The following is a 113783-nucleotide window of genomic DNA, read 5'->3' on the forward strand; positions in this document are numbered from 1 at the left end:
CAGGGCGGCGACGGCCCGTAGCCGACAGGCCGGGGACCGCCCCCCCAGGCAGCGGGGCAGGAGCGGACGGTGGTCCACGAGGCGCCAGGTCGGGGCTCGGCCGGGACGCTGGGGCAGGAACGGGTGGGCGGGCGGGAAGCATCCCGCCGCGATAGCGGTGGGGCAGGGCGGCGACGGCCCGTAGCCGACAGGCCGGGGACCGCCCCCCCAGGCAGCGGGGCAGGAGCGGACGGTGGTCCACGAGGCGCCAGGTCGGGGTCCGGCCGGGACGCTGGGGCAGGAACGGGCGGGTGGGTGGGGAGCATCCCGCCGCGGTAGCGGTGGGGCAGGGTGGCGACGGCCCGTAGCCGACAGGCCGGGGACCGCCCCCCCAGGCAGCGGGGCAGGAGCGGACGGTGGTCCACGAGGCGCCAGGTCGGGGTCCGGCCGGGACGCTGGGGCAGGAACGGGCGGCGGGTGGGAAGCATCCCGGTGCGGCAGCGGGGCGGTGGGCCCGGGTGAGGGCGGGTGGGTGGGAGAAGCCCGGGCGGGGCTGGTTCCGCGCGGCGGCTCGTGCTGTCACCATGCTCACCCAGGCGTAGGGGGAGGCGCGGATGGCAGAGGTGTTCTTGCGGCGGCTGTCACGTTGGCAGGCGGAGCAGCAGCGCGAGACCGTGGCGACGGTGTACACGGCGTGCCATGAACAGTCCGAGCACCAAGAGCAGGCCCGGACCCCGGACCGGGGCCAGGCCCAGGACGCAGGCCGGGGGCAGCACGGAGGCCGAGGCCAAGCACCGTACGGTAGCGAGACGCAGGCCTCGTACGGTAGCGAGGCGCAGGCCTCGTACGGAGGCGAGACGCAGGCCTCGTACGGAGGGCAGCCGCAGGCACCGCACGCGGACAGCGCGCAGGCACCATACGGAGCGCGGCCGCAGGCACCGCACGCGGGCGGAACGCAGGCCTCGTACGCGGGCGGAGGTCAGGCGCAGGCACCGTACGGGGGCGAGGGGTTCGGGCGGGCGGGGTTTCTGGCGCGGTTCGAGCGGCACGTGCAGGAGCGGGACTTCGACATGGTCGCGGCGGACTCCGCCAGCGGCCTGGTCGGCTGCGTGTACGGCTACCGCGCGACCCCCGACACCCCGGACTTCACGACGCTGCGCGACGTCCTGCCGCCCGCGGCGACGGGCGCGGCCGCGGCAGGCCGCCTGTTCCTGCTCGTGGAGCTGATGGTGCTGCCGGAGTACCGCCGCAGGCGGGTGGCGACGCGCATGCGGGACCTGCTGCTGGCCCGGCACGGCACGGACGTGGTCGTCACGACGCTCGCGGCGGCCGCGGCGACCGCGGCGACCGCGGCGACCGGCGAGGGCGCCGCGCACGAGGTGCTGCGGGCGTGGTCGTGCACGAAGCTCGGCGAGTTCGGCACGCCACCGCGGGAGGCCTGGCTGCACCCGGCCTAGGGGTCAGGTCCTGCTGGCCTTGAGGGAGTACATCAGGGGCGCGCGCGGGCTCGTGGCCGGGTAGCGGTAGAGCCCGTCGCGCGGTTCGAGCGCGGCGAACCTGCGGAAGAGGGTCACGTCGTGCTCGTGCAGGAAGTCGATGCGCAGGCCCGCCCGCGCGAGGGCCGTGACGACCTCGCCGACGGGGTGCTGCCACTCGACGCTGCGGTTGTGGACGGTGACGGCGTCCCCGTCGGCGTACCCGCCGGGCCCGTCGTCGACCCACGGGTCGCGGGCGAAGTAGTCGTGCTCGATCCGCGTACCGGTCGCGTCGTCGAGGACGTCCGTGAGGGGGTGGAACTCGGCGAGGTAGAGGAAGCCCCCGGGCGCGACGAGGGAGGCGGCGGTCTCGGCCCAGCGCCGGATGTCGGGGAGCCAGCACAGTGCGCCGACGCCGGTGTAGACGATGTCGTACGCGGAGTCCGGCACGGCCTCGGCGGCGTCGTACACGTCGGCGGCGACGAACGCGGCCCGGTCCTGGGCGAACCCGAGCTCGGCGGCGAGGCCGCGGGCGGCCTCCACGGCGGGTTCGGAGAAGTCGAGGCCGACGACGCGGGCGGCCCCGTGCCGCGCCCAGGAGAGGGTGTCGAGGCCGATGTGGCACTGGAGGTGCAGCAGGGAGCGGCCGGTGACGTCGCCGATCTCGGCCCGTTCGAAGGCGCGCAGCGGGTCCTTGCCCGCGTGGAAGGCGGCGAGGTCGTAGTAGTCGCTGGCCAGGTGGATCGGCACACGCTCGTCCCAGCGCCGCCGGTTGGACTCGCGCCAGTCGGCGGGGTTCGGTGTGTACATGCGCGAAAGTTATCCACAGGCTGGGGACCCTCGCCAGCGGATTCCGGGGAGAGCGAGGCACTATGGGGCCATGAGTGAGACGGGTGAACAGGTGGACGCGGGGGCCGGGGGCGGCGCGGGGGCCGGGGGCGGCGCGGGGGCCGGGGGCGGCACGGAAGCCGAGGGCCGCGCGGCAGCCGGGCGCGAAGCGGCAGCCGAGGGCAGCGCGGGGGCCGGGGGCGGCACAGCAGCCAAGGGCAGCGCGGCAGGTGGAAGCGGCACGGCAGCCGAAGACGGCACAGCAGGTGGAAGCGGCACGGCAGGCGCAAGCGGCACGGAAGCCGGAAGCGGGGCGGCAGCCGGGGGCGGCACGGTAGGCGGGAGCGGGGCCGGGAAGGGTGGGGTGCCTGACTGGGAGAGGCGGTTTCGGGCGGCGCGGGTGTCGCTGCCCGACTGGGCGGAGGACGCCCCGGACCGCTCCCTGTTCGTGTCGAACGCGACGGGCACGTACGAGCTGTACGCCTGGGACCGCGCGACAGGCGCCCAGCGCCAGGTCACCGACCGGGCGAACGGCACGACGGACGGTCTGCTCTCCCCCGACGGCCAGTGGATCTGGTGGTTCGACGACAAGGACGGTGACGAGTTCGGCGTCTGGCGCCGTCAGCCCTTCACCGGCGGCCCCGACGAGGCCGCCGTGCCCGGCCTCGCCCCGTCGTATCCGGCCGGGCTCGCCCTCGGCCGGGACGGCCGCACGGTCGTGGTGGGCCGCTCCACGGACGAGGACGGCTCGACGGTGCACGTCGTCGGCCCGGACGCGGCCCCGGGCGCCGAGCCCGTCGAGATCTACCGCCACCGCGAGTCCGCGGGCGTCGGCGACCTCTCGCACGACGGCTCCCTGATCGTGATCGAGCACACGGAGCACGGCGACGCGATGCACTCCGCGCTGCGCGTCCTGCGCCTGGACGGCTCGGTGGTCGCCGACCTGGACGACACCAAGGGCGGCGAGGTCGAGCTCGGCCTGGAGTCCCTGGGCTTCGCGCCGGTGGCGGGGGACACCCGGCTGCTCGTCGGCCACCAGCGCCGGGGCCGCTGGGAGCCGATGCTGTGGGACGTGGCCTCGGGCGAGGAGACGGACCTGGCCCTCGACCTGCCGGGCGACGTGTCGGCGGAGTGGTATCCCGACGGCTCGGCGCTGCTCGTCGCGCACGACTTCGAGGCCCGCGGCGACCTGTGGCGGTTCGACCTGGCCACCCGCGAGCTGACCCGCGTGGAGACCCCGCGCGGCTCGGTGTCCGGCGCGACGGCCCGCCCGGACGGCACGGTGGAGTACATGTGGTCGTCGGCCGCCGAGCCGCCCGTCCTGCGCTCCACCTCCGGCCGGGTCGTCCTTGACCCGCCCGGCGCGAAGGCACCCGCCTCGGTGCCGGTGGAGGACGCCTGGGTTCAGGGCCCCGGCGGCCGCGTCCACGCCCTGGTGCAGCGGCCCGCGGGAGCCGAGGGCCCGCTGCCCACGGTCTTCGAGGTGCACGGCGGCCCCACCTGGCACGACAGCGACGCCTTCGCGGCGGGCCCCGCCGCCTGGGTCGACCACGGGTACGCGGTGGTGCGGGTCAACTACCGCGGCTCCACGGGGTACGGCCGGGCGTGGACCGACGCCCTCAAGCACCGCGTCGGGCTCATCGAGCTGGAGGACATCGCGGCGGTGCGCGACTGGGCCGTGGCCTCCGGCCTCGCGGACCCGGACCGGCTGATCCTGTCCGGCGGCTCCTGGGGCGGCTATCTCACGCTCCTCGGCCTCGGCACCGAGCCCGACGCCTGGGCGCTCGGCCTCGCCGCGGTCCCCGTCGCGGACTACGTGACGGCGTACCACGACGAGATGGAGGCCCTGAAGGCGATGGACCGCACCCTGTTCGGCGGCACGCCGGAGGAGGTGCCCGAGCGCTTCGAGGCCTCGTCCCCGCTGACGTACGTGGACGCGGTCAAGGCCCCGGTCTACATCTCCGCGGGGGTGAACGACCCCCGCTGCCCCATCCGCCAGGTGGAGAACTACGTGGACCGCCTCGCCCAGCGCGCCGCGGTCCACGAGGTGTACCGCTACGAGGCGGGCCACGGCTCCCTGGTCGTCGACGAGCGCATCAAGCAGGTCGCCCTGGAGCTGGACTTCGCCGCCCGGCACCTGCCCTAGGGTCCGCGCGGGGCGCCCCGGGGGAAGCCTTCCCCGGGGCGCCCCGTACCGTGGAGGGCGTGTACCGGTTCCTGCTGACCCCCCGCTGGTGGGGGATCAACGTCTTCGTCGCGCTGGCCATCCCGCTGTGCCTGTTCATGGGCTCCTGGCAGCTCGGCCGCTTCGAGGACCGCGTACAGGACCACGAGAACGCCAAGAAGCAGGCGGCCGTCGACCCGAGCGCGAAGCCGCGGCCGCTGGCCGGGCTGCTGCCCGTGGACCGGGAGACGTCGGGCGAGCGGACGACGGCCACCGGGCGGTACGGCAAGCAACTCCTCGTGCCGGACCGGACGTTGGACGGCCGCAGCGGGTACTACGTCCTCACGCTGCTGCGTACCGACGGCGGCAAGTCGCTGCCGGTCGTGCGCGGCTGGCTGCCCGGCAAGGCCGACGCGCGCCGGGCGCCCGCGCCGCCCAAGGGCGAGGTCACCGTCACCGGCGCGCTCCAGGCCTCGGAGAGCCCCAGTTCGGACGGAGTCCGGACGGCGGGCGGCCTGCCCACGGGCCAGGTCGGCATGATCAGCGCGGCGTCGCTCGTGAACATCGTCCCGGACGACGTGTACGACGCCTGGGTCACGCTCGACAAGGGCACCGACGGCCTGCGGCCGGTCCCGGCGGCCGCGCCGGAGGACTCGGGCCTGAACCTCAAGGCGTTCCAGAACCTGGGCTACACGGGCGAGTGGTTCGTGTTCGCGGGGTTCGTGGTGTTCATGTGGTTCCGGCTCTTCCGCCGCGAGCGGGAGTTCGCGCGGGACGCCGAGCTGGGCCTCGCACAGGAGCCGGAGGCTCCGCAGCCGTCCACGACCTGAGGCCGGGCCCGCGCCGTCCCGGCGGGCTACTGCGCCGGAAGCACCCCGGTCTTGTACACCGTGCCCGAGCACGCGTTCAGCACCGTCGCGTCCGCCGACGGGGCGCCCGGCTCCGCCGTGAGGGACACCGCGACGCTGCCGTCCTTGGTGCCGTCCTCGCGGATCAGCTGGGGGGTCACGCCGCCGCTGTCGCCGGTGCCGCCCTCCGAGCCGCTGCCGCCCGCGCCGCCCTCGGACGGGGACGGGTTCGGCGTGGGCTCGCCGCCGTCGGACGGGCACTGCGCCGAGGGCACCCAGGCGAAGCGCACCTCGTACGAGGCGCCGGGCTTGAGGACGAGGGAGCTGGCCTCCTGGGCCGGGTCGGGCAGGCCCGTGCCGTCGCCCGGGGTGTGGTCGACCACGTTGACGGCGGAGGGGCTGGCCGCGCCCTGGGCGGTGGCGGCCACGGCGCCCGCGTTCTCCACGGTGCAGCTGCTGCCGGAGACGTTGGCGACGCGGAAGGTGCCGTAGACCTTGCCCTCGGCGTCGGCGGCCCCTACGGATCCGGAGGCGCCGAGCTGGGTGGCGTCACAGGCGGGCGAGCTCACGGCGTCGGTGCCGTGGTCGTCGGGCTCGGTGCCCCCGGTGGCGCCGCCCCGGCCCGTCTCGCCCTTGTCCTTGCTGCCCTTCTCCTTGCCCTTGCCGCCCTTGTCCTTGTCGTCCTTCTTCTCTTCCTTCTTCTTGCCGCCGCCGGTCTCCTTGCCGGGGCGGTCGGGGTCCTTGCCCTCGGTGCTGCCGCCCTGGCTGTGCTGGCTGCTGCCCGCACCCGCGATGGACGGCCGCGCGTCGGAGTCGCCCGACGAGCGGGTGACGTGCACGAGCGCGGGCACGGCGGTGGCCGCGAAGAGGACGACGGCGGCCGCGCCGACGAAGGCCTGCCGCTTGCGGGCCCGGCGCGCGGGCACCGCGTGCCGGAGCCGGTCCAGGGCCGCGTCGCCCGGCTCGATGTCCTCGACGGCGGTGCGCAGCATCCGCCGCAGCGCCAGCTCGTCGTCGGCGAGGCCGCCGGGCGCGTCGGGGTCGCCTGGGCCGTCGGGACCGCCTGGGCCGCCTGGGCCGCCGAACGGTGTGGTGCCGCCGTCGAGGGCGGTCAGCCGCCCGAGGCCGCGCAGCTGCTCCGTGACGTCCGGTACGTCGTGTCCGTGGTCGGGGCGGTCGCCGTCGCCCGGCCCGTGCTTCACCGTGTCGTTCCCAGCGTCGTGCTCGTGGTGCTTGCCCATGTCGCCCGCTCCGCTCATGCCGGGGCCTCCATGGCGACCCGCAGGGCGGCGATGCCGCGCGAGCCGTAGGCCTTGACCGAGCCGAGCGATATGCCGAGCGTCTCGGCGACCTGGGCCTCGGTCATGTCCGCGAAGTACCGCAGGACGAGGACCTCGCGCTGGCGGCGCTGCAGGCCGCGCATGGCCTTGATCAGCTCGTCGCGCTCCAGCTGGTCGTACGCGCCCTCCTCGGCGCTCGCCATGTCGGGCATCGGCTTGGTGAGGAGCTTCAGGCCGAGGATGCGTCGGCGCAGCGCGGACCGGGAGAGGTTCACCACGGTCTGGCGCAGGTACGCGAGGGTCTTCTCGGGGTCGCGGACGCGCTTGCGCGCGGAGTGGACGCGGATGAACGCCTCCTGCACGACGTCCTCGCAGGACGCGGTGTCGTCGAGGAGCAGGGCGGCGAGCCCGAGCAGCGACCGGTAGTGGGCGCGATAGGTCTCGGTGAGGTGGTCGACGGTGGTGCCCGCGGTCACGGCCACCTCATCGCCCTCGCGCTGCGTCGGAATGCGGGCGGGCCGCGTCACGGGCATGGGGGCGATCACCGGCATGCCGCCGGGTACGCGAGGACGGCGGGACGGTCGCAGTGCCGCCGCTCCGCTCGCGGTGAATTCGAGTACCTCTGCCACGCCTGTTGGACACGCTTCCCCCCGTCAGGGTTGTACGCGTCAGGCATGGCGTTCGGCATCGCGCGCGCGACGTGCCTCACAGGCACCGCTCTCCACGGTGCGTCAAAAGCCCCCATGCGTACCAGCTCTTCCCCTATGCCCCAATTGCTTTTCGCAGCGTTCCGGCCGCCCTCCGGAGGGCGACGGCGAAGACGCCTGCGCCGCCCGGTCGGTTGCAGGGACCGGAAGGCGAATCTTCGAACGCGCGGACGCCCCAGTTCAAGCGGTCTGGACCAGAGATAGGACACAGAACTTACACAGGTCCTACAGAGTGCTCCGCTTCGGGAGGCCTTTCGGGCAGCCCGGTCTGCCCCGGCGGACCGCCTCCGGGGTAAGGCGGGTCAGCCGCCCGGGAGTTCCCCCGCCACCAACTCCGCGATCTGCGCCGTGTTCAGGGCGGCGCCCTTGCGCAAGTTGTCCCCGCACACGAAGAGTTCGAGCGCGGCCGGGTCGTCCAGGGCGCGGCGCAGGCGGCCGACCCACGTGGGGTCGGTGCCGACGGCGTCGGCGGGCGTCGGGAACTCACCGGCGGCCGGGTCGTCGAACAGGACGACCCCGGGCGCGGTGGCGAGGATCTCGCGGGCCCGCGCGACGGTCACCTCGCCCTCGAAGCGCGCGTGGACCGTCAGCGAGTGCGTCGTGACGACCGGCACCCGTACGCACGTCACCGCGACCTTCAGGTCCGGCAGGCCGAGGATCTTCCGGGACTCGTCCCGGACCTTCATCTCCTCCGACGACCAGCCGTCGTCGCGTACGGAACCGACCCAGGGCACCACGTTCAGCGCGACGGGCTCCGGGAAGGGCCCGGTGTCGTCCCCGACGGCGCGGCGCAGGTCGCCGGGCCCGGTGCCGAGGTCGCTGTCCGCGACGAGCCTGAGCTGGCGCCGCAGCGTGTCGACGCCGTCCCGCCCGGCCCCGCTGACGGCCTGGTACGACGAGACCACGAGCTCCCGCAGGCCGAACTCGGCGTGCAGGGCGCCGAGCGCCACGATCATCGAGAGGGTGGTGCAGTTCGGGTTGGCGATGATGCCGCGCGGCCGCACGCGCGCGGCGTGCGGATTGACCTCCGGAACGACCAGCGGGACGTCCGGGTCGAGGCGGAAGGCGGCGGAGTTGTCGACCACGACGACACCTCGCGAGGCGGCGATGGGCGCCCACTGGGCCGCCACCTCGTCGGGCACGTCGAACATGGCGACGTCGACGCCCTCGAAGACGTCCTCGCTCAGCGCGAGGACCTCGACCTCCTCCCCGCGCACGGCCAGCTTGCGACCGGCCGAGCGCGGGGAGGCGACGAGTCTGATCTCGCCCCAGATGTCGGCGTGCTGCGACAGGATCTGGAGCATCACCGCGCCGACGGCCCCGGTCGCCCCGACGACCGCGAGCGTCGGCTTGCGGTTCATCGCCCGGTGCCTCCATAGACCACGGCCTCGTCCGAGTCGGAGTCGAGGCCGAAGGCGGTGTGCACGGCGCGCACGGCCTCGTTGACGTCCTCGGCGCGGGTGACCACGGAGATGCGGATCTCGGAGGTGGAGATCAGCTCGATGTTCACGCCCGCGTCCGTCAGCGCCTCGAAGAACGTGGCGGTGACGCCGGGGTTCGTCTTCATGCCCGCGCCGACCAGGGAGATCTTCGCGATCTGGTCGTCGTAGCGCAGCGAGTCGAAGCCGACGCCCGCCTTCGTCTTCTCCAGGGCGTCGATGGCCTTGCGGCCCTCGGCCTTGGGCAGCGTGAAGGAGATGTCGGTGAGGCCCGTCGCGGCGGCCGACACGTTCTGGACGATCATGTCGAGGTTGATCTCGGCGTCGGCGACGGCGCGGAAGATCGCGGCGGCCTCGCCCGGCTTGTCCGGCACGCCGACGACCGTGATCTTGGCCTCGGACGTGTCGTGCGCGACACCAGAGATGATCGCCTGCTCCACCTTGCGGTCCCCTTGCGGTTCGTTGCTGACCCACGTGCCTTGCAGCCCACTGAAGGAGGACCGCACGTGGATCGGGATGTTGTAACGGCGCGCGTACTCCACACAGCGGTGGAGCAGCACCTTGGACCCGGAGCTGGCCAGCTCCAGCATGTCCCCGAAGCTGATCCAGTCGATCTTCCGGGCCTTCTTCACGACGCGCGGGTCGGCGGTGAAGACGCCGTCCACGTCCGTGTAGATCTCGCACACCTCCGCGTCGAGCGCGGCGGCGAGGGCGACGGCGGTGGTGTCGGACCCGCCACGACCCAGGGTCGTGATGTCCTTCTTGTCCTGGCTGACGCCCTGGAAACCGGCGACGATGGCGATGTTGCCCTCGTCGAGCGCGGTCCGGATGCGGCCCGGCGTCACATCGATGATCCGGGCTTTGTTGTGGACCGAGTCGGTGATGACACCGGCCTGGCTGCCCGTGAACGACTGGGCCTCGTGGCCCAGGTTCTTGATCGCCATGGCCAGCAGGGCCATGGAGATCCGCTCTCCGGCGGTCAGCAGCATGTCGAATTCGCGCCCGGCAGGGATCGGTGACACCTGCCCGGCAAGATCGATCAACTCATCCGTCGTGTCACCCATCGCCGACACCACGACGACCACCTGGTGGCCGTTCTTCTTGGCGTCGACGATGCGCTTGGCGACCCGCTTGATGCCCTCGGCATCGGCTACGGAGGAGCCTCCGTACTTCTGCACGACAAGGCCCACGTGCGCTCCTCGCTCCGTTACGTCTCTTCCCGCCCACGGCGGTCGGCTCAGTCTAACGAGCGGCCGAATTCCGCCCCGGGGGTATCAGATCGTGAGATGTCCCGCTCACGCCTTGATCACCCGACGGCTCCCTGTCCTCCGGCCGCTCCGACAGCTCCACTGCCCGCTACGGAGCGGCGCACTCCGCAAAGTGGGGTGGGTCACAGGGGCGCGCGGGGGCCCTGAGGGAGAGCGGGCCGGGAAAGGGGCTACTGGACGGGGCGCAGGCCCAGGGGGCCTGCGATTTCTTCGGCCATGACCTTGCCCGCGGCCTCTTCCAGGGTCTCGTCCGTGAGGTCCTGGTCGGTGTCGAGGCCGTTGAGGTCCTCCAGGGGCTGGTTCAGCCGGACGTGGGCGACCAGGGACTGGAGGGCGCGCAGGGACGCGGAGGCCGTGGAGCCCCAGTTGGAGAAGTAGGAGAACTGCCACCACCACAGGGCCTCCGTGGTGCGGCCCTCGCGGTAGTGGGCCAGGCCGTGGCGGAGGTCCGTGACGACGTCGGCCAGGTCGTCGGAGATGCGGCAGGCGACCGGGGCCTTGCGCGGCTCGTAGGGGTCGAAGACCTCGGAGTAGACGTCGATGGGGTCGAGCAGGGCGGCCAGGCGCTCGCGCAGCTCGTCCACGTCGCCCTCCGGGCCCAGGTCCGGCTCGTAGCGCTCGTCGGGGACGATGTCCTCGTGCGCGCCGAGGCGGCCCCCGGCCAGGAGCAGCTGGGAGACCTCCAGGAGGAGGAAGGGGACGGCCGAGTCCGGCTCGTCGCCCCGGGCGACCTCCGTGACCGCGACGATGAAGCTCTCGATCTGGTCGGAGATCTGCACCGCGAAGTCGTCCGGGTCCTGGGACGCGGCGTGCACCAGCGTCTTCGGCTGCGGCTCAGGTGACTTAGACATCTAGGAGTCGTCTCCCCTCGAAAGCGCGGCCCAGGGTGACCTCGTCCGCGTATTCCAGATCTCCCCCGACAGGGAGTCCGCTGGCCAGGCGGGTGACCTTCAGGCCCATCGGCTTGATCATGCGCGCGAGGTACGTCGCCGTGGCCTCGCCCTCCAGGTTCGGGTCCGTCGCCAGGATCAGCTCGGTGACCGTGCCGTCGGCGAGGCGCGCGAGGAGTTCCCGTATGCGCAGGTCGTCGGGGCCCACGCCCTCGATGGGGCTGATGGCGCCGCCGAGCACGTGGTACCGACCCCGGAACTCGCGGGTCCGCTCGATCGCCACGACGTCCTTGGGCTCCTCGACCACACAGATGACCGAGGGGTCCCTGCGGGCGTCACGGCAGATGTTGCAGAGCTCCTCCTGCGCCACGTTCCCGCAGGTCGCGCAGAAGCGGACCTTCTCCTTCACCTCCAGGAGCGCGTGCGCGAGGCGCCGGACGTCCGTCGGCTCCGCCTGGAGGATGTGGAAGGCGATCCGCTGCGCGCTCTTGGGACCGACGCCGGGCAGCCTGCCCAGTTCGTCGATGAGGTCCTGGACCACGCCTTCGTACAACGGACTGCCTTTCCTGCGGGTTTTCCGGGCCAGTGTTCGGGGGTCAGGGGGCTGTGATACGTACCGTAGTTGGCCGCCGGGCGACTTTGAAGGTAACGGCGATTAGAACGGCAGGCCGGGGATGCCGCCGCCGCCCAGGCCCTGCGCGAGCGGGCCGAGCTTCTGCTGCTGTAGCGCCTGCGCGTTCTCGTTCGCCGCGTGTACGGCGGCCACGACCAGGTCCGCGAGGGTCTCGGTGTCCTCCGGGTCGACCGCCTTCGGGTCGATCACGAGGGCGCGCAGCTCACCGGAACCGGTGACCGTGGCCTTGACGAGGCCACCGCCCGCCTGGCCCTCGACCTCCGTGCGCGCCAGCTCCTCCTGTGCCTTCGCGAGGTCCTGCTGCATCTTCTGGGCCTGCTGGAGCAGCTGCTGCATGTTGGGCTGTCCACCACCGGGGATCACGATCAGCTCCTGGTGTCGGTCGAGTGCGTACGACGTGCTTGTCGGGCGGGTTGACGCCTGGCATGAGCCTACGTGGTGACGGAGGCGAGCGCCCCGGCACTCCCGGCGGCACTCTTTCGGGTGAGATCGACGGTGCTCCTATACCTGATCAAGCACCCCTTCCAGGAGGAAAAGCCGTGAAAACGGCCGCATAGCCACCCATTGGGCGGTAGGACTTGTGCTCGCGCAGAGGCACCGTCCATTACGTTGCGTCACTTATGCGGAACTTATGCGGAAGCCGAGGGAGTGCCGGGTGAGCCACCACCAGCCGGAGATGCAGCCTGAGGGGGTGCCCCATGGGCACGAGGCAGGGGCGGGGGCGCCGGGCGGCGCGGGTGGCGGGCTCGGGGGTGCCCCGGGCGGCCGGGAGTTCCCCACCGGCGACTGGGGCGAGCCCGCGGCACGGCTCGACGAGCTCTACCGGTGGGTGGAGCGGGGTGCGCTCGACACCGCCGGATGGTATCTGCGCGACCGCGTCCGCAAGCGGCGCGGGGCCCGGATCCTCCGCGGCGGCGCCGCGCTCGGGGCGCTCGGGGCCGGGGTGCTGCCGCTGCTCGACCTCGTCGGGGCGGCGGGGTCCGTGGCCACGTGGGGGTTCGTCTCGCTGCTCGTGGGGGTCGCGTGCGTGGGGTGCGACCGGTACTTCGGGTTCACGTCCGGGTGGATGCGGGACGTCGCCACCGCGCAGGCCGTGCAGCGGCGGTTGCAGGTGCTCCAGTTCGACTGGGCGTCGGAGAGCGTGCGGGAGGTGCTCGGGCCGACGGAGGGGACCGCGAGCGAGGCGGCGGAGCGGTGCCTGGGGGTGCTGCGGAGGTTCGCCGACGACGTGACCGAGCTGGTGCGGGCCGAGACCGTGGACTGGATGGTGGAGTTCCGGGCCGGGGCCGCGCCGCTCGCCATGCAGACCGGCGCGGGCGGGGCCGTCCCCGCACCCGCCCGCGAGCCCGGCGGGGCCTCGGGCCGCTTCCCGCTGCCGCCGGGGGCCCGGCCGAACATGCCGCGGCAGCGGCCGCCGGAGCCGCGCTGAGGCGGGGGCGCCTCGGCTGTACGGCTGGGGCTCCGCCTGCTGGGGCTCGGTTGCACGGCTGGGCGGCGCCTGGGTGCTGGGCCGTGCTGGCCGGGCGGGCGAAGCCAGGTGTGATGGGTGGGCGGGTGGGAGGGATCCGCCGCGGTAGCGGCGGGGGGCGGCGGCGCGACAGGTTGTCGCGTTACGCGGCGGTCGCCAGACACCGCGCCCATGTCGGGGCCGCGTCCCGGACACCTACCCTCGCCCCCATGACCCCTCAGCCCAACCCCCAGCTCGGCGCAGCGGTCGCCGCAACCGACCGCGCGCACGTCTTCCACTCCTGGTCGGCCCAGGAACTGATCACCCCGCTCGCGGTGGCCGGCGCGGACGGCTCGTACTTCTGGGACTACGAGGGCAACCGCTACCTCGACTTCACCAGCGGCCTCGTCTACACGAACATCGGCTACCAGCACCCCAAGGTCGTCGCCGCGATCCAGGAGCAGGCGGGGAAGCTCGCCACGTTCGCCCCGGCGTTCGCGATCGAGGCCCGCTCGGAGGCGGCCCGGCTCATCGCCGAGCGCACCCCGGGCGACCTGGACAAGATCTTCTTCACCAACGGCGGGGCCGAGGCCGTGGAGAACGCCACCCGCATGGCCCGGCTGCACACCGGCCGCCCCAAGGTGCTCTCCGCGTACCGCTCGTACCACGGGGCCACCGCCGCCGCGATCAACCTCACCGGTGACCCGCGCCGCTGGCCGTCCGACACCGCGTCGGCGGGCGTCGTGCACTTCTGGGCGCCGTTCCTCTACCGGTCCCCGTTCTACGCCGAGACCGAGACCCAGGAGTGCGAGCGGGCCCTGACGCACCTGGAGGACACCATCGCCTTCGAGGGGCCCGGGACCATCGCGGCGATCATCCTGGAGACGATCCCGGGCACCGCCGGGATCATGCCCCCGCCGCCCGGCTACCTCGCGGGCGTGCGCGAGCTGTGCGACCGGCACGGCATCGTCCTGATCCTGGACGAGGTCATGGCGGGCTTCGGCCGCACCGGCGCGTGGTTCGCCGTGGACCACCACGACGGCGTCGTACCGGACCTGCTGACCTTCGCCAAGGGCGTGAACTCCGGATACGTGCCGCTGGGCGGCGTGGCGATCTCGTCGGCGATCGCCGAGACGTTCGCCCGCAGGCCCTACCCCGGCGGGCTCACCTACTCCGGCCACCCGCTGGCCTGCGCGGCCGCCGTCGCGACGCTGAACGTCATGGCGGACGACGGTGTCGTCGAGAACGCGGCGCGCGTCGGCGCCGACGTCATCGGCCCCGGCCTGCGCGACCTGGCCGAGCGGCACCCGAGCGTGGGCGAGGTGCGGGGCGTCGGCATGTTCTGGGCCCTGGAGCTCGTCCGGGACCGGGAGACCCGGGAGCCCCTGGTCCCCTACAACGCGAGCGGCGAGGCCAACGCCCCCATGGCCGCGTTCGCCGCCGCCGCGAAGGCGAACGGCCTGTGGCCCTTCGTGAACATGAACCGGACGCACGTGGTGCCGCCGTGCACCATCACGGACGCCGAGGCGAAGGACGGCCTCGCCGCCCTCGACCGGGCCCTGGACGTCGCCGACACCCACGTGGCCTGAGCCCCGTCGCCGGGCGTGGCTCAGGAGGCGGAACCCCGACCGCGTAGTCTGACGTGCTCGTAAGCGACGACGCCCGCCACGTCGTCGAGCGCAGCCGCACCAGACCTCGCAGGGGGAGGCCACCCACCATGCCCGGAGCCGACGGCCCCGCCGTCATCCGCAGCACCCTGCGCCAGCAGATCGCCGACGCCCTGCGCGACGAGATCCTCGCGGGCCGCCTCATACCGGGGCAGGAGTTCACGGTGAAGGAGATAGCCGAGCAGTACGGCGTCTCCGCGACCCCGGTCCGCGAGGCGCTCGTGAACCTCTCCGCGCAGGGCCTCCTCGACTCCGTGCAGCACCGCGGCTTCCGCGTGCACGAGCACACGCTCGCCGACTACCGCGGCATGATCGAGGCCCGCGGCCTCGTCGCGGACGGCATCTTCCGCGACCTCGCCGTGACGGCGGAGCGCCGCACCGTCCCACCGGCCGGGTTCGTGTCGGTGCGCCGCCGCGGCGAGGAGGCCGCCCGCGCGGCCGCCGCGGGCGACCTCACCGTCCTCATCGGCTACGACCTGCGCTTCTGGCGCGAGCTGAGCGCCCTCTTCGGCAACGCCTACCTCGCCGACTTCCTGCACCGCCTGCGCGTCAAGTCCTGGGTGTGCGCGGTCCCGCACCTGCGCCGCGAGGCGGAGCGCGGCGGCGATCTGCGCGGCCGCCTGTGGTCGCGGCACACGGAGCTCGTGGACGCCGTGTCGCGCCGCGACCCGCTCGCCGCGCACGCGATCGTCGTCGAGTACAACGCGCACTCCCTGAAACTGATCGAGACGCTGGCCGCCACGGGCGGGGGACCGGCCGCCGGGGACGACGAGCGGGCGTCCGAATGACCGCCGTGGACCTCAGCGTCGTCATCCCCGCCTTCAACGAGGAACGCCGCCTCGCCCCCACCCTGGAGGCCGTCCGCGCCTACCTGGACGCGGCCCCGCAGCCCCCGGCGTGGGAGCTGATCGTCGTCGACGACGGCTCCACGGACCGCACGGCGGAGATCGCCGCCGCGGCCGCCGCGGCCGACCCCCGTGTCCAGCTGATCCGCGGCGAGAGCAACCGCGGCAAGGGCCACGCCCTGCGCCAGGGCGTCCTCGCCTCCTACGGCCGCCGCGTCCTGGTCACGGACGCCGACCTGGCCGCGCCCATCGAGGAGCTGGAGGCCCTGGAGAAGGCGCTGGCCGAGGGCAACGCGGCGGCGGTCGGCTCCCGGGCCCGCCCCGGCGCGACGATCGGCGTGCACCAGCACCGGCTGCGCGAGCTGCTCGGCCGGGGCGGGAACCTCCTGATACGCACGGTCGCCGTCCCCGGGATCCGCGACACCCAGTGCGGGTTCAAGCTGTTCGACGGCGACCGGGCCCGCGCGGCCTTCGCCTCGGCCCGGCTGCGCGGCTGGGGCATCGACGTCGAGATCCTGCACCACTTCCGCACCCGCGGCTGGCCGGTCGCCGAGGTGCCGGTGCAGTGGTCGCACCAGGAGGGCTCCAAGGTGCGGCCCACGGACTACGTCCGCGTCCTGGCCGAGCTGACCGCGCTGCGCGCCCGCGCGCTGCGCCCCGCCGACCTGTTGGTCGCCGCCCTGTTCCTGATCGCGTCGACCGCCCTGTACGCGCGGCGCTGGATCTCCCCGGACACCCGGTACCTGCCGCACGCCCTCCAGGACCAGAACCAGTGGGAGTGGTTCTTCGAGGTCACCGCCCACAACGTCAGACACCTCGACAACCCCCTGTTCACGACCTTCCAGAACGTCCCGGACGGCGTGAACCTCATGGCCAACACGGTCATGCTCGGCCTGTCCGTGCCGCTGGCCCCCGTGACCTGGGTGTTCGGCCCGGCCGTCAGCCTGAACGTGGCGATGACCCTGGGCCTCGCCGCCACCGCGACCGCCTGGTACTGGCTGCTCCGCCGCCGTCTCGTACGGCACCGGGGAGCCGCCGCGGTGGGCGCGGCGCTCGCCGCCTTCGCGCCGCCGATGGTCAGCCACGCGCACGCGCACCCGAACTTCATCGTCCTGTTCATGATCCCGCTGATCATCGACCGGGCGCTGCGCCTGTGCACGGGCCGTCATGTCGTACGGGACGGCGTGGTCCTCGGCCTGTTCACGACGTACCAGATCTTCCTCGGCGAGGAGCCGCTGCTGCTCGCGGCGATGGGGATGGTGCTCTTCACCGTCGCCTACGCGGTGGTGCGCCGCGATGTCGCGCGCGCCGCCTGGCGCCCCCTCGCGCGGGGGCTTGCGATCGGCGTCGGCGTCTGTCTGCCGCTGGTCGCCTTCCCGCTGTGGTGGCAGTTCTTCGGGCCGCAGAGCTACAAGAGCGTGCTGCACGGCGACGACGCGGGCAACAGCCCGCTCGCCCTGCTCTCCTTCGCCGAACGCTCCCTCGCGGGCGACGCGGGCACCGCCGCCTCGCTCTCGATGAACCCGACCGAGCAGAACGCCTTCTACGGCTGGCCGCTGGTCGTCCTCGCCCTCGCGATCGTGGTGTGGCTGTGGCGGCGCCCCGCGGTGCAGGCCCTCGCGTTCACGGCGGTCGCGGCGGCGTTCCTGTCCCTGGGCCCGAAGTTCCGCATTCCGCTGACGGACGTGGTCCTGCCGGGGCCGTGGGCCCTGCTCTCCGACCGGCCGCTGTTCGAGTCGGTCATCGAGGGGCGCGTCGCGATGGTGTGCGCTCCGGCGCTCGGCATGCTCGTCGCGCTCGCGATCGAGGCGCTCGTCGAGCGGACCCGGCGGGCCCCGGCGTGGGCCTCGACGCCGGGCCGCACCCGGGCCGCCGTCCTGCGGTACGCGGGCCTCGGCGCGGTCGCCGCCGCCCTGCTGCCCCTCGTACCGCTGCCCCTGAAGGCCGTGGACCGGATCGAGGTCCCGGCGTTCATCGCCGACGGCACCTGGAAGCGGTACGTCGACACGGCGGCGGGCGAGACACTCGTCCCGGTGCCGCTGCCCGACCCCGGCAACGCGGAGGCGCTGCACTGGCAGACCACCGCGGGCCTGGGCTTCAAGCTCCCCGGCGGGTACTTCAACGGGCCCTGGGGCCCGGACCGCGTCGGCATCTACGGCGCCCCGCCCCGCAACACCTCCAACCTGCTGCGCGACATCCGGGGCACCGGCCGCGCCGTGCGGGCCACGGACGCCTGGCGGCGGGCCGTGCGCGAGGACCTGCGGTACTGGAACGCGGGCGTCGTCGTGCTCGCCCCGCAGGCCGCCGACGCGGCGCTGCGCGACTCCCTCGACGATCTTCTTGGACAGCGCGGAAAGTGGGTAGACGGGGTGTGGATCTGGGACGTGCAAGGGGGAGCCTGAGCGGCCCCGCTGCCACTACGCTGCGGGAACAACACGTACGGTAGCCGACCCCCGCGCGCGCCCCCGAGCGCCCGCACACCACCTTGTCCGCCCCCCGTTTCTGCCCCTCCCGCTTCCGCCTCTTCCCCGCCCGCCCCGACCGCGTGACCGACCCCCCACCCGACCCGTCCGAACCCCCGCGTCGTCCGACGTTCGACGTTCTGACCCGAGGAGCCCTTCTTGGCCTGCGACTTGTGGCTCGTCCCGCTCGTCGATGTGCTGTGCCACAGCCCCGACAACCCCTTCGCGGAGGAACTCGCCGCGTACGACAAGGCGCTGACCGAGGCGGGGCTGCCGACGATCCCCGTCTACGCGTACATGCCGGGCCTGTCCGGCGACGTGGCACCGGTGGCGGGCTTCGACTACGACGCGCTGCATTTCCTGCGGCGCGCGTACCTGCTGCGCGTCTGCGGCCTGGAGGTCACTCCGGTCGACGAGCTCGGCGGGGACTACGAACAGCTCCTGGAGATGTTCGACGCGACCGCCCAGCAGTCGCACCTGGTGTGGCACTACGACCACGCCGGGGCGTACGTGCCCGTGGACTTCCCCGCGCCGCTCGCCAACGACGAGCTGCTCGCGGGCGGCGGTCCGCTCGGGTCCTCCCACGCGCTCCTGCGCGAGCTGGAGTTCGTGGCGCCGTCCCTCGGCATAGACCCCGCGAACCCGCCGCTGCCCCCGGCCCCGCCCCGGTCCCCCACGACCCTGGAGGAACCGGCTCCGCCGCCGCCCCACGACTCCAGCCCGTTCGCCCGCGAACGCCACGTGTGGCTCGGCCTCCACGCGGCCACGACCCGAAGCCTGGCCCAGGGCTCAATGATCATCTACAGCTAGCCACTCCCCGCCGGGGCCCGGCCGAGGGCGTGGGCGGCTCGTTCGCCGTCGGGCGGGCCCGCCCCGGGGGGCCTCACCTTTCCCGGTCCGGCGCGGCCGGGTCGCTCGGGGTCCCCGTCGCCCGCGGGAACGCGACCCGCACTGCCCGCGCCCAGCGGTCGCTCCCCAGCTCCGGGCGCACGGCTGCCAGGCCGCCGCAGTACTTGGTGAACTCCGCGGCCCGCAGCCCGTACCGGTGCAGGACCCGGTCCGCCTCCGTCAGCTTGCCGCGCGTCTTCGTCTCGACGAGGACGAGGCCGCTGTCGGCCGTCGCCGTCCGGCCCGTCGCCACGTCCCGTACGACGAGGGCGGCGTCGCACGTGACCCGCTGCCCCTCGGCCACGAACGTCGCCCGGCGGTAGTGCGTGACCAGGGAGGGCGTCAGGGACGTCGGCGCCTCCACGCCGTACGAACCGCGCAGCACCCCGGCGAGGAAGCCGCGCCGGGTGTCGTCGAGCGCGTGCGCGTCGCCCTCCATGCGCTGGCGGTGCTTGACGGTCTCGCCGCGCCCTGTCTTCAGCTTGATCTCGAACTGCCGCTCCCCGCTGTCCTGGTAGACCCGCTCCCGGATGCGGTAGCGCAGCCCGCGGCCCTGGCGGTGGTCGTGGAAGGTGCACAGGCCCGGGGTGTCGTAGTACGTCGAGCGGTACCCGAAGCTGCGGCGGCCGCCGATGCTCAGCGCCCGGAAGGGGCCGCCGCGTCTGCGCGGGTCGGTGAGCAGCGCCGCGAAGTCCTCGAAGACCTCGACGGGGACGAGATAGCCGTGGTCGTAGCGGGCGAGCAGCTCCGCGCGGGCGTTCAGCTCCGCGAGCGAGAGGGGGTGCGCGGCGAGCGCGGCGCGGCTCAGGGCGCGAAGGGCAGGGTTCACGCGGGCTCCTAGCTGAGGCGTGCGGCCGGTCGTGGCGTCGTACTCGTGCTTGTACTCGTACTCGTGCTCTGGGTGAACGGGTGGGAGCCCTCCGTGAGTTCCGACTGTCGGAAGTGGATTTCCATGCCCACCAGGCCTCGCCATATACCCCCCGGGGGTATATGGTCATGATCGTAGTCCTGAAGGGGCGACGCCGGAAGGCGCGCCACGACCATGGGAGTCGTCATGACGAACCACACCGGCCACGACCACGCCAGCCACACCGCCCACGCCGCTCACGGCGGGCATGGCGGGCACGGCAACCACGCCGCCCACGGCGGCCACGGCGGCGCCCAGCCCGGCGGGCTCGCTGTCTCGCAGGACGGGTACACCCTCGAACTCGACTCGACCGTCCTCGGCGCCGGTGTGCAGCCGGTCAGCTTCCGGGTGACCGGGCCCGACGGGCGGGCCGTGACCGAGTACGTGGCCGAGCACGAGAAGGAGCTGCACTTCATAGCCGTACGACGGGACACGGCCGGTTTCCAGCACGTGCACCCGGTGCGGGACGAGCACGGCACCTGGAGCGTCGAACTGGCCCTGGAGCCGGGCGACTGGAGATTCTTCACCGACGTCCACCCGGTCGGCCACGACGGCACCATGACGCTGGGGATCGACGTCGCGGTCGCCGGTCCCTACGACCCGCGCCCGCTGCCCGAAGCCACCGGGGTCGCGCGGATCGGCGCGTACACCGTCACGCTCGACGGCACGCTCCTGCCCGGCGAGACGAGCCAACTGACCCTCACCGTCAGCAAGGACGGCCACCCCGTCACCGACCTCCAGCCCTATCTGGCCGCGTACGGACACCTGGTGGCGCTGCGGGTCGGCGACCTGGGCTACCTCCACGTCCACCCGGAGGGCGCGCCCGGCGACGGCACCACCGCGCCGGGGCCCGAGATCGCCTTCATGGCCGCCGCGCCCTCGGCCGGGACCTACCGCCTGTACCTGGACTTCCAGCACGAAGGCGTCGTCAGGACCGCCGAGTTCACGGTGCGGACCGGCGAGGGCGCCGCCCCCGCGGGCCACCACCACGCCCACCACTGAGCGCGCGCACGCACCGCGCAGGAAGGGAGCGTCATGCCCCGCCTGACCCCCCTCACGCCCGACACGGCGGTCGGCGCCTCGCGCGACCTCCTCGCCGACCTGGTCTCCCGCCACGGCCACGTCGGTGCCATGGTCTCCACGATGGCGCACTCACCGGCCGTCCTCGGCGGCTACCTCCAGCTCAGCCGGGCCATGGGACGGGCCAAGCTCGACCGCCGGATCAGCGAACGCATCTCCATCGCCGTCCAGACCGTCCAGGGCTGCGGACTGTGCCTCGACGCGCACGTCGGCGCCGCCCGCGCCCTCGGCATCGACGAGGCGGAGGTCGAGCGGGCCCGCACCGGCACCTCGGCCGACCCCGCGATCGCGGCGATGGTCGCCCTCGGCCTCCAGGTCCACCGCGAGCCGACGTCGATCACCGACGAGCAGATCGCCGCGCTGCGCGCGCACGGCCACAGCGACCGCGCGATCGCCGACGTCGTCGGCGTCGTCGCCCTCAACGTCCTCACCGGCGCCTTCAACCTCCTCGCCGGTCTCACACCGGGGAGCGACACCGGTGCGTAGGGAAGACACCCCCGTCTGTCTCCGCGGGGCACGGCCGCCACCCCGGGGCCGGGCCCCGCCGCATGGACACGGAAGGAAACCGCCATGCGTCTGTTCGCCATCCACGACTACCGCCGTCTGTTCGGCGCCCAGGTCATCGCCCTGTTCGGCACCGGACTCACCACCGTGGCCCTCGGGCTGCTCGCCTACGACCTCGCGGGCCCGCGCGCCGGTCTGGTCCTCGGCACCGCCCTGACCATCAAGATGGTCATGTACGTCGTCATCGCCCCGCTGGCCGCCGCGTACATCGACCGGCTCCCCAGGAGACGGCTCCTGGTCCTCCTCGACGTGGTCCGCGGCGCGGTGGTCCTGGCCCTGCCGCTGGTCACCGAGGTCTGGCACGTCTACGTCCTGATCGGCCTCCTCCAGGCCGCCTCCGCGGCGTTCACCCCGACCTTCCAGGCCGTCATCCCCGACATCGTCACCGACGAGTCCGCCTACACGCGCGCCCTGTCCGCCTCCCAGGTCGCCTCCACCATGGAGAGCCTGCTCAGCCCCGTGCTCGCCGCGCTCGCCCTGACGGTCATCAGCTTCGACCGGCTGTTCCTCGGCACCTCCGCCGGATTCCTCGTCTCCGCCCTGCTCGTCCTCGCGACGCGCGTCCCCGACGCCCGTCCCAGCGCCCACACCACGGCGTGGGACAAGGCCGCCTCAGGGATCAGGACCTTCTTCAGGACACCGCGGCTGCGCGGCCTGATGGCCCTCAACCTCGTGGTCGCGGCGGCCGGTTCGATCGTCGTCGTCAACACCGTCAACCACGTCCGCGACGCACTGGGCGGCTCGCAGTCCGACGTCGCCTGGATGCTCGCCGCCTCCGGCACCGGAACCCTCGTGGCCGCCCTCGCGCTGCCGCGCGTCCTCGACCGGATCGCCGCCCGCACCGTCATGACGACCGGCGCCACAGTCCTCGTCGGCGCCACGGCCGCCGCCGTGTCGCTCAGCGCGCTCGGCCTCGCCACCTGGACCGGTACGGCGGTCATCTGGACCGCGATCGGCATCGGCATGGCCCTGGTCATCACCCCGACCGGCAAGGTCCTGCGCGCCTCCGTCACGCGGAACGCGATCCCCGAGGCGTTCGCCGCCCAGTTCTCCCTCTCGCACCTGGCCTGGCTGATCACCTACCCCGTCGCGGGCTGGCTCGGCACGGCCGCGGGCACCACCGCCGCCTGGTCCGTCCTCGCGGCCCTCGCCGCGGCGGGAGCGGGCGGCGCCCTCCTCCTCTGGCCGCGCCACGACGGCCCCGGAGCCGCCACCACCCTCGTGGCACCCGCCCTGCGCGCGCCCGGCACGGACCGGTCCACCCTGTCCAAGGCCGCATGAGGGCCCGCGTACAGTGCTCTCGCGCGCCGCGCCCCGGTCCCCCTCGCGGGGCCGGGCGCGGCGCGGCCGCGCGCCGTCTCACGGATGGGTCACGGATTCCGTCGACGGCTGCGGAGAAGGCGCCCATGATGTGGGCTAGACGAATCGGAGAAGTCCCTGCTGGACGGCGTGGACGGTCCGTAGACTTCTCCGTCTGTTGTACGGCGGACACGCGCAGTGGCCGCCGGAGAGTGGCTGGAATCTGGGGGAGGACGGCGCCGCGATGGCCATGGAGAAACTGGGCCCGGGGGAACCGCAGCGGATAGGCGCCTACCGCCTGCTCGCGCGGCTCGGCGCGGGCGGCATGGGGCAGGTGTACCTGGCGCGTTCCGGACGGAACCGCACAGTCGCCGTCAAGCTGGTGCGCGAGGAACTCGCCGCGCAGGAGGAGTTCCGCAGCCGCTTCCGGCAGGAGGTGCAGGCCGCGCGGCGCGTCGGCGGCGCGTGGACGGCGCCGGTGCTCGACGCCGACACGGAGGCCGCGATCCCGTGGGTCGCCACCGGGTACGTCGCCGGGCCCTCGCTGCAGGCCGTCGTCTCGCACGACCACGGCCCGCTGCCCGAGCGGTCCGTGCGGATCCTCGCCGCCGGGCTCGCGAACGCCCTGAAGGACATCCACGCGGCCGGGCTCATCCACCGCGACCTCAAGCCGTCCAACGTCCTGGTGACCATCGACGGCCCGCGCGTCATCGACTTCGGGATAGCCAGGGCCCTGGAGACGGTCACCGACGGCGGCCTCACCCGCACCGGGGCGCTCGTCGGATCTCCGGGGTTCATGGCACCCGAGCAGGTGCGCGGCGACCGCGTCACCGAGGCCGCGGACGTCTTCTGCCTGGGGTCCGTCCTCGCGTACGCCGCGACGGGCCAGCTGCCCTTCGGCACGGCCAACAGCGGTGTGCACGCGCTGATGTTCCGCATCGCGCAGGAGGAGCCGGACCTGGAGCCGGTGCCGGAGTCGCTGCGCGAGCTCATCGAGCACTGCCTGGCCAAGGCGCCGGGCGAGAGGCCCTCGCTCGACGACGTGCTCGACCGGACGGGGGCCGAGGACACGGTCTTCGAGGGGAAGTCCCGGGAGCCGTGGCTGCCCGGGGCGCTGGTCGCCCAGCTGGGGCGGCACGCTGTGCGGTTGCTTGAGGTCGAGGACCCCGAGGCGGAGCCTGACGCCGAGGCCACCGATCCGGGCGAGGCCGCCGCCGGGGCCGCCGCAGGCGCGGGAGCCGCAGCCGCCGGGGCCTCGCCGGAAGCGGAGGGCACCCCGCCCCAGCCCGCCACCCCGCCGGGCACCCCCGTACAGCCCGACACCCCGCCCCCGCCCGGCGTGCCCGGCCAAGGCTCCGTCGACCGGCTGCCGACCATGGTCAGCGGAGCGCCGCCCGCGCCCACCCCCGCCGCCCCCGGCGCCACGCCCCCGCCGGGCCACACCCCCGCCTACGCCTACCCCCACCAGCCCGCGGGGCCCGCGGGACCGGCCGTCTACGGCTACCCGCATCCGCAAGGGCCGTACGGCACGGGCACCGGCACGCCCCCGTACGGCCCGCCGCCGCTCGACCCGCCGCGCCGCAGCGCCCGGTCGACCGCCCTGCTCGTCGCCGTGGCCCTGATAGTGGCCCTCGGCGCGGGCGGCACCGTGTACGCGGTGATGAAGGGCGACGGCGACCCGAAGGCGCACGGCGAGGGCAAGAACCGCGAGAGCTCCGGGCCCAGGACGCCGGGCACGCCGTCCGACTCCGCGGGGCCCGCCTCGCCGTCGCCGTCCGACTCGGCGTCCGCCGACGAGGGCACCGTGCCGGAGAAGTACCTCGGCACCTGGAACGGCACCGTGTCCGGCGAGGCCGGGACCAGCACCCGCCGCCTGACCATCCAGCAGGGCGAGGTCGGCGACACCGTCCTGTCCCTGACCGCCGACGGCCCGCTCAAGGGCGGCGGCACCTACCACTGCGTGTTCCAGGGCACCCTGACGTCCGCGTCCGACAGCGAGCTCCAGATCTCCGGGACCGAGGTCACCGTGGGCCCGGCCCGCACCTGCGAACCGGGCGCCCCCAGCGTCATCAGCATCCTGCCGAGCGGCGAGCTGCACCGGGTCAACACCGACGGCGGCAAGGCGCTCACCTACTCCAAGGGCTGACCGGCGGCCGGACCGCCGCCCGTCCCCCCGTAGGACGGGCGGCGGCTCCACCCCACGGCGATTCCAACCCGCGGCCGCGTTGTCCCGCACCCCCTCCCCGTACTCCGGGACAAAAACCCGGGACAAAACCCGGAGCCCCGGTTTTGGCTCGCTCGCGGCTTCCGCGAGGGCGGGCGGCGGAGTTGGGTGGGTGCCCGTCACGCACGTACGGGGGCACGCGGGGGGACGCTCGTGGGACGTCGCGAGAAACCGATCGACCCGGCGGCGGGGCCGGTGGAGCGGTTCGCGCACGAGTTGCGCGCGCTGCGCCGGGAGGCGGGCACGCCCACGTACCGGGCGATGGCCGCCGACTCCGCGTACTCCGCCACCACGCTCGCCTACGCCGTCGCGGGCGAGAAGCTGCCCTCGCTGCCGGTCACCCTCGCCTATGTGAAGGCCTGCGGCGGCGACCTCGCCCGGTGGGAGCGGCGCTGGCGCGAGGCCCGCGTCGAGGAGGCCGCGCACCGGCCCCGCGACGCGGCCGAGGACGGCGAGCCGCCCTACCGGGGGCTCGCGCGCTTCGACACCGGCGACCAGGACCACTTCTTCGGCCGCGACCGGCTCACCGGCGAACTCGTCGGCCTGGCCAGGGAGCACCGCGTCACCACCGTCTTCGGCCCCTCCGGCAGCGGCAAGTCCTCGCTGCTGCGCGCCGGGCTCATCCCCCGGCTGCGGCAGCCCGCGCCCCCGGCGCCCCGGCCCGCCGCCATCCGCGTCCTCACCCCGGGCCCGCGGCCCCTGCGCACCCACGAGCGGCTCTTCGCCCCGGCCCCGGGCGACGGCGACACCTGGCTGGTGGTCGACCAGTTCGAGGAGGTCTTCACGCTCTGCCACGACCCGGACGAGCGGGAGGAGTTCATCGCACGCCTGGTGGCCGCCCGCGCCCCGGAGCTGCGCCTGCGGGTGGTGCTCGGGGTGCGCGCCGACTTCTACGGCCGCTGCCTGCAACACCGCGCGCTCGCCGACGCCGTCCGCGAGGCCAGTCTGCCGGTGGTTCCGATGAGCCCCGCCGAACTGCGCGAGGCCATCGTCCGCCCGGCCGCCGCGCACGGCCTCATCGTGGAGCGCGCCCTCACCGCCCGGCTCATCGAGGAGACCCTGGACGAGCCGGGCTGTCTGCCCCTGACCTCCCACGCGCTCCTGGAGACCTGGCGCCGCCGCCGGGGCCGCACCCTGACGATGGCCGCGTACGAGGCGTCCGGCCGGGTCGCGGGGGCGCTCGCCCGCACCGCCGAGGACCTGTACACGCAACTGCCCGCCGAACAGCGGGACGTGGCGCGCCGCATCCTGCTCCGGCTGATCACCCCGGGGGACGGCGTGCCGGACACCCGGCGGCCGGTGCGCCGGGCCGAACTCGACGACGGGGGCACGGCGGACACCACCCCGGCCGCCCACGTCCTCGACCGGCTCGCCCGCGCCCGCCTGGTCACGCTCGACCACGACACCGCCGATCTCACCCACGAGGCCGTCATCACCGGCTGGCCCCGGCTGCGCGGCTGGATCGAGGAGGACCGCGAGCGGCTGCGCTGCCACCGCCGCCTCACCGAGGCCGCCGAGGCCTGGGCGGAACTCGGCCGCGACACCGGCGCCCTGTACCGGGGCACCCGCCTCGCCACCGCCGAGGAGCACTTCCCCGATGCCGACGACCCCGCGCTCACCGCCCTGGAGCGGGACTTCCTGGTCGCCAGCACCGCCGCCCGCGACCAGGAGCAGCGCGCCGCGGCCCGGGTGACGCGCCGCCTGCGCCGGTTCACCACGGCCCTGTCGGTGCTCCTCGCCCTCGTGCTCGCCGCGAGCCTGATCGCCTGGCAGCAGAGCCGGGACAGCGACCGCGAGCGCGACCGGGCGCGGGCCGCGCAGCGCGTGGCCCAGTCACGGCAGCTCGCCGCGCAGTCGGCGGCCCTGCTCGGCAGCGACCCCGACCTGGCCTCGCTGCTCGCGGTGCGGGCCCACCGCACGGCCGCCACGCCGGAGGCCGCGGGCAGCCTCTACGCCGCCGCCGAGCTGCCGCTGCGGCGCCGCTTCACCGCCGCCGAAGGGCCCGTCCTGTCCGTCGCGGTGAGCCCCAGCGGCCGTACCGTCGCCACCAGCGGCTACGACGGCACGGTCCGGCTGTGGGACCCGGCCACCGGCAGGCTGCGGGCCGACCTCGGCAGCGACGCCGGTGACGTCTACTCCGTGGCGTTCAGCCCCGACGGGCGCACCCTGGCCGCGAGCGGCGACTCCCGGGTCCGGCTGTGGGACGTCGCCTCCGGCACGGTGCGCCGGGCCCTCCCCCGGCACACCGACGCGGTGTTCACGCTCGCCTTCAGCCCCGACGGCCGCACCCTCGCGACCGGCAGCGACGACGGCACCGTACGCCTCTCGGACACGGCGACGGGCAGGACCCGGGCCACCCTGAGGGGCCACCGGGGCGAGATCTCCGGAGTGGCCTTCGGCCGCGCCGGGCACCTGCTGGCCTCCAGCGGCGCCGACCGGACCGTACGCCTGTGGGACGCGGCCACCGGCGCGCGGCGCGCCGTCCTGCGGGGCCACCGGGGCGAGGTCTCCGCCGTGGCCTTCAGCCGCGACGGCCGCACCCTGGCCTCCACCGGCTACGACCGGACCGTACGCCTGTGGGACGTGGCGGCGCGCCGGGCGCGGGCCGTCCTGCGCGGGCACACGGGCGAGGTCTCCGCCGTCGCCTTCAGCCCCGACGGGCACACCGTGGCCTCCAGCGGCGCCGACCGGACCGTACGCCTGTGGAACACGGCCACCGGCCGCACCCGGACCGTCCTCACCGGCCACACCGCGCCCGTCTCCGGGGTGGCCTTCGGCCCGGACGGGCACACCCTGGCCTCCAGCGGCTACGACCGGACGGTGCGGCTGTGGAACACGGCCCCGCGCACCCCCCACACCACGCTCACCGGCCAGGGCGCCCCGGTCTCCCTCGTGGCCTACGGCCCCGACGGACGCACCCTGCTCACCGGCGGCGAGGACGGCGGCGTACGGCTGTGGAACACCGCCACCGGCCGGACGCGCGCCACCCTCACCGACCGCACCGGGCCCGTCCTCGCGGTCTCGTTCAGCGGCGACGGGCGCACCCTGACGACGGTCAACGACACCCAGCGGGTGCGGCGCTGGGACCTGGCCACCGGCAGGCCGCGCAGCACGTCCGTCGACAGCGCGGAGGCCGTCGTCGCGGCGGCCATCGGCCCGGACGGCCGGACCCTGGCCGTCGTCACCGGCCAGCGGACGGTCCGGCTGTGGGGCGGGACGGCGGGCCGGACCCGGACCGTGCTCGACCACCCCGGGGCCGTCCTCGCGCTCGCCTTCGGCCGGGACGGGCACACCCTGGCCACCGGCAGCGCCGACGGTTCGGTACGGCTGTGGGACGTCGCCGGGGGCACGCCGCGCACCACCCTGACCGGCCCCGCCGACGCGGTCGGCGCGGTCGCCGTCAGCCCCGACGGGCGCACGGTCGCCGCGGGCAGCGACGACGGCACGGTCCGGCTGTGGGACGCGCGCACGGGCCGGACCCTGGCCGCCCTCACCGACCGCACCGGGCAGGTCCTCACGGTGGCCTTCAGCGGGGACGGGCGCACCCTGGCGGGCGGCGGCGCCGACGGCACGGTCCGGCTGTGGGACACGGCCACCGGGCATCTGCGGGCCCGCCTGCGCGGGCACGCCGGGTCCGTGCGCACGGTGGCGTTCAGCCCCGACGGGCGCACCCTGGCCACCGGCGGCGAGGACGCGACGACCCGGCTGTGGCGGACCGACCTGCCCACGCCGTCCGGGGCGATCCACCGGATCTGCCGCGCGGTCGGCCGCGACCTGACCCGCCAGGAACGCGCGAGCCATCTGCCGGACCAGGAGCACGGCCGCACCTGCTGAACGCGCGCGAGCGCCCGGTGGCCGTGGCCACCGGGCGCTCGCGCGCGTCACGCACGGGACGGACTAGACGAACGAGTTGATCTCGATCGTCTCGTCGCGGCCCGGGCCCACGCCGATCGCGGAGATCGGGGCGCCGGACATCTCCTCCAGGGCCTTCACGTAGGCCTGCGCGTTCTTCGGCAGGTCGGCGAAGGTCTTGGCCTTGGTGATGTCCTCGGACCAGCCCGGCAGCGTCTCGTAGATCGGCTTCGCGTGGTGGAAGTCCGTCTGGCTGTACGGGAGCTCCTCGACGCGCTTGCCGTCGATCTCGTACGCGACGCAGACCGGGATCTGCTCCCAGCCGGTGAGGACGTCGAGCTTGGTGAGGAAGAAGTCCGTCAGGCCGTTCACGCGGGTCGCGTAGCGGGCGATCGGGGCGTCGAACCAGCCGCAGCGGCGGTCGCGTCCCGTGGTGACACCGCGCTCGCCGCCGATGGTGCGCAGCGCCTCGCCGTCCGCGTCGAACAGCTCCGTCGGGAACGGGCCCGCGCCGACGCGCGTGGTGTACGCCTTCAGGATGCCGATGACCCGGCTGATCTTCGTCGGGCCGACGCCGGTGCCCGTGCAGGCACCGCCCGCGGTCGGGTTCGACGAGGTCACGAAGGGGTACGTGCCGTGGTCCACGTCCAGGAGCGTGCCCTGGCCGCCCTCGAACAGGACGACCTTGTCGTCGTCGAGCGCGTTGTTGAGGATCAGCGTGGTGTCGGCCACGTACTGCTTGATGTTCTCGCCGTGCTCCAGGAGCTGCTCGACGATCTGCTCCGCCTCGATGGCGCGGCGGTTGAACACCTTGGTGAGCAGCTGGTTCTTCTGCTCCAGGGCCGCTTCGACCTTCTGCTTCAGGATCGACTCGTCGTAGAGGTCCTGGACGCGGATGCCGGTGCGGTTGATCTTGTCGGCGTAGGTCGGGCCGATGCCACGGCCCGTCGTGCCGATCTTCCGCTTGCCGAGGAAGCGCTCGCCGACCTTGTCCACCGTCACGTTGTACGGCGTGATGATGTGCGCGTTTCCGCTGATCAGCAGCTTCGACGTGTCGACGCCGCGCTCGTTCAGACCGCTCAGCTCGGAGAGCAGGACCGACGGGTCGACGACGACGCCGTTGCCGATGACCGGTACGCAGTCCGGCGAGAGGATTCCGGAAGGGAGGAGGTGCAGCGCGTACTTCTGGTCGCCTACGACGACCGTGTGGCCGGCGTTGTTGCCGCCCTGGTAGCGCACTACATAGTCCACGGATCCACCGAGCAGGTCGGTGGCCTTTCCCTTGCCTTCGTCACCCCACTGAGCACCGAGCAGCACGAGTGCGGGCACAGGCGTACACCCCTTCCGGGCGGGGCATGTCCAAGGTCAGGGGCCACGGCTCGATGCCGTCGCCACCGGTGTGGGTGTGCCTTGGTCGCCCCGGAATAGACGAAGCCCCTGGCGCAATAGCGCAAGGGGCTCTTGCACAAAGATGCTACCCGAGGACTAAAGAAAGGGCGCACGTGTCGGCTCGCGGCCAGCGCGATGACCTCATCGTGATCATCGACCCGGTCGCCCGGCGCACGGACGGCGAGTCCGTACGCATCGCCAAGGACGTGCTTGGCGCGGGCGCGGCGCTCAAGCTCTGTCTGCCCGAAGGCCCCGAGGAATTCACCCGCGCCCTGGCCAGACGGGGGACGCGGCGCCCGGTCGTGGTCGGCGACGACGCGGCCCTGCGGCGGGCCGTCGCCGTCCTGCACCGGGAGCGGGCGCTCGGCACGACCGATCTTGCGGTCGTGCCCGTCGCGGGCGGCGCCACCGGGGTGCGGCTCGCCCGCGCCCTCGGCGTGCCCGCGGGGGCGGTGGCCGCGGCGCGGACCGTGCTCGACGGGGTGCCCCGGCGGCTCGACCTGCTCGTCGACGACCGCGACGAGGTCGTCCTCGGGGACGTGCGGATCCCGTCCCTGGGCGCGGGCCTCGCCGAGGAGTCCGGCGCCGAGCGGCACGGCCACCCCTGGCTGCGGACCTGCCAGTCCCTCGTCCGCACCCTCGGCGCCCGGCCCGCGACGGGCCGGGCCGGGCCCTCGCGGCTGCGGGTGGAGGCCGACGGGGTGACCCTCGTGGACCTGGACCAGCCCGTCGAGGGCGTGTCCGTGGCCCCGGGCGGCGGGGGCCTCGCCCGGGTGGAGGTGCGGCCCTCGTCCGTCGGGGCCGGGATGGCTCCCCTGGGCGCGCGGGCCCGCTCCGTGACGGTGTCGGGCCCCGACTTCCGCTACCGCGCGGACGGGACGACGGCCGGGCCGGTCCGCACCCGCACCTGGACCGCCCGCCCCCAGGCCTGGCGCCTCACCCTGCCCGCGGACCCGGCCCGCTAGACCTCCACGAGCAGCTCCTCAAGGCCCCGGATCACGAAGTTCGGCTTGCGCCGCGGCTCGGCGGCGAGGCGCAGGCCCGGCGCGCGGCGCAGCAGGGCCCGCAGCGACGCGGCGAGCTCGACGCGCGCCAGCGGCGCCCCGATGCAGTAGTGGACGCCCGCGCTGAAGGAGATGTGCGGGTTCGCCTCGCGGGGGCGGGCGAGGTCGAGCGTGTCGGGGTCGCGGAAGACGGCCGGGTCCCGGTTGGCCGAGCCGAAGAGCAGCGCCACCTCGCTGCCCCGGGGGATCGGCGTGCCGCCGACCTCGATGTCGTCGAGCACCCACCGCTCGAAGAGCTGGAGCGGGGTGTCGTGGCGCAGCAGCTCCTCCACGGCCGTGGGGAGCAGCCGCTCCGGCTCCGCGCGCAGGGCGGCGAGCTGCCCGGGGTGGCGGAACAACGCGTACCAGCCGTTCACGGTGGCGTTGACGGTCGCCTCGTGCCCGGCGTTCAGGAGCAGCACGCAGGTGGAGACCAGCTCCTGCTCGCTGAGCCGGTCGCCCTCCTCGTGGGCGGCGATGAGGTCGCTGAGCAGGTCGTCGCCGGGCCGCGCCCGCCGCCGCGCGATCAGCTCCCGCAGATACGCGGAGAACTCCAGGGACGCGCGCACGGCCCGGGCGGCGGCCGCCTCGCCCGGGTTGAGCTCGTACATCCCGCAGATGTCCGCCGACCAGGGGCGCAGCGGCCCGCGCTCGCCCTCCGGGATGCCGAGCAGCTCGGCGATCACCGCGACGGGCAGCGGCTCCGCGACCCGCGCGAGCAGGTCGCCGCCGCCGTCCGCGACGAGGCCGCGCACCAGGTCGTCCGCGAGGCCCTCGACGTAGGGACGCAGGCGCTCCACCGTCCGGGGCGTGAACGCCTTCGCGACCAGGCGCCGGACGCGGGTGTGCGCGGGCGCCTCCAGGTCGAGCATCCCGTGGTCGTTGAGGACGTGGAACGGCTCGTGCGCGGCCGGGGGCGGCGTCCGCCCGAACTCCTCGTGGGTGAACCGGTGCCGATACGTGCGGCCGAGCCGCCGGTCGCGCAGCAGCGCGGCGACGTCCGCGTGGCGCGGGATCAGATACTGCTCGCTCGGCCCGTAGTAGTGCACCGGCCCCCGCGCGCGCAGCTGGGCGTAGGCGGGATAGGGATCGTCGAGGAAGGCGCCCGACGAGGGCGCGAACACCCCGGCGGCGTCTGCGGGTTCGGCCATGCGGGGACGCTAGCCCCGGTCACCCGGGTGTGACCAGCCTCGCCTCGTAGGCGAAGACCGCGGCCTGCGTGCGGTCCCGCAGGCCCAGCTTCACCAGGATCCGGCTGACGTGGGTCTTGATGGTGGACTCGGCGACGACGAGCCGCGCGGCGATCTCCAGGTTGGACAGCCCTTGCGCGATGAGCACGAGCACCTCCGTCTCGCGCTCGGTCAGCTCCCCGAACGGGGCTTGCGCGGTCCCCGCGGGCCGCGGCCGGTCCGCGAGCCGGGAGAACTCCGTGATGAGGCGGCGCGTCACGCTCGGCGCGAGCAGCGCCTCACCGGCGGCGACGACCCGGACGCCGTCCGCGAGCTGCCGCGCCGACGCGTCCTTGAGCAGGAAGCCCGACGCGCCCGCGCGCAGCGCCTGGTACACGTACTCGTCGAGGTCGAAGGTGGTCAGGACGAGGACCCTGGTGGCGGTTCCGTCGAGGGCGACGATCTCGCGCGTGGCGTCGATTCCGTTCAGCTCGGGCATGCGGATGTCCATGAGCACCACGTCGGGGGCGAGTTCCCGCACCCGCTGGACGGCCTCGCGGCCGTTGACGGCCTCGCCGACGACCTCGATGCCGGGCATCGCGTTGAGCAGCACGGAGAAGCCCTCGCGGACCATCATCTGGTCGTCCGCGATCAGTACGCGGATGGTCTCGCCGCTCACGCGGCCTCCCCCTCGGCCGCGCCCGGCGCCGCCACCGGGACGGGCAGGAACACCGTGACCTCGTACCCGCCGTCGGCCGTGGGCTCGGCCGTCATCTCCCCGTCCAGCATCCCCACGCGCTCCCGCATGCCGGTGATCCCGTGTCCGGCTCCCGGTGAGGGCTTGACGAGCCCCGTGGCGGGCCCGTTCACGATCCGCAGGCCGAGCCCGCCGAGCACGTAGCCGATCTCCACCCGGGCCGTCGCCCCCGGCGCGTGCCGCAGGCTGTTGCTGAGCGCCTCCTGCACGATCCGGTACGCGGACAGCTCGACGCCCTGCGGCAGCTCGCGCACGCCCCCGGTCACGGCCTTCTCCACGGTCAGGCCGGTCTCCCGGACGTTGTCGATGAGCCGGTCCAGATCGGCGAGCGTCGGCTGCGGGGCGTCGGGCGCCTCGTAGTCCTGTGCCCGTACGACGCCGAGCACGCGGCGCAGCTCGGTCAGCGCGACCACCGCGTTCTCGCGGATCGTCGCGAAGGCCTGCGCCAGCTCCGGCGGCGGGTTCTCCACCCGGTAGGGGGCCGCCTCCGCCTGGATGGCGACGACCGACATGTGGTGGGCCACGACATCGTGCAGCTCACGGGCGATGTTCGTGCGCTCCTCCAGGAGCGTGCGGCGGTCCCGCTCGACGGCGGTCACGGTGCGCTCGGCGACGACCTCGCGGCGGGCGTCCCGGTTCGCCGACACCAGCGTCACGATGGCGACGACGACGCCGCTGAACGTCAGCATCTCCAGGGAGTCCGAGTCCCAGGCGACGGTCGCGTCGACGAACATCGAGTACAGGGCGGTCAGGGCCCACATCCAGGCCGCCGTGCGCGGCCTGGTCCGCGCCGCGACCACCGCCAGCACCGCCGTGTGCCCGACGATCGAGCCGGGCGGCCACGGGGCCGGGCCGCCGCCGCTCAGGACCATCATCAGCGGGGTCATCCCCAGCGAGCACCACCAGGCGAGCACCGGCCGCACCAGCGTGAGGAGCACCGCCCCCGCGGGCAGGAACCCGGTGAGCGCCCAGGCGAACTCCCCGCTCGCGTCCCAGCCGCCGAAGCCGCCCGCGTACGCGGCGCACAGGGTGAGGAGCGCGAGGGCCGCCACCACGCCGTGCGGCAGCCACTCCTCGGCCTGCCCCACCCGGCCCGGCCGCGGCGCGCCACCCCGCCGCAGCGGTCGCAGCGGCCGGTACGCGAACACGTCCTGGAACAGGTCGCCGCGCAGGCCCTGGAGGGCGTTCTGCGCGAGGTGGAACTCTGGGCTGCGCGTCTTCTCGGTCACGCCTCAGACGGTACGGGGGCCGTGACCCCCCGCACGTCCCCTCTGGGACGGGTTCTGGGGGGTCCGTCGCAAGTACTACGCGCCCGCCCGCGCGGCCCCCTCGGCTCAGAACGCGAGCTGGGCGATCTCCTCCGCGACCACCGCGCACGCGTCCGCCGCCGGGTCGATCAGGGGGAAGTGGCCGACGTCCTCCAGGAGGGTCAGACCGACCACCTCGCCCGCCTTCGCGGCGGCGTCGGCGTAGGCCTCGGCGACCGCCTGGGGCACGACGATGTCGGTGCGGCCCTGGACGACGGTCGTGGCGATGCCGGTGGGCAGGAGCGCGGCGGGGTCGGCGTGGGCCAGGCGCTGAGCGAAGCGGACCTCGGCCGCCGGGCCCTCGGCGTCCAGGAGCTGGCGCACGGCGCCGGAGCAGACGCCGAGCTCGTCCGCCACGCGGAAGTCCGCGATGGGCGCGAGCGCGACGACGCCCCGCAGCGGCGCGGGCCGGGCCGTGCGCCACGGCGAGCCCTCCGGCAGGACGTGCCGGGCCGCGGCCCACAGGGCGAGGTGGCCGCCCGCCGAGTGGCCGGTCACCACGGTCCGGCGCGGGTCGGCGACGGGCAGCGCCGTGCGGGCGAGCGCGGGCAGCGCGTCCAAGGCGGCGGCCACGTCGTCGAAGGTCTCCGGCCAGCGCCCGGCCACCGGCCCGGCGGCGCCGCCCTGCGCGGGGATCGGCCCGGCGACGCCGCCCCTGCGGTACTCGACGTTGGCGACGGCGAAGCCGCGCCGGGCCAGGAAGTCCGCGAACGGCGTGATGTGCTTGCGGTCGTAGGGGGCCCGCCACGCCCCGCCGTGCAGGACGACGACGAGCGGGGCCGGGCCCTCGCCGCCGCCGCGCGGCGCGTAGAAGTCCACGATCTGGTCGGGGTGCGGACCGTAGGCGGCGGTGGCGTCCGGCCGCACCTCGGGGTGCGCGAAGGCGGACTGCTCCTCGGCGGCGTCACGCGCCACGGCGGCGTCGTCCGGCATGCGGTGGCCTCCCGGCTCGGCGGAGTGCTGAGCCGCCGGGCGCCGGTGACAACTGACCGGCGCCCGGCGGGCGTTCGTACGACAGTCGGGACCATCTGCCTCTCAGGGCCATGATCCGGATTCGCCGGACGTTATCAGGTGTCCCGGCCGCCCCCGGGGCCCGGCTCCCCGTCGCCGCCGAGGATGCCCCCGAGGACCCGCGCGGCCCGCTCCGCGTCGGCGAACGACACGTACAGCGGGGTGAAGCCGAAGCGCAGCACGTCCGGCGCGCGGAAGTCGCCGACCACGCCCGCCGCGACGAGCTTCGGCATGACCTCCCGCGCGTCCGGGCAGCGCAGCGCGATCTGGCTGCCGCGCTCCGCGTGCGCGGCCGGGGTGACGGACTCGGCCCGCCCCTGGGGCACGTACGCCGCGACGCACTCCAGGAAGAAGTCCGTGAGCGCCAGGGACTTGGCCCGTACGTCGTCGAGCGAGACGCCGTCCCAGACGTCGAGGGCCGCCTCCAGGGCGAGCAGCGACAGGATGTCCGGCGTGCCGACGCGGCCGCGCACCACGCCCGCGGCGGGTTCGTAGTCGGGCCGCATGCCGAAGGGGTCGGTGTGCGAGTTCCAGCCCGGCAGCGGCGAGTCGAAGCGGGGCTGGAGGTCACGGCGTACGTAGAGGTACGCGGGCGAACCCGGGCCGCCGTTCAGGTACTTGTACGTGCAGCCGACCGCGAGGTCCACGCCGTGCTCGTCCAGGGCGACGGGCAGCGCGCCCGCCGTGTGGCACAGGTCCCACACCACGCGGGCGCCCGCCGCGTGCACGGCCGCCGTGAGGCCCGCCATGTCGTGCAGGCGGCCCGACTGGTAGTCGGCGTGGTTGAGCAGGACCGCGGCCGTGCGCGGGCCGAGCAGGCCGGGCACGTCGGCCGGGGCCGCCGGGACCAGACGGCAGCCGGTGAGGCGGGCGGCGGACTCGGCGACGTACCCGTCCGTCGGGAAGGTGGTGGCGTCGACGACGACCTCGTCGCGCGCGGGGCTGTCCGCCTGGGCCAGGCGCACGGCGGCGACGACCGCCTTGAAGACGTTCACGCTCGTCGAGTCGGAGACGACCACCTGGCCCGGGGCCGCGCCGATGAGCGGGGCGATCCGCTCCCCGACCCGCTCGGGCGCGGTCCACCAGCCGCTCTCCTCCCAGGAGCGGATGCGCAGGCTGCCCCACTCGCGCGTGACGACGTCGGCGACGCGGTCCGCCACGTGCGCGGGCAGCGCGCCCAGGGAGTTGCCGTCGAGATAGACCGTGTCGTCGAGGACGAATTCCGCGCGCTTGGCGGCGAGCCGGTCGGCGGCGTCGAGGGCGGCGGCCCGCGCGCGCAGGTCTGCTTGCCTCGGCTCAGACATGGCTGCGTGCCGTCCACAGCTCGGGGAACACGTTCTTCGTGGCGCGCTTCTCCAGCCAGGCCACGCCCGCGGAGCCGCCGGTGCCGGTCTTGGAGCCCATGGACCTGCGGGTGGCCACCAGGTGGTCGTTGCGCCAGCGCCACACCAGCTCGGCGACGTCGGTCAGGGCCTCCCCGAGGCGGGCCAGGTCGGAGCTCTCGTCACCGGAGTAGAGCTCGGTCCACACGGCCTCGACGCGGGGCGAGGGCTCGTACTTGGCCGTCACGTCGCGGCTGAGGACCTCGGCGGGGACGTCGTACCCGCGGCGCGCGAGGAGCCGGAGCACCTCGTCGTACAGGCTCGGCTCGTGGAGGGCCTTCTCCAGCTCCGCGTGCACGCGCGGGGTGCCCCGGTGCGGGACCAGCATGGACGCGGACTTCTCGCCGAGCAGGAACTCCATGCGCCGGTACATCGCCGACTGGAAGCCCGAGCCCTCGCCGAGCGAGCCCCGGTAGGAGTTGAACTGGCCGGGAGTGAGCTGGCCGAGCGGCTTCCAGGAGGCGTTCAGGGCCTCCAGCTCGCGCACGGAACGCTTCAGGGCGGCCACCGCGGTCGGCACGTCGTCCTCGCGCAGGGCGCGCGAGGCGGTCTCCCACTCGTGCACGATGACCGTGAACCACAGCTCCATCACCTGGGTCGTGACCAGGAAGACCATCTCGCCCGGGTCGTCGGAGCGCAGATGCTGGAGGTGGGTGAGGACGTCCGCCTTCACGTAGTCCTCGTAAGGGGTGCTGCCGGCGAAGTCGAGGTTGGGGCTGTCAGGACTCTCGGTGGGCGTTTCGCCGGACGTCTGCTGTATCTCGTTCATCTCGAGAGTCTCGCCTGCCGTGCTCGCCTCGTGGGACATCGCTGTCTCCTAGATGCGTGATCCGGGTAGCGGTCCGCCCCTGCCGTAGCGGCACGGGGGCCCCGGTCCCCACCCGCATCCTCCGCAACATCCCGGGAAACGGCAAGACCTGCCTGGTCACACCGGGTGGCCCAGGCAGGTCCGGGACGAAGAAGGGGCTAGCCCAGGGTGTCCGCGGCCGTCGCCGAGGAGTCCCGCAGGAACGTCGAGCAGCGCTCGTACTCCTCCTGCTCGCCGATCGCCTGCGCCGCGCGGGCCAGGCCGTGCAGGGCCCGCAGGAAGCCGCGGTTCGGCTCGTGCTCCCACGGCACCGGGCCGTGGCCCTTCCAGCCGGCCCTGCGCAGGGCGTCCAGGCCCCGGTGGTATCCGGTACGGGCGTACGCGTACGACTCGACGACGCGGCCCGCCTCGAACGCCTCGTCGGCGAGGCGCGCCCAGGCGAGGGAGGACGTCGGGTACTTGGCGGCGACGTCGGCGGCCGCCGTGCCGCCCGCGAGCAGCTCCCGGGGCTCCGGGTCGTCGGGCAGATGGGTCGGGGGCGGTCCCCCGAGCAGGTTCTCGTGAATGGCCATGGGCTCCAGTCTGCTCCATGACCCCCCGCACGGGTGCGCCCCGGCCCCTTTCCCCGCCCCCGGCGCGGGCCCCGCGCCGCCCCGCGCCGCCCTAGCGCGCGGCGGCCACCGCGCGCACCGCCCGCACCAGGGCCTCGGCGCCCGCCCGCGCCTTGCTCCGCGGGCACCCCACGTTGAGGCGCACGAAGCCCGGGGCGCCGTAGGTGGCGCCCGGCATCACCGCGACCCGCTCCTCGTGCACCAGGTGGTGCTGGAGGTCGTCGTCGCGGGTCTCGCCCAGGACGGGGCGGAGGTCGATCCAGGCCAGATAGCCCGCGTGCGGCGGCCGCCAGTGAAGGGCGGGGAAGGCCGCGTTCAGGGTGGTGGCCACCAGGCGCAGGTTGGCGTGGGTGTAGGCGCGCACGGCGTCCAGCCAGGCGCCGCCCTCGCGGTACGCGGCGATGTGCGCGGTCAGCGAGAGGACCGCGGGCGAGGCGAGGCCCTCGCCGGTGTCCATGCGGCGGACGAAGGCGGCGTGGTCACCGGGGTCGCCGATGAGGCCGTAACTCCCGCTCAGGGCAGGGAAGTTGAAGGCCTTCGTCGCGGAGGTGACAAGCGCCCAGCGGCCCCGGCCGTAGCGGGTCCAGGGCCGGTGGACGTGCCCCTCGTGGGTGAGGTCGGCGTGGATCTCGTCGCTGATGACGGCGACGCCGTGCCGCTCACACAGGTCGGCCACCGCGCGGAGCTCCGCCTCGGTCCACACCCGGCCGGTGGGGTTGTGCGGCGAACACAGGATGAGGACGCGGCTGTCGGGGCGCGCCAGCGCGGCGTCGAGGGCGGCGAACCCGGGGTCCTCCAGGGGCACGCCCCGCAGCTCGCGCCCGAGCCCGGTCACCGCCTTGCGGAAGCCGTCGTACGTCGGCGTGTGCACGACGACGCCCTCACCCGGCTCCGTCCACATGCGCAGGAGCTGGGATATCTGGTTGAGCACGGACGGGGCGTACACGAGGGACGCGGGATCGACGTCCGTGTCGTAGCGGCTCTTGAACCAGTCGCGCACCGCGCCGCGGAAGTCGTCGTTGCGCCAGTCGGTGTAGCCGAACACGCCGTGCGCGACGCGCTGTTGGAGGGCGTCGAGGACCTCGGGCGCGCTGCGGAAGTCCATGTCGGAGATGGTGAAGGGCAGCAGGTCGGGCACCGGGAACCGGTCGCGGATGCCGTCCCACTGCACGCACCAGGTGCCCCGCCGGTCCACGGGGATGTCGAAGTCGTACGCCACTCTCGGTTCCCTCCGGGTACGCCGACGGGCCCGGCACCCACGAGGAGTGCCGGGCCCGTCGAGCGGTGGACTACTTGAGCTTCGTGCCCGTGGAGCGCAGCGCGCCGCACGCCTCGGTCACGCGCTTGGCCATGGAGGCCTCGGCCAGCTTGCCCCAGGTGCGCGGGTCGTAGGTCTTCTTCGAGCCGACCTCGCCGTCGACCTTCAGGACGCCGTCGTAGTTCTTGAACATGTGGTCCGCGACGGGACGCGTGAAGGCGTACTGGGTGTCGGTGTCGAGGTTCATCTTCACGACGCCGTTCTCCAGGGCCGTGGCGATCTCCTCGGCGGTGGAGCCGGAGCCGCCGTGGAACACGAAGTCGAAGGGGGACGCCTTGCCGTACTTCGCGGCGACACCCTCCTGGAGGTCCTTCAGGAGCTCGGGGCGCAGCACGACGTTGCCCGGCTTGTACACGCCGTGGACGTTGCCGAAGGACGCGGCGAGCAGGTAGCGGCCCTTCTCGCCGAGGCCGAGGGCCTCGGCCGTGCGCAGCGCGTCGTCGACCGTGGTGTACAGCTCGTCGTTGATCTCGTGGCTGACGCCGTCCTCCTCGCCGCCGGTCGGGGTGATCTCGACCTCAAGGATGATCTTCGCGGCGGCGGCCTTGGCCAGCAGCTCCTGGCCGATGGCCAGGTTGTCGGCGAGGGTCTCCGCGGAGCCGTCCCACATGTGGGACTGGAACAGCGGGTTCTCGCCGCGGGCGACGCGCTCGGCGGAGACGTCGATGAGCGGCCGGACGTAGGTGTCCAGCTTGTCCTTCGGGCAGTGGTCGGTGTGCAGCGCGATCGTGACGTCGTACTTCTTGGCGACGATGTGCGCGAACTCGGCGAGGGCCACCGCGCCCGTCACCATGTCCTTGCTGTGCTGCCCGCCCAGGAACTCAGCGCCACCGGTGGAAATCTGGATGATGCCGTCGCTCTCCGCCTCCGCGAAGCCACGCAGGGCGGCGTGCAGGGTCTGGGACGAGGTCACGTTGATGGCCGGGTAGGCGAACTTGCCTGCCTTCGCCCGGTCGAGCATCTCGTTGTAGACCTCGGGGGTTGCGATGGGCATGTGTCCGCTCCTTGTGATGTGCGGGGTGGATGCTGTGCTGCTTGGCCCTGACCTGGGTGTCTAGGGAACCCTGGGACGCCGGGGAACCCGGGGGCGGCGACGGCGATGTCGTCGCCCCCATCCTTCCAGACGTGCGGGACGTGCTCAGTCGAGCCCGAGCTCGTCCTTCGAGTACGCGAAGAGGTACGGGACGCCCGCGCCCTCGGTGATCTTCACGTCGGCGCCGGTGGCCCGGTCCACGATCGTGGCCACGCCCACGACCTCGGCCCCGGCCTCGCGCACGGCCTCCACGGCGGTCAGCGGGGAGCCGCCGGTGGTGGAGGTGTCCTCGACGACGAGGACGCGCCGCCCCTTGATGTCCGGGCCCTCGACGCGCCGCTGCAGGCCGTGCGCCTTGGCGGCCTTGCGCACCACGAAGGCGTCCAGGCGGCGGCCGCGCGCGGCGGCCGCGTGCAGCATCGACGCGGCGACCGGGTCGGCCCCCATCGTCAGGCCGCCCACGGCGTCGAACTCCAGCTCGCTCGTGAGGTCGAGCAGCACCTGCCCGACGAGCGGGGCGGCCTCCCCGTCCAGGGTGATGCGGCGCAGGTCGACGTAGTAGTCGGCCTCCAGGCCCGAGGAGAGGGTCACCTTGCCGTGCACGACGGCCTTGTCCTTGATCTGCCGCAGCAGGTCGCCGCGTACGTCGTTCGTCATGGCTACGAGCTTAAGGGCGCGGCAGGGCCTTCAGAGCCGCCGCCAGGTCCAGGTGGTCGACGTCTCAAGGGGCTCCAGCGGGGTGACCAGGCGCGGCAGGGTGTTCAGGCCGTTGGGCGGCCCGCTCTGCGGCTCCACGCACACGGCGGCCTCCTGCTCGTCGTACACGACGACCCACTCCTCGCGGCTGGCCACGTTCAGCTCCAGCTGGCCCGGCCAGGTCAGGGTGACGTCGACGCCGTCTGGCATGCCGAAGCAGTCGTCCCAGGGGCCGGGGCGCGGGTCGACGCGCTCGCCGGTGGGCAGGTGGTCCTCGCCCCGCTGCTCCTGCCAGGCCGCGTCGAAGGCGATCCGGACGTCGTCGCCGCCGTCGGTGAGGCGCCGGTTGAACCACGGGTGCCAGCCCGCCTGCGCCGGGAAGGAGTCGTCGTACGTCTCCACGGACATCCGCAGCGTCAGCGCGCTGTCCGTCAGCTCGACGCTCTGGGTGACCCGGCCGGGGTAGGGCCACGGGTCCGCGAGGTCGTAGGTGAACACGGCCTCGCGGCCGCTGACCCTGGCGGTCTTCCACGCGGTGTCCCTGCCGGTGCCGTGGATGGCGTGCGGCGGGGAGTTGAGGGGGAGCTGGTGGGGGCGGCCGCCGTTCAGGAAGCGGCCGTCCCTGGTCCGGCCGCACCACGGCACCATCGGGAAGCAGCCGTAGCGCTCCCCCTGCCGCAGCAGCTCGACGCCGCCCACCTTGAGACTGCCGAGCCGGGCCCCGCTCCCCGGCCGCACCGAAACCTCCGCGTCACCCGCGGCCAACGTGATCTCTTCGCTACTCACGCTCCGACCCTAGCCGCGCCTTTATCGCGCTGCGCGCTCGTCCTCAAACGCCGGACGGGCTGAAGGATCTCCGGCTCGGGCCAGCGTAAGAATCAGCCCCTCCGGCGTTTGAGGAGCGGGGTCTGGGGCGGAGCCCCAGGAAGCGGGAAGGGGCGGGTCTGGGGCGCCGCCCGCGAGGGCCTCAGCGGCGCTTGCGGAGGGCCCGGGTCACCACGATCGCGGAAGCGACGAGCACCGCCGCCGCAGGCGCGGCCCACCGCAGCGCGGCCCCGCCGCCGAGCGCCTCGGGCGCGGGCACGGGCGCGTACCGCCCCCGGGGCGGCGCGTGGTCGACCTCCTCCGCACTGCGCCCGATCATCGTCCGCCGCGCGTGCGCGGCCTCGGGCCCACTGCCCACGTCATCGAGGGAATCGACGTCGGAGAGCGGATCGAGCGCCGGCGGCGGCACCTCGGCGTCGAAGACGCGGGACGGCGCAGGGGCGGGGCCCGGATCCGGGGCGGCGGCCGGGCCGGGCGCCGCGAGGCCTTCCGCGAAGCGCGTGAGGAGCCGCCGGACCGCGCCCTCCACAGCCTGTGGAGAACTCTTCACGGCCTCGGCGACCCGCCCGTCGGCGGACGCGGTCCCGCTGAAGGCGACCCGCGTGCCCCCCTCCGCGGCGGCGGCCAGGCGCAGCACGAGGGAGAACGTTACGGCGCCACTGCCCCGGGCCTCGTGGGCCTCCCCGGTCACCGCGTACCCGCCGTCGCCGCGCGGGGCGACCCGCAGGCCGCCGCGGTAGGTGATCGTGTGGCCGCCGACGCGCACCTTGAGCCGCCCGGCGACGGGCGGCGCGGCGGGCCCTGGGTCGGCGGCGTCCCGCTGCAACCCGGGCACCGCGCGGGCGACCCGCTCGGGGTCGGCCAGTGCCTCGCGGAGCGGCTCTTCCGGAACCGGTACGAACACCTCATGCTCCATGACAGTTGAGCGTACCGACGCCACCGCCGTGATGTACGCCCTTCGGCCCGCCCGGCCTGCCGCGGGCCGTCAGTCGGCGTAGCGCGGATGCACCAGCGTGGACGGCTCGATGGTGCGCCAGCCGGAGGGCCGCAGCCGCTCGGCGGCGTGGGATCCGGCGCGCAGCACGGCACAGGAGCGGGCCGCGCCGAGCACCGGCTCGGCGCGGGCCGCGAGCACGAAGCCCCAGTCGCGGGGCGCCCCGCCGGGGTCGGGGGTGCGGTCGGGCCCGCCGTAGGCGCCGCGGCGGCCGGTGAGGCGGTAGGGCTCGGTCCGGTACCCGGCGGCGCGCAGCGTGGCGTCGACGGTCCAGTAGCTGCGCGGCCGGGTCGCGGCGGGCCCGGCGTGCACGGCGAAGCGCCCGTCGTCGGTGAGGACGCGCGAGACCAGGCCGTAGAACTCCTGCGAGTACAGCTGGGTGCTGGCGGTGATGCCGGGGTCGGGCAGGTCGGCGACGACGACGTCGTACACGCGCGGGTGCGGGCCGCGCAGCCAGCGGAAGGCGTCGGCGTGGACGACGTGCACGCGCGGGTCGCGGTAGACGTGGCCGTTGAGTTCGCTCAGGCCCGGGTCGTGGCGGGCCAGGTCGACGACGGCCGGGTCGAGTTCGACGACGTCGACGCGGCGCACCCCGGCGTGCCGCAGCACCTCGCGGGCGGCGAGCCCGTCGCCGCCGCCGAGGACGAGGACCCGCTGGTGGCGGCCGCCGCGCAGGGCGGGCCGCACGAGGGCCTCGTGGTAGCGCCGCTCGTCGCGGCCGCTGACGCGCAGCCTGCCGTCGAGGAAGAGGCGCAGGGACTCCCGGTCGCGGCCGGTGAGAACGACTTCCTGGACGTCGGTGCGGACGGCGACGCGGATCCCGGAGCCGTACACGGCCCGGCGCGCGGCCCGTTCGAAGTCGTCGACGAGCACGGCGGCGGAGGCGAGGACGGCGAGCACGACGGCGTTGACCACGAGCAGCAGCCAGCGCCCGCGCGGGCTCAGGTCGCGGCCGAACAGGCCGAGGACGAGCGCGCCGCCCGCGAGGACGTTGACGGCGCCGGTGAGCAGCGCCCCGGTGAGCTGCCCGAACCAGGGGAGCAGCAGGAAGGGGAAGGCGAGGCCGCCGACCAGGGCGCCCACGTAGTCCGCGGCGAACAGGTCGGCGACGGCGCCGCCCGCGTCCTGCCGCCGCACGCGCTGGATGAGCACCATGAGCAGGGGCACTTCGGCGCCGATGAGGACGCCGATGGCCAGGGAGAACACCACGAAGAGATAGCGGGATCCGCTGGCCCACATCTCGCCCCGGTCGCCCGCCCACGCGAACGCCGCGTACAGGACCATGGCGCTGCACCCGCCGACGAGCGCGAGGGCCGCCTCGACGAGCCCGAACCCGGCGGCGGCCCGGCAGCGCAGGCGCTTGGCGAGCAGCGAGCCGACGCCCATCGCGAAGACCATGACGGACAGGACGACGGAGGCCTGGGTGACGGAGTCCCCGATCAAGTACGAGGCGAGGGCGACGAGTTCCAGTTCGTACACGAGTCCGCAAGCGGCGCAGATGAACACGCCCGCGAGGACGAGGAAGCGGCCTGTCCGGGGCGTGACGGGAAGACGCTGACGCGGCTCGATCACGCTGGGAACGCTACGTCACCGTTCGCTCACGCCAAGTCCCCCACAAGAGTGGAGGTGACGGCGAGAATGTGTGAACCGCCGTCCGCCGGGCCATCGCAGGGCCGCGTCCCGGGCGCCGCGGACCGCCGCCCGGCCCAGCTCAGAGGGGTGCGGGCGTCCGCACGCCGACCCGCGTACGGGTCGCCACGAGCTGCCCGTCCTGGGGATAGGCGTGCCAGGTCCGCCACATCACCGAGCCCTCGTGCCGCTGCGCCAGCAGCGCGGTGAACGCGTGCGGGATGCCGGGGAAGACCCCGGCGAGCCCGTGCGGGTGCTCCGTGACGAGAGCGAGCAACTCCTGCGCCCGGCCAGCGAACTGACCCCGTGACAGCGTTTCGACGCGGGCCGCGAACTCGTACTCCCACTCGCCGACCCGCTTGGAGACGCCGAGCGGCAGCGGCGTGCTGCTGCCGGGGATGCAGGCGACGGTCTCGGAACAGCTGCCCCGGTCCTCTTCGAGCAGCACTTGGTGGGAGGCCCCGAGAAGCCTCAACTGCACGGTGGCGCCGGTCAGTTCGAGGTCGAGAGTGGCCAGCGCGGGCAGCGGCTCGCGGCCGAGGGCCCAGGCCAGGTCCCCGGCGCGCGTGTCGGTGTAGACAGTCTTCAGGGTCGTGAGCATGGGTCGGCTCCGCTAACACGCAATGGAGGTGGGGGGGCCGGCGCGCCCGGTCGGACACCGGGCGGAGGGGGTTGCCGGCGCGTGCCCACGGAGACGTCCCGCTGCCTGCCGAGCGGGGGCGTCCGAGGGCGGTGTGACGGTTAAGAGGGAATCATGAACTGCGACACTGCCACAGCGCTTTTACCCAACTTCGTAGGGTTTCCATCCCCTAGAGGGCCGAACAGTTCATCTGTTCACGTTTCATGGAAAGCAGTCGGTCCGGAAATGGCATCCTATGGACGCCAATCGGTCCGTCAACGACGAAGCGCCCGGCGGGAGTTGCCTCCCGCCGGGCGCTCGGCCCAGTGGACCAGCTGCCCCGTGTCAGCTGCCTCCGCCGCCGCAACCTCCGCCCCCGCCACCGCAGGACGAACCGCCGCCGCAGGACGAGCTGCTGCCACAGGAAGAGCCTCCGCCGCAGGAGGAGCCTCCGCCACAGGACGAACCACCGCCGTCGTAGGTGGTCGCGGCCCCGCTGCTGGAGCTGGACCCCGCCCACCAACTGCGGCCCCCCGACCTGGTGCGCCTGCGGCTGTTCCTGCTGACGTGCACGAGCAGCCCGATCACTACGAACCAGCCGATGAAGAACAAGGCCACAACCATCGCCCCCATCCTTCACTTCCTTTCCCCCGAGACGGCCCCGGACCGTTCCCCCGAACCGGCGCCGCTGTGCGGATATGGTCCCGCGTCGTTGCGTGACAAGGGGATGCCCCCGCCCGGCCGCCGCCAAAGCAGAGTTGAGGAAGTCCAGAGGTTCGGCGGAGGATGACGGCCATGACGTCATCTCCCGGTGCCTCCAGGAACGACCGCCCGCTGCTCAACCGCCGCCTCGCGGAGTTCGGTACGACGATCTTCGCCGAGATGTCCGCGCTCGCGCTGCGGACCGGGGCGATCAACCTGGGCCAGGGCTTCCCGGACACGGACGGCCCCGAGCAGGTGCGCGAGGCCGCCGTGCGCGCCCTGCGCGACGGCCGCGGCAACCAGTACCCGCCGGGCCCCGGCGTCCCCGAGCTGCGCGCCGCGATCGCCGCCCACCAGGAGCACCACTACGGCCTGTCCTACGACCCCGACCGCGAGGTCCTCGTCACCGCGGGCGCCACCGAGGCCATCGCCGCCTCGCTGCTCGCCCTGGTCGAGCCGGGCGACGAGGTCATCGCCCTGGAGCCGTACTACGACTCGTACGCCGCCTCGATCGCCCTCGCGGGCGGCACCCGGGTGCCGGTGACGCTGCGCCCCGGGGGCGGGCGCTTCAGCCTCGACCTCGACGAGCTGCGGGACGCCGTCACCCCGCGCACCCGGCTGCTGCTTCTCAACACCCCGCACAACCCGACCGGCACCGTCCTCACCCGCGCGGAGCTCGCCGAGATCGCGCGGCTCGCCGTGGAGCGCGATCTGCTCGTCGTCACCGACGAGGTGTACGAGCACCTGGTCTTCGCCGAGGGCGGCCACGTCCCGCTCGCCTCCTTCCCCGGCATGCGCGAGCGCACGGTGACGATCGGCTCGGCGGGCAAGACGTTCTCGTTCACGGGCTGGAAGGTCGGCTGGGTCACGGCCGCGCCGGACCTGGTCACGGCGGTGCGGTCGGCGAAGCAGTACCTCACGTTCGTGTCCTCGGGCCCGTTCCAGTACGCGGTCGCGGAGGCGCTCGCGCTGCCCGACGCGTACTTCGCCGCCTTCCTCGACGACATGCGCGCCAAGCGCGACCTGCTGGCCTCCGGGCTCACGGCGGCGGGCTTCGAGGTCTACCGCCCCGCGGGCACGTACTTCGTCACCACCGACATCCGCCCGCTCGGCGAGAGCGACGGCTTCGCCTTCTGCCGCGCCCTGCCCGAGCGCGCGGGCGTCGTCGCCATCCCCAACGCGGTCTTCTACGACCACCGCGACCAGGGCGCCCCCTTCGTCCGCTTCGCCTTCTGCAAACAGACCCCGGTCCTGGAAGAAGCAGTCGCCCGCCTGAAGTCGCTCTAGCCCTCTGTGGGCGGCTGGTCCGCCCAGGGGGCGGAACGGGCGGGCACAGCCCACGACGGCGCGGCACCCGACGGAAAACCCCCACCCACACGGCCCCGCCTAACTCGCGCCCGCCCCCAAGGGCCCGCAAGGTTCCGGGTGTGACCCACCCGAGCCCCACCGTCCCCGCCCCCGTCACACGCACCCCCCGCACGGAGTGCGAGCCCGCCGGACCGAGCCGCCGCAAGGCCACGGCGGTCCAGGCCCTGGGCGCCTTCGCCGCCGCCCGCCTCACCGGCCTGCTCGCGCTCGCGATCGCCGCCCACACCAGCCACCAGGACGCCTTCCGCCTCCTGGGCCGCTCCTGGGACTCCCGCTGGTACACCGGCATCGCCGCCCACGGCTACGGCCGCACCCTGTACTTCGAACCCGGCGTGGTCCAGAGCGACCTGGCCTTCTTCCCGCTCTACCCGGCCCTGATCCGCGCGGTGGTGGCGCTCACGCCGCTCGGCTACGGCGCCGCGGGCCTGCTCGTCTCCTGGCTCGGCGCGGGCGCGGCCGCCCTCGGCATCTACAAGATCGCCGCCCGGCTCCACGACCACCGCACGGCCACGGTCCTCGTCCTGCTGTGGGGCCTGCTGCCGCACTCCGTGATCCTGACGATGGCGTACACCGAGCCGGTCCTGACGGCGCTCGCGGCGGGCTCCCTGTACGCGCTGCTCACCGGCCGCTGGCTGTGGGCGGGCACGCTCGCCGCGCTCGCGGGCCTGGCCCGGCCGAACGGCTTCGCGGTGGCCGCCGCCGTCGCGGTGACGGCGGCCTGCGAGATCGTCCGGCGCCGGGGCCGCGTTCCCCACAGGCTGTGGACGGGCGCGGCGCTCGCCCCCGTCGGCTGGGGCGCGTACGTGCTGTGGGTGGGGGTCCGCAACGGCGATCCGCTCGGCGGGTACTTCGCGGTGCAGCGCGACTGGGGCTCCCGCTTCGACTTCGGCCGGGGCTCGCTCGCCTTCACCCGGCACCTGCTCCTGCACGGCGACAAGCTCGTCTTCGCCGTGACCCTGGTGATCGTCGCGGCGGCGCTGCTCCTGTACGGGCTGCTGCTCTGCGACCGCGCCCCGCTGCCGCTGCTCGTCTACGCCGGGGTCCTGCTGCTGATCACGGTCGGCGGCTCCGGCTTCTTCGAGTCGAAGCCGCGCTTCCTGCTGCCCGCGTTCCCGCTGCTGCTTCCGCTCGCGTGTGCCCTGGTGCGCACGGCGAGAGCCCGGCCCAGGCACGCCGCCCTGGTGGTCGGCGCCCTGGCCGGGCTCTCGCTCGCGTACGGGACGTATCTGGTGACGACGGCCCGCATGCCGTTGTGATGTTGTGCGCGCTGTACGGAACCGGCGCGGTCAGGCCTGCTCGTCGCCGGGCTCGGCGTCGTCCGCCGCGTCGGCGTCCGTCTCCAGGCCCAGCTGCTCCACGAGCCAGCGGTCGAACTCGATCGCGGCCCGCACCCAGCTGACCGTCGACGACACGAAGTGCTCCAGGGAGACACCCGTGCCGATCAGCATCTGGGCCTCGCCGATGAGGCGGACGGTGCCGTCGTCGTGCGTGTGCGTGTAGACCTTGGGCCAGAGCGTGCGGCGGTTCCAGTCGTCGATGGACTCCAGGATCTGCGGCTTCTCCTCGATGCCGTGCGGCCTGTCGTAGAAGGTCCTGACCGAGAAGACCTGCTGGTCGTCCTCGCCGCGGAACATGAAGTACGTCCGGAACTCCTCCCACGGCGCCGCGAGGTCACCCTCGTCGTCGACGACGTACTTGAGTTCCATCTGCTCCAGGAGCTGCTTGACGAGGTCCTGGTCAGGGACGACGGGGCCCGCCGGTCCTGCGCCCTGCTGCGGTTCGGGCTGGCCCCCGAAATTCGGAATCGAGGACGGGTCGATGCTCACCGTTATTTCCCTTCGTACTTCGTACGGATCGAGCCATCCTCCCCCATGGCGGGCGGGGGCCCGCAACCCCCGCCCCTGGATGTGACCGGTTACGGCGCCCCGCCGGGCACCTACAGGGACTTTCCGGGCGCCGGGGCGCTCGCGGGGCCCACGATGAGGTCGTCGCCGAAGACGTCCACGCGCACGGTGTCGCCGTCCTTGACCTCGCCCGCGAGGATCTCCTTCGCGAGCCGGTCGCCGATGGCCGTCTGGATCAGGCGGCGCAGCGGCCGGGCGCCGTACGCCGGGTCGTTGCCCTTGTCCGCGAGCCAGGCCAGCGCCTCGGGCGTGACGTCGAGCGTGAGCCTGCGGTCGGCGAGCCGCTTCGCGAGCCGGGAGATCTGGAGCTCGGCGATCCGCGCCAGCTCGTCCTTGTCGAGCGCCGAGAAGACCACGAGGTCGTCGAGCCGGTTCAGGAACTCCGGCTTGAACGAGGCCCGCACGACCTCCAGGACCTGCTCCTTCTTCTCGTGTTCGCTGGTCAGGGGCTCGACCAGGTACTGGCTTCCCAGGTTCGACGTCAGGATCAGGATGGTGTTGCGGAAGTCCACCGTCCGGCCCTGGCCGTCCGTGAGCCGCCCGTCGTCGAGCACCTGGAGCAGCACGTCGAAGACCTCCGGGTGCGCCTTCTCGACCTCGTCGAGCAGGACGACGGAGTACGGCCTGCGCCGCACGGCCTCGGTGAGCTGGCCGCCCTCCTCGTACCCGACGTAGCCGGGAGGCGCGCCGACGAGACGGGCCACGCTGTGCTTCTCGCCGTACTCGCTCATGTCGATGCGGACCATCGCCCGCTCGTCGTCGAAGAGGAAGTCGGCGAGCGCCTTGGCCAGCTCGGTCTTGCCGACGCCGGTGGGGCCGAGGAACAGGAAGGAGCCGGTGGGGCGGTCGGGGTCGGCGATCCCGGCCCGGGTGCGCCGGACCGCGTCGGAGACGGCCCGCACGGCCTCGGCCTGCCCGATGAGGCGCCTGCCCAGCTCGTCCTCCATGCGCAGGAGCTTCTGCGTCTCGCCCTCCAGGAGGCGCCCGGCGGGGATGCCGGTCCAGGCCGCCACGACGTCGGCGATGTCGTCGGGCCCGACCTCCTCCTTGACCATGGTGTCGGCCTTCGTCCCGGCCTTGGCGGCCTCCTCCTCGGCCTCGGACGCGGCCTCCAGGTCCCGCTCCAGGGCGGGGATCTCGCCGTACAGGAGCTTGCTCGCGGTGTCGAAGTCGCCGTCGCGCTGGGCCCGCTCGGCCTGGCCGCGCAGCTCGTCCAGCTTCTCCTTCAGCTCGCCGACGCGGTTGAGGGACTGCTTCTCCTTCTCCCAGCGGGCGGTGAGCCCGCGCAGCTCCTCCTCCTTGTCGGCGAGGTCGCGGCGCAGCTTCTCCAGGCGCTGCCGGGAGGCCGGGTCGGTCTCCTTGGTGAGGGCCAGTTCCTCCATGCGCAGGCGGTCGACGGCGCGCTGGAGCTCGTCGATCTCCACGGGCGAGGAGTCGATCTCCATGCGCAGCCGCGAGGCCGACTCGTCGACGAGGTCGATGGCCTTGTCGGGCAGGAACCGCGAGGTGATGTACCGGTCGGAGAGCGTGGCGGCGGCGACCAGGGCGCTGTCCGCGATCTGCACCTTGTGGTGGGCCTCGTAGCGCCCCTTGAGCCCGCGCAGGATCGCGATGGAGTCCTCGACGGAGGGCTCGGCGACGAGCACCTGCTGGAAGCGCCGCTCCAGGGCCGGGTCCTTCTCGATCCGCTCGCGGTACTCGTCCAGCGTGGTGGCGCCGACCATGCGCAGCTCGCCGCGGGCCAGCATGGGCTTGAGCATGTTGCCCGCGTCCATGGCGGAGTCGCCGCCCGCGCCCGCGCCGACGACGGTGTGCAGCTCGTCGATGAACGTGATGATCTGCCCGTCGCTCTCCCTGATCTCGGAGAGCACGGTCTTCAGGCGCTCCTCGAACTCGCCGCGGTACTTGGCGCCCGCGACCATGGCGCCCAGGTCGAGCGAGACCAGCCGCTTGTCCTTCAGGGACTCGGGCACGTCGCCCTTGACGATGCGCTGGGCGAGGCCCTCGACGACGGCGGTCTTGCCGACGCCGGGCTCGCCGATGAGCACGGGGTTGTTCTTGGTGCGCCGGGACAGCACCTGGACGACCCGCCGGATCTCCTGGTCGCGCCCGATCACGGGGTCGAGACGGCCCTCGCGGGCCGCGGCGGTGAAGTCCGTGCCGAACTTCTCCAGGGCCTTGTACTGGCCCTCGGGGTCGGGGGTGGTCACGCGGCGCCCTCCACGGCTCTCCTGAAAGGCAGCGAGCAGCTTCTCGTCGGTCGCGCCGTTCTCGGTCAGTACGTCGCCCGCCGGGCCGCCCTTGGCGGCGAGGGCGATGAGCAGGTGCTCGGTGGACAGGTAGTCGTCGCCGAGCTCCTTGGCCCGCCGGTCGGCGTCCGCGATCACGGCGAGCAGGTCGCGGTTGGGCTGCGGCGGGGCCACCGTCGACCCCGTCACGCTCGGCAGCGCGGCGAGGGCGCGCTCGGCGGCGGCGCGCACGGCGACCTGGTCGGCGTCCACCGCGGCGAGCAGGTCGGTGATGTTCTCGTTGTCCTGGCCCTCCAGCAGGGCGAGGAGGAGATGCGCGGGGGTCAGATCGGGATGGCCTTCGGACACGGCCCGGCTCGTCGCCGCGTTGATCGCGTCCCGGCTCCTGTTCGTCAGCTCGGCGTCCACGGGGGCTGCTCCTCCTTGCTGCCTGCGGCTTTCGGTACGGGCGTACGAGGTGGCGCACGGGTGCGCACGGGTCGGTACGCGTGCTGTCGGATGCGGTGCGGGTGCCCTCGGCGGGCCCCCTCATACTGACTCACCCAACGTACACAAAGTTGAGTCTATTCCACTCAAGGCAGATGCCGGAAGTCCGGCCGGGCTACCTTCCGCCCATGGCCATCGACCTCGGCGCCCTGCCCGCGCCCTACCTCAGCTTCTGGCGGGAACGTCACCTCTGCACCCTGACGACGCTCCGCCGCGACGGCAGCCCGCACGTGGTGCCCGTCGGCGTGACGTACGACCCCGAGGAGCGGATCGCCCGGGTGATCGCCAGCGGCACCAGCCGCAAGGTGGCGCACGTCCTTGCCGCCGCCCCGGCGGGCGCGCGGGTCGCGGTCTGCCAGGTGGCGGGCCGCCACTGGGCCACGCTCGAAGGCCGGGCGACGGTGTCGGCGGAGCCCGCGCGGGTGACGGACGCCGAGCGCAGGTACGCCGAGCGGTACGGCAGGAAGCCGCGGGAGAACCCGGCCCGGGTGGTCATCGAGATCGCGGTGGACCGCGCGCTCGGCCATGTGAAGGAGACCGCGGCGGCGCCGCGGCCCGCCGCCTGAACCGGCCCGCCGCGCGCACCCCGCACACACCACAGCGGCGCCACCGTGTTCAGGTCCACGGTGGCGCCGCTGCTGGGGGAAGCACCTGCGCGATTTACAACGACGGGGGAATCGCGTCAGGCGCTGCGGGGGGTGGCTGTGAGGGGGTCGGAAGCGGTGGAGTGCCGCTCGGCATCCCGCTTCCGCTTCCCGATCAGCTGGTGGTCACGCTGATCGAGGTTGACGAAGACCATGCCGTAGCGCACGGCGCAGCGCACCGGCTGGGGCGCGCCGCGGGGCCGGCGCAGGCAGCGGTAGGCGCGGATGTCCTCGTCGTCGTCCCGTACGATGATCACCGGCTCGCCGACCAGGGTGACCATCAACGAGTCACCGGGGTGGGGGATCGCGGTGGCGAGGTCGATGAAGTGCCAGCCCGACCGGTAGGCCGTCGCCATTTCCCGGCGGAAGGTGCGGTCATCGGGAGGGGTACTCATGCCTTGTCACCCGCCGGCGTGATCCAGGCAAGGTCAGACGGCGCGGCTGTGCTCTTCGCTGGGTGGCTCCAGGCGAGATCCATGGCACTCACCGCACCCAGGCCAATCCCTGCGGAGAGAGCGGTCACCAGGACCGCGCGAAGCATGCGCTTGAACATGGTCGGCTTCGTCCTCACTTGGTAGGTTCCTCTCCCCCGGCACAACAAGACGATGTCTCAATCGAGCACGTCAAAGCCACAGGGTGGATGCATCATGTTCCTGCACGTTCAGGACCCTGGGGGGTGGAGAATTGCTCACAACTGACGCTAAACCGACACATCCTCACCCCGAGAGCCCACTGTGTGGCGAAGGAGCGAGGCTGTACGCCTCCGCACTGAGCAACGGGCGGCTCGCGCGGGCCGAGGCTGAGAACGCACCGTGCCTTCTGGAGTCCGCGCTCGTCCATCCCGACCCGGATGACGCGGACTGGCTGCGCCCCGTTCCACCGGCCACGGCACTCGCTCAGCGACTGCATCCGCTGGAGCGCGAGATCCAGGACCGGAGGCGGCTCGCGGTCGAGCTGACCGACACCTTCGAGCCATTCATGGCCATCCCCACCCGCGTGGAACCCACGAGCCACGCGATCACGGTATTGGAGGGCGAGGCCCGCATCAACGAAGCGATCGAGCAGGCCACGGCCGAGTGCCGGCACGAGGTCCTGACGGTCCAGCCCGGCGGCGGCCGGAGCGAGGAGAGGTTGAATATCGCGCTCCGGCGCGGGCAGACCATCCTCGACCGCGGCATCTCGATGCGTACCCTCTACCAGCACACCGTCCGGCACAGCCGGGGCACCCTCGCCTACGCGGCCTACATGTCGCACGGCAACGTGCAGATACGCACGCTGGAGGAGGTGATCGACCGACTGATGATCTTCGACCGCAGCGTCGCCATCCTCCCCGCGCGCGCCGACCGCCAGGACGCCCTGGAGGTGCGCCACCCCGCCCTGGTCGAATACCTCTTCAAGGTCTTCGAGCAGCAGTGGCAGCAGGCGACGCCCCTGCTCGACGAGGACCCCTACCCGCCCTCCGCCGACGGGATCACCGGCGTGCAGCGCTCCATCGCCCGGCTGCTCATCGAGGGCCACGTGGACGAGGCGATCGCCCGCCGCCTCGGCATGAACGTGCGGACCTGCCGTGCCCACATAGCGAAGATCGCCGCCGCCCTCGGCAGCGGCAGCCGCGCCCAACTGGGCTATCTCATCGCCCAGTCCGGCATCCTCGGGCAGGACAAGTCCCCATGACCACCGAACCCCGGCACCCCCACCCGCACGGACCCGACGAGCTGTGCGCGGAGGGTTCCGCCCTCTACGCCCGCGCGCTGCGCGAGGGGCGCGTCACCCAGCGGGACGCCGACTCCACCCCCTGCCTCATCGACTTCGGCCTGCTCCACCCCGACGTCGAGGACATGCGCTGGCTGCGCCCCACCGCCCCCGCCATCGCCCTGCCCCAGCTCCTGCGCGGCATCGAGGACCGCATCGGCAAGGAGCGCCGCCGCGAGGAGCGCCTCACCGCGATGTTCGAGCCCCTGATGGCGCTCGACGCCCGCCAGACCGTGGGCGCGGACCACCAGGACATCACCGTCCTCGACGGCTTCGACCGGATCAACGAGGCGATCACCCGGGCCACCGGCGACGCCGCCCACGAGCTGCGCACCGTCCAGCCCGGCGGGGCCCGCTCCCCCGAGATACTGGCCGACGCGCTCCCGCGCGAGCAGGAGTTCCTGTCCCGCGGCTGCCGCATGCGCACGCTGTACCAGCACACCACCCGCCACTCCCTGCCCGCCCTGGCACACTACGAACAGCTAGACGGCGACGTAGAGGTCCGCACGCTCAACGAAGTAACCGAGCGCATGGTCGTCCTGGACCACACGGTGGCATTCATACCGGCGAGCAAGGACCGCACGGCGGCCCTGGAGATACGCCAGCCCGCGATCGTCGACTACCTCATCACCACCTTCGAACGACTGTGGCGCCTCGCGACCCCCATGTACCCGCACGCGGCCCAGCTCCCCGCGGAGAACGGGGTCACGACCCGCCAGCGGGCCATCGCCGAGCTCCTCATCGAGGGCCTCACGGACACCGAGATAGCCGAGCGGCTCGGCATGAACGTGCGTACCGCACGCGAACACATCGCGAAGCTCGCCGCGATCCTCGGCAGCAACAGCCGCGCACAACTCGGATATCTCATTGGCCAGTCAGGAATCCTGAACCAGAATCACTAGCTGCTGAGCGTGGGAGCCGGCGGGGACCGGCGCCGGCGAGCCGTGAGGAGGGGCAGCGACGTGGCGAGGGATCACAGTCCGCACGGCGCCGGGGAGCTGTGCGGAGTGGGCAGGGCCACGTACGTCCGCGCCCTCCAGGACGGCGGCGTCCCGGCCGCCGACGCCGACCGGGCCCCCTGCGTCGTCGACCTCGGGCTGCTCAGGACCGACCCCCGCGACGCCGCCCGGCTGCTTCCCGTCGCCCCGTCCGTCGCGCTGCCCCGGCTCCTGCACGCCCTCGACGCCGGCGTCACCGACGAGCGCGCCCGGCAGCGGCGGCTCGCCGAGGCCTTCGCCCCGCTGATGACCCTCGGGGAGGGGCAGTTCACGGGGGCCCGCTCGCCGGGCGCCACCGTCCTCAAGGGCCTGTCCCGCATCAACGAGGCCATCGACCACGCCGCCGCCGGTGCCAGCCGGGAGGCCCTCGCCATCCAGCCCGGCGGCAGGCGGGTCCAGGAGACCCTGGAGCAGGCGGTGCCGCGCGCGGACGGCCTCCTCTCCCGCGGTGGCCGGATGCGCTCGCTCTACCCGCACACCGGCCTGCACGCCTGCCCCGTGTACGCCTACTTCCAGCGGCTCGACGGCGACGTGGAGGCCCGCACCCTGACGGAACCGCCCGGGCGGCTGCTCGTGTTCGACCGCTCCGTCGCCTTCATCCCGGCGGGCGAGAGCCGGGACGTGGCCCTGCGGATACACCAGCCCGCCGTCATCTCCTACCTGGTGACCACCTTCAAGCTGCTGTGGCAGCTCGCCACGCCCATGTGGCCGGACGCCGCCCCCGAGCCGCCCCGGCAGGGCATCACCCCCCGCCAGCTCGCCATCGCCGAGCTGCTCACCGAGGGCCTCACCGACACCGAGATCGCCGCCCGGCTCGGGATGAACGTACGGACGGCCCGGGTGCACATCGCCAAGCTGTCGGCCGTCCTGCACAGCCAGAGCCGGGCCCAGCTCGGCTATCTCATCGGGCAGTCGGGCATCCTCGGCGAGGGCCGGGCCTAGGGGCCGCCCGAGGGGCCCGGCCGACCGGCCCGGCCTAGATGGCCCGCTGGAGCGGCAGGCCGACCGCGCGCAGGGCCTCGCGCACCACGCGCTCCCCGTCCAGGCTGTCGGCGCCCAGGTCGAGCACCGCCGACTGCTCCCACCGCACCGAGGAGGGGCGCCCCATGCTCACCCGCCACACCACGGCGGGCGCGGCGCCCTCGCCCCGGGTGTCCAGGGCGATGTTCAGGACCCGCACCACGGAGACCTTCGCCACCACCTGGAGCGGGAAGTCACCGGCGAGCAGCTGGCGGTCGACGACCCAGGTCACCGGGTAGCCACGGCCGTTGAGGTCGTCGGCGATCACGTGCATGGCGGCCGCGTGGCGGTCGGGCGTGCGGGACGCGGCGGCGCGCCCCGGCGTCGCGTCCCGGCCCGAGGGCTCGGCGGGGCGCACCCCGGCTGCCTCCATGTCGCCATCACCTCACCGTTCAGGGGCCGTTGGCGTTCGGGTCCGGTCGGCCACGAAGAGCGGGACCACGTGGCGCGCTCCCCGCGAGCTCACGGGTTCCGACAGGAGCACCGTGACGGTCACAGCTCCGCGAACCGGTCGTCCTACGCGACGAGGTCCCCCTGGGCGCTCACGTCGCGCGGGGAAATCCCCGCGGCCCGGTCTCCTCCCCTCCTGCCCCCCTTTCTCCGCGCGCGGGCACTCGGCTCCACGGGCGCGTTCTCTGCACCATAAGCCCAAGGGCGGCACCGACCAATGGAGCCGCCCGCGCGTCCGGTGCGCCGCGAGGCCCGGTCCCCGGCGCCGGTGGTGTCCGTGCCGCGCGGTGGCACGCGAGCGGGACGGACAGGCCGGGGGACGCCCCGCCACAGGCTTGCCGCCGCCCCGCCATTGAAGGCGGTTGCCGCGTTGGCGACAATGGCCCCTCACGTGCCGTACCGGCGGGAGGAGCAAGGGGAGCGCCGTGCCGGACGGAGCGATGCGCGAGACGGACACGGGCCCTTGGGCCCACCCGCCGCACGGCCCCGACGACCTCTGCGAGCAGGGACGGGCCCTGTACGCCCGGGCCCTGCACGACGGCCGCGTCCCCGCCGACGCGGCCCACGCCGACTGTCTGCGCCCCTTCGGCCTGCTGCGCGCGGACCCGGCGGGCGACCCGGCGTGGCTGGTGCCCGCCGCGCCCGTCGTGGCCCTGCCCCGGCTCCTTGAGGACATCGAGCAGCGCGTGGCACGGCACCGCGCCCGGGCCGCCCGGCTCGCGGCCGCCTTCGAGCCGCTCATCCTGGCCGAGCCGGTTCCCGACCCGGACTCGGCGGCGGCGCACCTCACCGTCCTCCAGGGCGTACCGAGGATCAGGACGGCCGTGCGGCAGGCCCTCGCCGACGCCCGCGAGGAGCTGCTCGCGGTCCAGCCCAGCGGCCCGCGACCGCGCCTGCTGCCCCACGACGAGCCGTGGCGCATGGCCGAGTTCGTCGCGCGCGGCGGGCAGCTGCGCACCCTCGCCCGGCCGCCGCGCGGCGGCGCGCCGCCGCGGACGCATCCGCTGGGGCCCGCCGTCGACGGCGAGGCCCGCACGCTCGACGAACTCCCGCCCTGTCTCATCCTCCTCGACCGGCGCGTCGCGTTCATCCCGGCGGACCCCGGCGGCGAGATCTCCTTCGAAGTGCGCTCGCCCGCACTCATCTCGTACGTCGCGAGCGCCTTCGACATTCTCTGGCGGCTCGCGCGGCCGCTGTACCGGGAAGACGCCCCGCCGCTGCCCGACAAGGCGATCTCACCGGTGCAGCTGGAGATCGCACGCCTTCTCACCGAAGGCCTCACCGACACGGAAATCGCCACGCGCACGGATCTGAACGTCCGTACCGTACGCGTCCACATCGCCAAGGTGGCGCAGGTGCTCGGCAGTACGAGCCGGGCCCAACTCGGCTTCCTCATCAGCCAGTCCGGAATACTCGAACGCCATGCCTCACGGCGTTTCTCCCCCGGCCGGTGAGCGGGAGGACCGGCATGCCCCCGAGGGACGAGCGCCACCGCCCGCACGGGGCCGACACGTGGTGCGCCGCGGGGGCCGCGCTCTACGCCCGGGCCCTGCGCGAGCGCCGCGTACCCGCGCGGGACGCGGAACACGCGCCCTGCCTCGTCGACTTCGGCCTCCTGCACCCCGACCTCGACGACATGGCGTGGCTGCTGCCCAGCGCCCCCTCGCGCGCCCTGCTGCGGCTGCTGCGCGGCATCGAGGAGGACGTGGCGCACGAACGGCGCCGCGAGGCCGAGCTGACCGCCGCGTTCGAGCCGCTGCTCGCCCTCGCGCGCCCGGCGGCGGAGCAGACGGCCGCACCTTCCCCACCGGCCGCTGGCCCGCCCGCGATCACCCTGCTCAGGGGCCTGCCCCGGATCACCGACGCCGTCTGCCGGGCCGCGGACGCCTGCGCCAACGAGGCCCTGACCGTGCAGCCCGGCGGCTTCCACCGCGTCTGGGACCTGGGCGCGGCGCCGCCGCGCGAACAGCCGCTGCTGTCCCGCGGCTGCCGGCTGCGCACCCTGTACCAGCACACGGCCCGGCACGCCTTCCCCGTGCTCGCCCGCTTCGAGGAGCTGGCGGGCGACGTGGAGGTCCGCACGCTGAGCGAGGTCACGGCCCAGCTCGTCGTCTTCGACCGCGCCGTCGCCTTCGTCCCCGCCGACCGGGACCGCGCCCTGGCCCTGGAGATCCGCGTGCCCGCCCTGGCCGGTTATCTGGCCGCGCTCTTCGACCGCCTGTGGCGCCTGGCGACGCCCCTGTTCCCGCACCCGGCGCCGCAGCCCGCGCGGGGCGGCATAACCGCCCGCCAGCGCGCCATCGCCGAACTGCTCACCGAGGGCCTCACCGACGCGGGCATCGCCGAGCGCCTCGGCATGAACGTCCGTACCGTACGCGTCCACATCGCCAAGCTGGCCCAGGTCCTCGGCAGCACGGGCCGCACCCAACTCGGCTACCGCATCGGCCAGTCGGGCCTCCTCGGCCCCACAGGCCCGGGCGGCCCTCGCGGATCCCGCGGCCCCGGCCGTACCCGCTGAGGCACGAACGTCCGCAATTGCGGCTACTTGCCCCCGCCCCCGCCCCTTGCACCGCAACAAGTTGACGGTAGCGGAGCGTGGGCGCGGCACTGCATGGTGAGGACCGCAGCGGCTCTGTTGTGGTCTCCCCCCGCGGGGTCGCGCTTCCCTGAGGCGCTCCGGCCCGCCGCGTTCCGTGGCGGGCCGGGGCAGCCACGCGCCCCGCGGAGCGGGCGCCTACGCCTGACCCGCCCACTCCCGCAGCAGGCGCTCGCGCAGCTCGCGGCGCGGCGTGCCGCCCTCGTGCGAGCGCCCCCACTCGGCCATCGCCGACAGCGTGGTCAGCAGCGTGGCGGCCCCCTCCGTGAGCCGGGCGAGCAGGGCGCGGGACAGGTCGTACTCCTTCTGGGAGTAGCCGTACGCCGCCGCCACGTACGCGGTCAGCTCGACCTCCTGGTCGGCGGTCTCCACGCACACGGTCATCGAGGGCGCGTCCTCACCGCCGCCGAGCCCGACCGTGAGCGCCATGTCCACCACCATCCCGACCTGCCGCTTCAGCGACTTCACCGGGACGTCCTCGATGCTCAGCGCCCGTACGTCGTCCCAGAGCCACAGGCCGGACTGCTGGTGCCCGAGCCCGGCCACCCCCTCGGGTGTCAGCCGGACCCCGGGAGCGAGCCCGGACGGCTTCGAGCCCACGTACACATCGCCCTCGGCGATCCAGAACAGCCCGACCATGGCCATGGAGAATCCAGCTTTCCCGCGGAAGAAACACGACAGCCTGCCAACTATAGGAGTGCGGCGTGCCGTCCAGCGTTCCCCTGCGACTCCTCGCCGGAGCGCCCCGTCCCCCACGGACCAGCGGTTTCTCTCCCCCCACCACGTGCGCACCTCCCGTCACTCCGGGCACGACGAAGGCCGGGCGCCCGCCCCCGAGTCGTTCGGGTACGGGCGCCCGGCCTTCGCGTGCCGGACCGCGGCGGGCTACTGCTCCGGCGACCTCTTCGGTCGCCACACCACGAGCGCGCTCGCCTGCTGCACGTCCTGGTACGGCACCAGGTCGCGGCGGTAGGAGGCGTGGACCTGGGCCTCGCGCTGCTGCATCGCGGCGGCCGCGCCCTCGACGGCCGCCGACAGCTCGGCGACCCGGGACTGGAGCGCGGCGACCTGGTTCTCCAGCTCGATGATGCGCTTGATGCCCGCGAGGTTGATGCCCTCCTCCTGGGAGAGCTGCTGGACGGTGCGGAGCAGCTCGATGTCCCGGGCGGAGTACCGCCGGCCCCGGCCCGCGGTGCGGTCGGGCGAGACCAGGCCCAGGCGGTCGTACTGCCGCAGGGTCTGGGGGTGGAGACCGGAGAGCTGGGCCGCCACCGAGATGACGTACACCGGGGTCTCGTCCGTCAGCTGATACGGGTTGCGTCGGCGGCCGTCCCGCTCCATGAGGTCACGCTCCCTTCGCGGCCTTGAACAGTTCTGCCCGCGGATCGAGATCCGCAGTCGCCTTGCGGTACTCCTCCAGGGCTTCCTTCGCCTCGGGGGACAGCGTCGTCGGTACGGACACCTCCACCGTGACGAGCAGGTCGCCGGGCGTGCCGTCCTTGCGGGCGGGGCCCTTGCCGCGCACCCGCATCGTGCGCCCGTTCGGCGTGCCCGGGGGCAGCTTCAGGGTGACGGGCACGCCGCCGAGCGTGGGCACCCGCACCTCGCCGCCGAGCGCGGCCTCGGAGAGGGTCACCGGGACCGTCACCGTGAGGTTCTCGCCCCTGCGGCCGAAGACCGGGTGGGCGTCCACATGGACGACCACGTACAGATCGCCCGCGGGGCCGCCGCGCTCACCGGGAGCGCCCTTGCCGCGCAGGCGGATCCGCTGGCCGTCGCTGACGCCCGCCGGGATGCGCACCTGCATCGTCCGCGACGACTTCGCGCGGCCGCTGCCGTGGCACACCTCGCAGGGCGTCTCGGCGATCAGGCCGCGGCCCTTGCAGTCCACGCAGGGGTCGGTGAGGGAGAACCCGCCACCGCCGCCCCGGGAGACCTGGCCCGTGCCCACACAGGTGGGGCACACGCGCGGCGTGCCGTTCTTGTCGCCGGTGCCCGAGCACGCCTTGCAGGCGGCCTGCGAGGACATGCGCAGCGGAACCGTCGCGCCCTCCACCGCCTCCGTGAAGCTCAGCGTGACCTCGGACTCGATGTCCTGGCCGCGGCGCGGCTGCGTACGCGTCCCCGTGCCCGCGCCGCCGCGGTTGAACAGGCCCCCGAAGACGTCACCTAGGCCGCCGCCGAAGCCGCCGGCGCCCGCTCCACCGCCGCCCGGGGCGCCGCCTCCGAAGAGGTCGCCCAGGTCGAAGTTGAACGTGCCGCCGCCCGCTCCGGGGCCTGGCCTGAATCCGCCGTTGCCGAAGAGCGCGCGGGCCTCGTCGTACTCCTTGCGCTTCTTCGGGTCGCCGAGGACGTCGTTCGCCTCGGAGATCTCCTTGAAGCGCTCCTCGGCCTTCGCGTTGCCCTTGTTGGCGTCCGGGTGGTTCTCGCGGGCGAGCTTCCGGTACGCCTTCTTGATCTCGGCTTCGGTGGCGTCCTTGGGGACGCCGAGGACCTTGTAGAAGTCCTTCTCGATGAAGTCCTTGGTGCTCATCCCCGACGTCCCTCCTTCCTCGTCGTCAGGTCGACGCCGACGCCGACCGCGACGCCGGGTCCGCGACCATCATGGTCGCCGGGGGCCCGGCCGCGGCCGACGTCGCCGTCCGTGTCAACGTCAGCCCTTGTCCGGGCCACCGTTCTCCTTGTTCTCGGCCTTGTCGGCCTGGTCGGCGGGCTGGCCCGCGTCCTTGGCCTCGGCCTGGTCCGCGGCGGCGGGCGTCTCGACCTCGCCGTCGGCGCCGTCGGCCGCGTCCGGCTTCACCGTCTGCGCGCCGGGCTGCGGCTCCGCCACCGCCACGCGGGCGGGACGGATGACGCGCTCGCCGATGCGATACCCCGGCTGGAGGATCGCGACGCACGTCGTCTCCGTGACGTCCGGTGCGTAGCTGTGCATCAGGGCCTCGTGGATCGTCGGGTCGAAGGGCTCGCCCTCCTTGCCGAACTGCTGGAGGCCCATCTTGGCGACGACGGTCTCCAGCGATTCGGCCACCGACTTGAAGCCGCCGACCAGCTCGCCGTGGTCCCGCGCGCGGCCGACGTCGTCGAGGGTCGGGAGCAGCTCGGTGAGGAGGTTCGCCGAGGCGATCTCCTTCACCGTCACCTTGTCCCGCTCCACGCGGCGGCGGTAGTTCTGGTACTCGGCCTGGAGCCGCTGGAGGTCCGCGGTGCGCTCGCTGAGCGCCGAGCGGGCCTGGTCCAGCTGGGCCGTCAGTCCTGCTTCTCGCATTGCGTCCCCGGCCGGGGCCGCCGGGCCCTCCTCGCTGGAGGGCTCGGCGGCCTGCGGCGCCGCTTCGTCAGGGGTGGCGCCGGAGGGGACGTCGGGCCGCTCGGCGTCGCCGAAGCCCGGGGTCTCCTCCGTCATCAGGCAGCGCCGCCCTTCGCGTCACCGGGCTTCTCGTCGTCGACGATCTCGGCGTCCACGACGTCGTCTTCCTTGGACATGTTCGGCGCCTCGGCGCCCGGGGCGGCACCTTCGGCACCGGGGGCGCCCGCCGCCTGGGCGTCGGCGTACATGGCCTGGCCCAGCTTCTGGGAGACGGCGGCGACCTTCTCCGTGGCGGTGCGGATCTCCGCGGTGTCCTCGCCCTTGAGCTTCTCCTTCAGCTCGGCGACGGCCGTCTCGACCTCGGTCTTGACGTCACCGGGGACCTTGTCCTCGTTGTCCTTGAGGAACTTCTCCGTCTGGTAGACGAGCTGCTCGCCCTGGTTGCGCGACTCGGCGGCCTCGCGGCGTGCGTGGTCCTCGTCCGCGTACTTCTCGGCCTCTTCGCGCATGCGGTTGACCTCGTCCTTCGGCAGCGAGGAGCCACCGGTGACGGTCATCTTCTGCTCCTTGCCCGTGCCGAGGTCCTTCGCGGTCACGTGCATGATCCCGTTGGCGTCGATGTCGAAGGAGACCTCGATCTGCGGGACGCCGCGCGGGGCCGGGGGCAGGCCGGTCAGCTCGAACATGCCGAGCTTCTTGTTGTACGCCGCGATCTCGCGCTCGCCCTGGTAGACCTGGATCTGCACGGACGGCTGGTTGTCCTCGGCCGTCGTGAAGATCTCGGAGCGCTTCGTCGGAATCGTGGTGTTCCGCTCGATGAGCTTGGTCATGATGCCGCCCTTGGTCTCGATGCCAAGCGACAGCGGGGTCACGTCGAGGAGCAGGACGTCCTTGACCTCGCCCTTGAGGACACCGGCCTGGAGGGCGGCGCCGATGGCGACGACCTCGTCCGGGTTCACGCCCTTGTTGGCCTCGTTGCCGCCGGTCAGCTCCTTGACGAGCTCGGCGACGGCGGGCATGCGGGTGGAGCCGCCGACGAGGACGACGTGGTCGATCTCGGAGAGCTGGATGCCCGCGTCCTTGATGACGTTGTGGAACGGCGTCTTGCAGCGCTCCAGGAGGTCGGACGTGAGCTGCTGGAACTGGGCGCGCGTGAGCTTCTCGTCCAGGTGCAGCGGGCCCTCGGCGGAGGCCGTGATGTAGGGCAGGTTGATCGTCGTCTCGGTCGAGGACGAGAGCTCGATCTTCGCCTTCTCGGCGGCCTCGCGCAGGCGCTGGAGCGCCATCTTGTCCTTGGACAGGTCGACGCCGTGGCCGTTGGCGAACTGCTTGACCAGGTAGTCGACGACGCGCTGGTCCCAGTCGTCACCACCGAGGTGGTTGTCGCCGTTGGTGGCCTTCACCTCGACGACGCCGTCGCCGATCTCGAGCAGCGAGACGTCGAAGGTGCCGCCACCGAGGTCGAAGACGAGAATGGTCTGGTCGTCCTTGTCGAGGCCGTAGGCCAGGGCGGCGGCAGTCGGCTCGTTGACAATGCGCAGGACGTTCAGACCCGCGATCTCACCGGCCTCCTTCGTCGCCTGACGCTCGGAGTCGTTGAAGTACGCGGGCACGGTGATGACCGCGTCCGTGACCTTCTCGCCCAGGTACGCCTCGGCGTCGCGCTTCAGCTTCTGCAGGATGAAGGCGCTGATCTGCTGCGGGTTGAAGTTCTTGTCGTCGATGTCGACCTTCCAGTCCGTGCCCATGTGGCGCTTCACGGAGCGGATGGTCCTGTCGACGTTGGTGACTGCCTGGCGCTTGGCGACCTCGCCCACCAGGACCTCACCGTTCTTGGCGAAGGCGACGACGGACGGCGTGGTCCTGGCGCCTTCGGCGTTGGTGATGACGGTGGGCTCGCCGCCTTCGAGAACGCTGACGACGGAGTTAGTCGTGCCCAGGTCGATGCCGACCGCACGTGCCATTTCAATGCCTCCAGATACCTACTTGAGTGGAACTGACTCAAGGATGCCCCACAGGTTGCCCCGAGTCAACAGAGCTGAGTCGACAGGACTCAACTCTTATCCCACCCTTACGCGCAACCCAGGGATCACGGGGAGAGACGGCGCCCGCCCCGGAAGGGTTGAGCGGCGCCGAGCGGGGGCGGAAAGGGAAGCCTGAGCGACACAGATCACCGCCTGCCTGGCTGCGCGGCCGCACCGTATGTGGGTAGTCTCAGACGGACTGCATAAGTTACTGCTTAGTAATAGACGCCTCGCAGGCCTGAGGAGCCCCGAAATGCAACTCGCCGCGATCATCGTGTCGCTGGTCCTAATCGCGGTCGGCGTCGCGCTGTTCGGCCGTGCCATCCTGCAGATCTACCAGTTCGTGCGGCTCGGCCAGGCCGTGCCCGCAGGCACCCGGACCGACGCGCCCGCCGAGCGCACCCTCACCGTGGTCAAGGAGTTCCTCGGCCACACCCGGATGAACCGGTGGGGCATCGTCGGCGTCGCGCACTGGTTCGTGGCGGTGGGCTTCTTCTCCCTGCTGCTCACGATCGTGAACGCCATCGGCCAGCTCTTCAAGGCCGACTGGATCCTGCCGGTCATCGGCGACTGGGCGCCGTACAACGTCTTCGTCGAGTTCCTCGGCACGATGACCGTGCTCGGCATCCTGACGCTGATCGTCATCCGGCAGCTGAACCGGCCGGGCAAGCCGGGCCGCAAGTCCCGCTTCGCGGGCTCCAACACGGGCCAGGCGTACTTCGTCGAGGGCGTCATCCTCATCGTGGGCGTCTGCATCTTCATGCTGCACGCCCTGGAGGGCGCCCAGCACCACGTGGACGGCTACGAGGCCTCGTTCTTCCTCTCGTACCCGTTCGTCTCGTGGTTCTCGGGCATGGACCTCTCGACGCTCCAGAACCTCACGTATTTCTTCGCCGGTCTGAAGATCGCGACCTCGTTCATCTGGATGATCACGGTCTCCCTGAAGACCGACATGGGCGTCGCCTGGCACCGCTTCCTGGCCTTCCCCAACATCTGGTTCAAGCGGAAGGCCGACGGCTCCACCGCGCTCGGCCCGCTCCTGCCGATGACGAGCGGCGGCAAGGAGATCGACTGGGAGGACCCGGACGAGGACACCGTCTTCGGCGTCAGCCAGGTCGAGCAGTTCTCCTGGAAGGGCATCCTCGACTTCTCCACCTGCACCGAGTGCGGCCGCTGCCAGTCGCAGTGCCCCGCCTGGAACACCGGCAAGCCCCTGTCGCCGAAGCTCCTGATCATGTCGCTGCGCGACCACGCGCACGCCAAGGCCCCGTACCTGCTCGCCGGGGGCGGCAAGTCCATGGAGGGCGAGGAGAAGGCGACCGCCGAGCAGCTCAAGGACGTTCCCGCCGCCGCGCTCGCGGAGGCCGAGCGCCCGCTGATCGGCACCCTCGAAGAGAACGGCGTCATCGACCCGGACGTCCTGTGGTCCTGCACCACCTGCGGCGCCTGCGTCGAGCAGTGCCCCGTCGACATCGAGCACATCGACCACATCGTCGACATGCGCCGCTACCAGGTGATGATCGAGTCCGCGTTCCCGTCCGAGGCGGGCACGATGCTCAAGAACCTGGAGAAGAAGGGCAACCCCTGGGGCCTGGCCAAGAAGCAGCGCCTGGAGTGGACCAAGGAGGTCGACTTCGAGGTCCCGGTCGTCGGCAAGGACATCGAGGACCTCACCGAGGTCGAGTACCTGTACTGGGTCGGCTGCGCGGGCGCCCTGGAGGACCGGGCCAAGAAGACCACGAAGGCCTTCGCGGAGCTGCTGCACATGGCGGGCGTGAAGTTCGCGATCATGGGCGGCGACGAGAAGTGCACGGGTGACTCGGCCCGGCGCCTCGGCAACGAGCCGCTCTTCCAGCAGCTGGGCGCCGAGAACGTGGCCTCGCTGAACATGGCGTTCGGCGAGGACGACGACGACCCGGAGACGAAGAAGCCCAAGTCGGCCAAGAAGATCGTCGCGACCTGCCCGCACTGCCTCAACACCCTCGGCAACGAGTACCCGCAGCTCGGCGGCGACTACGAGGTCATCCACCACACCCAGCTGCTCCAGCACCTCATCGACGAGGGCAAGCTCATCCCGGTCACGCCGGTCGAGGGCCTGATCACGTACCACGACCCCTGCTACCTGGGCCGTCACAACAAGATCTACACGCCCCCGCGCGAGATCATGGACAAGGTCCCGGGCCTGCGCCAGCAGGAGATGCACCGCCACAAGGAGCGCGGCTTCTGCTGCGGCGCCGGTGGCGCGCGGATGTGGATGGAGGAGCGGATCGGCAAGCGCATCAACACGGAGCGCGTGGACGAGGCCCTCAGCCTCAACCCGGACATCGTGTCGACGGCCTGCCCGTTCTGCCTGGTCATGCTGACCGACTCTGTCAACGGCAAGAAGAACGATGGCCAGGCCAAGGAGTCCCTCCAGGTCGTGGACGTGGCGCAGCTGCTCCTCGACTCGGTCAAGACGCCCGTCGACCCGGCGGGCGCGGCCGAGGCGGAGAGCGAGCCGGAGCCCGAGCCGGTGAAGTGAGCCGCACGAGACGGTCGTAAGTGAGCCGCACAAGACGGTCGTAACGGGCCGGTTCCGCCCTGGCGGAACCGGCCCTTCGGCGTTCGTGTAAACCTGTGGTGCTCATGACGACTGTGGTGACTCAGGGGTGGGTGGCTTGAGGAGATCCGGTATACGACTGCTGGCCGCCGCCGTCGGCTGCGCCCTTCTCCTCGCGGGCTGCGGCGGCGACGGCGAGTCCCACGCCCGCCCCGCGCCCGAAGGACTCACGGCCCGCGGCGCGCCCCACAAGGCCGTCCCGCAGGGCAGGGGCAGCAAGGTGCCCGACGACTTCAACGGCGACGGCGCCCGCGACCTCGTCCTCGACGACCTGGCGCACCGCGGGCACGGCGACGACCCCGGCATCGGCGTCGTCTACGGCGGCCGCGCCGGACTCGCCCCCGGCACCCGGCAGCTGCTGACCGCGCGCGCCAACGGCGCCCGTACGAAGGGCGAGCTGCCCGCCGCGTTCGAGTCCGAGGCGGCCTGCGACCTGGACGGGGACGGGTTCACCGACCTGGTGGTGTCGACGGATCCGCCCTACGACGGCCAGGGGCAGCCGCCGGTGCCGCTCCAGCTCCTCTTCGGCTCCCCGAAGGGCCTGACCGGCAAGGCCGTCAAGCTCCGCGTGCCCGCGCGGGCGCGGCTCGGCAACGACTGGCCGGACCAGCCGGTGTGCGGCGACTTCGACGGGGACGGGGCCCAGGACCTCGTGCTGCACGCGAGCGGCGCCCATCTGACCTTCCTGCGCGGCCCCTTCACCCGCGCGGGCGGGCCGCGCGCCGCCGCGGCCCCGCTCCCCGCGCCCGGCAACGAGCTGGTGACGGGCGGCCCCGCCGTGGACGTGAACCGCGACGGCTACGACGACCTGGTGGTCCGCGCTGCGGCGGGCGCGTCCCGTGGCGGCCTGGTCCTCGGCGGGCCCAAGGGGCCGAGCCGCACCGGGGCGCTGCTCCCCGCGGGCACGGACACGGCCTTCGGCGCCTTCCGCGGCGGCCGCGCGGTGGACGCGGCGCTGCCGGGGCCGCGCGGCATCGCCCTGCGCTACGACGTGCCCGGCACCGCACGGGCCACCCTCGCGGTGCGCGACGCCGCCGTGCGGACCGGCGACCTCGACGGCGACGGCCGCGGCGAGCTCGTCGTGACCGGGGGCCGCCCCGGCGAGGTGTGGCTCTACCGGGGCCGCGCCACGGGCCTCCCGGCCCGCCCCACGGCCACGCTCGCCCCCGCGCACAGGGGTGAGGCCGTCCAGGTCCTGAAGGTGGCCGACTTCGACGGCGACCGCCGCGCGGACCTGGTCGTACGGACGTCCACGGGCCGGGGCACGGACCGCGTGGAGGTGTACCGGGGCGTGAGGTCCGGCGCCCTGGTGGAGCGGAAGCCGGTCCTCACCTTCTCCACGACGATGTTCACCAACCGCTAGCCCGCAAGGTCCGGTTCACTTCACAGCCAACCTCGCACAACCATTCGTACAGCCCGCCGGTCACATCCCCGGAAGGACCACTTCACTCACGGGGAGCGTACGTGCGCGCAAGGAACCTGGCCCTCACGGCGACCGCGGTCGCCCTCGCGGCCGCCGCGGTCACGCTGCCGCTGGCAGGCACGGCCGCCGCCGCGCCCACCGTCCGCAAGGACGACTTCAACGGCGACGGCCACCGCGACCTGGTGATCGGGACGCCGGGGGCCAATTCCGTGACCGTGTCGTACGGTTCGGCGGCGGGCGTCGACGAGCGCCGGTCCACGACCCTCACGCAGGACACGCCCGGGGTGCCCGGAGTCACCGAGCGGGGCGACGAGTTCGGCGAGAGCGTCACCAGCGGGGACGTGGACAGCGACGGCTACGCGGACCTGATCGTCGGCGCGCCCGGCGAGAGGACGGCGGGCAGGCCCGAGGGCACCGTCACGGTCATCTGGGGCGGCAAGGACGGCTTCAAGCGGGGCGGCGAGGTCCTGACCGCGCCCGCCGACAGCGAGCGCCGCTTCGGCGAGGCCGCCGTCTTCGTCGACATCGACGGCGACGAGGCCGCGAACCTCGCCGTGATCAGCGGCAACCGCTGGTGGTTCTACGCCGACGGCGTCCCGCGCGACGGCCGTGCGATCGGCCTGGAGACCGACTTCCTGCCCCAGGGCGTCCGCCTGGACAACATGACCGCGGGCCACTTCACGTCCAAGGACGGCTACACGTACGTCCTCACCGGCGAGCGCGCGGACGGCGGCGCCTACACCGCGTACATGAAGGGCGGCGCGGGCGACTACGGCTACTGGTCCGGCGTCCTCGCCGAGGGCGAAGACCCGAGCGCCTCGCGCGACCCGCTCACCCTCGGCGACCTCGACGGCGACGGCTACGACGACCTGGTCACGGGCAACCCCCGTGCGGCGAAGGGCGGCGCCATCAGCGTCCGCTACGGCGGCGACGCGAAGTTCGGCGCCCCCGTGACGTACACGCAGGACAGCGCGGGCGTGCCCGGCAGCGACGAGCCGGGCGACGCGTTCGGCCGGTCGGTGGCGGCGGGCGACGTGACGGGCGACGGCCGCGCGGACGTCGCCGTCGGCGTGCCCGGCGAGACGGCCGGTGCCCCGTCCGTGCGGGGCGCGGGCGGCGTCGTCGTCCTCAAGAGCGGCGCCCGCGGCCTGGGCGACGGCCGCGGCCTGCACCAGGACACGGCCGGGGTGCCGGGCGTCGGCGAGACCGGCGACGCGTTCGGCTCCAGCGTCCGCCTGAAGGACGTCACCAAGGACGGCAAGGCGGACCTGGCCGTCGGCGCGGGCGGCGAGGACATCGGCTCGGGCTCCGCCGCGCGGCGGGACGCGGGCGCCGTGTGGGTCCTGCGCGGCTCCTCGGGCGGCGTCACGGCCGCGCGCGCGACCTCGTTCAACGGCTCCGACCTCGGCGTGCGGCTGCCCGCGGGCGCGGGCGGCGTCGGCAACGCCTTCGGCGAGACGCTTCGCTGAACCTGCCCCTCCCCCATCCCTCATCTCTCCCAGCACAGTTGGAGCAACCTTGCGCAAGAAGACCCTGTCGGCCGCGGTGCTGTGCGCCGCGACCGTGATCGGTGTCGCGGGCCTGTCCGCCACGCCCGCCGCGGCGGCCGAGCCCGCGCCCCGGCCGAAGGCCGACTTCAACGGCGACGGCTTCGCGGACCTCGCGGTCGGCGTCCCCGACGCGACCGTCGGCGGCAAGACCAAGGCCGGATACGTGAACGTGGTCTGGGGCGGCAAGAACGGCCTCGGCAAGCACGGTTCGGCGACCATCAGCCAGGACTCGGCCGGGGTCCCCGGCAACGCCGAGAAGGGCGACGGCTTCGGCCGCACGGTGCGGCCCGCCGACATGAACGGCGACGGCATCACGGACATCGTCGTCGGCACCCCCGACGAGGACAGCGGCGCCAAGCTGAGCACGGGCACCGTCACCGTCCTGTGGGGCTCGAAGTCCGGCATCAAGGGCGGTTTCACGGCCGCCAGCGGCGAGTACTCCGACAACAGCCTGGGCGCCGTCCTCACCACCGGCGACTTCGACGGCGACGGCAAGCAGGACATCGTCCTGAACTCCCACTTCGACGAGTCCAGCGCGCTGATGCTGCGCCCCGGCCCGTTCAAGGCGGGCACGCCCGCGAAGCTGTCGCGCGTCGACAGCTGGCACTTCGGCGGCCCGCGCGCGGTCACGACCGGTGACTTCGACGGCGACGGGCGCGACGACCTGGCGCTGGCGTACGGCGGTATGGAGATCCTGGGCACCAAGGTCATCAGCCGTGCCTCCGGCGAGTGGAAGCCCCAGTGGTCCACCGGCAACGGGTCGACCGCGCTCGCCGCGGGCGACTTCGACGGCGACGGCACGACGGACCTGGCCCTGGGCGGCGTGCAGGCCAACCCGGAGTCGGAGGACCCGAGCGAGGCGTTCTGCCAGAACCCGGTGGGCGGCGCGATCGCCACGGTCTACGGCAAGAAGGACGCCGCGCTCGGCGGCCCGGTCGCCTGCACCACGCAGGACTCCCCCGAGGTCGGCGGCACCGCCGAGATCGAGGACGACTTCGGCGCGCACCTGGCCGTGGGCAACCTCGACCGGGACGGCGTCGACGAGCTGATCGTGGGCGCCGACACGGAGACCGTGGGCACCGCGAAGAAGGCGGGCAGCTACTGGACGCTGGCCTCCGCGGGCACGGGCAAGCCGTTCGTCGGCCCGTCCTTCACCCAGAACTCGGCGGGCGTCCCCGGCACGGCCGAGGCGGGCGACCGCTTCGGCGCGGCCGTCGCCACCGGTGACTTCAACGGCGACGGCTACCCCGACACGGCGGTCGGCGCGCCCGGCGAGGACGCGGCGACGGGCGGCGTCTGGTACGGCCGGACCCCGAAGGACGGCCCCAACCCGCCCCAGGTCACCGTCACCCCGGGCAAGCTCTCCCTCAAGGGAGCCCACGCGTACGGCGCGGTCCTGGGCCGCTAGCCCACCGCCCCCGTACGGACCGGGGCCGCGTGCACCAGCACGCGGCCCCGGCACCAGCTCACGTGTCCGTGAACGCCGATGGCCCCCTCACTGAACCAGTGAGGGGGCCATCGACTTCATGGAGCGCCCGGCAGGCCTTGCACCTACATTTCCCATCGGATGATGGGCGTCTTTCCTTGGACCACAGACGCGCGACTTCGGTGTTGTGCGCCGAAGTTGTGCCTTGATCTTACACAGCTTCAGGGCCTCAGGTCCAACTCCGCGCCCTGGGGCGGACACCTGGGCCGGGACCTCCGCCACGCGGGGGAGGCGAACATCGCACGCCAGCCCGATCCCGGCGCGCCGGTGGCCAACAAGACTGCTCCCCATGGCGATCAGTGAAGCGAACCCGGCGGTCGCGGCCCGCGTCGCCGCGAGGACCGAGCGGCCCGTGCCCCGCTGGGCGGAGCGCGTCGCCCGGCTGCTCCCCCTCGTGGCCCTGCCCGTGTGCCTGTGGCGGCTGCCGATCGGCTTCGGCTTCCTGATGGGCATGGACGCCGAACGCGAGACCTGGCCCGTATGGGCGGGCGTGGCCTACGTGGTGACGCTCAGTCTGCTGTCCGAGGCGTTCGCGCTGCTGTGCCGGGGCCTGGTGCGGCCGTGGGGCGAGACCGTGCCCGGCTGGGTGCCGGGGCTGCGCGGGCGGCGGATACCGCCCTTCGTGGTGATCGTGCCCGCGGCGCTGAGCGGTCTGCTGCTCACGGGGCTGCTCGTCGAGTGGCTGCTGTCCACGTTCCACATCGCGGGCTTCGCGAACGTCCCCTATACGAACGGCTGGTGGGCCCTGTTGGCCGCCGTGGTCAGCGGTCTGTTCGTGCTGTGGGGCCCGATGGTGCTCGCGTTGACGTACGCGTACTGGCGTCGACGCCAACTCCCCATTACAGCAAGGTAACTTCACCTGGCGGGCACACAACCCTCACAGCCCGTCAGCGGTCTCTCCTAGGTCAAGGTCCAGGCCAACGCATACGCAAACGCGTGGCCGGGCCCGCACATCCGTCATCAGACCCGCAGGAGAGATCACCGCATGGCTCAGCGCAAGCGCACCGCCTCCCGCGACACCCGGCCCCACAGACCCGGCCACCGCCTCCGCCTCGCCGCCGCCACGACCGCCGTGGCGCTCACCGGCGGGCTCCTCCTGGGCGCCGTACCGACGGCCGCCGCGGCACCGCGGGCCGCCCTCCCCGCCACGGACGCCGACTTCGACGGCGACGGCCACGCGGACATCGCCACCTCCGCCCCCTTCACCTACGTGAACGGCAAGGAGGCGGCGGGCGCCGTCGTCGTCACGTACGGGAAGGCGAGCGGCGTCGGCCGCTCCGTGAAGTACACGCAGAACAGCCAGGGCGTCCCCGGGGACGCCGAGGCGCAGGACTGGTTCGGCAACGACCTGGCGTACGGGGACTTCGACGGCGACGGCTACGACGACCTGCTCGCGAGCGTCTCCGGCGAGGACGTCGGCCGGGACAAGGACGGCGGCAGCCTCCAGATCCTGTGGGGCTCGCCGGGCGGCCTCAAGGGCGGCACCACCCTGAAGGACCCGCGGCCCTCGAAGCACGACAACTTCGGCGGGGTCCTCCAGGCCGGTGACTTCGACGGCGACGGCAAGGACGACATCGCCATGGGCACGGTGACGACGGCCGTCGTCGACGTCTACCGCGGCGGCTTCACCCGCGGCGGCCGGACCGGCGGCCACTACACCGTCACCCCCCGCATCCACGGCAACGGCGAGGTCGGCGTCAAGAACCTGCACTCCGGGGACGCCAACGGCGACGGCAAGGACGACCTGATCGTCAACGGCTACGAGAACGACACCCAGCGCGGCTACGACGCCAACTGGTGGATCCCCGGCTCCCGTTCCGGCCTCAAGGTGTCCGCCGCGCAGAAGCTGCTCCCCGGCATCATCACGGACCTGGGCGACACCGACAAGGACGGCTACGACGACGTCGTCATCGGCAACTACTGGGACGGCGGCCTCCCGGGCGCGGCCAAGGGCGGCGCGGTGCACGTCGTGCACGGCGGGGCACGGGGCCCGGCGCACGGGGACCGCGACAAGTTCACCCAGAACACCTCCGGTGTCCCCGGCAGCGGCGAGAAGGGCGACAGCTTCGGCAACGAGCTGGACCTCGGCGACATCAACGGCGACGGCAACCTTGACCTGGTCGTCAGCGCCCCCGGCGAGACCGTCGACGGCGTCAAGGACGCGGGCGCGGTGACCGTCCTGTACGGCCGCGCGAACGGCTCCGGCCTCAGCGGCCGCGGCGCGAAGCTCCTCACCCAGGACAGCCCCGGCGTACCGGACTCCAACGAGCAGCACGACTTCCTCGGCACGGACGTGCACGCCGACGACCTGAACGGCGACGGCCGCGCGGACGTGATCCTGGGCGCCTACGGCGAGAACGCGGGCAACGGCGCCGTCTACCCCCTGCTCTCCGCCCCCGACGGCTCCCTCAAGGGCACCTCCGCCATCTACCCCGGCACAGCGGGCCTCCCGCCCACCGGCACCCCCCACTTGGGCTCGAACTTCGCCGACTGATAGCCCTATGTCACCACGGCCGGGCCCGCACGGGCCCGGCCCCGACCTTCAGGAACCTCCTTTGCGTCTCCGCACCACCGCCCTGCTCACCACCACCCTCACCGCGGCCGCGCTCGTCCCGGCCGCCCTGCCCACGACGGCGACCGCGGCCCCGGCCCCGGCCAAGTACGCCGACGACTTCGACGGGGACGGATACCGGGACCTCGCCGTCAGCGCCCCGAACGCCACCGTCTCCGGCAAGGAGTACGCGGGCCAGGTGGTGGTTCTCTATGGTTCGGCACAGGGGCTCGGCCTCGCACGGAAGAAGACCTTCTCGCAGGCCTCCACGGGGATCCCCGGTGTCCCGGAGAAAGAGGACCGGTTCGGGGAGCAGTTGGTGGCCGGTGACCTCAACGGTGACGGGTACGGCGATCTCGTCGTCGGAACTCCGCGTGAGGACGTCGGCACCGACCGCGACGCGGGCGACGTCACCGTCATCTGGGGAAGCCGTACCGGCCTCACCACGGGAGCCACCGTCAAACCGGCGGCCGTTCCGGACCGGAGCTGTGCCTTCGGAGAGGGCTTCGCCATCGGGGACACCGATGGCAACGGCGCAGCGGACCTGACCGTCGGCTCCCGCTGCAGCGCCCAGCACTTCTACGGCCCGTTCACCCGCGCGGGCGCTCCGCTCAAGAAGGAGAGGGACCGGCAGTTCGGCACGGCGCGCGGTGGTGTCACCGGCAACGTGGACGGTGACGCGTACGCGGAGCGCATTCTGCTGCCCTACACGTCCAGCGACGACCCACGAGGGCGGGTGTACGTCGACAACTGGGATGAAGGGCGGTACAAGCGCGCCGAGTTGAAGGGCGCCGACGGCACCGCCGGAGCCGTCGGTGACGTCAACGGCGACGGCTACGGGGACCTCGTACTCGGCGACGCGCAGGACCCGTCCCCGGAGGCACCCGGCGGCCACCGCGGTGGCGAGATCTCCGTCTGGTACGGAGGGGCCTCGGGCATCGACCCGGAGCAGCGGCCGACCCGTGTCCACCAGGACACCGCCCACGTTCCCGGGACGGGCGAGCGAGGCGACGGGTTCGGCGCCGCCGTCAGCACCGCGGACATCGACGGCGACAGCATCGACGACGTCGTCGTGGCGGCCCCCGGTGAGAAGGTCGGTGGCAAGGACGCGGCGGGCGCGGTGACCGTGCTGCTCGGCTCGGAGCGCGGGCTGACCGGCCGCGGTTCCCGGACCCTCCACCAGAACACGCGGGGCGTGTCCGGCTCGGCCGAGGCCTACGACATCTTCGGTCTGACGGTCCGCCTGGCCGACCACAACGGCGACAAGAAGGCCGACCTGACCGTGGGTGTCCCCGGGGAGAACCGCTACGGCTGCATCTGGCACGCACCGCGCGCGGCCACCCGCGGCTCCTTCTCGGCCTGCGCGAACAAGCTCGGCATCAAGGGTGAGGAGGCCGCACTCGGCTCCGTGCTCGCGTACTGAGCGCCCCACCACAACCCTCGCCCAACCTCGCGTGTCACACAGGTGAAGCCCAAGCGTCACCCACAGAGTTGGAGCACCCGTGCGCACACGCACCCTCGCCCTGGCCGCCGCCTCGGCGCTCGCGGCGACCGGCCTCACCCTGCCGTTCGCCGCGAGCGCGGGGGCCGCGCCCGGCGGCGCGACCAAGCCCGTCAAGGCCGACTTCAACGGAGACGGCTACGAGGACCTCGCCCTCGGCGTCCCCGCCGCGAGCGTCGGCGGGAAGGCCAAGGCCGGGTACGTGAGCGTGGTCTGGGGCGGGCCCCAGGGGCTGCGCGCCAAGGACAACGTACGGATCAGCCAGGCGACGGCGAACGTACCGGGCACCCCGGAGGCCGGGGACCGCTTCGGCGCGGCCGTGGCCGTGGCCGACTTCGACGGCGACGGCCTCACCGACCTCGCGGTCGGCGCCCCGGGCGAGGACGTCGACGGCAGGGCGGACGCGGGCAACGCGACCGTCGTGTACGGCGCGAAGGACGGCTTCGGCAAGGCCAACAGCGCGGGCCGCGGCGCCAAGGCCAAGGACAGCTACGGCAACGCCCTGGCCGCCGCCGACTTCAACGGCGACAAGCGGACCGACCTGGCCATCGGCGGCACCGACAGGGTCGTCGTCAACTACGACCCACGCGGGGCGCGCACCGAGCCGGGCATGGGCGACCGCATGGGCGGCCGCGCCCCCGTCCTGTCCACGGGCGACTTCGACGACGACGGCCTCACCGACCTGGCCGTGGCGTACTACACCAAGCAGCAGCCGTACACGCAGTCCCACGTCCACCTCTACCGCTACGACAAGCAGGAGAAGCGCCTCCTGCTGTCCTGGGCCAACAGCAACGGCGCCGCCTCCGCCCTCGCCACCGGCGACTTCAACGGCGACGGCCTGGACGACCTCGCCCTCGGCAACTGCCGCGAGATCGCCGACGAGAACATCGACGACCCCTGCGGCCCCGAGGAGCTCACCAAGGGCGGCGGCGTCCACATCCGCTACGGCAACCCCAACGGCTCCTTCGGCTCCCGGACCCAGACCCTCAACCAGGACACCCCGGGCGTCCCCGGCGTCGCCGAGAAGGGCGACGGCTTCGGCGAGGCCGTCACCGCCCGCGACATCGACAACGACGGCTACACCGACCTGATCGTCGGCGCCCCCGGCGAGGCCATCGGCAGCAAGAAGAACGCGGGCAGCGTCACCGTCCTGTACGGCGCCAAGAAGGGCATCCTCGACGCCGACGACGAGCTCGGCGACGGCAAGGCCAACGGCTACGCCTTCCAGCAGGACACGACCCACATCCCCGGCCCCGCCGAGACCGGCGACCGCTTCGGCGCCGCCCTCGCCACCGGCGACTTCGACCACGACGGCAAGCCCGACCTGGCCACCGCCGCCCCGGCGAGAACGCCTCGTCCGGCGGCGTCTGGGCCTCCCCGGACGCCCTGCCGCCCGGCACCACCGTCTTCACCCCCAAGTCCCTGAAGCTGCCCGCGCCGTCGTCCGCGCTGACGTACGGCGCCGTCCTCGGCCACTAGTCCGCCGCACCACCCGAGGCACTCGCGCCACGGCAGGTCACTCGCGCCCCGGGGGCCCTGAGGACAACCCCTCAGGGCCCCCCTAGGGGTTGTCACAGGTCGGCCGCAAACGGACTCTCCGCCACAGGAGGGGCGCGGCCGCCCCGCCGGACCAGGTACGTTCGATTCCGTGGCTGGATTCAGGATCGGACGCGGCGGCCGGGACAACCGCGCACAGCAATCGGGACGCCCCCAAGGACACCAGGGGCCGGGACAGAGCCCTCAGCAGGGCCCCGGGCAGGCCCCGTACGGACAGCGGCCCCCGCACCAAGGCGGCGGCCAGGCGCCGTACGGCTACCCGCCCGCGCCCTCGCCCGGACACCCCGCCCCGCCCCCGTACGGCGGCCGCCCGCCCTACGGCGGCGGCCAGGGCCCCGGCCCCGGCCAGTACGGCGGCGGCCACCCCGGCGGCGGCCAGCACCACGGCGGCGCCCAGCAGTGGCCCCAGCCCCCCGGCGGCCGGGACGAGCCCGAGTACTTCGGCGGCCAGAGCGGCCACGGTGGCCACGGCGCACACGGCGGGCACGGCGGCCACGGCGGCGCCCACGACCCGTACGCCGCCAACAACCCCGGCAACACCCAGGCCTTCTCCCTCGGCGACGACCCGTACAACGACGGGGACACCTACCGCGCGGGCCAGGCCCCGCCCGGCCCCATCGGACCCAAGCTGCCCTGGAAGGACCTGCTGCGCGGCATCGCGCTGCGCCCGGGCCCGACCTTCCTGCAGATGCGCGACTACGCGATGTGGGCCCCGGCGGTCATCGTCACGTTCCTCTACGGCCTGCTCGCCGTCTTCGGCTTCGACGAGGCCCGCGAGGACGTGCTCAACGCCACGCTGTCCACGGCGATCCCGTACGTCCTCACCACCGGCGTCGCGATCTCCATCAGCGCGCTCATCCTGGGTGTCGTCACCCACAGCCTGGCCCGCCAGTTCGGCGGTGACGGCGCCTGGCAGCCGACCGTCGGCCTGTCCATGCTGATCATGGCGATCACGGACGCGCCGCGCGTCATCGTCGCCCTGTTCCTCGGCGGCGGCAACGGCTTCGTCCAGCTGCTCGGCTGGGCCACCTGGCTCGCGGCGGGCGCCCTGCTCACCCTGATGGTGAGCAAGTCGCACGACCTGCCCTGGCCGCGCGCCCTCGGCGCCTCGGCCATCCAGCTCCTGGCCATCCTGTCGATCATCAAGCTCGGTACGTTCTGACACTGCCGCGCACGCGACCGAGAGCAAGGGCCCTGGCGGGCACGACCGCCGGGGCCCTTGCCCATGCCCGCCCCGGTCACGTACCTTGCAATGCAATGTTCCAGGCGAAGCAAGGAACTGAAAGGGGGCGAGGGGATGGCGGATCCACTGACGAAGGCCGCGAGCCAGCTGCGCAAGGGCGTACTGGAGTACTGCGTCCTGGCCCTGATGCGGGACGGCCCGCGCTACGGGGTGGAGCTGGTCGAGGAGCTGTCCGCCGTCGCCGTGATGACGACGAGCCAGGGCACGATCTACCCGCTCCTTTCCCGGCTGCGCCGCGACCGCCTGGTGGACACCGAACTGCGCGAGTCCCCCAACGGCCCGCCTCGCCGCTACTACACGCTCACGCCCGAGGGCCGCACCGCCCTCGCCGACTTCCACACGAGCTGGCCCCTCTTCCGGGACGCGGTCGACCACTTCCTGGCCCCGGCGCCCCGCACCCCGCACGACACGGAGAACCCCCATGAAGGCACCTGACCACGCCCTCGTCCTCGCCTACCTGACCGACGTGGAGCGCGCGACCGCCGCCCTCGACCCGGCCCGCCGCGCGGAGCTGCTCGCGGACCTGCGCGAACACATAGAGATCAGCCTCGCCGAGGCGGCCGCGCCCGGCGACGACGCGACGGTGCGCGAGGTCCTCGCCCAGCTGGGCGACCCGGCGGCGATCGCGGCGTCGGCGCTCGCGGAGGCCCCGCCGGCGCCCGACGCCCCCGAGCCGGAGCGGCTCCGCACCCGCCTCACGATCCTCGTACTGGCGGCATCGGGCCCGCTGATGCTGTTCGGCGGCCCGCTCGCGATGATGTGCGCCGTCGCCGCGGGCGTCTACCTCCTGTCCACCTCCACCCGGTGGACCACACGCCAGAAGCTCAAGGGCGGCGCGCTCACCCTGTCGCTCCCGGCCCTGCTCCTTGTCGGCCTCACCTTGGGCGCGGGCCGCGTCGGCATCATGGAACTCCTGCTGCTCCTGCTCCTGAACGTCCTGCTGCCCGTCCTCGGCGCCCGACTCCTGTGGCGCACGCGACGGCACGCCCGACCGGTACCGGCGCAGGCATGACGAAGCGCGGTGCCCCCGCCCGGACAGGCAGGGGGCACCGCGCCTTCGTACGACGATCAGAACCCGGCCGCGGGTCAGGCGTCGAGAACCTGCCCGTGCCGCTTCACGACCGGCGGCTCGACGCTCCACGGGAAGTTGATCCACTCGTCGGTCCGCTTCCACACGTACTCGCACTTCACGAGCGAGTGGGACTTCTCATAGATCACGGCGGAGCGGACCTCGGCGACGTGGTCGAGGCAGAAGTCGTGCACCAGCTTCAGCGTCTTGCCGGTGTCGGCGACGTCGTCGGCGATGAGCACCTTCTTGTTGGTGAAGTCGATCGCGTTCGGGACGGGCGCCAACATAACGGGCATTTCGAGCGTGGTACCGACGCCCGTGTAGAACTCCACATTCACCAGATGGATGTTCTTGCAGTCGAGGGCGTACGCGAGGCCACCGGCGACGAAGACGCCGCCGCGGGCGATGCTCAGCACGACGTCGGGCTCGTACCCGTCGTCGGCGATCGTCTGGGCGAGATCACGGATCGCGCCGCCGAACTTCTCGTACGTAAGGTTCTCGCGCACGTCGCTCATGGGGGATGTCACACCTGGGTCCGATGGAAGTTGAGGAAGGAACGGGAGGCGGTGGGCCCGCGCTGGCCCTGGTAGCGCGACCCGTAGCGCTCGGACCCGTACGGGGCCTCGGCGGGCGAGGTCAGCCGGAACATGCAGAGCTGCCCGATCTTCATCCCCGGCCAGAGCTTGATCGGCAGCGTGGCGAGGTTCGACAGCTCCAGGGTCACGTGCCCCGAGAAGCCGGGGTCGATGAACCCGGCGGTGGAGTGCGTGACGAGCCCGAGCCGCCCGAGGCTCGACTTCCCCTCCAGCCTGCTCGCCAGGTCGTCGGGGAGCGTGATGACCTCGTACGTCGACGCGAGCGCGAACTCCCCCGGGTGGAGGATGAACGGCTCGTCCCCCTCCGGCTCGACGAGCCGGGTCAGGTCCGCCTGCTCGACGGAGGGGTCGATGTGCGGGTACCGGTGGTTCTCGAACACCCGGAAGTACCGGTCGAGGCGCACGTCGATGCTCGACGGCTGCACCATGGATTCGTCGTAGGGATCGATCCGTACCCGCCCGGCGTCGATCTCGGCCCGGATGTCCTTGTCTGAGAGAAGCACGCACCGAGGATACGCAGAGCGCGCGGGAAGGCCGCAATTTGCGCAATGCGGCACCCGCGCGCTCTGTCGCCGTACTGGCGGTGGTGGTGCAGGGAGGGGCTTGGGCCTGGCGGCTCAAGCCCCTCCCCCGCCCCCGGCCTACCGCTTCTCGAACTCCACCGGCACCGCGTGGCGGAGCCGCGCACACCGCGGACAGCGGATGAGGCGGCCGGGCCCGAGCCGGTCGGCCTGCTGCATCGGGAACGAAGCGGTGCTGAACACGTGCCCCTCGGCACAGCGGACGACGGTGCGCTCCATCAAGTCTTTGAGTCCCTTCCCCAAAGCCGTAACTGGCGGACGACGAAAGCCACATTACGGGATGAAAGGGACGCCACTCCAGGCGGCACTCCGACCCCTCGGGGACCCCTCACGCGTTCCCCGCCCCCGGCGCCGCGAGACCTCCGAAGGACCCCCCGGAAGGCCCCCACCGTACGCCCCAACTCCCTTAGCCCGCAGTCACACAGACCCCACACAGCGCAGCCGGGCCCCGGGGGCGGGGTGCCCGGGGCCTGGGATGAGGTAGAGTGTCCGACAGTACGAAACCGGTTCAACCGGTGTACCGTGCGGGTGTAGTTTAATGGTAGAACATCAGCTTCCCAAGCTGAGAGCGCGAGTTCGATTCTCGTCACCCGCTCCACGCGAAACCCCCAGGTCATGGACCCGGGGGTTCTTTGTTGCCCGGACGCTCCAGAGCGCGCACCACAAGGGTGCGTGACCAGCTCCCGGCGGGCGCCTCGTCGAGCCCGGCGGCCACGTCGCGCTGCCGCTCCCCGTCGGAGTGCTGGTACACCCACGCGACCTTCTCCGAGGACTGCCCACACGGCGCCGAATAGAACGTTCGTCCCAGCCGAGATAGGAACAGGTGGGATCAGGCGGCCACGGGCCGGAACGGCTTGAACGCGGGCAGGTCAGGCGCGACGGCGCACGCGCCAAGGACGCGGCCTCAGGGGCGATGTCGCCGATGGCCATCTCGCGGAGCCCTCGTCGTTGACACAGTGACAGACGCGGCCTCCCGCAGCGCCACCGGCGCCTTGAGGAGCCCACCAGCCATCCAGCGGGCCATCCGCACACGCCGCAGCACGTCGAAACCGCCGAGCCGCAGCTCGACGACACCCGGCTTGACCGTGGTGACGTACACGGCCTGAACTCTCCAGGCGTGCCGCAGCCGTTCGGCGGAGTCAGGTCGGCCATCAGGCTGCGGCTCCGGCGGCGACCGGGAAGGCGGCGGGCGTCACGGCGGCGCAGCGGTAGGCGATGCCGTGGCACTGCTGGCCGTTGAAGCCCCTCTCCCAGGGCTGGGCGATGAGCCCAGGCAGCGAGACGTACGAGCCGAGGACCAGCCCCTCCGACACCCCACTCTCCGGCACCGTGACCTTGATCAGGGACGACTCCCCCTCCTCGATGTAGACGACGCCGATGGTCATCAGCGGCTCACCGCTGACCGCGTCCACGGCCCGCTTGCCGGTCTGGCGATCGCAGACCTTGGGCTCCGGGGTCTTGGTAAGCAGGATCGTGGCGCCCGAGGTCTGAACACGGATGGTACGCAAGGCAGTTCCCCTATCTACTCGTCTACACAAGGTGCATCCGGCGAACTCAAACTCTCGGGAACGCGAACTACCTTGACACGCAACTCACCCACTCGTCTATACGAGTGCGCCTGATGAGATGGAGGAGTCCGGAGAACGGCCTCGCGCCCCATCGCCCCTCAGTTCGCGGGGAGTTGGTAGGACAGGACGTACGCGTCCGCGGCCATCACGGTGTCGCAGACTTCCACGGCCCGCCCCTCCGTGTCGTACGCGGTACGGATCAGATGGATCACCGGCACGCCGGACGCGAGCCGCAGCGTCTTGACCTCGGCGGGCGAGGGCATGCGGGCGCGGATGTCCTCCTCGAAGCGGTCGAGGCGGTGGCCGAGCTCTTCGAGGCGGGCGTAGATGCCGCCGGGGCCGGGGTTGGGCTCGGCGATCTGCGTACCGCGGGCGATGTCGAGCGGGAGGTACGAGGTCGCGAACTCGACGGGACGGCCGTCGAGGAGGTAGCGGCGCCGCCGGGCGAGCACGCGCCGAACCGAGCCAAGGCGGGTGGAGATATCCTGCGTGGCCTTCTCCTCCTTCACCTCCAGGCTGTCCACCTGGGGGTGGCTACCGGCCGCGTCGGCTTCGACGATGAACGCGGACTTCCCCTGATCGCGGTGGCGCCGGGCGAACCGGTCCGAAGCGAGACGCCGCACCGGCGGACGCGGGCGGACGAAGACGCCCTTGCCGTGCTCGGCGTGTACGAGTCCCTCCCCCTGGAGGATGGAGAAGGAGTTGCGGACCGTCATCCGGGATACCCCGTAGTGGTCGACAAGCTCAGCTTCGGAGGGCAGCTTCTCGCCCTCCCTGAACCGCCCACGGTCGATGGCCTCGCGCAGCTGATCGGCGATCTGCCGGAAGACCGCACGATCGCTCGTGGGGTCAACCTCGCCGAGCAAGCCGGTAGGGAGTGAGGTCACGTGTGTACTCCTTTAGGTATCTAGACGAGTGGGCGAGTGCTGTTGCTACGGTGGAGAGCCTAGCCAGCCGAGAGGGCCGAGGAACGTGAGCACTGACCGCCCCCATTCCGTGAGCGTCGCCGGAGTCATAGTCGACGACCAGGGGCGGGCCCTGCTGATACAGCGCCGCGACAACGGCCAGTGGGAGCCTCCGGGTGGCGTCCTCGAACGCGAGGAAACCATCCCCGAAGCCCTCCAGCGCGAAGTCCTCGAAGAAACCGGCGTCAAGATCGCACTTCCCGCGACCCTGACCGGCGTCTACAAGAACATGACGGGCTTGATCGTCTCCCTGGTCTTCCGTTGCGAGGCCGCCGACGGCACGCCCACCACCGGCGAGGAGACCCGCGCCCTGCGCTGGGCCACCCGCGAAGAGGTCACCCAACTCGCCGACGAGGCGTACGCGATCCGCGTCCTGGACGCACTCGACGCGACGACCCCACCGGCCATCCGCGCCCACGACGGCGTGAAACTCGTATAGCCGAACCCGCTGCACATGGCGGCCTAGCAGCACAAAGGAACTTGTATGCACGAGTATACGAGCACCGCCCGGGTCTGGGGACTCACTTGCCCAGGTCTCCCCGAAGAGGTCAGCCGAGCCCGCCGCTGGACCCGCGACATCTTGGGCTCCTCGCCCCTCGCGGAGGACGCCGAACTGATCGCGAGCGAGCTGAGCGCGAACGCGGTCCTACACACGGCGAGTGGGCGGGAGCTGGGCAGCTTCCACCTGGCTCTTGCGGTGTCGGCGCAGGTGATCGCCTTGTCGGTCACGGACGACGGAGGCACGGACGGGGCTCCGAAGGTCGAGCATCCCGACGAGGAGGCGGTGCACGGCAGAGGCTTGGGCATGGTCAGCGCGCTGGCCCACCGGGTGGTGGTGCGGAACAGCGACGGGGCGCACACGGTGACGGCGGAGCTGTTCACTTCGCCACGGCCAGGGCCAGGGGGTCACCCATGCTGAGCGACGACCTGACCCGGGGATTCTGGTGCGAGTGCTGGGCGGAGGACCTGAGGGAACCGGGCGGGCCGACGGTGACGACATCCTTCGGCGCGTACTCCGCGACCCAGACGGACGGCTGGCTCCCCACGGCCCTGCGGGCCATCACGGCGGAGCTGAACCCAGAGGTCCCGAAGGAGACTTGGGACTGGCTCTACGAGAGCCGTATCGACACACGACGGGCCCTCCTGCGCTCGGAGCCCTGCACGGTGTCGGTGACGTACGCCAGCACGCACATCACGTGGACGGTGCACCCGGTGCTCTTCCTGCCCCTCGCGGACGGCCACAAGGCACCTGAACTCCCAACGGCTGTAGGCGACTTCAAGCCCCACCCAACCGACTGAGTTACAACTTTCTCTACTGGTTCAAGGCGGCTCGCTCCGCTCCCCGCGCGCGGCCCGGCCCCCGGCCGGGCCTGCGCTCCTGTCTCCGCCCCGCTCCAGCCCGGCCAGCGCCCGGGCCGCGCTCTACAGCGGGCAGTCACGGGAAGTTGGCACGAGACCAGCCCCCGACCAGAGTTACCAGATCAGGGGCAGCCTTCACTGCTCAGCGAGCGGAGGCCATGGGATGTGAACCCACGGTGACACCGCTGCCACGACGGTTTCCCGGGCAGTTCGGCTGACGTAACGGCGGCTATTGATCGGCCGACCATCAGGTTGGATCGCCCTGCCTCGGTGAGTCATGTCTACTGTGCCCTTGAAAATAGGCCTCACGAGGTGGCCGGTCAGGGAGCCAAGGCCACTCTGCCAACTGACGGCTCAGCGTCGCGTTTTGGAACGTTGCAGAAACACCGAGTTCAACGCGCATGGCGTCCTTCAGCACCTTCACTAGGTCTTGGGCCTGGAACCAAGATGGGTAGTACTCCGTGAACGCACGCCGAGTCTCGACATATATGGTCAATTCCAGGAGCGCGCCCGACACTCTGTCTGCAAGATCTGCCACCTCAGAGGTTGCCAGCAACTGCACCTCTCCCAGCGCTGGCTGAAGAACCTCGTCCCACTTCACTAGATAATCAGCCAGCCCCTCGACGATCAGCTCCTCTTCGTCGCTGGTGACCGGCTGCTCGCCGTCATAGGACAAGAGGACCGCCACGCTGTCGATCTCTTTCAACATCGACTCGGCGAGCCCGAGATAGCTTGAGTAGCTCGCTCGTCGATCAGTCAGCCAGCGACGCTCGTCTTCTGCCGCCAGACGTCTCTCATCCGTGCGTCGGGCAAGGTTTCCGCTGATTAGCACGCCTCCGAGACTGCCTGCAAGGGCAAATCCACCAGCGAGAAGCGCCGCAGTCGTTTGAGGGTCCACTGTCAGCTCCCGTGCGGCTCGCGCTCGATCGATACCGAGCAGCGTGGTTGAGGTCCGGTGGTGAGTTGCGGTGACACACGCGCGCCTGGTCGGCCGACGCACCCGCCATCGTGGTTGACTTTCGTCGGTTGCGGCTCAGACACTACGACGAGTCGGTACCCCAGAACGTTGCAAGGCTGAGGGTGCGTGCCACTCGTGTGCCAGGTCGTGTGGGGAACCGCAGGGAATGGCGGGGTACAGCCCGGCAGCCAAGCCGGTGACCTGACTGCTTCGTCGCAGCTCAGCCCAGTGTTCGGCCTGAAAGTCCCGAGCTTCCCAAGCTGAGAGCGCGAGTTCGATTCTCGTCACCCGCTCTTCTGTAGCCCCAGGTCAGTGACCTGGGGCTTGTTATTTCCGGTTGTGGCGTGGGATCAGCGGAGCTGTGGCTCCAGGAGGTCGAGTGCCTCTGTCCGGCGGAACCGCTCCGCCCCTCCCCCGGCCTTCGGCCGATGGGGCTCGTACGAGCCGATGAGCACGCCCGTATCGCGCAACCACTCCGGGCCGGGGGCCCAGGGCAAGGATGTCTGAGACTCCGGCGGCCCACTTGTTGACGGTGTTGAAGCTGGCCGGGGCGACGGCGATGGCGTCTGCGGGCGGCAGAGGGCGGACGTCTCCCGGAGTGCGCCAGGCGGAGCGGATCGGGTAGCCGGTGCGGGACTCGATCTCCTGGACGTGGAGGAAGCCCAGTGCCTGTGGAGTGGCGACGCCTCCGACGCCCCGCGCTCGTTCCCGCGCAGCGGTGATCAGTCGGCCGACTTCGGGGGTGACGTAGAGGAAGGGCTTCTCGCTCGGGGCTGCGGTCGGGTCGGTCAGGCGGTGGCTGCCGGCCTGCGGTGGAAGTGGTGCGGCTCGGGCAGCGTACGGGGCGGGTCTCGGGCGGCGGGGTCGGTGACGAGGTCTCGCATACCGGGGCGGCGGACGTCCTGAGCGGCACGGCGTTCGGCGACGTGGAGGCACGGTAGGCATCGGGGAAGCGTTCCTGCTGGCTGCAGACGCGGGCGGGGTCAACGCCGGGCACGGGGGAGCCTGAGCCAGGGGTCCGCGCCCCTCACGTCGACCGAGATAGGTCCTCGCCCATGGCAGCGACTCCCGCACGCGTCCGAAGCCCGTACTGGCGGGACGAGATGCACAACCTTTGTCGATGCACGACCTACAGAGGCCGAAGGTGCGGTGCTTGCCTCGCCCGCGCCGACGCCCGCGCTCTCCGCGTCCTCGGGTTCTTCTGCTTGCTCTAGCTGCTCATTCTCGAACTGTGCTTGATGTGGTGGGCGTTGCGTGTCTATATCGCCGTGACGATCATGCTGTATCAGCTGATCAAGATGCGGAGGGTGGATCTCCGCGAAGCCTTCGCGCCGTGGTGGCGCTGGCAACCCCGCTGCTGGCTCCACGTCCGCCTCGTCTGGTAGGTCTCTTCCGCGCGGTCAGCAGGCGGACAACAGGAGTTGCTTGCCATGCGCTCCGCTGGTGCTCAGGGCGGGGTGCGCTTCGCAGGAGGCCAAGCGTCTTGGCCGTCGATCGCCAGGGCTCCTTGCGCGGCTTTCCGTCGGCCCCCACGCCGCCCGACGTCATTGACGAGCAACTGCCGCCTACGCTCGGGCCATGACTTCCATAGACGCAGAGCTTGCCCGTGACCTGGCTCCCGCTGGTGTGCTGCGGGTTTCCATCAACCTTGGTAATCCCGTCCTGGCTCAGGGCACGCCCGAGGAGCCGGGTGGGGTAAGTGTCGCTCTGGCTCGGGAGGTTGGGGGGCGGCTGGGGCTGCCGGTGCGGTTTGTTTGTTTCGATGCGGCTCGGGAGTCGTACGCCGCGATGGTCGAGGGGCAAGCCGACCTGTGCTTTCTGGCCGTGGATCCGGAACGGGAGGAGGAGGTCGCCTTCAGTACGCCGTACGTGCACATCGAGGGGACGTACGCGGTGCCGGTGGGATCGCGGTTCGCCTCGGCCGCCGACGTGGACCGGGACGGGGTGCGCGTCGGCGTCAAGAAGGGGTCCGCGTACGACCTCTACCTGAGCCGTGCCCTCCAGCACGCCACTGTGGTGCGTGGTGTCGACGGTGTCGATGTCTTCCACGCCGAGGGCCTGGACGTGGCGGCCGGTATCCGTCAGCCGCTGACCGCGCACGTGGCTCGGCACCCCGAACTGCGCCTGCTTGAGCCCGCGTTCATGACGATCCGGCAGGCCATGGGCACGACGAGGGAGCGGAGCCCGGAGACCGTGCGGTTCCTCAGCGACCTCGTGACCGAGCTGGTGGCGTCCGGGTTCGTCGCCGACGCGCTGCGCCGCTCCGGCCAGGAGCCCACGCTGGCCGCCCCCGCTGGGGCGTGACGCCAGCCGGGGTGCGATGAGAGTCGGCCGAGGGAGCCATTCAGTGCGCCCGGAGCGGAGGGCGGTGGCGTCCGGGTTCGTCGCCGGGGCGCTGCGCCGCTCCGGCCAGGAGCCCGCGCTGGCCGCCCCCGCTGGGGCGTGACGCGAGGTGCCCGTAGCAGGGCGTGCGGGCGGAATGCCGTGTCCGCGAGGGGCAATATCTGTGCTTGCCAAATGAGAAATAGACGCGGGCCGTGGCGAGTATTCCTTGGGTGTTGGCCGGAGTGAAATGATTGACCGTGCCTGGCCGATCGCAGCGTGCTACTGTCGACCTCAGTTGCAGGTGTGGTTGCCAGAAGGTTCATTTCCTACGAGGTAATCATCACGGCGACACGGAATTCGCACGGCGGGTTCCTGAAACCGCCTCTGAAGGAGAAATGACATGGCTGCTGGCACCGTGAAGTGGTTCAACGCGGAAAAGGGCTTCGGCTTCATCGAGCAGGACGGCGGCGGCCCCGACGTCTTCGCCCACTACTCGAACATCGCCACCCAGGGCTTCCGCGAGCTGCTGGAAGGCCAGAAGGTGACGTTCGACATCGCGCAGGGCCAGAAGGGCCCGACGGCCGAGAACATCGTTCCCGCCTGACACCCGCACCACGCGCAAACTTCGCAGCTGGGGCCCGCACCTTGGGGTGCGGGCCCCAGCTCGCTGCGTTTCCGGGTATGTCTCATGTCATTTCAGCTTGCCATTTCGGCTCGCCGCTGTGGATCATTCTCGTGAATTCTCGTGAATTCCCTGCGCCGTCCTCTCGATGCGCCGGAGAATTTTTCCTATGAACTTCAGGTGTGCAACACGCTCCATGCCATAAGTCAACGTCCCACCCCTTCCCAGGAGGCCCCAATGACGCCGACCCAGACGCAGCACCATGGAGTGAATCCCTCCCCCGTGGCCGTGGTCGACGGCGGGGACGCGTCCGGGCCCCGGGTCTGTGACGACATGACGGTCGAGGTGGCGCTGTCCCTCATGGCCGGTGCCCGTGTCGATCACCTCGTGCTCTGCGACGGGGACGAACAGAGGACGGGCCTGATCACCCTGGCCGGGCTCGCCGTTCTCCGCGGCAGCCCCGCCTATACCGACCGGCTCCGGCTGCGGGACGTCCTCGGCGGACCGGTCGCCTCGCCCGGCGCCCTCCCCGTCGCCTGCTGACCCTCTCGCCCGGTCACCCCACCCTCCGTACTCCTTCCCTGTGAGGCAACATGCGCTGTGTCATCGCCCGGTACCCGTTCGAGCTGACCAAGAACGGGGTGCTGGCCTCGATGGAGGGCGTCACGCCCGAGTTCGTCACGGGCGAGTCCGTGACCATCGGCCGCCGCCGCTACCCGGTCAAGCAAGTGGGCCAGGTCATCACCCGACAGGACCCCCGCGACTTCACCAGCGGCGAGATCGTCCGGGCCATGACCCGCCTCGGCTTCACCTGCCACGCGCAGCCCGCGGCCGCGCCAGCGGCCGCCCCCACGCCGTTCCAGAACGCGTCGGCGCTGCTCGGCGGCACCGTCGCCGCCGCGGAGGTGTGACGACCGGCGGGAGACCGCCACGATCGGCGGGAGACCGCCACCAGAGACCCCGTGAGGGCCCTGCCGACACGCGTCGGCAGGGCCCTCACTGCTGTGTCACCGTGTCGCCGCCCGTGACGCGGCCCTCGCCGCCCCGCCGCCCCGGGCCGCAGGCCCCCCTGACCGCCGGATCAAAAAATCTACTCTCGTCAGAGTAGACATTGGCCCATGACGCCCCTACCATTTTTCTTGTCGAGACAGTCGAGTGAGACCCGGCAGACACGAACTGGCGGGTAGCAGTACGTGAAGCAGGACCCGATCGCAGTGGTTCGTTCAGCAGAGGAAGGAGCAGACGCCATCAGGATCGCCCGGCCCGACCAGCTCGGTCCGGGTACCGCAAGACCCCGGAATGGATGGTGGTCCCCGGTCACGCAGTCGCGATCCCCGCACCCCCGCCCCTGCCGGGCCAGGTAGCGGAAACAGAAGGTCGGCACAGCATGAGGGCCGACAGATGGTGTTGAATTCCCTTCGGGGCCCTGGTGCCGTACGGCACCAGGGCCCCTCGACGCGTTGCATGACGAGGTGACATGGCAGCAGATAATCCGCTCAGCGATCGTCTGGAAGACGACGACTACCCCGCGTACACCATGGGCCGGGCCGCCGAGATGCTCGGCACCACCCCCGGCTTCCTCCGAGCCATCGGCGAGGCTCGGCTGATCACTCCGCTGCGCTCGGAGGGCGGACACCGCCGGTACTCGCGCTACCAGCTGCGGATCGCCGCCCGCGCCCGCGAGCTCGTCGACCGGGGAACCCCGATCGAGGCCGCTTGCCGCATCGTCATCCTTGAGGACCAGCTCGAGGAAGCCCAGCGCATCAACGCGGAGTACCGCCGTGCCGCGGCCGCGGCGTCCGACCGCTCCGCCCCGAGCTCCGGCTGACCGCGCGCGAACCGACGCGGCCCGGGCCGGTGGCCCCTCAGCAGCGGCGGGGCGCGAAGCGCCAAGGGCCCGCGAGGTCTCCTTCCGCGGTGAGGCCGTAGTGGGGGAGGTCGTGCCAGCGGGGGTCCGTGCGGGCGCGGAGGGCGGACCAGGCGGGCAGGGACGCGTCGTGGCCCGCGTTGACCGCTAGGCGGTAGAGGCGGTCGGCCTCGGCCAGGGAGCCGCGCTGCGCGCAGAGGTGGGCCAGGTCGGAGAGGGCCTCCACATGGCCCGCGTGCGCGGCGGCGCGGGCGTGGTGTCCGGCCGCCTCGTGGTCGCCCGACTGCTGTTTGAGGCGGGCCAGTTCGCCCAGGGCCTGGGTGCGGCCCAGGTCGGCGGCGCGCTGGTAGAGGCGCTCCGCCTCGGGCCTCCGGCCGTCGGACTCCCAGAGCCGGGCCAGTTGCAGCAGCACGCGCCCGCCCCCGGCGGCGGCCAGGCGCTCGGCGCCCTCGCTGTCGCCGCTCTTCTCCCGGCGCAGGACGAACTCGTTGAGCACCTGGGCGTCCCCGGTGCGGGCGGCGCGCAGGACGAGCGCCTCGGCTCCGGACTTGTCGCCGGACTTCTCGCGCAGGCGGGCGAGGAGGACGAGGGCGCCGGAGTTGCCCGCCCGGTTGGCGGTGTGGGCCAGGCGTTCGGCGCCTTCGGAGTCGCTGTTCTTCTCGCGCAGCCAGGACAGTTCGAGCAGCGCGAAGGTGCTGCCGCCGCCCGCCGCGCCGCACGCCATGCGCTCGGCCTCCTCGCCCGCGCCCTCCTCCTCCTTGAGCAGGGCGAGGTGGGCGAGCGCATCCGTGCTGCCGTACGAGGCCGCGCTGCGGTAGAGCCGCACCGCGGCCTCCCGGTCCCCGGCCTTCTCCCGCAGCCGGGCCAGCTCGGTCAGGGCGTACACGCTGCCCTGGCGCACGGCCGTGCCCAGGAACCGCTCGGCGCCCTCGCTGTCGCCCCACCGCCGCTTGAGCCGGGCCAGCTCGGTGAGGGCGAAGATGCTGCCGGAGTCCGCGGCGAGGTCGAGGGCGCGGGCCGCGCCCGCGCGGTCCCCGGCCTGCCGCCGCACCCCGGCCAGGCGCAGCGCGGGGCGCACCTTGCCGCGGGCGGCGGCCGCGACCACCAGGCGCTCCGCGGCCGCCGCGTCGCCCGCCTTCTCGCGCAGACCCACCAGGTCGGAGAGCGCGTACGTGCTGCCGGTCTGGGTCAGGGCGAGGAACGCGAGCTCCTCGGCGCCGTGGCGGTCCCCCGCCTCCTCCCGGGACCGGGCGAGTCCCGCGTACGTCCTGATCTTGCCGGTGGCGGCGGCGTTCCTGGTCAGGCGCTGGGCGCCCGCCTCGTCCCCGGCCTCCTGGCGGAGCCGGACGAGGCGGGTCAGGGACGAGCTGTCGCCCTGGTTGGCGGCCTCGTGGGCCAGCTCCTCCGCCCGGCCCGGCTCGCCCTTGAGCTGGCGCAGGCGGACGAGTTCCCAGCGCGCCCTGCGGTCGTCCTCCCAGGCGGCCTCGTAGAAGTCCTTCGCCCGGTCGAGGTCGCCGACGGCCTCGGCGAGGCGGCCCAACTCGGGGCGCACGTCCGTGTTCCCGGCCTTCAGCGCCCGGCCGTAGAGGGACGCGGCGATCTGGAGGCGGCCCCGCGTCTGCGCGGCGCGCGCCAGGGTGACGCTGTCGTCGGTGGTGAGGCAGTGGCGCTTCGCCGCGGCCCAGAAGGGGGCGGGCGGGCACATCAGGCGGCGCTCGACGCGGCCGTACTGCTCCAGGTAGTCCGCGAGCCGGTAGGCCCGGCCCTGGCCGGTGCCGCTCCGGGACGCCACGGGCGTGAGCGGTCCCGGCACCCCGTGGCACGGCATCGCGCAGTACGCGAGGGCCTCCTCCAGCCAGGCGCCGCCGCGCAGGCCCCGCTCCTGTTCCTTCAGATAGCCCTCGGCGGCCTCGGCGAGCAGCTCGTGCGGGAGGGCGGGGCCGTGCCCCAGCCTGCGGTAGTCCATGGCGGCGTGGACGAGCGCCTTCTGCGCCGGGGGCGCGCACAGATAGCGCCGCATCAGTTCGGGCACGCCCGCGAGGAACTGGGTGATCTCGCCGTCGCTCGCCCCCGCGAGGGCGCTGGCGAGGCGCGGGTCGTGGTGCGCGCGCTGCCGCGCCCGGTCCAGGTCGTGCTCGGTGAACGCCTTGGGCACCACGACGCACCGGCCGATGCCGGTGAGGAGCTTGCGCTGCTGCTCGAAGCGGTCGTCGGCGCCGGTGGCCGAGGGCAGCGTCAGGGCCTCCCAGAACCGGGGCCAGATGGTGGCGAGGACCAGGACCGGGCCGCGGCGCCGGTCGGTCAGGAGCGAGCGCAGGGCGGCGGCGATGCCCTCGGCGGTCCGCGCGTCGGGGGCGAGGAGGTAGTGCTGGATCTCGTTCAGCCAGATCACCGTCTGGGCGCCGACCTCCGCGAGGTGTACGAGGGCGGCGTCCGGGCGGGTCGGGTCGAAGGGGTGCCACACCCGCCACCCCGGCGGAAGCCGCCGCAGCACCTCCCAGCAGGCGCGGGTCTTGCCGGTCGAGGACTCGCCGACCAGGGTGACCAGGAGGCTCTCGCCGCCGGTCGCCCGGTCCACGAGGTCGCCGAGGGCCGCGTCGTGGTCCCTCGGTACGTACGCGGGCAGCCTCGGCAGCGACCTGTCGCCGGGCACGCTGATCGCCCGGTGCACCTCCAGGGCGAAGGGGTCGAGGTCGACGACGGGGCTGCCGAGCGGCTGGGCGAGCTGGGCGGCGACCCACATGCGCCGCACCCGCGTCGCCACCTTGCCCGGGTCCCGGCCCGCCCACCGGGCGAGCAGGAGGGCCACGGAGGCGACGTCCTCCTGCCCCGTCGGGAGCTCCGTGGAGCCGATGATCCGGTGGATGGTGGCCTTCGAGGGGCTGCCGGGGAGGGCGTCGTCCTGCCCGATCTCCTCCGCCATGCGCTGCGTCGACGGCGTCCCCGCGTCCACGTAGAGCTCGTAGACGTACTCCTTCAAGTCCCGCAGCGGCGCGGGAGTCACGCCCAGCGGCTGCGGAATCCGTCGCTGGCTCCCTTGCCGCGCACCACTCTTGCGACCGGTCATCGAAGCATCCTTGCGTGGGGCGGGCGCGGCCGCCGCGAAAGTCGCGGAATCGGTCGCGGACGGGGTGGGGGGGCCGTCGGTCAGGAGACGAGGGCCCGGAAGGTCTCGTCGGCGGCCGCTCCGACGAGGGCGGAGACGAGGCCGCTCAGGACGAATCCCAGCAGGGTCAGCCGCTCGCGACGGCTCAGGGGGCGTCGGGGCATGACGGGGCTCCTGTCTCGGTGGGCTCGGGCGGCCGACCGGATCGCCGACCGGGATCCACTCTCGCGGACGGGCCCGCGCCCGGGACGAGTTGAGACGAGACGGCGGCACGCGTACTGGCCCTGAGGGGTCCGGGTAACCGCACGGGATGGGTGACATCCTCGTGGGCACGTGTTCGTGGACCGACCGGGAGCTCGTGCGGAGCGGCTGGTACCCGGTGGGGCGGCGGGACGCCGAGGGGCGGTTGCGGCACTACGCCGAGCGGTTCCCTGTCGTGGAGGTGGACGCCTCCTACTACGCGCTGCCCAGCGCGCGGAACAGCCTCCTGTGGGCGGAGCGGACGCCGCCCGGGTTCGTCTTCGACGTGAAGGCGTTCTCGCTGCTCACCGGCCATCCCACGCGGAGCGCGGCGCTGCCGGAGGGGATGCGGGCCGGGCCCCGGGGCCCGGCGGCGCTCGACGAGGTGTGGGAGCGGTTCACCGCGGGGATCGCGCCGCTGCGCCGGGCCGGGCGGCTGGGCAGCGTGCTCTTCCAGTTCCCGCCGTGGTTCCGGCCGGGGCCGCGGGCGGAGGAGTTCCTCGCGGACTGCGCCCGGCGCACCCGGGGGTGGCCCGTCGCGGTCGAGTTCCGGCATCCGGCGTGGTGGTCCGCCGAGTGGTGCGGGGCCACGCGCGCGCTGCTCGCGCGGTACGGCATGGCCGCCGTCGCCGTCGACATGAACCGGACGCTGCCCGCCTCGGTGCCGCCGGTCACGGCCGTCACCACGTCACGGCTGTCCGTCGTACGGTTCCACGGGCGCAGTGCCGCGTGGGGGACGGGGAGCAAGGAGGAGCGGTTCCGGCACGCGTACACGGACGCCGAACTCGCCGAGTGGGTACCGAGGCTGCGCGCCCTCGCCGAGCGGGTCGAGCGGATCCACGCCCTGTTCAACAACTGCTGCGGAGACGCCGCGGTGCGGGGCGCCGAGACCCTGACCCGGCTGCTCGGCGCCACGGGCCCGCGGTGACCGCCGCGCCCCACCGGCCCACGGTCACCGCCGCGCTCACGTCAGGAAGCCGCCGTCGATGTTGAGCGTCGCGCCCGTCACGTACGCCGACTCCGGGCCCGCCAAGTAGGCGATCAGGCCCGTCAGTTCCTCCGGGGTCGCGTAGCGGCCCGCTGGGGTCAGGGCGGTCATGGCGTCGGCGATCGGGCCCTGGGGCGGGTTGGTGTCGGTGGCCACGGGGCCGGGCTGGACGTTGTTGACCGTGATCGCCCTGGGGCCGAGCTCCCGGGCGAGGGCCCGGGTGAAACCGGCGACGGCCGCCTTGGTGAGGGCGTACGTCGTACCGTTCGGGAACGGCATCCGGTCGGCGAAGACGCTGCCGATCGTGATGATCCGGCCGCCGTCGCCCAGGTGCCGCAGGGCCTCCTGCGAGGCCACCCACACCGCGCGCACGTTCACCGCGACGTCCCGGTCGAAGTCGTCGACGGTGAGCTCGCCGAGCGGGCCCATCGAGCCGACGCCCGCGTTGTTCACGAGGACGTCCAGGCGGCCGAAGGCGGACACCGTGCCGGTGACGGCGGCGCGGACGGCCTCCGCGTCGGCCGAGTCCGCGGCGATGGCCACCGCCGTGCCGCCCTCGGCCCGGATGTCCGCGACGACGCCGTCCGCGCTGCCGGGCGACGCGTGGTACGTGAGCGCCACGGCCGCGCCCTCGCGGGCGAGCCTGCGGGCGATGGCCGCGCCGATGCCCCGGCTGCCGCCGGTCACCAGGGCGGCCTTGCCGCTGAGGGGTCCGTCCTGCTTCGGCGTGTTCGTCATGCGGCTGCCCTTCGTGGATCGCCCGTCGGTTGAGGCTTCAGGTTGACGCGCCAGGTCGACGCCTCAGGCCGACGCCTCAGGTTGATACGTCAACTCGAAGCTAAGCCCGGTAGGTTGATACGTCAACCTGACCGCGTAGAATCGCGCCATGAGCGATTCCGGGTGGCTGAGCGACGAACAACAGCGCGCGTGGCGGAGCTTCGTCTCCCTGCACACCGAACTGCTCACGCGCCTGAACGCCCACCTCCAGGACGAAGCGGGCCTGTCCTCCTCCGACTACCAGATCCTGGTCGCGCTCTCCGAGGCGCCGGACGGCCGCGCCAGAGCCGCCGCCCTGGGCCGGGAGACCGGCTGGGAGAAGAGCCGCCTCTCGCACCACCTCAGCCGCATGGAGCGGCGCGGCCTGCTGCGTCGCGAGGCGTGCGCCGACGACAGCAGGTACGCCGACGTCGTCCTGACCGGCACCGGCCGGGCGGCGATAGAGGCGGCGGCGCCGCGCCATGTCGCGCACGTGCGCGCCTGGTTCGTCGACGCGATGACTCCGGAGGAGCTCGCCGCCTTCGGTGACCTGTGCGACGCGGTGGTGGCCAAGGTACGGGTGCCCACGGACGGGCCCTGCCGGATCGGCTTTGAGCCGACCGGGGCGTGAAACCCGCGCCCCGGGCCCTTTTGCCCCTACGCTCGTTGATCCCCTCAGTGCGGTGTGAGCGGTGCCCGAGCGGCATGGAGGCATGGATCGACAGTGCTGCCCGGCGTCGGCCTCCCGAGGGCAGGTGAGGTGAGACCCGTGCGCGTGACCGACCTTCAGCGGTGCGAGCTCCGTCCCGGACGGCTCGTGGAGTGGACGCTGCACCCGGCGGCGGTGGGGGCCGCGCGCGAGCTGCCCGACGACGTCCGGCCGCCCGCGTACGTACAGGAGTCGCACATCCGCACCTCGCGCACGGTGCGCGGCGACGGCCTCTTCGTGCCGACCTGGCTCGGCACGGTCTTCGACCTGCCGGGGCGGATCGACCTCGACGTGCTCCAGGACGCGCTGCGGGCCTGGACGCTGCGGCACGAGACGCTGCGCAGCGGCTTCCGGTGGGCGGGCGACGAGATGCGGCGCTTCACGCTGGCCGCCGAGGACGTGGCGCTGCACCGCGCGGAGGGCGGTACCTTCACCGACGCCGCGACCCTGACCCGCTATCTCCAGGACCGCTTCGACACCGCGGCCGACGCGCTGACCTGGCCGAACTTCATCTTCACCGCGATCGTCCGGGACGACGGGGCTACCGTGTGCATGGCGTTCGACCACAGCAACGTCGACTCGTACTCGATCCAGCGCGTCACCGCCGAGATCCACGAGCTCTACGCCGCCGGGCTCCGGGGCGACGCCGTGGCCGCCGCGCCGGTCGCCAGCTACGTCGACTTCTGCGCGAGCGAGCGCACGGACGCCGACCGGATCGACCACACCCACGCCATCGTGGCGCGCTGGCGGGAGTTCATCGGCCGCTGCGACGGGAAGCTGCCGAACTTCCCCGTCGACCTCGGCCTCGACCCCCAGGGCCCGCTGCCCGAGCAACGGCTGCTGCACGAGATGCTCGTGGGCGACGCGGAGGCCGCCGCCTTCGAGGCGTACTGCCGTCCCTACGGAGGCAGCCTGGTCGGCGTCCTCGCGGCCGTCGCCCTCATCACCCGGGAGATCAGCGGCCTGCGCGTGTACCGCACGGTGGTGCCCTTCCACACCCGGGTGCGCTCCCAGTGGGCCGACTCGGTGGGCTGGTACGTGGGCGGGGCGCCGATCGAGGTGCCCGTGGCCGACGCGGCGGACTTCGACGACGCGCTGCGGATGGTCCGCGCCGCCCTGCGCGAGGCCAGGCCGCTGTCCCGGATGCCGATCGCGCGGGTGCTCCCGCTCCTCGGCGCCGACTTCCGGCCCACCTCGCCCGACCTGTACTCGATCGTCAGTTACGTCGACACGCGGGCCCTGCCCGGCTCGGAGCGGTGGCAGGAGCTGAAGGCGTACGGCCTGATCCGGGTGTCGTACGGGGACCAGGTGTGCGCGTGGCTCACGCGGCTCCACGAGGGGCTGCAGTTCGCCTGCCGCTACCCGGACACGGATGCCGCGTACAAGAACATGCGGCTCGTCGTGGAGCGGCTGCGGGAGCGGGTGGTGGACGTGGCGCGGGCGGTGCCCGGCCGCGCCTCCTCCGGGCGGGCGCGGCACGAGGGGCCCCGGGTCGCCTCAGGCGCCTAGCGCGGGGCGCGCACCGCTGCCTCCAGGTGGTTGCGGAACCAGCGGTGGCCCGGGTCGGTGTCGTTGCGTGGGTGCCAGGCCATGCCCAGGTCGATCGGCGGCAGGGGCAGCGGCACGGGGAAGGTCCGCAGGCCCAGGGCCTCGGTCGCGTCGGGGAGCCAGCCGGGCAGGGTCAGGGCGACGAGGTCGGTGTCCCGGGCCAGGAGCAGCGCGCCGGTGTGGCTGGGGACGACGACCGCGACCCGGCGGCTGAGGCCCAGCTTCGCCAGCTCGGTGTCGATGGGGCCCAGGCGCTTGCCGAGCCGGGAGATGCCGATGTGCCCGGCCTCGGCGAAGCGGCGGGCGTCGACGGGGCCGTCGAACAGCGGGTGCCCGGCGCGGGCGACGCCGACCAGGGCCAGCCGGGAGAGCTGTCGGGTGTGGGTCTCCGGGTCCAGGTGGGACAGGACGCCCAGTTCGACGTCCACCAGGCCCTGGCGCAGGGCCGGGCCGCCCTCCGTCGACTCCGGCAGGAAGACCACGTCGACGTGTGGCGCCTCGGCGTGGACGCGCTCGGTGAGGGTCCCGGCGAGGCCCGCCTGGAGCAGGTCGATGGTCTGCACGGTGAAGGTGCGCCTCAGGTGCTCGGCCGCGAAGCCCGCGCCGGGGCGCAGCACGTCGTCGCAGCCGCGCAGCAACGCGGCGACCTGCTCGCGGAGTTCGAGCGCCCGCGGCGTGGGGACCATGCCCTGGCCCGCGCGGACCAGGAGGGGGTCGCCGACGGCGCGGCGGAGCCGGGCGAGGGTGCGGCTGGCCGCCGCGGGGGACGTGCCGAGCCGCTCGGCGGCGCGCGTCACGCTGTTCTCCTGGAGCAGGGCGTCCAGGGCACGCAGCAGGTTGAGATCCATGGGCCTTCCTGAGCTGCATTTTTACGGAGGCGGCAACGATGGGGTGCTGATCCTTGCATTGCTCCCGCCTCCCGCGGTGGCGAGGGTGGAGGCGTTCCCCGGGGCGGCCGCTGAGCCCCGCCCCCTCCGCCGTTCCCAGGAGACCTCATGCAGCAGTCCGACCAGGACAAGGCAGCCCGTGCCGATCGCGAGGGCGACGTGCTCGCCGTGGTCAGCCAGAGCGGCCCGACCGTCTCGTTCTTCGACGCGGTCACCGACCGGCGCCTCGGCTCGGTGGACGTCCGCGCCGAGCCGCACGAGGTGTGCTTCGACCCGGCGCGGCGCCTGCTGTGGTGCGCGACGACGTACGCCTCCGGCTACTACCACGACAACACCGGGCGGCGTACGGAGCTGACCGTCATCGACCCGGACGCGCGCCGCGTCGTCGAGGTCGTCGACATCGCGCCCGAACACGGGCCGCACGGCCTCGCGTTGGACGTCGGGCGCGGGCGTCTCTACGTCAGCGTGGAGGGGTCCGACGACCGGTCCGGCGGGGTCGTGGTGATCGACGTGGAGAGCCGCAAGCCGCTGGGCCGGATCGACACGGACGCGCCGGGCCCGCACTGGTTCGCCATCGACCCGGCGGGCACGATCGGGTACGCCACCAACAAGGAGGCGCCGTTCGTGTCGGTCGTCGACCTCGAACGGGGCGTGCTCACCGCGAAGGTGGAGGTGCCGGGCAGCGAGGGCCTCGCCGTCTCCGCCGACGGCACGCACGCCTTCGTCGCCTCCCCGTACGGGTCCTTCGCCCCGCCACGGGCCGCCGACGGGGCGGCGGGGGCCCCGCCCGCCCCCGGCATCCGCGTCGTCGACGCCCGGACGGCGTCCGTCACGGGCTTCCTGCCCACGGAGAACGTGGTCTTCCCGGTGCACCTGACGTCGACGGGCAAGCTGCTCGCGGGCGAGCTGCGGATGACGCCCGCGCCGGGCAGCCCCCTGGGAGGCCACGCGCCCGGACGCCTTCGGGTGTACTCCGCGGCCACCCACGAGGTGCTCGGCGAGACCGAGGTGGGGCACTTCCCGCTGACGATCACCTCGTCGCCCGACGGCAGGCTCGGCTACGTCTCCGGCGTCGTCTCCTCCACCGTCGACGTCGTGGACCTGGAGACGCTGCGGCGCCTGGCCCGCATCGACGTCGCCCGCAACGGCGAGCCCGGCGCCCACGGCCTGGCCTACGTGCCGCGCCCGGCCTGAGGCACCGGGCCCCGGCGCGCCCGGGCACCCGGGTTCACGCCGACTTCGGCCGTCCGGGGCCCGCCCCGGGCGGCCGGGGGCCAGACTGCCCGGCAACCACCGCCGCCCCACTGGAGGACACCATGCCCACCTCCCCCTCCCCTCTCAACGCGTTCAAGGAGCGCCTGGCCGAGGGCGGCTTCCTCACCGGGCTCTGGCTGAGCCTCGGGGACGCGTCCACGGCCGAGGTCTGCGCGGACGCCGGGTTCGACTGGCTGCTCGTCGACGGCGAGCACGGGCCCAACGACGTGCGCAGCACGCTGGACCAGCTCCGCGCGATCGGCGACCGGACGGCCGTCGTCGTACGGCCGCCGAGCGGGAGCGCGGACGGGCTGCGGCCGCTGATCGACATCGGCGCGCGGTCGTTCCTGGTACCGATGGTCGAATCGGCCGCGCAGGCACGGGAGTTGGTGCGCGCCACCCGCTACCCGCCGCACGGCACCCGGGGCGTCGCCAGCGCGGTGACCCGCGCCTCGCGCTGGAACCGCACGCCCGGCTATCTGGGCGCCGCCGACGCCGCCATGTGCCTGGTCCCGCAGATCGAGACGCCGGGCGCGGTGGCCGCGGCGGCGGACATCGCGGCGGTGGACGGCGTGGCCGCGCTGTTCGTGGGGCTCTACGACCTGTCGGCCGCGCTCGGGCACCTGGGCGCGCCGGACCACCCGGACGTGTGGGACGCCTTCACCGGGGCCGTCGCCGCCTGCCGCGAGGCCGGGAAGCCGTGCGGCACCTTCGCGCCCACGCCCGAACTCGCCGCCGCCGCACGCCGGGAGGGCTGCGCCTTCGTCGCCGTCGGCAGTGACGTGGGCCTGCTCGTACAGGGCGCCGCGGACCTGCTCGCCCGCTGCCGTGCGGCCGGTCGGGCCTAGTCGGGCCGCAGTGACCGCCAGATGCGGTCCGGCAGGACCCGGGCCGCCTCGTCCAGGTCCACCTCGTAGGTGCTGGAGAGCCAGCGGTGGGCCGTCTCCGCGACGGGGCCCATGACCAGGACCTCGATCAGGGCGGGCGGCAGCGCGGCCACCTCGCCGGAGACGATCCGCGGGCGCAGCCATGCGGCGATGGGCGCGAACTTGGCCTCCTTCGCCGCCATCACCTCCTGCGCGTGGGCGGCCAGATAGCTGGAGTACGCGGAGCCGTGCAGGAAGAGGGCCACGTCGCGGTGGTCGCGGGTGAAGTCCAGATACGTCCGCACCAGGGCGCGGACGCCGGTGCGGGCCGTGCGGCAGCGGGTGACGGCGTCCGCCACCGGGTCGCAGAGCTGGTCCACGCAGCGCAGATAGAGCGCGGCGGCCAGGCCGTCGAAGCTGCCGAAGTGGTGGTAGAGGCTGCCGAAGCTCACGCCGCTGCCCGCCGTGACCGCGTTGACCGTGAAGCCCTGCGCGCCCGCGTGCGCGTACACCCTGAGCGCGGTGTCGAGGAGCAGGTCGACGGTGGCCTCGCCCCGCTGCTGCTTAGGGGACACGGCGCCGTCCGGGCTGCTCCGTGGCTCCGGAACGGATGCGTCCGGCTGCTGTCACCTCGTCCGCCGCCATGCGTTCAAGCGTAGAGCAGAACCGGCCGCGCGGAGGTCGGCGAGAACGCTTCGGCGTCCGGGTCTTCTAGAGGAATTTTCTAGAAAGTATCTCCACCAACTCGCTTGCTGGGCCACACTCTTGCCATGGCAGGTCCTCCGCCCCAGCGCCCGCACGAGCCCGTTCCGGGCAATCCGTACGTCGACCCCGTCCCCGCCGCCCCGCGGCGGCGTAGGGGCGCGACGGCCTGGGTCGTCGCGGGCGCCGTGCTCGCGGCGGCCGTGGGCGCGGGCGGGTACGTCCTCCTGAAGGAGGACGGCGACAAGGGGTCGGGCGGTTTCCGGCCCCCCGTCGCCCGGGAGTCGGGGCCGTCGGGCGAACCGTCCGGCTCGGGGGAGCGGACGGACGCGCCCGGCGGCTTTGGCCCGCCGGTGCGGCGGATCGACGTCAACGCCGGGGCGAAGCCGGGCGAGTCCAAGGGCTGGCTCGACCTGAACGGCGTCAAGCTGCCCGGCAAGGGCGCCATGCTCGGCGACCTGTGGACGGTGGACGGCGGCGCGCCCGGCGGGTCCGACGCCCTCGTCGTGCAGGCCCTCTACGACACGGTGACCGGGTACCGCGCGCGGGACGGCAAGAAGGCCTGGACGCTGCGGCTGCCCGACCGGGTGTGCGACACCCCCGTCGACAGCGCGGGCGGCCACGTCGTCGTCGCGTACGGCGACGGCACCACCTCCGGCTCCGGCAAGTGCAACCAGCTCCAGCAGATCGACCTGCGGACCGGCGAGAAGGGCTGGCACCGCGAGCTCAAGGAGCACGACCTCTCGGACAGCACGAGCAGCGTCCACCTCGCCATGACCCGCGCCGCCGTCACCGTCGGCCAGGGCGACCTCGCCCACACGTACCGCGTCAGCGACGGCAAGCGGCTCTTCTCCTCCAAGCGGGACCGCGTGGGCACCTGCTACCTGAACGACGTGGCGGGCGGCGCGCGGCTCCTGTACGTCGAGAACTGCGCGGCCGGGGCGCCCAGGGCCCACGGCGTGGTGAAGAACGTCGACCCCAAGACGGGCCACGTCCGGTGGCGCTACCGGACCAAGGACGGCTGGAGCGTCGACAAGGTGTACTCCGTCGACCCCCTCGTCCTCGCCGTCCGCAAGCGGGGCGACTACGACAAGTGGAGCGTCGTCTCCGTGGACGGCCGAGGACGCCAGCGCGCCTGGATCCCGATGGACCGGGGTCCGTACGCGTTCGAGTTGTGCGACGGGGCGGGGGACGCGGGCGAAGGCGTGCAGAACTGCCCCGGCGGCGCCGTCGGCGGCGACGCGCTCGTCCTGCCCACCGAGCCCAAGGACGGCATCCTCGGGCCCAACAAGGTCGTCGCCTTCGACCTGGCGACGGGCAAGCGGCGGTGGGACGCCGCCGTGCCCGGGCGGCAGCTCAGGCCCGTGCGGCAGGCCGGGCGCGGCCAGGTCTCCGGGGTCGTCGTGTACGTACGCGCGCAGTCCGGGAAGCCCGGCCGCACCGTGCGGTTCCCGGCCACGGGCGGGGCGCCGCGGGAGCTGCTGCGGCACTCCACGCCCGCCCAGAAGTGGGAGGCCGCGATGTTCGCCGGGGAGACGCTGTACAGCGGCGGGCGGATCTTCGTGGCGCCGTCGCGGCTCGACCCCAAGAGCCTCAGCGGCGAGAAGGAGCAGGGGCGGCTTGTGTCGTTCGGCCGCTGACATCCGCTGACGGCCCCGCCGCGGGGCCGCGCCCCGCCGGAGAAGCCCCTCGCAGAGCAGAGACCTTGGAGAGACGATGACGCAGCCCCCGCCCGGACCGCCCGAGCCCCAGGGGCAGTTCGGGCCGCCGCCGCGGCTTCCGGCGCCGCCCGAGGGCTTCGGCCCGCCGCAGGCCGGATTCGGGCCGCCGCAGGCCGGGTTCGGCCCGCCACAGGCCGGGTTCGGGCCGCCACAGGCCGGGTTCGGGCCGCCGCTGGAGCCGCCGCCCGGGGGCTTCGGGCCGCCCGCACCGCCGCCCCCGCCGAGGGCCCGCCGCCGCAGGGCCGTCGTGATCGCCTCGGTGGCCGCGCTCGCCCTCGTGGCCGGGGGCGGGGCCTGGTACGTCGCCGCGCGCGGTGACGGCTCGGACGGCGGCGGGGGCAAGGGCGGCGGCAAGAAGCCGGGGCCCGCTTACGCGCGGCCCAAGGAGGTCGTGCCCGCCGACCCGAAGGCGACCTTCCACGGCGGGGCGCCGGTGCCGAAGCTGCCCGGGAAGGACAGCACCTGGCCCGTGAAGGGGTCCTGGCTCACGGACGAGGTGTACGTGAAGTCGTCCGTAGCGAAGATCACGGGACTCGACGCCGCCACGGGCGAGACGCGCTGGACGCTGCCCAAGCCCGGCCAGTCCTGCGGCGGTTCGCCGGAGGTCGGCGCGGGCGGGATCGCCGTGGTGGTCATCGCGCCCACCCCGTACGACAAGAAGGGCTACCGCACGCCCTGCACCCAGGTCATGGCCTTCAAGGTCGCCACCGGCGAGAAGCTCTGGACGAAGACCGTCCGGGTCGGCTACCAGACGGAGAAGACCGCGTTCAACCAGGTCGCGATCAGCGGCCGGACGGTCGCCGTCGGCGGGCTCTACGGCGGGGCCGCCTTCGACCTGCGCACCGGCGAGCCGCGCTGGAAGCCCAGCGCCAGTGACACCTGCCGGGACGTGGGCTACGGCGGCGGCGCCCGGCTCGTCGCGATCCGCTCCTGCGGCGACTACGGCTCGCAGAAGTACGAGGTGCAGGACCTCGACCCCAGGACCGGCAAGCCGCACTGGCGGTACAAGCTGCCGGGCGGCGTGAAGAACCTCAACGTCATCTCCACCTCCCCCGCGGTCGTCGGCGTCGACTCGGGCGAGATCACCGGGCAGGGGGCGAGCGACGTCTTCGCCCTGGACGGCCGCGGCAAGCTGCGCTCCAAGATCTCGCTGCCGGAGCGGAGATACATGCACGACTGCGGCGACACCAGCGTCGTCAACGACTGCCAGGGCCTCGTCGTCGGCAACGACCGGCTGTACGCCCCGACCGCGCGCCGTAACGCCAAGGACGGCATCTCGTCCACGAACGACATCGTCGTCTTCTCCCTCGCCACCGGGAAGACGACCGGGCAGCGCGGCAACACCGACAGCAAGGGCCCCCTGTTCCCCTTCCGCATGGACGGCGGGAACGTACTCGCCTACCGCGACCAGCTGGGCGTCCAAGTGGTGACCCTCGACGGCCGGACCCTGCGCGAGAAGAAGCTCCTCACCTCCACCAAGAGGCCGAGCGGCCTCGTCCCGGTCGGCTCGGAGCTGCTCTTCACCCACGGCCGCCTGTACATCAGCACCGACCTGGTCTCCAGGTCCAGCTCGAAGACCCAGCAGTTCATGATGTACGTCTTCGCCCGCAAGGACCAGGAGGGACAGCGGGGGCAGGGCGGCTAGCCGCCCAGGAACTGCGAGCAGCGGTACGGGCCGAAGCGGCGCTCGCCGTTGTCGAGGGTGACCCGGACGTCGTCGGGGCGGACGCGGCGGTCCTCGTCCTTCGACGACAGGTACGACTGGGCGCGGGCCAGGGTGCACACGAGCTGGCCGTTGGGCAGGCGGTCGCTGTCGGAGTCGAAGAAGGCTCCGGGCGAGCGGTAGGTGACGCGGTTGCCCCGCCCCGTCACGTCGATCTCGCCGATGTCGACGAGGTTGGTCAGACCGCTCTCCCGCTCGGTGCGGTTCGGGCCGACCCCGAGCATCTTGATGACATCGGCGAGGCCCCTGATCCTCGCGTCGGGGCGGGACACGCCCCGAAGGCCGGTGCCGTCCACGAAGTAGAGCCGCAGCCCCCGGGTGAGGCCGGTGGCCGGGTCCGCGCCGGAGACCACGCCGGTGGGGCGCACCCCGCAGGCCGTGAGGGCGGCGGCGAGGGTGAGGGCCAGGGCGAGCGCGGCCGCGCGGGCGCGGGTCACGTGGGCTCGCCTTCCGGGCGCAGCGGCAGCCGCAGGGTGAAGACCGCGCCCCGGCCGCCGGGGCCGTTCGCGGCCTCGATGGTGCCGCCGTGCAGGCGCGCGTTCTCCAGGGCGATGGCCGTGCCCAGGCCGCTGCCCTCGGAGCGGGTGCGGGCCGCGTCGGCCTTGTAGAAGCGGTCGAAGACGTGGGCGAGGGCGTCCGGGGCGAGCCCGGGTCCGTGGTCGGTGACGGTGAGCGTGGCGAGCCCCGCCCCGGTGGTGAGGCGGACGGTCACCGGCGGGGCGCCGTGCCGCAGCGCGTTCCCGACGAGGTTCGCGACGACCACGTCGATCCTCCGTACGTCGATCAGGGCGGGCGCGGAGTCCGGGAGGCGGGCGCTCACCCGGCCGGTCCAGGCGCGCAGGTCGAGGGACGAGCGGACGGTGGCGGCCAGGTCCGCCTCCGCCAGGTGCAGCCGGGCCACCCCCGCGTCGAAGCGGGACATCTCCATCAGGTCGTCGACCAGGCGGGTCAGCTTCGCCGTCTCGGCGCTGACGGTGCGGGCCGCGTGCGCGGCGTCGGGCGGGAGCCGGTCGGCGTCCTCGTCGAGGACGGTCGCCACCATCGTCATGGCGGCCAGCGGGGTGCGCAGCTCGTGCGACACGTCGGCGACGAACCGCCGCGCCTTCGCCTCCTGCTCCCGGGCCCTGGCCTCCTGGTCGCGCAGCTCGGCGACCGTGGTCTGGAGCGCGTCGGCGGTGGTGTTGAAGTCCCGTGCCAGGTCGGCGAGTTCGTCCCGGCCCCGGGGTTCGACGCGGGTGCCGAGGTCGCCGTCGGCGAGGCGCCGCGTGGCCCGGCCCAGGTCCCGTACCGGACGGAGCACCGTACGGGCGGCAAGGAGCGCGAGCACGGCGGTGAGGACGAGGACGGGCAGCAGCCCGTCGCGCACGGAGGTCAACAGGGCGGCGACGTCCCGCTCCTCGGCGCGCAGCGGCGTGACGGCGAAGACCTCCAGGCGGGAGGCGCGCCCGCCCTCGTAGGTGACGGGCGTGCCGACCGCCAGATACGGCTCGCCCTCGTGGGCGACCCGCTGGAAGCTCATCCGGCCCGAGACGCGGACCTCGGCCCGCAGCTCCGCGGTGACGCGGGGGTCGTCCGGCGCTCCGTCGGAGGCCGCCTTGAGGTTCTCGTACCGGGCCACGACCAGGGGCGAGCCGGGGAGCCCGGAGGACACCGCACGCGCGAACACGCCCAGCGAGCGCTGGTCGGGCGGCACGTCGACATCGGGCGCGAGCGCGTCGACGCGGGTGCGGAGGTCCTGCTGCGCGGCCTCCTGGGTGCGGCTGAGGACGGCCGTGCGGGCCTCGCGGTAGGCGAGGGCGGTGGCGGTGGCGGTGCCGATGAGGGCGACGAGGACGAAGGTGACGACGAGCCGGGTGCGCAGGCCGCGCGGGGCCCGCAGCCCGCGCGGGGCCCGGCCCTTTCCGGGGCTCTGGCCGGGGCTGCGGCCGGGGCGCCCGGGGCGGCGGCCAGGCCGTTTCACAGCGGGCCGAACCGGTAGCCGAAGCCCCGGACCGTCTGGACGTAGCGCGGCCGGGACGCCACGTCCTCGATCTTCGCGCGCAACCGGCCGACGGCGGCGTCCACGATGCGGGAGTCCCCGAGGAAGTCGTGGTCCCACACGCTGCGCAGCAGCTGTTCGCGGCTGAAGACCTGGCCGGGCGACGCGGAGAGCTCAAGGAGGAGGCGGAGTTCGGTGGGCGGGAGCGCGAGGGGGGTGCCGCCCTTGGTGACGGTCAGGCCCGCGCGGTCCACGACCAGGCCCGCGTAGGTGTCCCGGGCCGGGACGGGGGTGGCGCGGCGCAGGGCCGCGCGGATGCGGGCCTCCAGGACGGGCGCGGTGACGGGCTTGACCACGTAGTCGTCGGCGCCCGCCTCCAGGCCCCGGACGACGTCCGTGTCGTCGCCGCGCGCGGTCAGCATGATCACGGGCAGCGTCGGGTGGGACGCGCGGGCCCGCACGCGGCGGCACACCTCGAAGCCGTCGAGGCCGGGGAGCATCAGATCCAGCACGGCGATGTCGACGGCCTCGCCCCCGGGCCCGTCGAGCAGCGCGAGGGCGGCCTCGCCGGTGGCGGCGGCGGACACCTCGTAGCCGTGGCGGCGCAGCACCAGCTCCATCCCGTCGCGTACGGAGGCGTCGTCCTCGATCAGCAGCACATGCGGCATGCGCTCGATTATGGGCGAGGGCCCGGCCTTTCCAAGCTGGTCAGAGGGGTCGGACGGGCGCCGCCCGGACATTGTTACGTGCTCATCATGTGGCCATGGAGGGACCATCATGTGACCGCCGGACGGTGAGGCGCATGACCACCACCTCACGCAGGGCGCCGGTCTCCGGCGCACCCCGGCTCGTCGCGCTCGTCGCGGCCCCCGTGCTCGCGCTCGCCGTCGGCTGCGGCTCGGGCTCCGACTCCGACGGCGGCGGCAAGCAGGACCAGGTCGCCTCCGTGCCCGAGGCCTCCGGCAAGAAGAGCGGCGCCGAGAAGGCGAAGGGCCCGGCGGACACGTCCGGCGGGGACAAGGCGGGCAAGAGCGCCTTCTTCGACGCGCAGATGACGTACGTCCGCTGCATGCGCACCAAGGCGGGCCTGAAGGACTACCCCGACCCCAAGCTCAGCGGCTACCTCAACTGGCCCGAGATCGACAAGCTCGTCGACCCGGACGGCCGCGGCGAGGAGTACAAGGGCGGCAAGGACGGCGTCTGCGTCGACGAGCTCCGCGCGGCGATGGACCTGGAGCCCAAGCGCGACCAGCAGCAGGACTTCGAGTCGATGCTCGCGCACGCCAAGTGCATGCGGGACAAGGGCGTCTCGCAGTTCCGCAACCCGACGATGACCGACGGCCAAGCGCAGCCCGGCGGCGAGCCCGACCCCGCGGCACCGAAGCTCGACACGAAGTCCCCCGCCTACAAGGAGGCGCGGGAGGCCTGCGCGGCCAAGCTGCTCGACGGCCTGGACGGCATGCAGTGAAACGTCGTACCGGCTGGCTGGTGGCGGGCGCGGCCGCCGCCGGGGTCGTGACGGCGGGCGCCTTCGCGTTCGGCGGCGGGCCGCGGGACGGGGCCAGGGACGCGGGCGGGGCGCCGCCCGCGACCGCCGAGGTCGTCCGCACCGACCTGGTGCTCAGCAAGACGGTGGACGGCACGGTCGACTTCGCCGGGCGCAGGCCCGTGAAGTCGACCGTGCAGGGCACGGTGACCGTGGCCGCGCGCGAGGGCGCGACGGTGCGGCGGGGCCAGGCCCTGTACGAGCTGGACGACAAGCCGGTGACCCTGCTGTACGGGCCGGTGCCGGTGTTCCGCGGGATGAAGAAGGGCGACCGGGGCACGGACGTGCTCCAACTGGAGCGCAACCTGCGCGACTTGGGGTACGGGGCCGGACTCTACGTCGACGTACGGTACGACGCCGCGACCGCGGCCGCCGTCAAGCGGTGGCAGCGGTCCCTCAACCGGGTGCCGACCGGCCGGGTCGGCAAGGGCGAGGTGGTGTTCCAGGGCGGCCCGGTCAAGGTCGTCGCCGCGGACGCCGCCCTCGGTGACCAGGTCGGCCCCGACCGCGCCGTGCTCACCGCCGCCTCGCCGACGCCCGTGGTGCGGGCCGAGCTCGACCAGGGCGACAGCTCGCTCGCCGCGCGCGGCACCGAGGCGGAGATCCGCCTCGCGGGCGGCAAGAAGGTACGGGGCAAGGTGACGGGAACCGTGCGCCCCGAGAGCACCGAGGACTCCGGTCCTTCCGGCGACGGCATCACCGTGGAGATCGCCCTGGGCGGCGGCGCGGCCGCGCTCTCCGGCGAGGCGGCGCGCTCCACCGCCAGCGTCACCTTCGTCAGCGAGAGCAGACGCGGCGTCCTGGCCGTCCCCGTCGAGGCACTCGTCGCCCTGCGCGGCGAGAACGGCGGCTACGGCCTCCAGCTCGTCCCCGCCTCGGGCCCGCCCCGCATGATCCGCGTCGAGACCGGCATGACGGCCGACGGCCGCATAGAGGTACGCGGCGACGGGCTGCGCGAGGGCGTACGGGTGGGGGTGGCTACCCAGTGAAGGGGCCTGTGAGCTGGGGGGATGCCGCGCCGGGGGAAGCCGTCGCGCCCACTGGCCGCGTCGTGGTGGAGCTGCGGCGGGTCAGTAAGGTCTATGCCGGTGGTGTCGCGGCTCTGCGTGAGGTCGATCTCACCGTCCACGACGGGGAGTTGCTCGCCATCGTCGGGCCCTCCGGGTCGGGGAAGTCCACCGCCCTGAACCTCATCGGCACGCTGGACCGGCCCACCTCCGGCAGCGTACGGGTGGCCGGGCACGACGTCGGGGCGCTGTCCGACGCGCAGGTGGCGGCGCTCCGGGCCCGGCACATCGGGTTCGTCTTCCAGCACTTCCACCTCTCCCCCGGGCGCAGCGCCCTCGACAACGTCGCCGACGGCCTGCTGTACGCGGGCGTCCCCGCGCGGCGGCGGCGCGCGGCCGCCGCCGAGGCGCTCGATCGGGTGCGGCTCGGCCACCGGCTCGACCACCGGCCCGGCGAACTGTCCGGCGGCGAGAAGCAGCGCGTCGCGATCGCCCGCGCGCTGGTGGGCGCGCCCCGGCTGCTGCTGGCCGACGAGCCGACCGGCGCCCTCGACTCCACGTCCGGGCAGGTGGTGATGGAGCTGCTGCGCGAGCTGAACGCGGCGGGCACGACCGTGTGCGTCATCACCCACGACCACGACATCGCCGACGCGCTGCCGCGCCGCGTCCGCTTCCGCGACGGGGAGGTCGTCGGATGAGCGCGCCCGGCAGGGACCGGCTCAGGCCCGCGCGGCTCTCCCCCGCCGACGTGCTGCGCGTCGGCTCCGTCGGCCTGCGGGCCCGCCGCGCCCGCGTGGTGCTCTCCTCGCTCGGCATCGCCATCGGCATCGCCACGATGGTGGCCGTCGTGGGCCTGTCCACGTCCAGCCGCGCCGATCTGATGCGGCGCCTCGACCGGCTCGGCACCAACCTGCTGACCGCCGAGGCGGGCAAGGACGCGAACGGCAGGCCGGTGAAGCTGCCGAAGAGCGCCGTCGCCATGGTCGAGCGCGTCGGCCCGGTGCGGCAGGCCACCGCCACGGCGGACGTCGACGCGCGCATCCGCCGCAGCGCCGCCGTACCGGAGGAGCGGTCGGCACCGGTGACCGCGCAGGCGGCCCGCACCGACCTGCTCGCCGCCCTCAACACCCGGGTGGCGAAGGGCGCCTGGCTGGACCGGGGCCGGGAGCGGCTGCCCGTGACCGTGCTCGGCCGGATCGCCGCCGAACGGCTCGGCGTCACCGCGCCCGGCGAGAAGATCATGATGGGCGACCGGTACTTCGTGGTCGTCGGCATCCTCGCGCCGGTGGAGCTTGTGCCGACGCTCGACCGGGTCGCCCTGGTCGGATTCCCGGCCGCGGAGCGGTACTTCGGCTTCGACGGCCACCCCACGACGGTCTTCGAGCGCTCCACGGACGCCTCCGTCGAGGACGTCCGCGCGGTCCTCGCCCGCACGGTCAACCCCGGCGACAAGGGCTCCGTGACGGTCTCGCGCCCGTCCGACGCGCTCGCCGCCAAGACCGCGACCGACGAGGGCCTGACCGCGCTGATGCTCGGGCTCGGCGCGGTGGCGCTCCTCGTCGGCGGGGTCGGCGTCGCCAACACCATGGTGGTCTCGGTACTCGAACGCCGCGCGGAGATCGGCCTGCGGCGCGCCATCGGCGCCACCCGGGGCGCCGTCAGGATCCAGTTCCTGACCGAGTCCCTGCTCCTGTCGGCCATCGGCGGCGTCGCGGGCGCGGGCCTGGGCGCCCTCGCCACCCACGGCTTCGCCCTCGCCCAGGGCTGGACCCCGGTCGTGCCGCCCTGGTCCCTCGCGGGCGGCCTGGCCGCGACCCTCGTCATCGGCGTGCTCGCGGGCCTGTACCCGGCCGCGCGGGCGGCGCGGTTGCATCCGACGGTTGCCCTGAACGCCACGTGACCTCCGCCCCGCGGGCGGAGCGACCGCATCCGGCGGTCGCCGCGGCAGGAGCGCGGCCGCACCCGACAGCCGCCCCGAACATCACGCGACCCCCACCGTGGCAGGGGCGCGGCCACCTCCACCACGGCGGGGGCGCGGCCGCATCCCACAGCCGTCCCGAACACCACGCGACCCCCGCCGTGGCAGGGGCGCGGCCACCTCCACCACGGCGGGGGCGCGCCCGCATCCGACGGTTGCCCTGAACGCCACGTGACATCCGCCGCGATCGCGGTACCCATCCCCTATGGAGCCCATCGACCACACCGCGGCCCCGGTCCTGGAAGCCCTCGACGCCTACCACGACCGGGGTCGGCTCGCCTTCACCCCGCCCGGCCACAAACAGGCCCGCGGCGCCGATCCACAGGCGCGGCGGGTCCTGGGGGACGCCGTGTTCCACTCCGACGTGCTCGCCGTCGGCGGCCTCGACGACCGGCGCGCGAGCGAACACGTGCTGAGCCGTGCCGAACGCCTCATGGCCGACGCCGTACACGCCGACCACACGTACTTCACCACCTGCGGCAGCTCCCTGTCCGTCAAGGCGGCCATGCTGACCGTGGCCCACCCCGGCGACCGGCTCCTGATCGGCAGGGACGCGCACAAGTCCGTGGTCGCGGGGCTGATCCTGTGCGGCATCGACCCGGTGTGGGTGGAGCCCCAGTGGGACGCGGAGCGCTCCCTGGCGCACCCCCCGTCCGTGGCCTCGTACAAGGAGGCCCTCGACCGGCACCCCGACGCGCGCGGCGCGCTCGTCACCAGCCCCACGCCGTACGGCAGCTGCGCCGATCTGCGGGGGCTCGCCGAGCTGTGCCACGCGCACGGCCTGCCCCTCGTCGTCGACGAGGCGTGGGGCGCGCATCTGCCCTTCCACCAGGACCTGCCGTCGTGGGCGATGGACGCGGGCGCCGACATCTGCGTGACCAGCATCCACAAGATGGGCAGCGGCCTGGAACAGGGCTCCGTCTTCCACCTCCAGGGCGACCGCGTCGACCCCGCCGAGCTGGCCTCCCGCGCCGACCTGCTCGGCACCACCAGCCCCTCCGTCCTCATCTACGCGGGACTCGACGCCTGGCGCCGCCAGATGGTGCTGCGCGGCCACGAGCTGATGTCCGGCGCGCTGCGGCTCGCCGCCGAGGTCCACGAGGAGATCGAGCTGATCCCGGGCCTGCACGTGAACGGCCGCGCCGACCTCACGGGCCCCGGGCTCGCCGCCGACCTCGACCCGCTGCCCACGGTGATCGACATCTCCGGACTCGGTACGACGGGCTACCGCGCCGCCGACTGGCTGCGCGAGCACCACGCGCTGACCGTGCACATCGGCGACCACCGCCGCATCGGCGCGCAGCTCACCCACGCCGACTCCCGCGAGACGGTCGACCCCCTCCTCGACGCCCTGCGCGACCTGGCCGCACACCGCGCCGAACTGGCCGACGCGCCGCGCGTCGACGTGCCGTCCCCCGCCGAGCTGCGCATGGAGCAGGTGTGCCTGCCGCGCGACGCGTACTTCGGCGCCGTGGAGTCCGTGCCCCTAGACCGGGCCGCGGGCCGCGTGGCCGCCGAGATGGCCACGCCCTACCCCCCGGGCATCCCCGCCGCCCTCCCCGGCGAACGCCTCACCGAACCGGTCCTGGAGTACCTGCGCAGCGGCCACGCGGCAGGCATGTACATCCCCGACACCGCGGACCACACCCTCCGTACGCTCCGCGTCCTCAAGGAGTGAGCCCCGAGCCCCGACGGCCCGCACGAACCGTGACGTTCTCCTCTAGCCTTGCGTACGGGTGTCGGACACGTGTCCGACACCCGTACGAACTGGAGCGAAGTGCCTCGCGGCGCGACGCGGTGAACAAGAGGACGGACAACCGATGCCGCGGCGGCCCCCGAGACGCCCCCGCGGGCGAGGACGCCCGCAGCCCCGAATAGCGGGGGCGCTGCCACCGGGGCCTGCGGGCTCGTTGCCATCGGGGGTTGAGGGGTCGGTGCCGCCAGGGCCTGCGGCCTCGCTGCCATCGGGGTCTGAGGGCTCGCTGCCGCCGGGGGCGGAAGGCTCGCTGCCGCCGGGGCCTGAGGGACCGCTGCCACCCGGCCCTGAGGGGTCGCTGCCATCGGGGGCGGAGGGCTCGCTGCCGCCGGGGCCTGCGGGACCGCTGCCGCCGGGGCCTGA

General features: G+C 73.2%; 102 protein-coding genes, 1 tRNA gene and 2 pseudogenes. 54 read left to right on the forward strand and 51 right to left on the reverse strand.

Going from position 1 to position 113783, the window contains the following annotated elements:
- Positions 1 to 593: 593 nt before the first annotated feature.
- Positions 594 to 1436 carry a hypothetical protein gene (locus ACIG3E_RS04505; protein ID WP_399611139.1) on the forward strand — a complete coding sequence of 281 codons (843 nt, stop codon included), beginning with the start codon at positions 594 to 596 and terminating at the stop codon, positions 1434 to 1436.
- A gap of 3 nt (positions 1437 to 1439) precedes the next feature.
- On the opposite strand, the gene ACIG3E_RS04510 is transcribed toward ACIG3E_RS04505, so the two are convergent.
- The gene (locus ACIG3E_RS04510; protein WP_399611142.1) at positions 1440 to 2264 is read right to left on the reverse strand and encodes a class I SAM-dependent methyltransferase; all 825 of its coding nucleotides are present in this window, start codon (positions 2262 to 2264) and stop codon (positions 1440 to 1442) included.
- A 382-nt stretch (positions 2265 to 2646) separates the two neighbouring features.
- Between ACIG3E_RS04510 and ACIG3E_RS04515 the strand changes: the two genes are divergently transcribed.
- Both ACIG3E_RS04515 and ACIG3E_RS04520 read left to right on the forward strand, forming a co-directional pair.
- Complete coding sequence (locus ACIG3E_RS04515) at positions 2647 to 4428, forward strand: prolyl oligopeptidase family serine peptidase (RefSeq protein ID WP_399611144.1); 1782 nt, start codon at positions 2647 to 2649, stop codon at positions 4426 to 4428.
- Between the two features lie 59 nt (positions 4429 to 4487).
- Positions 4488 to 5276 carry an SURF1 family protein gene (locus ACIG3E_RS04520; RefSeq protein ID WP_399611146.1) on the forward strand — a complete coding sequence of 263 codons (789 nt, stop codon included), beginning with the start codon at positions 4488 to 4490 and terminating at the stop codon, positions 5274 to 5276.
- Between the two features lie 26 nt (positions 5277 to 5302).
- On the opposite strand, the gene ACIG3E_RS04525 is transcribed toward ACIG3E_RS04520, so the two are convergent.
- From ACIG3E_RS04525 to ACIG3E_RS04555, 7 genes are all read right to left on the reverse strand, one after another.
- Positions 5303 to 6553, reverse strand: coding sequence for a hypothetical protein (locus tag ACIG3E_RS04525; RefSeq protein ID WP_399611149.1), 1251 nt, complete (start codon positions 6551 to 6553; stop codon positions 5303 to 5305).
- Complete coding sequence (locus ACIG3E_RS04530; protein WP_078869075.1) at positions 6550 to 7203, reverse strand: SigE family RNA polymerase sigma factor; 654 nt, start codon at positions 7201 to 7203, stop codon at positions 6550 to 6552. The genes ACIG3E_RS04525 and ACIG3E_RS04530 overlap by 4 nt, the downstream gene beginning before the upstream one ends.
- Before the next feature lie 380 nt (positions 7204 to 7583).
- Positions 7584 to 8642, reverse strand: a complete 1059-nt coding sequence (locus tag ACIG3E_RS04535; RefSeq protein ID WP_399611153.1) for an aspartate-semialdehyde dehydrogenase — start codon at positions 8640 to 8642, stop codon at positions 7584 to 7586.
- The gene (locus ACIG3E_RS04540; protein WP_030682780.1) at positions 8639 to 9910 is read right to left on the reverse strand and encodes an aspartate kinase; all 1272 of its coding nucleotides are present in this window, start codon (positions 9908 to 9910) and stop codon (positions 8639 to 8641) included. Before ACIG3E_RS04540 ends, ACIG3E_RS04535 begins: the two co-directional genes overlap by 4 nt.
- Before the next feature lie 248 nt (positions 9911 to 10158).
- The gene (locus ACIG3E_RS04545) at positions 10159 to 10839 is read right to left on the reverse strand and encodes a DUF5063 domain-containing protein (protein WP_399611158.1); all 681 of its coding nucleotides are present in this window, start codon (positions 10837 to 10839) and stop codon (positions 10159 to 10161) included.
- Entirely contained in the window at positions 10832 to 11431 is a 600-nt protein-coding gene (gene recR, locus ACIG3E_RS04550; protein ID WP_030682774.1) for a recombination mediator RecR, read from the reverse strand. Before recR ends, ACIG3E_RS04545 begins: the two co-directional genes overlap by 8 nt.
- Before the next feature lie 102 nt (positions 11432 to 11533).
- Complete coding sequence (locus tag ACIG3E_RS04555; protein ID WP_144320114.1) at positions 11534 to 11875, reverse strand: YbaB/EbfC family nucleoid-associated protein; 342 nt, start codon at positions 11873 to 11875, stop codon at positions 11534 to 11536.
- 268 nt (positions 11876 to 12143) lie between these two features.
- On the opposite strand from ACIG3E_RS04555, the gene ACIG3E_RS04560 reads away from it, so the two are divergent.
- The 5 genes from ACIG3E_RS04560 to ACIG3E_RS04580 all read left to right on the forward strand — a co-directional run bounded on the left by ACIG3E_RS04560 (position 12144) and on the right by ACIG3E_RS04580 (position 18743).
- The gene (locus ACIG3E_RS04560) at positions 12144 to 12941 is read left to right on the forward strand and encodes an SLATT domain-containing protein (RefSeq protein WP_399611162.1); all 798 of its coding nucleotides are present in this window, start codon (positions 12144 to 12146) and stop codon (positions 12939 to 12941) included.
- A gap of 248 nt (positions 12942 to 13189) precedes the next feature.
- Positions 13190 to 14548 (forward strand): aspartate aminotransferase family protein, encoded by a 1359-nt coding sequence (locus tag ACIG3E_RS04565; protein WP_399611165.1) that lies wholly within the window; start codon positions 13190 to 13192, stop codon positions 14546 to 14548.
- Between the two features lie 128 nt (positions 14549 to 14676).
- Positions 14677 to 15414, forward strand: coding sequence for a GntR family transcriptional regulator (locus ACIG3E_RS04570; RefSeq protein ID WP_399611167.1), 738 nt, complete (start codon positions 14677 to 14679; stop codon positions 15412 to 15414).
- A complete protein-coding gene (locus ACIG3E_RS04575; protein ID WP_399611170.1) occupies positions 15411 to 17873 on the forward strand; it encodes a glycosyltransferase in 2463 nt (820 codons plus the stop codon). The genes ACIG3E_RS04570 and ACIG3E_RS04575 overlap by 4 nt, the downstream gene beginning before the upstream one ends.
- Positions 17874 to 18092: 219 nt before the next feature.
- Complete coding sequence (locus tag ACIG3E_RS04580; RefSeq protein ID WP_138960977.1) at positions 18093 to 18743, forward strand: hypothetical protein; 651 nt, start codon at positions 18093 to 18095, stop codon at positions 18741 to 18743.
- A 73-nt stretch (positions 18744 to 18816) separates the two neighbouring features.
- Here the strand turns inward: ACIG3E_RS04580 and ACIG3E_RS04585 are convergent, their stop codons facing one another.
- Positions 18817 to 19650 (reverse strand): VTC domain-containing protein, encoded by an 834-nt coding sequence (locus tag ACIG3E_RS04585; RefSeq protein ID WP_399611172.1) that lies wholly within the window; start codon positions 19648 to 19650, stop codon positions 18817 to 18819.
- Positions 19651 to 19875: 225 nt separating this feature from the next.
- Here ACIG3E_RS04585 and ACIG3E_RS04590 point away from each other — a divergent pair, with 225 nt between their 5' ends.
- From ACIG3E_RS04590 to ACIG3E_RS04610, 5 genes are all read left to right on the forward strand, one after another.
- On the forward strand, positions 19876 to 20730 hold the full coding sequence (locus ACIG3E_RS04590; RefSeq protein ID WP_399611174.1) for a hypothetical protein: 855 nt from the start codon (positions 19876 to 19878) through the stop codon (positions 20728 to 20730).
- A 33-nt stretch (positions 20731 to 20763) separates the two neighbouring features.
- Positions 20764 to 21294, forward strand: coding sequence for a carboxymuconolactone decarboxylase family protein (locus ACIG3E_RS04595; protein ID WP_399611176.1), 531 nt, complete (start codon positions 20764 to 20766; stop codon positions 21292 to 21294).
- Between the two features lie 84 nt (positions 21295 to 21378).
- The gene (locus ACIG3E_RS04600) at positions 21379 to 22653 is read left to right on the forward strand and encodes an MFS transporter (RefSeq protein WP_399611179.1); all 1275 of its coding nucleotides are present in this window, start codon (positions 21379 to 21381) and stop codon (positions 22651 to 22653) included.
- A gap of 268 nt (positions 22654 to 22921) precedes the next feature.
- On the forward strand, positions 22922 to 24817 hold the full coding sequence (locus ACIG3E_RS04605) for a serine/threonine-protein kinase (protein WP_399612164.1): 1896 nt from the start codon (positions 22922 to 22924) through the stop codon (positions 24815 to 24817).
- A 231-nt stretch (positions 24818 to 25048) separates the two neighbouring features.
- Complete coding sequence (locus tag ACIG3E_RS04610; protein WP_399611182.1) at positions 25049 to 28729, forward strand: hypothetical protein; 3681 nt, start codon at positions 25049 to 25051, stop codon at positions 28727 to 28729.
- Between the two features lie 63 nt (positions 28730 to 28792).
- On the opposite strand, the gene ACIG3E_RS04615 is transcribed toward ACIG3E_RS04610, so the two are convergent.
- A complete protein-coding gene (locus ACIG3E_RS04615) occupies positions 28793 to 30076 on the reverse strand; it encodes an adenylosuccinate synthase (RefSeq protein ID WP_399611185.1) in 1284 nt (427 codons plus the stop codon).
- A 173-nt stretch (positions 30077 to 30249) separates the two neighbouring features.
- Between ACIG3E_RS04615 and ACIG3E_RS04620 the strand changes: the two genes are divergently transcribed.
- Entirely contained in the window at positions 30250 to 31101 is an 852-nt protein-coding gene (locus tag ACIG3E_RS04620) for a diacylglycerol kinase (RefSeq protein ID WP_399611187.1), read from the forward strand.
- Here ACIG3E_RS04620 and ACIG3E_RS04625 read toward each other — a convergent pair.
- The 14 genes from ACIG3E_RS04625 to ACIG3E_RS04690 all read right to left on the reverse strand — a co-directional run bounded on the left by ACIG3E_RS04625 (position 31098) and on the right by ACIG3E_RS04690 (position 45320).
- Positions 31098 to 32330, reverse strand: a complete 1233-nt coding sequence (locus tag ACIG3E_RS04625) for a cytochrome P450 (RefSeq protein WP_399611189.1) — start codon at positions 32328 to 32330, stop codon at positions 31098 to 31100. The genes ACIG3E_RS04620 and ACIG3E_RS04625 overlap by 4 nt on opposite strands.
- Before the next feature lie 19 nt (positions 32331 to 32349).
- Positions 32350 to 33027 (reverse strand): response regulator, encoded by a 678-nt coding sequence (locus ACIG3E_RS04630; RefSeq protein ID WP_399611191.1) that lies wholly within the window; start codon positions 33025 to 33027, stop codon positions 32350 to 32352.
- A complete protein-coding gene (locus ACIG3E_RS04635) occupies positions 33024 to 34334 on the reverse strand; it encodes a sensor histidine kinase (protein ID WP_399611193.1) in 1311 nt (436 codons plus the stop codon). The genes ACIG3E_RS04630 and ACIG3E_RS04635 overlap by 4 nt, the downstream gene beginning before the upstream one ends.
- A 105-nt stretch (positions 34335 to 34439) precedes the next feature.
- Positions 34440 to 35345 (reverse strand): alpha/beta hydrolase, encoded by a 906-nt coding sequence (locus tag ACIG3E_RS04640; protein ID WP_399611195.1) that lies wholly within the window; start codon positions 35343 to 35345, stop codon positions 34440 to 34442.
- A gap of 134 nt (positions 35346 to 35479) precedes the next feature.
- Positions 35480 to 36727 (reverse strand): kynureninase, encoded by a 1248-nt coding sequence (kynU, locus tag ACIG3E_RS04645; RefSeq protein WP_399611197.1) that lies wholly within the window; start codon positions 36725 to 36727, stop codon positions 35480 to 35482.
- Positions 36720 to 37574, reverse strand: coding sequence for a tryptophan 2,3-dioxygenase family protein (locus tag ACIG3E_RS04650; protein WP_399611199.1), 855 nt, complete (start codon positions 37572 to 37574; stop codon positions 36720 to 36722). The genes kynU and ACIG3E_RS04650 overlap by 8 nt, the downstream gene beginning before the upstream one ends.
- 197 nt (positions 37575 to 37771) lie before the next feature.
- Positions 37772 to 38185: a DUF3151 domain-containing protein gene (locus tag ACIG3E_RS04655; protein ID WP_144320093.1), complete on the reverse strand. Its 414-nt coding sequence runs from the start codon at positions 38183 to 38185 to the stop codon at positions 37772 to 37774.
- A gap of 91 nt (positions 38186 to 38276) precedes the next feature.
- A complete protein-coding gene (locus ACIG3E_RS04660) occupies positions 38277 to 39443 on the reverse strand; it encodes a MalY/PatB family protein (RefSeq protein ID WP_399611202.1) in 1167 nt (388 codons plus the stop codon).
- A gap of 70 nt (positions 39444 to 39513) precedes the next feature.
- Positions 39514 to 40536: a class II fructose-bisphosphate aldolase gene (fbaA, locus tag ACIG3E_RS04665; RefSeq protein WP_399611205.1), complete on the reverse strand. Its 1023-nt coding sequence runs from the start codon at positions 40534 to 40536 to the stop codon at positions 39514 to 39516.
- Between the two features lie 144 nt (positions 40537 to 40680).
- The gene (pyrE, locus tag ACIG3E_RS04670; RefSeq protein ID WP_030682693.1) at positions 40681 to 41232 is read right to left on the reverse strand and encodes an orotate phosphoribosyltransferase; all 552 of its coding nucleotides are present in this window, start codon (positions 41230 to 41232) and stop codon (positions 40681 to 40683) included.
- Positions 41233 to 41262: 30 nt separating this feature from the next.
- A complete protein-coding gene (locus ACIG3E_RS04675; protein ID WP_399611208.1) occupies positions 41263 to 42057 on the reverse strand; it encodes an aldose 1-epimerase in 795 nt (264 codons plus the stop codon).
- Between the two features lie 181 nt (positions 42058 to 42238).
- Entirely contained in the window at positions 42239 to 43012 is a 774-nt protein-coding gene (locus ACIG3E_RS04680) for an SRPBCC domain-containing protein (RefSeq protein WP_399611211.1), read from the reverse strand.
- Between the two features lie 69 nt (positions 43013 to 43081).
- Complete coding sequence (locus tag ACIG3E_RS04685) at positions 43082 to 44662, reverse strand: polyamine aminopropyltransferase (protein WP_399611213.1); 1581 nt, start codon at positions 44660 to 44662, stop codon at positions 43082 to 43084.
- A 139-nt stretch (positions 44663 to 44801) separates the two neighbouring features.
- Positions 44802 to 45320 (reverse strand): DUF2617 family protein, encoded by a 519-nt coding sequence (locus tag ACIG3E_RS04690; RefSeq protein WP_399611217.1) that lies wholly within the window; start codon positions 45318 to 45320, stop codon positions 44802 to 44804.
- A gap of 804 nt (positions 45321 to 46124) precedes the next feature.
- Here ACIG3E_RS04690 and ACIG3E_RS04695 point away from each other — a divergent pair.
- On the forward strand, positions 46125 to 47327 hold the full coding sequence (locus ACIG3E_RS04695) for a pyridoxal phosphate-dependent aminotransferase (RefSeq protein WP_399611220.1): 1203 nt from the start codon (positions 46125 to 46127) through the stop codon (positions 47325 to 47327).
- A gap of 140 nt (positions 47328 to 47467) precedes the next feature.
- A complete protein-coding gene (locus ACIG3E_RS04700; RefSeq protein ID WP_399611223.1) occupies positions 47468 to 48664 on the forward strand; it encodes a hypothetical protein in 1197 nt (398 codons plus the stop codon).
- A gap of 30 nt (positions 48665 to 48694) precedes the next feature.
- Here the strand turns inward: ACIG3E_RS04700 and ACIG3E_RS04705 are convergent, their stop codons facing one another.
- Together ACIG3E_RS04705 and clpB are read right to left on the reverse strand one after the other, a co-directional pair.
- Positions 48695 to 49234, reverse strand: a complete 540-nt coding sequence (locus ACIG3E_RS04705; RefSeq protein ID WP_242720258.1) for a YbjN domain-containing protein — start codon at positions 49232 to 49234, stop codon at positions 48695 to 48697.
- Positions 49235 to 49344: 110 nt separating this feature from the next.
- Complete coding sequence (clpB, locus tag ACIG3E_RS04710; RefSeq protein WP_399611226.1) at positions 49345 to 51969, reverse strand: ATP-dependent chaperone ClpB; 2625 nt, start codon at positions 51967 to 51969, stop codon at positions 49345 to 49347.
- Positions 51970 to 52175: 206 nt separating this feature from the next.
- Between clpB and ACIG3E_RS04715 the strand changes: the two genes are divergently transcribed.
- The gene (locus tag ACIG3E_RS04715; RefSeq protein ID WP_399611227.1) at positions 52176 to 52613 is read left to right on the forward strand and encodes a pyridoxamine 5'-phosphate oxidase family protein; all 438 of its coding nucleotides are present in this window, start codon (positions 52176 to 52178) and stop codon (positions 52611 to 52613) included.
- Between the two features lie 116 nt (positions 52614 to 52729).
- Here the strand turns inward: ACIG3E_RS04715 and ACIG3E_RS04720 are convergent, their stop codons facing one another.
- Both ACIG3E_RS04720 and ACIG3E_RS04725 read right to left on the reverse strand, forming a co-directional pair.
- Positions 52730 to 53086, reverse strand: coding sequence for a hypothetical protein (locus ACIG3E_RS04720; RefSeq protein ID WP_399611230.1), 357 nt, complete (start codon positions 53084 to 53086; stop codon positions 52730 to 52732).
- Complete coding sequence (locus ACIG3E_RS04725) at positions 53083 to 53244, reverse strand: hypothetical protein (protein WP_170316475.1); 162 nt, start codon at positions 53242 to 53244, stop codon at positions 53083 to 53085. The genes ACIG3E_RS04720 and ACIG3E_RS04725 overlap by 4 nt, the downstream gene beginning before the upstream one ends.
- Positions 53245 to 53375: 131 nt before the next feature.
- Between ACIG3E_RS04725 and ACIG3E_RS04730 the strand changes: the two genes are divergently transcribed.
- Genes ACIG3E_RS04730 through ACIG3E_RS04740 form a run of 3 tightly spaced genes read left to right on the forward strand, consistent with a single transcriptional unit; the run spans position 53376 to position 56383 of the window.
- Complete coding sequence (locus tag ACIG3E_RS04730) at positions 53376 to 54365, forward strand: helix-turn-helix transcriptional regulator (protein WP_399611233.1); 990 nt, start codon at positions 53376 to 53378, stop codon at positions 54363 to 54365.
- Positions 54362 to 55345, forward strand: coding sequence for a LuxR C-terminal-related transcriptional regulator (locus tag ACIG3E_RS04735; protein ID WP_399611236.1), 984 nt, complete (start codon positions 54362 to 54364; stop codon positions 55343 to 55345). The genes ACIG3E_RS04730 and ACIG3E_RS04735 overlap by 4 nt, the downstream gene beginning before the upstream one ends.
- Before the next feature lie 60 nt (positions 55346 to 55405).
- Positions 55406 to 56383 carry a LuxR C-terminal-related transcriptional regulator gene (locus ACIG3E_RS04740; protein ID WP_399611239.1) on the forward strand — a complete coding sequence of 326 codons (978 nt, stop codon included), beginning with the start codon at positions 55406 to 55408 and terminating at the stop codon, positions 56381 to 56383.
- A 34-nt stretch (positions 56384 to 56417) separates the two neighbouring features.
- Here the strand turns inward: ACIG3E_RS04740 and ACIG3E_RS04745 are convergent, their stop codons facing one another.
- Positions 56418 to 56834, reverse strand: a complete 417-nt coding sequence (locus tag ACIG3E_RS04745) for a hypothetical protein (RefSeq protein ID WP_399611241.1) — start codon at positions 56832 to 56834, stop codon at positions 56418 to 56420.
- A 502-nt stretch (positions 56835 to 57336) separates the two neighbouring features.
- Between ACIG3E_RS04745 and ACIG3E_RS04750 the strand changes: the two genes are divergently transcribed.
- Together ACIG3E_RS04750 and ACIG3E_RS04755 are read left to right on the forward strand one after the other, a co-directional pair.
- Positions 57337 to 58365 carry a LuxR C-terminal-related transcriptional regulator gene (locus ACIG3E_RS04750; protein WP_399611243.1) on the forward strand — a complete coding sequence of 343 codons (1029 nt, stop codon included), beginning with the start codon at positions 57337 to 57339 and terminating at the stop codon, positions 58363 to 58365.
- A 14-nt stretch (positions 58366 to 58379) separates the two neighbouring features.
- A complete protein-coding gene (locus tag ACIG3E_RS04755; protein WP_399611246.1) occupies positions 58380 to 59429 on the forward strand; it encodes a LuxR C-terminal-related transcriptional regulator in 1050 nt (349 codons plus the stop codon).
- Positions 59430 to 59645: 216 nt separating this feature from the next.
- On the opposite strand, the gene ACIG3E_RS04760 is transcribed toward ACIG3E_RS04755, so the two are convergent.
- The 5 genes from ACIG3E_RS04760 to dnaK all read right to left on the reverse strand — a co-directional run bounded on the left by ACIG3E_RS04760 (position 59646) and on the right by dnaK (position 64775).
- Complete coding sequence (locus ACIG3E_RS04760) at positions 59646 to 60152, reverse strand: hypothetical protein (protein ID WP_242720239.1); 507 nt, start codon at positions 60150 to 60152, stop codon at positions 59646 to 59648.
- 240 nt (positions 60153 to 60392) lie between these two features.
- On the reverse strand, positions 60393 to 60848 hold the full coding sequence (locus ACIG3E_RS04765; protein ID WP_030682652.1) for a heat shock protein transcriptional repressor HspR: 456 nt from the start codon (positions 60846 to 60848) through the stop codon (positions 60393 to 60395).
- A gap of 4 nt (positions 60849 to 60852) precedes the next feature.
- A complete protein-coding gene (gene dnaJ, locus ACIG3E_RS04770) occupies positions 60853 to 62040 on the reverse strand; it encodes a molecular chaperone DnaJ (protein ID WP_399611250.1) in 1188 nt (395 codons plus the stop codon).
- A gap of 120 nt (positions 62041 to 62160) precedes the next feature.
- Positions 62161 to 62907 (reverse strand): nucleotide exchange factor GrpE, encoded by a 747-nt coding sequence (gene grpE, locus ACIG3E_RS04775; protein WP_399611253.1) that lies wholly within the window; start codon positions 62905 to 62907, stop codon positions 62161 to 62163.
- Complete coding sequence (dnaK, locus tag ACIG3E_RS04780; protein WP_399611254.1) at positions 62907 to 64775, reverse strand: molecular chaperone DnaK; 1869 nt, start codon at positions 64773 to 64775, stop codon at positions 62907 to 62909. The genes grpE and dnaK overlap by 1 nt, the downstream gene beginning before the upstream one ends.
- A 313-nt stretch (positions 64776 to 65088) precedes the next feature.
- Between dnaK and ACIG3E_RS04785 the strand changes: the two genes are divergently transcribed.
- From ACIG3E_RS04785 to ACIG3E_RS04835, 11 genes are all read left to right on the forward strand, one after another.
- Complete coding sequence (locus ACIG3E_RS04785; protein WP_399611257.1) at positions 65089 to 67356, forward strand: (Fe-S)-binding protein; 2268 nt, start codon at positions 65089 to 65091, stop codon at positions 67354 to 67356.
- A 136-nt stretch (positions 67357 to 67492) separates the two neighbouring features.
- Positions 67493 to 68797: an FG-GAP repeat domain-containing protein gene (locus ACIG3E_RS04790; RefSeq protein WP_399611260.1), complete on the forward strand. Its 1305-nt coding sequence runs from the start codon at positions 67493 to 67495 to the stop codon at positions 68795 to 68797.
- A 101-nt stretch (positions 68798 to 68898) separates the two neighbouring features.
- Positions 68899 to 70326: an FG-GAP repeat protein gene (locus tag ACIG3E_RS04795; protein ID WP_399611262.1), complete on the forward strand. Its 1428-nt coding sequence runs from the start codon at positions 68899 to 68901 to the stop codon at positions 70324 to 70326.
- Between the two features lie 49 nt (positions 70327 to 70375).
- On the forward strand, positions 70376 to 71815 hold the full coding sequence (locus ACIG3E_RS04800) for an FG-GAP and VCBS repeat-containing protein (protein WP_399611264.1): 1440 nt from the start codon (positions 70376 to 70378) through the stop codon (positions 71813 to 71815).
- A 367-nt stretch (positions 71816 to 72182) separates the two neighbouring features.
- The gene (locus ACIG3E_RS04805; protein WP_399611267.1) at positions 72183 to 72746 is read left to right on the forward strand and encodes a hypothetical protein; all 564 of its coding nucleotides are present in this window, start codon (positions 72183 to 72185) and stop codon (positions 72744 to 72746) included.
- A gap of 132 nt (positions 72747 to 72878) precedes the next feature.
- Positions 72879 to 74387, forward strand: coding sequence for an FG-GAP repeat protein (locus ACIG3E_RS04810; protein ID WP_399611270.1), 1509 nt, complete (start codon positions 72879 to 72881; stop codon positions 74385 to 74387).
- A 61-nt stretch (positions 74388 to 74448) separates the two neighbouring features.
- Positions 74449 to 75867, forward strand: coding sequence for a hypothetical protein (locus ACIG3E_RS04815; RefSeq protein WP_399611273.1), 1419 nt, complete (start codon positions 74449 to 74451; stop codon positions 75865 to 75867).
- Positions 75868 to 75946: 79 nt separating this feature from the next.
- On the forward strand, positions 75947 to 77371 hold the full coding sequence (locus ACIG3E_RS04820) for an FG-GAP-like repeat-containing protein (protein WP_399611276.1): 1425 nt from the start codon (positions 75947 to 75949) through the stop codon (positions 77369 to 77371).
- A 222-nt stretch (positions 77372 to 77593) separates the two neighbouring features.
- Positions 77594 to 78664 carry a Yip1 family protein gene (locus ACIG3E_RS04825; RefSeq protein ID WP_399611278.1) on the forward strand — a complete coding sequence of 357 codons (1071 nt, stop codon included), beginning with the start codon at positions 77594 to 77596 and terminating at the stop codon, positions 78662 to 78664.
- Positions 78665 to 78799: 135 nt separating this feature from the next.
- The gene (locus ACIG3E_RS04830) at positions 78800 to 79180 is read left to right on the forward strand and encodes a PadR family transcriptional regulator (RefSeq protein WP_399611281.1); all 381 of its coding nucleotides are present in this window, start codon (positions 78800 to 78802) and stop codon (positions 79178 to 79180) included.
- Positions 79167 to 79757, forward strand: coding sequence for an HAAS signaling domain-containing protein (locus ACIG3E_RS04835; protein WP_399611285.1), 591 nt, complete (start codon positions 79167 to 79169; stop codon positions 79755 to 79757). The genes ACIG3E_RS04830 and ACIG3E_RS04835 overlap by 14 nt, the downstream gene beginning before the upstream one ends.
- 74 nt (positions 79758 to 79831) lie before the next feature.
- Here ACIG3E_RS04835 and ACIG3E_RS04840 read toward each other — a convergent pair whose 3' ends face one another.
- The 3 genes from ACIG3E_RS04840 to ACIG3E_RS04850 form a co-directional block, all read right to left on the reverse strand.
- Positions 79832 to 80329 carry a phosphoribosyltransferase gene (locus ACIG3E_RS04840; protein ID WP_399611288.1) on the reverse strand — a complete coding sequence of 166 codons (498 nt, stop codon included), beginning with the start codon at positions 80327 to 80329 and terminating at the stop codon, positions 79832 to 79834.
- Between the two features lie 8 nt (positions 80330 to 80337).
- Positions 80338 to 80913 (reverse strand): dCTP deaminase, encoded by a 576-nt coding sequence (dcd, locus tag ACIG3E_RS04845; RefSeq protein ID WP_138960924.1) that lies wholly within the window; start codon positions 80911 to 80913, stop codon positions 80338 to 80340.
- 138 nt (positions 80914 to 81051) lie between these two features.
- The gene (locus ACIG3E_RS04850) at positions 81052 to 81210 is read right to left on the reverse strand and encodes a hypothetical protein (RefSeq protein ID WP_170316473.1); all 159 of its coding nucleotides are present in this window, start codon (positions 81208 to 81210) and stop codon (positions 81052 to 81054) included.
- Positions 81211 to 81515: 305 nt separating this feature from the next.
- Here ACIG3E_RS04850 and ACIG3E_RS04855 point away from each other — a divergent pair.
- Positions 81516 to 81589: transfer RNA gene (locus tag ACIG3E_RS04855), tRNA-Gly, on the forward strand.
- Positions 81590 to 81604: 15 nt separating this feature from the next.
- On the opposite strand, the gene ACIG3E_RS04860 is transcribed toward ACIG3E_RS04855, so the two are convergent.
- The 4 genes and pseudogenes from ACIG3E_RS04860 to ACIG3E_RS04875 form a co-directional block, all read right to left on the reverse strand.
- Positions 81605 to 81742, reverse strand: coding sequence for a hypothetical protein (locus ACIG3E_RS04860; protein ID WP_399611292.1), 138 nt, complete (start codon positions 81740 to 81742; stop codon positions 81605 to 81607).
- A gap of 186 nt (positions 81743 to 81928) precedes the next feature.
- Positions 81929 to 82132: pseudogene (locus ACIG3E_RS04865) on the reverse strand (conjugal transfer protein TraS); the annotation flags it as partial.
- Positions 82133 to 82142: 10 nt separating this feature from the next.
- Entirely contained in the window at positions 82143 to 82499 is a 357-nt protein-coding gene (locus tag ACIG3E_RS04870; RefSeq protein ID WP_399611294.1) for a hypothetical protein, read from the reverse strand.
- Between the two features lie 158 nt (positions 82500 to 82657).
- A complete protein-coding gene (locus tag ACIG3E_RS04875) occupies positions 82658 to 83446 on the reverse strand; it encodes a GntR family transcriptional regulator (RefSeq protein WP_399611297.1) in 789 nt (262 codons plus the stop codon).
- A 109-nt stretch (positions 83447 to 83555) separates the two neighbouring features.
- On the opposite strand from ACIG3E_RS04875, the gene ACIG3E_RS04880 reads away from it, so the two are divergent.
- From ACIG3E_RS04880 to ACIG3E_RS04890, 3 genes are read left to right on the forward strand one after another with little or no spacing between them, the layout of a single operon-like run.
- Positions 83556 to 83963 (forward strand): NUDIX hydrolase, encoded by a 408-nt coding sequence (locus ACIG3E_RS04880; protein ID WP_361838587.1) that lies wholly within the window; start codon positions 83556 to 83558, stop codon positions 83961 to 83963.
- Positions 83964 to 84008: 45 nt separating this feature from the next.
- A complete protein-coding gene (locus ACIG3E_RS04885; RefSeq protein ID WP_399611301.1) occupies positions 84009 to 84443 on the forward strand; it encodes an ATP-binding protein in 435 nt (144 codons plus the stop codon).
- The gene (locus ACIG3E_RS04890) at positions 84437 to 84823 is read left to right on the forward strand and encodes a hypothetical protein (protein ID WP_399611303.1); all 387 of its coding nucleotides are present in this window, start codon (positions 84437 to 84439) and stop codon (positions 84821 to 84823) included. The genes ACIG3E_RS04885 and ACIG3E_RS04890 overlap by 7 nt, the downstream gene beginning before the upstream one ends.
- A gap of 307 nt (positions 84824 to 85130) precedes the next feature.
- On the opposite strand, the gene ACIG3E_RS04895 is transcribed toward ACIG3E_RS04890, so the two are convergent.
- Both ACIG3E_RS04895 and ACIG3E_RS04900 read right to left on the reverse strand, forming a co-directional pair.
- The gene (locus tag ACIG3E_RS04895; protein WP_399611306.1) at positions 85131 to 85781 is read right to left on the reverse strand and encodes a hypothetical protein; all 651 of its coding nucleotides are present in this window, start codon (positions 85779 to 85781) and stop codon (positions 85131 to 85133) included.
- A gap of 410 nt (positions 85782 to 86191) precedes the next feature.
- Positions 86192 to 86633: pseudogene (locus ACIG3E_RS04900) on the reverse strand (flavoprotein).
- 786 nt (positions 86634 to 87419) lie between these two features.
- On the opposite strand from ACIG3E_RS04900, the gene ACIG3E_RS04905 reads away from it, so the two are divergent.
- The 5 genes from ACIG3E_RS04905 to ACIG3E_RS04925 all read left to right on the forward strand — a co-directional run bounded on the left by ACIG3E_RS04905 (position 87420) and on the right by ACIG3E_RS04925 (position 90616).
- Positions 87420 to 88145 (forward strand): transporter substrate-binding domain-containing protein, encoded by a 726-nt coding sequence (locus tag ACIG3E_RS04905; protein ID WP_399611308.1) that lies wholly within the window; start codon positions 87420 to 87422, stop codon positions 88143 to 88145.
- A gap of 421 nt (positions 88146 to 88566) precedes the next feature.
- Entirely contained in the window at positions 88567 to 88770 is a 204-nt protein-coding gene (locus tag ACIG3E_RS04910; protein ID WP_030362120.1) for a cold-shock protein, read from the forward strand.
- A 255-nt stretch (positions 88771 to 89025) separates the two neighbouring features.
- A complete protein-coding gene (locus ACIG3E_RS04915; RefSeq protein ID WP_399611311.1) occupies positions 89026 to 89331 on the forward strand; it encodes a CBS domain-containing protein in 306 nt (101 codons plus the stop codon).
- 50 nt (positions 89332 to 89381) lie between these two features.
- Positions 89382 to 89699, forward strand: a complete 318-nt coding sequence (locus ACIG3E_RS04920; RefSeq protein ID WP_399611314.1) for an SCO5918 family protein — start codon at positions 89382 to 89384, stop codon at positions 89697 to 89699.
- 566 nt (positions 89700 to 90265) lie between these two features.
- Positions 90266 to 90616, forward strand: a complete 351-nt coding sequence (locus tag ACIG3E_RS04925; RefSeq protein WP_399611316.1) for a MerR family transcriptional regulator — start codon at positions 90266 to 90268, stop codon at positions 90614 to 90616.
- 37 nt (positions 90617 to 90653) lie between these two features.
- Here the strand turns inward: ACIG3E_RS04925 and ACIG3E_RS04930 are convergent, their stop codons facing one another.
- Both ACIG3E_RS04930 and ACIG3E_RS04935 read right to left on the reverse strand, forming a co-directional pair.
- Positions 90654 to 93722: a hypothetical protein gene (locus tag ACIG3E_RS04930; protein ID WP_399611319.1), complete on the reverse strand. Its 3069-nt coding sequence runs from the start codon at positions 93720 to 93722 to the stop codon at positions 90654 to 90656.
- Between the two features lie 80 nt (positions 93723 to 93802).
- The gene (locus tag ACIG3E_RS04935; protein WP_260422877.1) at positions 93803 to 93925 is read right to left on the reverse strand and encodes a hypothetical protein; all 123 of its coding nucleotides are present in this window, start codon (positions 93923 to 93925) and stop codon (positions 93803 to 93805) included.
- Positions 93926 to 94071: 146 nt separating this feature from the next.
- On the opposite strand from ACIG3E_RS04935, the gene ACIG3E_RS04940 reads away from it, so the two are divergent.
- Entirely contained in the window at positions 94072 to 94929 is an 858-nt protein-coding gene (locus ACIG3E_RS04940; protein ID WP_399611322.1) for a DUF72 domain-containing protein, read from the forward strand.
- 36 nt (positions 94930 to 94965) lie between these two features.
- Here ACIG3E_RS04940 and ACIG3E_RS04945 read toward each other — a convergent pair whose 3' ends face one another.
- Positions 94966 to 95727: a 3-oxoacyl-ACP reductase family protein gene (locus ACIG3E_RS04945; RefSeq protein WP_399611324.1), complete on the reverse strand. Its 762-nt coding sequence runs from the start codon at positions 95725 to 95727 to the stop codon at positions 94966 to 94968.
- 148 nt (positions 95728 to 95875) lie between these two features.
- Here ACIG3E_RS04945 and ACIG3E_RS04950 point away from each other — a divergent pair, with 148 nt between their 5' ends.
- Positions 95876 to 96376, forward strand: coding sequence for a MarR family winged helix-turn-helix transcriptional regulator (locus tag ACIG3E_RS04950; RefSeq protein ID WP_399611327.1), 501 nt, complete (start codon positions 95876 to 95878; stop codon positions 96374 to 96376).
- Between the two features lie 144 nt (positions 96377 to 96520).
- A complete protein-coding gene (locus tag ACIG3E_RS04955) occupies positions 96521 to 97963 on the forward strand; it encodes a condensation domain-containing protein (protein ID WP_399611330.1) in 1443 nt (480 codons plus the stop codon).
- Here ACIG3E_RS04955 and ACIG3E_RS04960 read toward each other — a convergent pair.
- Positions 97960 to 98850 carry a LysR family transcriptional regulator gene (locus ACIG3E_RS04960; protein WP_399611332.1) on the reverse strand — a complete coding sequence of 297 codons (891 nt, stop codon included), beginning with the start codon at positions 98848 to 98850 and terminating at the stop codon, positions 97960 to 97962. The two genes, ACIG3E_RS04955 and ACIG3E_RS04960, sit on opposite strands and share 4 nt — an antisense overlap.
- Positions 98851 to 98997: 147 nt before the next feature.
- On the opposite strand from ACIG3E_RS04960, the gene ACIG3E_RS04965 reads away from it, so the two are divergent.
- Both ACIG3E_RS04965 and ACIG3E_RS04970 read left to right on the forward strand, forming a co-directional pair.
- Positions 98998 to 100083, forward strand: coding sequence for a YncE family protein (locus ACIG3E_RS04965; protein ID WP_399611334.1), 1086 nt, complete (start codon positions 98998 to 99000; stop codon positions 100081 to 100083).
- A gap of 122 nt (positions 100084 to 100205) precedes the next feature.
- Positions 100206 to 100991, forward strand: a complete 786-nt coding sequence (locus tag ACIG3E_RS04970) for an HpcH/HpaI aldolase/citrate lyase family protein (RefSeq protein ID WP_399611337.1) — start codon at positions 100206 to 100208, stop codon at positions 100989 to 100991.
- Here the strand turns inward: ACIG3E_RS04970 and ACIG3E_RS04975 are convergent.
- Complete coding sequence (locus ACIG3E_RS04975; RefSeq protein WP_399611339.1) at positions 100988 to 101584, reverse strand: TetR/AcrR family transcriptional regulator; 597 nt, start codon at positions 101582 to 101584, stop codon at positions 100988 to 100990. The genes ACIG3E_RS04970 and ACIG3E_RS04975 overlap by 4 nt on opposite strands.
- 195 nt (positions 101585 to 101779) lie before the next feature.
- Here ACIG3E_RS04975 and ACIG3E_RS04980 point away from each other — a divergent pair, with 195 nt between their 5' ends.
- Positions 101780 to 103351 (forward strand): PQQ-binding-like beta-propeller repeat protein, encoded by a 1572-nt coding sequence (locus tag ACIG3E_RS04980; protein ID WP_399611342.1) that lies wholly within the window; start codon positions 101780 to 101782, stop codon positions 103349 to 103351.
- A gap of 76 nt (positions 103352 to 103427) precedes the next feature.
- A complete protein-coding gene (locus ACIG3E_RS04985; protein ID WP_399611345.1) occupies positions 103428 to 105077 on the forward strand; it encodes a PQQ-binding-like beta-propeller repeat protein in 1650 nt (549 codons plus the stop codon).
- On the opposite strand, the gene ACIG3E_RS04990 is transcribed toward ACIG3E_RS04985, so the two are convergent.
- The 3 genes from ACIG3E_RS04990 to ACIG3E_RS05000 are packed head-to-tail and all read right to left on the reverse strand — an operon-like array spanning position 105074 to position 107801.
- Entirely contained in the window at positions 105074 to 105592 is a 519-nt protein-coding gene (locus ACIG3E_RS04990; protein WP_399611348.1) for a hypothetical protein, read from the reverse strand. The genes ACIG3E_RS04985 and ACIG3E_RS04990 overlap by 4 nt on opposite strands.
- Positions 105589 to 107115, reverse strand: coding sequence for an ATP-binding protein (locus ACIG3E_RS04995; RefSeq protein ID WP_399611351.1), 1527 nt, complete (start codon positions 107113 to 107115; stop codon positions 105589 to 105591). Before ACIG3E_RS04995 ends, ACIG3E_RS04990 begins: the two co-directional genes overlap by 4 nt.
- On the reverse strand, positions 107112 to 107801 hold the full coding sequence (locus tag ACIG3E_RS05000; RefSeq protein ID WP_399611354.1) for a response regulator: 690 nt from the start codon (positions 107799 to 107801) through the stop codon (positions 107112 to 107114). The genes ACIG3E_RS04995 and ACIG3E_RS05000 overlap by 4 nt, the downstream gene beginning before the upstream one ends.
- Before the next feature lie 134 nt (positions 107802 to 107935).
- On the opposite strand from ACIG3E_RS05000, the gene ACIG3E_RS05005 reads away from it, so the two are divergent.
- The 5 genes from ACIG3E_RS05005 (at position 107936) to ACIG3E_RS05025 (ending at position 113342) form a co-directional block, all read left to right on the forward strand.
- The gene (locus ACIG3E_RS05005; protein ID WP_399611356.1) at positions 107936 to 108601 is read left to right on the forward strand and encodes a hypothetical protein; all 666 of its coding nucleotides are present in this window, start codon (positions 107936 to 107938) and stop codon (positions 108599 to 108601) included.
- Complete coding sequence (locus tag ACIG3E_RS05010; RefSeq protein ID WP_399611358.1) at positions 108598 to 109668, forward strand: peptidoglycan-binding protein; 1071 nt, start codon at positions 108598 to 108600, stop codon at positions 109666 to 109668. Before ACIG3E_RS05005 ends, ACIG3E_RS05010 begins: the two co-directional genes overlap by 4 nt.
- Positions 109669 to 109676: 8 nt before the next feature.
- Positions 109677 to 110384, forward strand: a complete 708-nt coding sequence (locus ACIG3E_RS05015; RefSeq protein ID WP_399611361.1) for an ABC transporter ATP-binding protein — start codon at positions 109677 to 109679, stop codon at positions 110382 to 110384.
- Positions 110381 to 111586: an ABC transporter permease gene (locus ACIG3E_RS05020; protein ID WP_399611363.1), complete on the forward strand. Its 1206-nt coding sequence runs from the start codon at positions 110381 to 110383 to the stop codon at positions 111584 to 111586. Before ACIG3E_RS05015 ends, ACIG3E_RS05020 begins: the two co-directional genes overlap by 4 nt.
- A 283-nt stretch (positions 111587 to 111869) precedes the next feature.
- Complete coding sequence (locus ACIG3E_RS05025; RefSeq protein WP_399611366.1) at positions 111870 to 113342, forward strand: aminotransferase class I/II-fold pyridoxal phosphate-dependent enzyme; 1473 nt, start codon at positions 111870 to 111872, stop codon at positions 113340 to 113342.
- Positions 113343 to 113783 lie beyond the last annotated feature (441 nt).

It is taken from the genome of Streptomyces sp. NPDC053474 (assembly GCF_044544845.1).
Taxonomy (GTDB): domain Bacteria; phylum Actinomycetota; class Actinomycetes; order Streptomycetales; family Streptomycetaceae; genus Streptomyces.

What these genes read in the sequence shown, in the direction of transcription:
- ACIG3E_RS04505 (WP_399611139.1), top strand. Translation starts at nt 594, where the DNA reads ATGGCAGAGGTGTTCTTGCGGCGGCTGTCACGTTGGCAGGCGGAGCAG.
- ACIG3E_RS04510 (WP_399611142.1), bottom strand. Translation starts at nt 2,264, where the DNA reads ATGTACACACCGAACCCCGCCGACTGGCGCGAGTCCAACCGGCGGCGC.
- ACIG3E_RS04525 (WP_399611149.1), bottom strand. Translation starts at nt 6,553, where the DNA reads ATGAGCGGAGCGGGCGACATGGGCAAGCACCACGAGCACGACGCTGGG.
- ACIG3E_RS04535 (WP_399611153.1), bottom strand. Translation starts at nt 8,642, where the DNA reads ATGAACCGCAAGCCGACGCTCGCGGTCGTCGGGGCGACCGGGGCCGTC.
- ACIG3E_RS04545 (WP_399611158.1), bottom strand. Translation starts at nt 10,839, where the DNA reads ATGTCTAAGTCACCTGAGCCGCAGCCGAAGACGCTGGTGCACGCCGCG.
- ACIG3E_RS04560 (WP_399611162.1), top strand. Translation starts at nt 12,144, where the DNA reads ATGCGGAAGCCGAGGGAGTGCCGGGTGAGCCACCACCAGCCGGAGATG.
- ACIG3E_RS04565 (WP_399611165.1), top strand. Translation starts at nt 13,190, where the DNA reads ATGACCCCTCAGCCCAACCCCCAGCTCGGCGCAGCGGTCGCCGCAACC.
- ACIG3E_RS04570 (WP_399611167.1), top strand. Translation starts at nt 14,677, where the DNA reads ATGCCCGGAGCCGACGGCCCCGCCGTCATCCGCAGCACCCTGCGCCAG.
- ACIG3E_RS04575 (WP_399611170.1), top strand. Translation starts at nt 15,411, where the DNA reads ATGACCGCCGTGGACCTCAGCGTCGTCATCCCCGCCTTCAACGAGGAA.
- ACIG3E_RS04590 (WP_399611174.1), top strand. Translation starts at nt 19,876, where the DNA reads ATGACGAACCACACCGGCCACGACCACGCCAGCCACACCGCCCACGCC.
- ACIG3E_RS04595 (WP_399611176.1), top strand. Translation starts at nt 20,764, where the DNA reads ATGCCCCGCCTGACCCCCCTCACGCCCGACACGGCGGTCGGCGCCTCG.
- ACIG3E_RS04600 (WP_399611179.1), top strand. Translation starts at nt 21,379, where the DNA reads ATGCGTCTGTTCGCCATCCACGACTACCGCCGTCTGTTCGGCGCCCAG.
- ACIG3E_RS04605 (WP_399612164.1), top strand. Translation starts at nt 22,922, where the DNA reads ATGGAGAAACTGGGCCCGGGGGAACCGCAGCGGATAGGCGCCTACCGC.
- ACIG3E_RS04625 (WP_399611189.1), bottom strand. Translation starts at nt 32,330, where the DNA reads ATGGCCGAACCCGCAGACGCCGCCGGGGTGTTCGCGCCCTCGTCGGGC.
- ACIG3E_RS04640 (WP_399611195.1), bottom strand. Translation starts at nt 35,345, where the DNA reads ATGCCGGACGACGCCGCCGTGGCGCGTGACGCCGCCGAGGAGCAGTCC.
- kynU (WP_399611197.1), bottom strand. Translation starts at nt 36,727, where the DNA reads ATGTCTGAGCCGAGGCAAGCAGACCTGCGCGCGCGGGCCGCCGCCCTC.
- ACIG3E_RS04650 (WP_399611199.1), bottom strand. Translation starts at nt 37,574, where the DNA reads ATGAACGAGATACAGCAGACGTCCGGCGAAACGCCCACCGAGAGTCCT.
- ACIG3E_RS04655 (WP_144320093.1), bottom strand. Translation starts at nt 38,185, where the DNA reads ATGGCCATTCACGAGAACCTGCTCGGGGGACCGCCCCCGACCCATCTG.
- fbaA (WP_399611205.1), bottom strand. Translation starts at nt 40,536, where the DNA reads ATGCCCATCGCAACCCCCGAGGTCTACAACGAGATGCTCGACCGGGCG.
- pyrE (WP_030682693.1), bottom strand. Translation starts at nt 41,232, where the DNA reads ATGACGAACGACGTACGCGGCGACCTGCTGCGGCAGATCAAGGACAAG.
- ACIG3E_RS04680 (WP_399611211.1), bottom strand. Translation starts at nt 43,012, where the DNA reads ATGGAGCATGAGGTGTTCGTACCGGTTCCGGAAGAGCCGCTCCGCGAG.
- ACIG3E_RS04690 (WP_399611217.1), bottom strand. Translation starts at nt 45,320, where the DNA reads ATGCTCACGACCCTGAAGACTGTCTACACCGACACGCGCGCCGGGGAC.
- ACIG3E_RS04695 (WP_399611220.1), top strand. Translation starts at nt 46,125, where the DNA reads ATGACGGCCATGACGTCATCTCCCGGTGCCTCCAGGAACGACCGCCCG.
- ACIG3E_RS04715 (WP_399611227.1), top strand. Translation starts at nt 52,176, where the DNA reads ATGGCCATCGACCTCGGCGCCCTGCCCGCGCCCTACCTCAGCTTCTGG.
- ACIG3E_RS04720 (WP_399611230.1), bottom strand. Translation starts at nt 53,086, where the DNA reads ATGAGTACCCCTCCCGATGACCGCACCTTCCGCCGGGAAATGGCGACG.
- ACIG3E_RS04725 (WP_170316475.1), bottom strand. Translation starts at nt 53,244, where the DNA reads ATGTTCAAGCGCATGCTTCGCGCGGTCCTGGTGACCGCTCTCTCCGCA.
- ACIG3E_RS04735 (WP_399611236.1), top strand. Translation starts at nt 54,362, where the DNA reads ATGACCACCGAACCCCGGCACCCCCACCCGCACGGACCCGACGAGCTG.
- ACIG3E_RS04745 (WP_399611241.1), bottom strand. Translation starts at nt 56,834, where the DNA reads ATGGAGGCAGCCGGGGTGCGCCCCGCCGAGCCCTCGGGCCGGGACGCG.
- ACIG3E_RS04755 (WP_399611246.1), top strand. Translation starts at nt 58,380, where the DNA reads ATGCCCCCGAGGGACGAGCGCCACCGCCCGCACGGGGCCGACACGTGG.
- ACIG3E_RS04760 (WP_242720239.1), bottom strand. Translation starts at nt 60,152, where the DNA reads ATGGCCATGGTCGGGCTGTTCTGGATCGCCGAGGGCGATGTGTACGTG.
- ACIG3E_RS04765 (WP_030682652.1), bottom strand. Translation starts at nt 60,848, where the DNA reads ATGGAGCGGGACGGCCGCCGACGCAACCCGTATCAGCTGACGGACGAG.
- dnaJ (WP_399611250.1), bottom strand. Translation starts at nt 62,040, where the DNA reads ATGAGCACCAAGGACTTCATCGAGAAGGACTTCTACAAGGTCCTCGGC.
- grpE (WP_399611253.1), bottom strand. Translation starts at nt 62,907, where the DNA reads ATGACGGAGGAGACCCCGGGCTTCGGCGACGCCGAGCGGCCCGACGTC.
- dnaK (WP_399611254.1), bottom strand. Translation starts at nt 64,775, where the DNA reads ATGGCACGTGCGGTCGGCATCGACCTGGGCACGACTAACTCCGTCGTC.
- ACIG3E_RS04785 (WP_399611257.1), top strand. Translation starts at nt 65,089, where the DNA reads ATGCAACTCGCCGCGATCATCGTGTCGCTGGTCCTAATCGCGGTCGGC.
- ACIG3E_RS04805 (WP_399611267.1), top strand. Translation starts at nt 72,183, where the DNA reads ATGGCGATCAGTGAAGCGAACCCGGCGGTCGCGGCCCGCGTCGCCGCG.
- ACIG3E_RS04810 (WP_399611270.1), top strand. Translation starts at nt 72,879, where the DNA reads ATGGCTCAGCGCAAGCGCACCGCCTCCCGCGACACCCGGCCCCACAGA.
- ACIG3E_RS04830 (WP_399611281.1), top strand. Translation starts at nt 78,800, where the DNA reads ATGGCGGATCCACTGACGAAGGCCGCGAGCCAGCTGCGCAAGGGCGTA.
- ACIG3E_RS04835 (WP_399611285.1), top strand. Translation starts at nt 79,167, where the DNA reads ATGAAGGCACCTGACCACGCCCTCGTCCTCGCCTACCTGACCGACGTG.
- ACIG3E_RS04840 (WP_399611288.1), bottom strand. Translation starts at nt 80,329, where the DNA reads ATGAGCGACGTGCGCGAGAACCTTACGTACGAGAAGTTCGGCGGCGCG.
- ACIG3E_RS04850 (WP_170316473.1), bottom strand. Translation starts at nt 81,210, where the DNA reads ATGGAGCGCACCGTCGTCCGCTGTGCCGAGGGGCACGTGTTCAGCACC.
- ACIG3E_RS04885 (WP_399611301.1), top strand. Translation starts at nt 84,009, where the DNA reads ATGCACGAGTATACGAGCACCGCCCGGGTCTGGGGACTCACTTGCCCA.
- ACIG3E_RS04890 (WP_399611303.1), top strand. Translation starts at nt 84,437, where the DNA reads ATGCTGAGCGACGACCTGACCCGGGGATTCTGGTGCGAGTGCTGGGCG.
- ACIG3E_RS04905 (WP_399611308.1), top strand. Translation starts at nt 87,420, where the DNA reads ATGACTTCCATAGACGCAGAGCTTGCCCGTGACCTGGCTCCCGCTGGT.
- ACIG3E_RS04910 (WP_030362120.1), top strand. Translation starts at nt 88,567, where the DNA reads ATGGCTGCTGGCACCGTGAAGTGGTTCAACGCGGAAAAGGGCTTCGGC.
- ACIG3E_RS04915 (WP_399611311.1), top strand. Translation starts at nt 89,026, where the DNA reads ATGACGCCGACCCAGACGCAGCACCATGGAGTGAATCCCTCCCCCGTG.
- ACIG3E_RS04920 (WP_399611314.1), top strand. Translation starts at nt 89,382, where the DNA reads ATGCGCTGTGTCATCGCCCGGTACCCGTTCGAGCTGACCAAGAACGGG.
- ACIG3E_RS04925 (WP_399611316.1), top strand. Translation starts at nt 90,266, where the DNA reads ATGGCAGCAGATAATCCGCTCAGCGATCGTCTGGAAGACGACGACTAC.
- ACIG3E_RS04930 (WP_399611319.1), bottom strand. Translation starts at nt 93,722, where the DNA reads ATGACCGGTCGCAAGAGTGGTGCGCGGCAAGGGAGCCAGCGACGGATT.
- ACIG3E_RS04935 (WP_260422877.1), bottom strand. Translation starts at nt 93,925, where the DNA reads ATGCCCCGACGCCCCCTGAGCCGTCGCGAGCGGCTGACCCTGCTGGGA.
- ACIG3E_RS04940 (WP_399611322.1), top strand. Translation starts at nt 94,072, where the DNA reads ATGGGTGACATCCTCGTGGGCACGTGTTCGTGGACCGACCGGGAGCTC.
- ACIG3E_RS04945 (WP_399611324.1), bottom strand. Translation starts at nt 95,727, where the DNA reads ATGACGAACACGCCGAAGCAGGACGGACCCCTCAGCGGCAAGGCCGCC.
- ACIG3E_RS04950 (WP_399611327.1), top strand. Translation starts at nt 95,876, where the DNA reads ATGAGCGATTCCGGGTGGCTGAGCGACGAACAACAGCGCGCGTGGCGG.
- ACIG3E_RS04960 (WP_399611332.1), bottom strand. Translation starts at nt 98,850, where the DNA reads ATGGATCTCAACCTGCTGCGTGCCCTGGACGCCCTGCTCCAGGAGAAC.
- ACIG3E_RS04965 (WP_399611334.1), top strand. Translation starts at nt 98,998, where the DNA reads ATGCAGCAGTCCGACCAGGACAAGGCAGCCCGTGCCGATCGCGAGGGC.
- ACIG3E_RS04970 (WP_399611337.1), top strand. Translation starts at nt 100,206, where the DNA reads ATGCCCACCTCCCCCTCCCCTCTCAACGCGTTCAAGGAGCGCCTGGCC.
- ACIG3E_RS04980 (WP_399611342.1), top strand. Translation starts at nt 101,780, where the DNA reads ATGGCAGGTCCTCCGCCCCAGCGCCCGCACGAGCCCGTTCCGGGCAAT.
- ACIG3E_RS04985 (WP_399611345.1), top strand. Translation starts at nt 103,428, where the DNA reads ATGACGCAGCCCCCGCCCGGACCGCCCGAGCCCCAGGGGCAGTTCGGG.
- ACIG3E_RS05000 (WP_399611354.1), bottom strand. Translation starts at nt 107,801, where the DNA reads ATGCCGCATGTGCTGCTGATCGAGGACGACGCCTCCGTACGCGACGGG.
- ACIG3E_RS05005 (WP_399611356.1), top strand. Translation starts at nt 107,936, where the DNA reads ATGACCACCACCTCACGCAGGGCGCCGGTCTCCGGCGCACCCCGGCTC.
- ACIG3E_RS05020 (WP_399611363.1), top strand. Translation starts at nt 110,381, where the DNA reads ATGAGCGCGCCCGGCAGGGACCGGCTCAGGCCCGCGCGGCTCTCCCCC.
- ACIG3E_RS05025 (WP_399611366.1), top strand. Translation starts at nt 111,870, where the DNA reads ATGGAGCCCATCGACCACACCGCGGCCCCGGTCCTGGAAGCCCTCGAC.